105 protein-coding genes, 2 tRNA genes, 1 other RNA gene and 1 pseudogene (1 of these 109 only partly in view) are annotated in these 115,343 nt (G+C 68.8%); 73 read left to right on the top strand and 36 right to left on the bottom strand.

The window, feature by feature from the left end:
• Both J4E04_RS12390 and J4E04_RS12385 read right to left on the bottom strand, forming a co-directional pair.
• A protein-coding gene (locus J4E04_RS12390) for a hypothetical protein (RefSeq protein ID WP_490148698.1) crosses the window boundary here: on the bottom strand, window positions 1-663 show its 5' portion. The gene continues 219 nt to the left of window position 1, outside the view; the window shows 663 of its 882 coding nt (coding positions 1-663); the start codon lies at window positions 661-663; its stop codon lies off the left edge, out of view.
• Between the two features lie 123 nt (window positions 664-786).
• A complete protein-coding gene (locus J4E04_RS12385; protein ID WP_307093254.1) occupies window positions 787-2,166 on the bottom strand; it encodes a zinc-dependent metalloprotease in 1,380 nt (459 codons plus the stop codon).
• A gap of 133 nt (window positions 2,167-2,299) precedes the next feature.
• Between J4E04_RS12385 and J4E04_RS12380 the strand changes: the two genes are divergently transcribed.
• Window positions 2,300-3,325: a YlbL family protein gene (locus J4E04_RS12380; RefSeq protein WP_490148697.1), complete on the top strand. Its 1,026-nt coding sequence runs from the start codon at window positions 2,300-2,302 to the stop codon at window positions 3,323-3,325.
• A gap of 17 nt (window positions 3,326-3,342) precedes the next feature.
• Here the strand turns inward: J4E04_RS12380 and J4E04_RS12375 are convergent, their stop codons facing one another.
• Complete coding sequence (locus J4E04_RS12375; protein WP_231476446.1) at window positions 3,343-3,981, bottom strand: PPA1309 family protein; 639 nt, start codon at window positions 3,979-3,981, stop codon at window positions 3,343-3,345.
• A 178-nt stretch (window positions 3,982-4,159) separates the two neighbouring features.
• Here J4E04_RS12375 and J4E04_RS12370 point away from each other — a divergent pair, with 178 nt between their 5' ends.
• On the top strand, window positions 4,160-7,156 hold the full coding sequence (locus J4E04_RS12370) for a UPF0182 family protein (protein WP_222638652.1): 2,997 nt from the start codon (window positions 4,160-4,162) through the stop codon (window positions 7,154-7,156).
• Window positions 7,157-7,557: 401 nt separating this feature from the next.
• Here the strand turns inward: J4E04_RS12370 and J4E04_RS12365 are convergent, their stop codons facing one another.
• Window positions 7,558-8,088: a transglycosylase family protein gene (locus J4E04_RS12365; RefSeq protein WP_490148696.1), complete on the bottom strand. Its 531-nt coding sequence runs from the start codon at window positions 8,086-8,088 to the stop codon at window positions 7,558-7,560.
• Window positions 8,089-8,550: 462 nt separating this feature from the next.
• On the opposite strand from J4E04_RS12365, the gene J4E04_RS12360 reads away from it, so the two are divergent.
• Window positions 8,551-8,627, top strand: a tRNA-Met gene (locus tag J4E04_RS12360).
• A gap of 99 nt (window positions 8,628-8,726) precedes the next feature.
• On the opposite strand, the gene J4E04_RS12355 is transcribed toward J4E04_RS12360, so the two are convergent.
• The 4 genes from J4E04_RS12355 to J4E04_RS12340 form a co-directional block, all read right to left on the bottom strand.
• Window positions 8,727-8,936: a hypothetical protein gene (locus J4E04_RS12355; protein WP_037186691.1), complete on the bottom strand. Its 210-nt coding sequence runs from the start codon at window positions 8,934-8,936 to the stop codon at window positions 8,727-8,729.
• Window positions 8,937-9,038: 102 nt separating this feature from the next.
• Window positions 9,039-10,259, bottom strand: a complete 1,221-nt coding sequence (locus J4E04_RS12350) for an acyl-CoA dehydrogenase family protein (RefSeq protein WP_056447862.1) — start codon at window positions 10,257-10,259, stop codon at window positions 9,039-9,041.
• Window positions 10,260-10,290: 31 nt separating this feature from the next.
• Complete coding sequence (locus J4E04_RS12345; RefSeq protein ID WP_490148695.1) at window positions 10,291-11,709, bottom strand: acyl-CoA dehydrogenase family protein; 1,419 nt, start codon at window positions 11,707-11,709, stop codon at window positions 10,291-10,293.
• A 39-nt stretch (window positions 11,710-11,748) separates the two neighbouring features.
• Entirely contained in the window at window positions 11,749-12,573 is an 825-nt protein-coding gene (locus J4E04_RS12340) for an inositol monophosphatase family protein (protein WP_490148694.1), read from the bottom strand.
• Between the two features lie 57 nt (window positions 12,574-12,630).
• Between J4E04_RS12340 and prfB the strand changes: the two genes are divergently transcribed.
• From prfB to J4E04_RS12265, 15 genes and pseudogenes are all read left to right on the top strand, one after another.
• Window positions 12,631-13,746 (top strand): peptide chain release factor 2, encoded by a 1,116-nt coding sequence (gene prfB, locus J4E04_RS12335; RefSeq protein WP_027506816.1) that lies wholly within the window; start codon window positions 12,631-12,633, stop codon window positions 13,744-13,746.
• Window positions 13,747-13,812: 66 nt separating this feature from the next.
• Entirely contained in the window at window positions 13,813-14,637 is an 825-nt protein-coding gene (locus tag J4E04_RS12330) for a mechanosensitive ion channel family protein (RefSeq protein ID WP_490150547.1), read from the top strand.
• A complete protein-coding gene (locus J4E04_RS12325) occupies window positions 14,634-15,086 on the top strand; it encodes an Rv3103c transmembrane domain-containing protein (RefSeq protein WP_490148693.1) in 453 nt (150 codons plus the stop codon). Before J4E04_RS12330 ends, J4E04_RS12325 begins: the two co-directional genes overlap by 4 nt.
• Window positions 15,087-15,139: 53 nt before the next feature.
• Window positions 15,140-15,829 carry a cell division ATP-binding protein FtsE gene (ftsE, locus tag J4E04_RS12320; RefSeq protein WP_027506813.1) on the top strand — a complete coding sequence of 230 codons (690 nt, stop codon included), beginning with the start codon at window positions 15,140-15,142 and terminating at the stop codon, window positions 15,827-15,829.
• A 69-nt stretch (window positions 15,830-15,898) separates the two neighbouring features.
• Complete coding sequence (gene ftsX / locus J4E04_RS12315; RefSeq protein ID WP_027506812.1) at window positions 15,899-16,804, top strand: permease-like cell division protein FtsX; 906 nt, start codon at window positions 15,899-15,901, stop codon at window positions 16,802-16,804.
• Window positions 16,805-16,898: 94 nt separating this feature from the next.
• Window positions 16,899-17,372, top strand: coding sequence for an SsrA-binding protein SmpB (smpB, locus tag J4E04_RS12310; protein WP_027506811.1), 474 nt, complete (start codon window positions 16,899-16,901; stop codon window positions 17,370-17,372).
• Window positions 17,369-18,238: a DMT family transporter gene (locus J4E04_RS12305; RefSeq protein ID WP_490150546.1), complete on the top strand. Its 870-nt coding sequence runs from the start codon at window positions 17,369-17,371 to the stop codon at window positions 18,236-18,238. The genes smpB and J4E04_RS12305 overlap by 4 nt, the downstream gene beginning before the upstream one ends.
• 69 nt (window positions 18,239-18,307) lie before the next feature.
• Complete coding sequence (locus J4E04_RS12300) at window positions 18,308-19,825, top strand: SDR family oxidoreductase (protein ID WP_051613594.1); 1,518 nt, start codon at window positions 18,308-18,310, stop codon at window positions 19,823-19,825.
• Between the two features lie 62 nt (window positions 19,826-19,887).
• Window positions 19,888-20,258, top strand: a transfer-messenger RNA (tmRNA) gene (gene ssrA / locus J4E04_RS12295).
• A gap of 122 nt (window positions 20,259-20,380) precedes the next feature.
• Entirely contained in the window at window positions 20,381-21,037 is a 657-nt protein-coding gene (locus J4E04_RS12290; RefSeq protein ID WP_037186676.1) for an alpha/beta hydrolase family protein, read from the top strand.
• A 59-nt stretch (window positions 21,038-21,096) separates the two neighbouring features.
• Entirely contained in the window at window positions 21,097-22,395 is a 1,299-nt protein-coding gene (locus J4E04_RS12285) for an NAD(P)/FAD-dependent oxidoreductase (protein ID WP_222647052.1), read from the top strand.
• A pseudogene (locus J4E04_RS12280) lies at window positions 22,392-23,063 on the top strand (DUF1365 domain-containing protein); the annotation flags it as partial. The gene J4E04_RS12285 and the pseudogene J4E04_RS12280, both read left to right, overlap by 4 nt.
• Window positions 23,064-23,219: 156 nt before the next feature.
• The gene (locus J4E04_RS12275; RefSeq protein ID WP_490150545.1) at window positions 23,220-24,494 is read left to right on the top strand and encodes a class I SAM-dependent methyltransferase; all 1,275 of its coding nucleotides are present in this window, start codon (window positions 23,220-23,222) and stop codon (window positions 24,492-24,494) included.
• Entirely contained in the window at window positions 24,491-25,786 is a 1,296-nt protein-coding gene (locus J4E04_RS12270) for an SAM-dependent methyltransferase (protein WP_222647053.1), read from the top strand. The genes J4E04_RS12275 and J4E04_RS12270 overlap by 4 nt, the downstream gene beginning before the upstream one ends.
• Window positions 25,783-26,577: a DUF1295 domain-containing protein gene (locus tag J4E04_RS12265; protein ID WP_056447886.1), complete on the top strand. Its 795-nt coding sequence runs from the start codon at window positions 25,783-25,785 to the stop codon at window positions 26,575-26,577. Before J4E04_RS12270 ends, J4E04_RS12265 begins: the two co-directional genes overlap by 4 nt.
• Before the next feature lie 79 nt (window positions 26,578-26,656).
• Here J4E04_RS12265 and treY read toward each other — a convergent pair whose 3' ends face one another.
• From treY to J4E04_RS12245, 4 genes are all read right to left on the bottom strand, one after another.
• A complete protein-coding gene (treY, locus tag J4E04_RS12260) occupies window positions 26,657-29,005 on the bottom strand; it encodes a malto-oligosyltrehalose synthase (protein ID WP_490148692.1) in 2,349 nt (782 codons plus the stop codon).
• A gap of 9 nt (window positions 29,006-29,014) precedes the next feature.
• Window positions 29,015-31,333 carry a glycogen debranching protein GlgX gene (gene glgX / locus J4E04_RS12255; protein WP_328809890.1) on the bottom strand — a complete coding sequence of 773 codons (2,319 nt, stop codon included), beginning with the start codon at window positions 31,331-31,333 and terminating at the stop codon, window positions 29,015-29,017.
• Window positions 31,334-31,413: 80 nt separating this feature from the next.
• Entirely contained in the window at window positions 31,414-32,343 is a 930-nt protein-coding gene (locus J4E04_RS12250) for an NAD(P)/FAD-dependent oxidoreductase (protein WP_490148691.1), read from the bottom strand.
• Window positions 32,340-32,936, bottom strand: a complete 597-nt coding sequence (locus J4E04_RS12245) for a TetR/AcrR family transcriptional regulator C-terminal domain-containing protein (RefSeq protein WP_222650451.1) — start codon at window positions 32,934-32,936, stop codon at window positions 32,340-32,342. Before J4E04_RS12245 ends, J4E04_RS12250 begins: the two co-directional genes overlap by 4 nt.
• A gap of 66 nt (window positions 32,937-33,002) precedes the next feature.
• Between J4E04_RS12245 and J4E04_RS12240 the strand changes: the two genes are divergently transcribed.
• Window positions 33,003-33,578, top strand: coding sequence for a DUF2567 domain-containing protein (locus J4E04_RS12240; protein ID WP_490148690.1), 576 nt, complete (start codon window positions 33,003-33,005; stop codon window positions 33,576-33,578).
• A 113-nt stretch (window positions 33,579-33,691) separates the two neighbouring features.
• Window positions 33,692-34,768, top strand: coding sequence for a GGDEF domain-containing protein (locus tag J4E04_RS12235; protein WP_307093221.1), 1,077 nt, complete (start codon window positions 33,692-33,694; stop codon window positions 34,766-34,768).
• Here J4E04_RS12235 and J4E04_RS12230 read toward each other — a convergent pair.
• Window positions 34,761-35,429, bottom strand: coding sequence for an NUDIX hydrolase (locus J4E04_RS12230; RefSeq protein WP_222628480.1), 669 nt, complete (start codon window positions 35,427-35,429; stop codon window positions 34,761-34,763). The genes J4E04_RS12235 and J4E04_RS12230 overlap by 8 nt on opposite strands.
• Window positions 35,430-35,596: 167 nt before the next feature.
• Here J4E04_RS12230 and nadA point away from each other — a divergent pair, with 167 nt between their 5' ends.
• The 13 genes from nadA to hisI all read left to right on the top strand — a co-directional run bounded on the left by nadA (window position 35,597) and on the right by hisI (window position 46,580).
• A complete protein-coding gene (gene nadA, locus J4E04_RS12225) occupies window positions 35,597-36,634 on the top strand; it encodes a quinolinate synthase NadA (RefSeq protein WP_056447901.1) in 1,038 nt (345 codons plus the stop codon).
• Complete coding sequence (locus J4E04_RS12220) at window positions 36,631-38,271, top strand: L-aspartate oxidase (protein WP_490148689.1); 1,641 nt, start codon at window positions 36,631-36,633, stop codon at window positions 38,269-38,271. The genes nadA and J4E04_RS12220 overlap by 4 nt, the downstream gene beginning before the upstream one ends.
• Entirely contained in the window at window positions 38,268-39,137 is an 870-nt protein-coding gene (gene nadC, locus J4E04_RS12215) for a carboxylating nicotinate-nucleotide diphosphorylase (protein WP_490148688.1), read from the top strand. The genes J4E04_RS12220 and nadC overlap by 4 nt, the downstream gene beginning before the upstream one ends.
• Before the next feature lie 37 nt (window positions 39,138-39,174).
• Complete coding sequence (locus J4E04_RS12210; RefSeq protein ID WP_027506797.1) at window positions 39,175-39,642, top strand: SRPBCC family protein; 468 nt, start codon at window positions 39,175-39,177, stop codon at window positions 39,640-39,642.
• Between the two features lie 135 nt (window positions 39,643-39,777).
• Window positions 39,778-41,115: a histidinol dehydrogenase gene (gene hisD / locus J4E04_RS12205; RefSeq protein ID WP_490148687.1), complete on the top strand. Its 1,338-nt coding sequence runs from the start codon at window positions 39,778-39,780 to the stop codon at window positions 41,113-41,115.
• Window positions 41,112-42,248, top strand: a complete 1,137-nt coding sequence (locus J4E04_RS12200; protein ID WP_285188914.1) for a histidinol-phosphate transaminase — start codon at window positions 41,112-41,114, stop codon at window positions 42,246-42,248. Before hisD ends, J4E04_RS12200 begins: the two co-directional genes overlap by 4 nt.
• 34 nt (window positions 42,249-42,282) lie before the next feature.
• Window positions 42,283-42,900 carry an imidazoleglycerol-phosphate dehydratase HisB gene (hisB, locus tag J4E04_RS12195; RefSeq protein ID WP_222647117.1) on the top strand — a complete coding sequence of 206 codons (618 nt, stop codon included), beginning with the start codon at window positions 42,283-42,285 and terminating at the stop codon, window positions 42,898-42,900.
• Window positions 42,897-43,568, top strand: coding sequence for an imidazole glycerol phosphate synthase subunit HisH (hisH, locus tag J4E04_RS12190; RefSeq protein WP_222638634.1), 672 nt, complete (start codon window positions 42,897-42,899; stop codon window positions 43,566-43,568). The genes hisB and hisH overlap by 4 nt, the downstream gene beginning before the upstream one ends.
• Window positions 43,565-43,804 (top strand): hypothetical protein, encoded by a 240-nt coding sequence (locus J4E04_RS12185; protein WP_027506792.1) that lies wholly within the window; start codon window positions 43,565-43,567, stop codon window positions 43,802-43,804. Before hisH ends, J4E04_RS12185 begins: the two co-directional genes overlap by 4 nt.
• A 52-nt stretch (window positions 43,805-43,856) precedes the next feature.
• The gene (gene priA, locus J4E04_RS12180) at window positions 43,857-44,609 is read left to right on the top strand and encodes a bifunctional 1-(5-phosphoribosyl)-5-((5-phosphoribosylamino)methylideneamino)imidazole-4-carboxamide isomerase/phosphoribosylanthranilate isomerase PriA (RefSeq protein WP_204867182.1); all 753 of its coding nucleotides are present in this window, start codon (window positions 43,857-43,859) and stop codon (window positions 44,607-44,609) included.
• Entirely contained in the window at window positions 44,606-45,451 is an 846-nt protein-coding gene (locus tag J4E04_RS12175) for an inositol monophosphatase family protein (RefSeq protein ID WP_490148686.1), read from the top strand. Before priA ends, J4E04_RS12175 begins: the two co-directional genes overlap by 4 nt.
• A complete protein-coding gene (gene hisF / locus J4E04_RS12170) occupies window positions 45,448-46,221 on the top strand; it encodes an imidazole glycerol phosphate synthase subunit HisF (RefSeq protein WP_027506789.1) in 774 nt (257 codons plus the stop codon). Before J4E04_RS12175 ends, hisF begins: the two co-directional genes overlap by 4 nt.
• Entirely contained in the window at window positions 46,218-46,580 is a 363-nt protein-coding gene (gene hisI / locus J4E04_RS12165; RefSeq protein ID WP_056447928.1) for a phosphoribosyl-AMP cyclohydrolase, read from the top strand. The genes hisF and hisI overlap by 4 nt, the downstream gene beginning before the upstream one ends.
• Window positions 46,581-46,590: 10 nt before the next feature.
• Here hisI and J4E04_RS12160 read toward each other — a convergent pair whose 3' ends face one another.
• Entirely contained in the window at window positions 46,591-47,097 is a 507-nt protein-coding gene (locus J4E04_RS12160) for a MarR family winged helix-turn-helix transcriptional regulator (RefSeq protein WP_222627041.1), read from the bottom strand.
• Between the two features lie 140 nt (window positions 47,098-47,237).
• On the opposite strand from J4E04_RS12160, the gene J4E04_RS12155 reads away from it, so the two are divergent.
• From J4E04_RS12155 to J4E04_RS12115, 9 genes are all read left to right on the top strand, one after another.
• The gene (locus J4E04_RS12155) at window positions 47,238-48,779 is read left to right on the top strand and encodes an anthranilate synthase component I (protein ID WP_307108925.1); all 1,542 of its coding nucleotides are present in this window, start codon (window positions 47,238-47,240) and stop codon (window positions 48,777-48,779) included.
• On the top strand, window positions 48,776-49,435 hold the full coding sequence (locus tag J4E04_RS12150) for a TIGR02234 family membrane protein (RefSeq protein ID WP_222627037.1): 660 nt from the start codon (window positions 48,776-48,778) through the stop codon (window positions 49,433-49,435). Before J4E04_RS12155 ends, J4E04_RS12150 begins: the two co-directional genes overlap by 4 nt.
• Window positions 49,436-49,549: 114 nt before the next feature.
• Window positions 49,550-50,359 carry an indole-3-glycerol phosphate synthase TrpC gene (gene trpC, locus J4E04_RS12145; protein ID WP_027506784.1) on the top strand — a complete coding sequence of 270 codons (810 nt, stop codon included), beginning with the start codon at window positions 49,550-49,552 and terminating at the stop codon, window positions 50,357-50,359.
• A gap of 55 nt (window positions 50,360-50,414) precedes the next feature.
• Window positions 50,415-51,674, top strand: coding sequence for a tryptophan synthase subunit beta (gene trpB, locus J4E04_RS12140; RefSeq protein WP_027506783.1), 1,260 nt, complete (start codon window positions 50,415-50,417; stop codon window positions 51,672-51,674).
• A 20-nt stretch (window positions 51,675-51,694) separates the two neighbouring features.
• Entirely contained in the window at window positions 51,695-52,498 is an 804-nt protein-coding gene (gene trpA / locus J4E04_RS12135; RefSeq protein ID WP_490150544.1) for a tryptophan synthase subunit alpha, read from the top strand.
• Window positions 52,498-53,508 (top strand): prolipoprotein diacylglyceryl transferase, encoded by a 1,011-nt coding sequence (gene lgt, locus J4E04_RS12130; protein ID WP_490150543.1) that lies wholly within the window; start codon window positions 52,498-52,500, stop codon window positions 53,506-53,508. Before trpA ends, lgt begins: the two co-directional genes overlap by 1 nt.
• Window positions 53,486-54,211 carry a TM2 domain-containing protein gene (locus tag J4E04_RS12125; RefSeq protein WP_051613589.1) on the top strand — a complete coding sequence of 242 codons (726 nt, stop codon included), beginning with the start codon at window positions 53,486-53,488 and terminating at the stop codon, window positions 54,209-54,211. The genes lgt and J4E04_RS12125 overlap by 23 nt, the downstream gene beginning before the upstream one ends.
• A gap of 99 nt (window positions 54,212-54,310) precedes the next feature.
• Window positions 54,311-55,729 carry a pyruvate kinase gene (gene pyk / locus J4E04_RS12120; RefSeq protein ID WP_027506780.1) on the top strand — a complete coding sequence of 473 codons (1,419 nt, stop codon included), beginning with the start codon at window positions 54,311-54,313 and terminating at the stop codon, window positions 55,727-55,729.
• Between the two features lie 60 nt (window positions 55,730-55,789).
• Window positions 55,790-56,665 (top strand): acyl-CoA thioesterase, encoded by an 876-nt coding sequence (locus J4E04_RS12115; RefSeq protein WP_027506779.1) that lies wholly within the window; start codon window positions 55,790-55,792, stop codon window positions 56,663-56,665.
• Here the strand turns inward: J4E04_RS12115 and J4E04_RS12110 are convergent.
• Window positions 56,640-56,888: a helix-turn-helix transcriptional regulator gene (locus tag J4E04_RS12110; protein ID WP_490148685.1), complete on the bottom strand. Its 249-nt coding sequence runs from the start codon at window positions 56,886-56,888 to the stop codon at window positions 56,640-56,642. The genes J4E04_RS12115 and J4E04_RS12110 overlap by 26 nt on opposite strands.
• Window positions 56,889-57,016: 128 nt before the next feature.
• Here J4E04_RS12110 and J4E04_RS12105 point away from each other — a divergent pair, with 128 nt between their 5' ends.
• The gene (locus J4E04_RS12105) at window positions 57,017-57,382 is read left to right on the top strand and encodes a helix-turn-helix domain-containing protein (protein ID WP_082544652.1); all 366 of its coding nucleotides are present in this window, start codon (window positions 57,017-57,019) and stop codon (window positions 57,380-57,382) included.
• A gap of 9 nt (window positions 57,383-57,391) precedes the next feature.
• On the opposite strand, the gene J4E04_RS12100 is transcribed toward J4E04_RS12105, so the two are convergent.
• From J4E04_RS12100 to J4E04_RS12090, 3 genes are read right to left on the bottom strand one after another with little or no spacing between them, the layout of a single operon-like run.
• Window positions 57,392-58,051: a YoaK family protein gene (locus J4E04_RS12100; protein WP_056447941.1), complete on the bottom strand. Its 660-nt coding sequence runs from the start codon at window positions 58,049-58,051 to the stop codon at window positions 57,392-57,394.
• A complete protein-coding gene (locus J4E04_RS12095; RefSeq protein WP_490148684.1) occupies window positions 58,048-58,545 on the bottom strand; it encodes a DNA-deoxyinosine glycosylase in 498 nt (165 codons plus the stop codon). Before J4E04_RS12095 ends, J4E04_RS12100 begins: the two co-directional genes overlap by 4 nt.
• Window positions 58,542-59,000, bottom strand: a complete 459-nt coding sequence (locus J4E04_RS12090) for an anthrone oxygenase family protein (RefSeq protein WP_490148683.1) — start codon at window positions 58,998-59,000, stop codon at window positions 58,542-58,544. The genes J4E04_RS12095 and J4E04_RS12090 overlap by 4 nt, the downstream gene beginning before the upstream one ends.
• Window positions 59,001-59,072: 72 nt before the next feature.
• Here J4E04_RS12090 and J4E04_RS12085 point away from each other — a divergent pair, with 72 nt between their 5' ends.
• A complete protein-coding gene (locus J4E04_RS12085; protein WP_490148682.1) occupies window positions 59,073-59,450 on the top strand; it encodes a hypothetical protein in 378 nt (125 codons plus the stop codon).
• A gap of 21 nt (window positions 59,451-59,471) precedes the next feature.
• Here J4E04_RS12085 and J4E04_RS12080 read toward each other — a convergent pair.
• Window positions 59,472-59,548: transfer RNA gene (locus tag J4E04_RS12080), tRNA-Leu, on the bottom strand.
• Between the two features lie 149 nt (window positions 59,549-59,697).
• Between J4E04_RS12080 and J4E04_RS12075 the strand changes: the two genes are divergently transcribed.
• Both J4E04_RS12075 and J4E04_RS12070 read left to right on the top strand, forming a co-directional pair.
• A complete protein-coding gene (locus tag J4E04_RS12075) occupies window positions 59,698-60,303 on the top strand; it encodes an ANTAR domain-containing response regulator (RefSeq protein WP_027506773.1) in 606 nt (201 codons plus the stop codon).
• Between the two features lie 189 nt (window positions 60,304-60,492).
• Window positions 60,493-61,830, top strand: a complete 1,338-nt coding sequence (locus tag J4E04_RS12070; protein ID WP_027506772.1) for an ABC transporter substrate-binding protein — start codon at window positions 60,493-60,495, stop codon at window positions 61,828-61,830.
• A gap of 212 nt (window positions 61,831-62,042) precedes the next feature.
• Here J4E04_RS12070 and J4E04_RS12065 read toward each other — a convergent pair whose 3' ends face one another.
• Genes J4E04_RS12065 through J4E04_RS12050 form a run of 4 tightly spaced genes read right to left on the bottom strand, consistent with a single transcriptional unit; the run spans window position 62,043 to window position 66,244 of the window.
• Window positions 62,043-62,867, bottom strand: coding sequence for an ABC transporter ATP-binding protein (locus J4E04_RS12065; RefSeq protein WP_027506771.1), 825 nt, complete (start codon window positions 62,865-62,867; stop codon window positions 62,043-62,045).
• Window positions 62,864-63,877 (bottom strand): ABC transporter ATP-binding protein, encoded by a 1,014-nt coding sequence (locus tag J4E04_RS12060; protein ID WP_027506770.1) that lies wholly within the window; start codon window positions 63,875-63,877, stop codon window positions 62,864-62,866. Before J4E04_RS12060 ends, J4E04_RS12065 begins: the two co-directional genes overlap by 4 nt.
• Window positions 63,867-64,859 carry a branched-chain amino acid ABC transporter permease gene (locus J4E04_RS12055; RefSeq protein WP_027506769.1) on the bottom strand — a complete coding sequence of 331 codons (993 nt, stop codon included), beginning with the start codon at window positions 64,857-64,859 and terminating at the stop codon, window positions 63,867-63,869. The genes J4E04_RS12060 and J4E04_RS12055 overlap by 11 nt, the downstream gene beginning before the upstream one ends.
• A 2-nt stretch (window positions 64,860-64,861) precedes the next feature.
• Window positions 64,862-66,244: a branched-chain amino acid ABC transporter permease gene (locus J4E04_RS12050; RefSeq protein WP_027506768.1), complete on the bottom strand. Its 1,383-nt coding sequence runs from the start codon at window positions 66,242-66,244 to the stop codon at window positions 64,862-64,864.
• A 215-nt stretch (window positions 66,245-66,459) separates the two neighbouring features.
• On the opposite strand from J4E04_RS12050, the gene polA reads away from it, so the two are divergent.
• Window positions 66,460-69,123, top strand: coding sequence for a DNA polymerase I (polA, locus tag J4E04_RS12045; protein WP_490150542.1), 2,664 nt, complete (start codon window positions 66,460-66,462; stop codon window positions 69,121-69,123).
• A gap of 81 nt (window positions 69,124-69,204) precedes the next feature.
• On the opposite strand, the gene trxA is transcribed toward polA, so the two are convergent.
• Both trxA and J4E04_RS12035 read right to left on the bottom strand, forming a co-directional pair.
• A complete protein-coding gene (trxA, locus tag J4E04_RS12040) occupies window positions 69,205-69,576 on the bottom strand; it encodes a thioredoxin (protein ID WP_027506766.1) in 372 nt (123 codons plus the stop codon).
• A gap of 103 nt (window positions 69,577-69,679) precedes the next feature.
• Window positions 69,680-70,678: a GlxA family transcriptional regulator gene (locus J4E04_RS12035; protein ID WP_027506765.1), complete on the bottom strand. Its 999-nt coding sequence runs from the start codon at window positions 70,676-70,678 to the stop codon at window positions 69,680-69,682.
• Between the two features lie 83 nt (window positions 70,679-70,761).
• On the opposite strand from J4E04_RS12035, the gene J4E04_RS12030 reads away from it, so the two are divergent.
• Together J4E04_RS12030 and J4E04_RS12025 are read left to right on the top strand one after the other, a co-directional pair.
• Window positions 70,762-70,887, top strand: a complete 126-nt coding sequence (locus J4E04_RS12030; protein ID WP_261769712.1) for a hypothetical protein — start codon at window positions 70,762-70,764, stop codon at window positions 70,885-70,887.
• Window positions 70,888-70,889: 2 nt separating this feature from the next.
• Entirely contained in the window at window positions 70,890-71,783 is an 894-nt protein-coding gene (locus J4E04_RS12025) for a DMT family transporter (RefSeq protein ID WP_490148681.1), read from the top strand.
• Here J4E04_RS12025 and J4E04_RS12020 read toward each other — a convergent pair.
• Complete coding sequence (locus J4E04_RS12020) at window positions 71,773-72,315, bottom strand: 2'-5' RNA ligase family protein (RefSeq protein ID WP_490148680.1); 543 nt, start codon at window positions 72,313-72,315, stop codon at window positions 71,773-71,775. The two genes, J4E04_RS12025 and J4E04_RS12020, sit on opposite strands and share 11 nt — an antisense overlap.
• A gap of 20 nt (window positions 72,316-72,335) precedes the next feature.
• Here J4E04_RS12020 and J4E04_RS12015 point away from each other — a divergent pair, with 20 nt between their 5' ends.
• Complete coding sequence (locus J4E04_RS12015; RefSeq protein WP_490148679.1) at window positions 72,336-73,472, top strand: isocitrate/isopropylmalate dehydrogenase family protein; 1,137 nt, start codon at window positions 72,336-72,338, stop codon at window positions 73,470-73,472.
• A 4-nt stretch (window positions 73,473-73,476) separates the two neighbouring features.
• On the opposite strand, the gene J4E04_RS12010 is transcribed toward J4E04_RS12015, so the two are convergent.
• Window positions 73,477-74,289 (bottom strand): class I SAM-dependent methyltransferase, encoded by an 813-nt coding sequence (locus J4E04_RS12010; RefSeq protein ID WP_490150541.1) that lies wholly within the window; start codon window positions 74,287-74,289, stop codon window positions 73,477-73,479.
• 356 nt (window positions 74,290-74,645) lie between these two features.
• Here J4E04_RS12010 and rpsA point away from each other — a divergent pair, with 356 nt between their 5' ends.
• Window positions 74,646-76,124: a 30S ribosomal protein S1 gene (gene rpsA / locus J4E04_RS12005; RefSeq protein WP_027506761.1), complete on the top strand. Its 1,479-nt coding sequence runs from the start codon at window positions 74,646-74,648 to the stop codon at window positions 76,122-76,124.
• Between the two features lie 156 nt (window positions 76,125-76,280).
• On the opposite strand, the gene J4E04_RS12000 is transcribed toward rpsA, so the two are convergent.
• On the bottom strand, window positions 76,281-76,511 hold the full coding sequence (locus tag J4E04_RS12000; RefSeq protein ID WP_081821417.1) for a hypothetical protein: 231 nt from the start codon (window positions 76,509-76,511) through the stop codon (window positions 76,281-76,283).
• A gap of 169 nt (window positions 76,512-76,680) precedes the next feature.
• On the opposite strand from J4E04_RS12000, the gene coaE reads away from it, so the two are divergent.
• The gene (gene coaE, locus J4E04_RS11995) at window positions 76,681-77,898 is read left to right on the top strand and encodes a dephospho-CoA kinase (protein WP_490148678.1); all 1,218 of its coding nucleotides are present in this window, start codon (window positions 76,681-76,683) and stop codon (window positions 77,896-77,898) included.
• A 7-nt stretch (window positions 77,899-77,905) separates the two neighbouring features.
• Here the strand turns inward: coaE and J4E04_RS11990 are convergent, their stop codons facing one another.
• A complete protein-coding gene (locus J4E04_RS11990; protein WP_056448098.1) occupies window positions 77,906-78,427 on the bottom strand; it encodes a ribonuclease FAU-1 family protein in 522 nt (173 codons plus the stop codon).
• A 23-nt stretch (window positions 78,428-78,450) separates the two neighbouring features.
• A complete protein-coding gene (locus J4E04_RS11985; protein ID WP_222638622.1) occupies window positions 78,451-79,974 on the bottom strand; it encodes an ATP-dependent DNA ligase in 1,524 nt (507 codons plus the stop codon).
• A gap of 109 nt (window positions 79,975-80,083) precedes the next feature.
• Here J4E04_RS11985 and uvrB point away from each other — a divergent pair, with 109 nt between their 5' ends.
• A complete protein-coding gene (uvrB, locus tag J4E04_RS11980) occupies window positions 80,084-82,246 on the top strand; it encodes an excinuclease ABC subunit UvrB (protein WP_027506756.1) in 2,163 nt (720 codons plus the stop codon).
• 57 nt (window positions 82,247-82,303) lie between these two features.
• On the opposite strand, the gene J4E04_RS11975 is transcribed toward uvrB, so the two are convergent.
• Both J4E04_RS11975 and J4E04_RS11970 read right to left on the bottom strand, forming a co-directional pair.
• Complete coding sequence (locus J4E04_RS11975; RefSeq protein ID WP_027506755.1) at window positions 82,304-83,188, bottom strand: ABC transporter permease; 885 nt, start codon at window positions 83,186-83,188, stop codon at window positions 82,304-82,306.
• Complete coding sequence (locus J4E04_RS11970) at window positions 83,185-86,073, bottom strand: alpha/beta fold hydrolase (RefSeq protein WP_490148677.1); 2,889 nt, start codon at window positions 86,071-86,073, stop codon at window positions 83,185-83,187. Before J4E04_RS11970 ends, J4E04_RS11975 begins: the two co-directional genes overlap by 4 nt.
• Before the next feature lie 127 nt (window positions 86,074-86,200).
• Here J4E04_RS11970 and J4E04_RS11965 point away from each other — a divergent pair, with 127 nt between their 5' ends.
• Window positions 86,201-86,653, top strand: coding sequence for a universal stress protein (locus J4E04_RS11965; protein ID WP_027506754.1), 453 nt, complete (start codon window positions 86,201-86,203; stop codon window positions 86,651-86,653).
• Window positions 86,654-86,709: 56 nt separating this feature from the next.
• On the opposite strand, the gene J4E04_RS11960 is transcribed toward J4E04_RS11965, so the two are convergent.
• The 3 genes from J4E04_RS11960 to J4E04_RS11950 form a co-directional block, all read right to left on the bottom strand.
• A complete protein-coding gene (locus tag J4E04_RS11960) occupies window positions 86,710-88,995 on the bottom strand; it encodes a HelD family protein (protein WP_490148676.1) in 2,286 nt (761 codons plus the stop codon).
• A gap of 155 nt (window positions 88,996-89,150) precedes the next feature.
• Window positions 89,151-90,173, bottom strand: coding sequence for a DoxX family protein (locus tag J4E04_RS11955; protein WP_490148675.1), 1,023 nt, complete (start codon window positions 90,171-90,173; stop codon window positions 89,151-89,153).
• A 163-nt stretch (window positions 90,174-90,336) separates the two neighbouring features.
• The gene (locus J4E04_RS11950; protein WP_222638618.1) at window positions 90,337-91,026 is read right to left on the bottom strand and encodes an MBL fold metallo-hydrolase; all 690 of its coding nucleotides are present in this window, start codon (window positions 91,024-91,026) and stop codon (window positions 90,337-90,339) included.
• 210 nt (window positions 91,027-91,236) lie between these two features.
• On the opposite strand from J4E04_RS11950, the gene uvrA reads away from it, so the two are divergent.
• A complete protein-coding gene (gene uvrA / locus J4E04_RS11945; protein ID WP_222627015.1) occupies window positions 91,237-94,155 on the top strand; it encodes an excinuclease ABC subunit UvrA in 2,919 nt (972 codons plus the stop codon).
• A gap of 19 nt (window positions 94,156-94,174) precedes the next feature.
• Here uvrA and J4E04_RS11940 read toward each other — a convergent pair whose 3' ends face one another.
• Window positions 94,175-94,567, bottom strand: coding sequence for a DUF1844 domain-containing protein (locus tag J4E04_RS11940; protein ID WP_231476444.1), 393 nt, complete (start codon window positions 94,565-94,567; stop codon window positions 94,175-94,177).
• A 501-nt stretch (window positions 94,568-95,068) separates the two neighbouring features.
• Here J4E04_RS11940 and infC point away from each other — a divergent pair.
• The 18 genes from infC (at window position 95,069) to tyrS (ending at window position 114,912) form a co-directional block, all read left to right on the top strand.
• Window positions 95,069-95,746, top strand: a complete 678-nt coding sequence (infC, locus tag J4E04_RS11935; RefSeq protein ID WP_082544654.1) for a translation initiation factor IF-3 — start codon at window positions 95,069-95,071, stop codon at window positions 95,744-95,746.
• Between the two features lie 50 nt (window positions 95,747-95,796).
• Complete coding sequence (rpmI, locus tag J4E04_RS11930; protein WP_027506747.1) at window positions 95,797-95,991, top strand: 50S ribosomal protein L35; 195 nt, start codon at window positions 95,797-95,799, stop codon at window positions 95,989-95,991.
• A 47-nt stretch (window positions 95,992-96,038) separates the two neighbouring features.
• A complete protein-coding gene (rplT, locus tag J4E04_RS11925; protein WP_027506746.1) occupies window positions 96,039-96,428 on the top strand; it encodes a 50S ribosomal protein L20 in 390 nt (129 codons plus the stop codon).
• Window positions 96,428-97,267, top strand: a complete 840-nt coding sequence (locus tag J4E04_RS11920) for a TrmH family RNA methyltransferase (protein WP_037186780.1) — start codon at window positions 96,428-96,430, stop codon at window positions 97,265-97,267. The genes rplT and J4E04_RS11920 overlap by 1 nt, the downstream gene beginning before the upstream one ends.
• Window positions 97,268-97,352: 85 nt before the next feature.
• Window positions 97,353-98,432, top strand: a complete 1,080-nt coding sequence (gene pheS / locus J4E04_RS11915; RefSeq protein WP_027506744.1) for a phenylalanine--tRNA ligase subunit alpha — start codon at window positions 97,353-97,355, stop codon at window positions 98,430-98,432.
• 48 nt (window positions 98,433-98,480) lie between these two features.
• Complete coding sequence (gene pheT / locus J4E04_RS11910; protein ID WP_490148674.1) at window positions 98,481-100,982, top strand: phenylalanine--tRNA ligase subunit beta; 2,502 nt, start codon at window positions 98,481-98,483, stop codon at window positions 100,980-100,982.
• Between the two features lie 48 nt (window positions 100,983-101,030).
• Window positions 101,031-102,089, top strand: a complete 1,059-nt coding sequence (gene argC / locus J4E04_RS11905) for an N-acetyl-gamma-glutamyl-phosphate reductase (RefSeq protein ID WP_328809872.1) — start codon at window positions 101,031-101,033, stop codon at window positions 102,087-102,089.
• A complete protein-coding gene (gene argJ / locus J4E04_RS11900) occupies window positions 102,086-103,327 on the top strand; it encodes a bifunctional glutamate N-acetyltransferase/amino-acid acetyltransferase ArgJ (protein WP_490148673.1) in 1,242 nt (413 codons plus the stop codon). Before argC ends, argJ begins: the two co-directional genes overlap by 4 nt.
• Window positions 103,324-104,226, top strand: a complete 903-nt coding sequence (argB, locus tag J4E04_RS11895; protein WP_027506740.1) for an acetylglutamate kinase — start codon at window positions 103,324-103,326, stop codon at window positions 104,224-104,226. The genes argJ and argB overlap by 4 nt, the downstream gene beginning before the upstream one ends.
• A complete protein-coding gene (locus tag J4E04_RS11890; protein WP_056447982.1) occupies window positions 104,223-105,431 on the top strand; it encodes an acetylornithine transaminase in 1,209 nt (402 codons plus the stop codon). Before argB ends, J4E04_RS11890 begins: the two co-directional genes overlap by 4 nt.
• Window positions 105,428-106,375, top strand: a complete 948-nt coding sequence (gene argF / locus J4E04_RS11885; protein ID WP_490148672.1) for an ornithine carbamoyltransferase — start codon at window positions 105,428-105,430, stop codon at window positions 106,373-106,375. The genes J4E04_RS11890 and argF overlap by 4 nt, the downstream gene beginning before the upstream one ends.
• On the top strand, window positions 106,354-106,875 hold the full coding sequence (locus J4E04_RS11880) for an arginine repressor (protein WP_197027837.1): 522 nt from the start codon (window positions 106,354-106,356) through the stop codon (window positions 106,873-106,875). The genes argF and J4E04_RS11880 overlap by 22 nt, the downstream gene beginning before the upstream one ends.
• Window positions 106,876-106,928: 53 nt before the next feature.
• Window positions 106,929-108,155 carry an argininosuccinate synthase gene (locus J4E04_RS11875; RefSeq protein WP_222638613.1) on the top strand — a complete coding sequence of 409 codons (1,227 nt, stop codon included), beginning with the start codon at window positions 106,929-106,931 and terminating at the stop codon, window positions 108,153-108,155.
• Complete coding sequence (gene argH / locus J4E04_RS11870) at window positions 108,152-109,579, top strand: argininosuccinate lyase (RefSeq protein ID WP_027506735.1); 1,428 nt, start codon at window positions 108,152-108,154, stop codon at window positions 109,577-109,579. The genes J4E04_RS11875 and argH overlap by 4 nt, the downstream gene beginning before the upstream one ends.
• A 109-nt stretch (window positions 109,580-109,688) precedes the next feature.
• Window positions 109,689-112,646: an AMP-binding protein gene (locus J4E04_RS11865; RefSeq protein ID WP_490148671.1), complete on the top strand. Its 2,958-nt coding sequence runs from the start codon at window positions 109,689-109,691 to the stop codon at window positions 112,644-112,646.
• A gap of 49 nt (window positions 112,647-112,695) precedes the next feature.
• Window positions 112,696-112,920, top strand: coding sequence for a Trm112 family protein (locus J4E04_RS11860; RefSeq protein WP_027506733.1), 225 nt, complete (start codon window positions 112,696-112,698; stop codon window positions 112,918-112,920).
• 31 nt (window positions 112,921-112,951) lie between these two features.
• Window positions 112,952-113,599, top strand: coding sequence for a DNA-3-methyladenine glycosylase (locus tag J4E04_RS11855; protein WP_222627006.1), 648 nt, complete (start codon window positions 112,952-112,954; stop codon window positions 113,597-113,599).
• A gap of 44 nt (window positions 113,600-113,643) precedes the next feature.
• A complete protein-coding gene (tyrS, locus tag J4E04_RS11850; RefSeq protein ID WP_037186630.1) occupies window positions 113,644-114,912 on the top strand; it encodes a tyrosine--tRNA ligase in 1,269 nt (422 codons plus the stop codon).
• Window positions 114,913-115,343 lie beyond the last annotated feature (431 nt).

Raw genomic sequence — 115,343 nt, 5'->3', positions numbered from 1 at the left:
GAGGTGCGGCCACTCCCGGTCGTAGTCGCACCGCGTCAGCTCGACGCACTCGAGGCAGGGCGTGTGTCCGGGAAGGACTAGCGGTCCCACCACGCCGACGCCGTCGCGCAGCCGCACGGGAAGGTGCGGGATGCCGCCGTCCATGAGCACCCGGGAGACCTCGGGGGCACAGAGCACGGTGTCCGCCACGACCACGCAGTCGACGTCCGCGTGTCTGTGGGGGAGTGACACGTGCCGGCGCTGGACGCGGCCCGTCGGGGACAACCCGATGGACACTGCATCCGACAGGGGACCGCGTCCCAGCACGAGGACCGTGCGGACGGCGGACGACCGCGGACGACGACGTCCGAGTACGCCCAGTCGTTCGAGTTCGGCCTGCACCGCGGTGAGCACTGCCGCGTCCACGCCGAGTTCGGCTGCACGCCAGTACACGTCGGGTATCGACCGCCGTCCGTCCAGGAGACGTAGCACCGAGGCCATGACGGCCGGTGTCACGCCGTCCGGCGGGGTGAGGACCACCCGGCGCTCGGGATGCCAGCCGACCTGCAGCCGACCGTCTCGGCGCACGAGGAGCGTGACCGATTCGGCCAGGTGCGGGAGGCCGTCCCGGTCGGCGCGCGTGCGGGCGATCTCGGGCGAGCTCGCGTGGCGTGTCTCCGTCATGCGCAGACGATGGCACGCCCCACACTGCGGACGGGGGTGTCTCGCGCCGCTTGTCCACAGGTGTGCGGCGCTCCGACCTGCGATCCAGTCACGCGGGCGTCGGGAAGTCCCAGGTCGACGGAATCAGACGGGGGCGGGGCCCTCGTCGTCTCCCTCGGCCTTCTTCTCGGCCGCGCGCTTGCGCTCGAACTCCTCGAGCTGAGCGATGGGGTCGTCGAAGGAACCGGTGTCCCCGCCCACGATGCGATCGATGAAGGACGACGAGTCGTCGAGGTCCGCGGTGTCGGGCAGCAGATCGGGGTGGGCCCACACACCGTCGCGGCCGTCGATACCCGCAGCGTCGGTCAGTCGACGCCACAGATCGGATGCTTCACGCACCTTGCGCGGCCGCAATTCGAGGCCGATGAGCGTCGCGAAGGTCTGCTCGGCCGGGCCGCCGGACGCGCGACGGCGCCGCATCGTCTCCGACAGCGCGGACGCTCCCGGCAGCCGCTCGCCCAGAGCGGTGGTCACCACCGTGTCCACCCACCCCTCGACGAGGGCCAGCAGTGTCTCGAGGCGCTCCAGGGCCGCCTTCTGCTCCGGGGTCGTCTGCGGCTCGAACGCACCCTGCTGCAGGATCTTCTCCAGCTGGCTCGGGTCGGTGAGCGCGGACGGATCGATACCGCGGGCCGCCTCCTCGATGGCACCGAAGTCCATCCGGATGCCGCGCGCGTACTCCTCGACGGTGGCCAGAACGCGCTGACGCAGCCACGGCACGTGCGAGTAGAGACGGTGGTGGGCGACCTCGCGCGCGGCGAGGAACACGAGGACCTCGCGCTCGGGCAGTTCGGTGCCCTCGCTGAACACCGCGACGGCGTCGGGAAGCAGCGCCGCAGTGTCCGACGGGCCGAGCGGCAGGCCGATGTCGGTCGAGGTGAGGACCTCCTTGGCCAGCTGGCCCAGTGCCTGGCCCAGCTGTGAGCCGAACGCCATGCCGCCCATCTGACCGAGCATGCCGATCATCGGACCGACCATCTGTTGCGCCTCCGGCGGCAACGCGGAGGTCCACATGCCGGAGATCTGCTCGGCGACGGGATCGCACAACCGCTTCCACGTGTCGAGCGTGTTGTCCAACCATTCCTGCGGAGTCCACGCCTCGGTGCGCACCGCGCCGGCCGGGAGGATGGTGGCCTCGTTCAGCCACTGCTCCGCCAGGTGCGCCGCGTCGACGACGGCGGACTTCGATCCCTCCCGCACGGGGGTGGTGGACCCGATCTGCTGGAGGGCCAGCTTCTTCGCCAGGTCGTAGTTCACCGGTCCGGACGTGGCACCGGATCCCATCCCGCTGAACATCTGACCCATCTGCGTGAACATCTGGCCGAGCGCCGCCGGATCGAAACCCTCGGCGCCGAAACCGAATCCGCCGGCACCACCTCCGGGCGTGCCGGAGCCGCCGCTCGACCCCTCGTTCTTGTCCGGGTCGTCGTCGGAATTGGAGAATCCGAAAGGCGTGTTGGTCATGGTTCAACGGTACAAGCCGAACACGGGTTCGGCGGCGATGCCGAGTGCGCCGAGCGCGAACACAGCAACGCCACGGGCGACGTCGACGCGTCTCCCCGACAGCGCTGACGGTGTCGTTCTCTACTGTGGTGACGTGAATCGAAGGATCGCGACGCTCCTGGTCGCTCTGTTGCCGGTGGTCGTCCTCGGAGTTCTGGGATCTGCGGTCACCGTTCCGTTCGCGGCCCTCGGGCCCGGACCGACGTTCGACACCCTCGGTGAGGTGGACGGCAAGCCCGTCGTGGACGTCCAGGGCACCGACGTCGATCGGCCGTCCGGCCACCTGAACATGACGACCGTGGCGGTGCGGGACGAGTTGACGGTGTTCGACGCTCTCGGCCTCTGGCTCAGCGGCAGGCAGGGGCTGGTCCCGCGCGACGAGATCTACCCGCCCGATCGCAGCCGAGAAGAGGTCGAGAACGCCAACCAGGCCGACTTCGCGGAATCCGAGGACAGTGCGGAACTCGCCGCCTTGAATCACCTCGGACTGCCCACGGTGCTCACGGTCGCGCAGATCGGCGACGACAGCCCCGCGGCGGGCGTCCTCGAGGAAGGTGACCGAGTGACCGCGATCGACGGCGCGCCCGTGTCCACTGTGGCCGACGTCCAGAAAGCTGTCGGTGCCGTGAATCCCGGCACGACCATCTCGGTGGACGTCACGCGGGACGGCGCGACGACGACGGAGAACGTCACCGTCGCCGCCCGTCCGGACGACGCCGAGCGCGGCTATCTCGGCATCACCCCGGAGGAGACACCGGACGTGCCGTTCACCGTGGAGTTCAATCTCGCCGACGTCGGCGGCCCGTCCGCCGGACTGATGTTCTCGCTGGCGGTGGTGGACAAGCTCAGTCCCGGCGACCTCAGCGGCGGTGCCTTCGTCGCCGGCACGGGAACGATCGACGCCGACGGCGCGGTGGGTCCCATCGGCGGCATCCCGTACAAGTTGGTCGCCGCACGCGAGGCCGGCGCGACGATCTTCCTCGTTCCCGCGGACAACTGCGCCGAGGCGGCGCCGCGGACGCCGGAGGGGCTACGCCTGGTGAAGGTCACGAGCCTGGACGATGCGATCGGGTCGCTCGACGCGCTGGCCGGTGGGGGAGACGCCCCGTCCTGCTCGTGACGATCCGGGTGCGAACGCTAGTAGTCCTCGTCCTCGGGATCCGCGTCGAGCGTGGCGTGCAGCGCCGCGACGACGTTCGGTGCCAGGTTCTCGTAGGTCAGTAGCTCCGGCGCCTCGTCGAAACTGCTGTCGTCCTCGTTCTCGGGACGCAGCTGCAGCAGGGCGATGGACGGACCGTCCCGAAGTACGGCGACGATGAGCCGCCCGTCGCGCCGGTCGGGGTGCTCCTCGGCCGTGAGGCGCGCGGCCTGGTCCGCCGCGTCGCGATCCGCCAGGAGCGGAGCGAGGGCGCTGTCGAGATCCGATTCGGCCTCGGGCGGCAGAACGACGATCTCCTCGACCAGTGCGCACCCGGCGACCGAGGCCGGCCAGGTGGTCGTGCCGAGGAACTCGTCGAGCGCGTGCGATCCGCCCGCGACGTCGGCGGGCAGCCGCTCCTGGGCGACAGGGGTCAGGTCGGCGCCGTCCTCGAGCTGGTCGAGCAGGCTGGGCTCCGCGGCCGCCAGATCCTCGGTCGGGACCAACGCGAACAACTGAGGCCCCTGGTCCCACCCGCCGGCGTCCACGTAGTCGACGACCTCGCGCACACAGCGGGCGAGGGCGCGTTCGGCGCGGGCGTCCCCGGATTCGGGATCGAACCACTCGCTCCCGGTCACGATGCATCCTCGTTGTCACTCACCGCTCCATCCTCGCATCGAGGGCTAGAGTCGTGGACGTCGCCACGGCGGGACACTCCGCGTTCGAGGGTGTCCGTACAGTGGTCGAAAACGGACATGTGGTGTCGTCACGGTGGTGTCACGAGGCGACGGCGCGCGAGATCTTGGAGTGTGGCACGTGGGCATGAGGCCCCCAACCGGTTTACCGTCGTTGTCGAGACGGAGCCGTACGTTACTGGTCCTGGCGTTGGTTCTGGCCGCGCTGTTGCTCATCGGTCCCCGGTTGGTGGACACGTACACGGACTGGTTGTGGTTCGGGGAGGTCGGCTTCCGCAACGTCTTCACGACGGTGCTCCTCACTCGCGTGATCACCTTCCTCGTCGTCGCTCTGCTGGTGGGCGGCACGGTGTTCGGTGCTCTCACCGTCGCCTACCGGTCGCGTCCGGTCTTCGTGCCCACGGCCGGACCGAACGATCCCATCGCTCGCTACCGCACCACCGTCATGTCGCGTCTGCGCGTGTTCGGTATCGGCATCCCGGTCGTCATCGGCCTGCTCTCCGGCCTTGTCGCACAGGGCAACTGGGTCACGGTGCAGATGTTCCTGCACGGTGGATCCTTCGGCGTGCAGGATCCGCAGTTCAACCTGGACGTCGGCTTCTACGCCTTCGATCTGCCGTTCTACCGGTCGATCCTCAACTGGCTCTTCGTCGCCGTCGTCATCGCCTTCTTCGCGGCACTGGTCACGCACTACATCTTCGGCGGCCTGCGCCTCAGCGGCCGCGAGGGTGCGCTGACCAAGTCGGCGCGCATCCAGTTGGCCGTGCTCGCCGGCACCTTCGTCGTCCTCAAGGCGGTGGCGTACTGGTTCGATCGTTACGCACTCTTGTCGAGCAGCCGTAAGGAGCCCACGTTCACGGGCCCCGGCTTCACCGACATCAACGCCGTCCTGCCCGCGAAGCTCATCCTGCTGGCCATCGCTGTCATCTGTGCGGGTGCCTTCTTCGCGGCGATCTTCCTGCGCGATCTGCGGATCCCGGCACTCGCCACCGCGCTTCTCGTCCTGTCGTCGATTCTCGTCGGCGCCGTCTGGCCGTTGGTCGTCGAGCAGTTCTCGGTGCGCCCCAACGCTGCCGACAAGGAGCGGGCGTACATCGAACGGAACATCGAGGCCACCCGAGCCGCCTACGGCATCACGGACGACACCGTGACCTACGAGGACTACACGGGCGTCGGTTCCGCGTCGCCTCGGGACGTCCCCGCGGACCAGACCACCATCGCCAACACCCGTCTGCTCGATCCGAACGTGCTCTCGCGCACCTTCACCCAGCAGCAGCAGCTCAAGAACTTCTACGGGTTCCCGTCCACGTTGGACGTCGACCGCTACGAGATCGACGGGCAGCTCCAGGACTACATCGTCGCGGCGCGTGAGCTGTCTCCCAACAGCCTCACCGGCAACCAGACCGACTGGATCAACCGCCACACGGTGTACACGCACGGCAACGGTTTCGTGGCGGCCCCGGCCAACCGTGTGAACGCCGCCGTGCAGGACGCGACGAGCACCGAGTCCAACAGCAACTCCGGGTACCCGATCTACACCGTCAGCGACCTCGCGTCGCAGGCCGCGGACGACCAGGTCATCCCGGTGGAGCAGCCCCGCATCTACTACGGCGAGGTCATCGCGTCGTCCAACCCCGACTACGCCATCGTCGGTGGCAGCGAAGGCTCGGACGGCCGCGAGTACGACACCGACACCTCGCGCTACACCTACACCGGTTCGGGTGGCGTCAGCATCGGCAACTGGTTCAACCGGTTGGCGTTCGCGGCGAAGTACACCGAACGCAACATCCTCTTCTCGGGCGCCATCGGCGACGACTCGAAGATCATCTTCAACCGCGATCCTCGTGAGCGCGTGCAGAAGGTCGCACCGTGGCTGACCGCGGACGGCAACTCCTACCCGGCCGTGGTCGGTGGAAAGATCGTCTGGATCGTCGACGCGTACACCACGCTGGACCAGTACCCCTACGCGCAGCGCAGTTCGCTCGAGGGACTGGTGCAGGACAGCATCGACGCCAACACCGGTCGACTGCTTCCGCGTGACGAGGTGTCCTACATCCGCAACTCGGTCAAGGCCACCGTCGACGCCTACGACGGGTCGGTGAACCTGTACCAGGTGGACGACAACGATCCCGTCCTCGCCGCGTGGATGGGCGCGTTCCCGGGTGCGGTCCAGCCCGAGTCGGCGATCTCCGACGAACTGCGTCAGCACTTCCGCTACCCCGAGGACCTGTTCAAGGTCCAGCGCGAGATGCTCGCCAAGTACCACGTCAACGATCCCGGCGAGTTCTTCACCAACAACGCGTTCTGGTCGGTCCCCAGCGACCCGACCGTCGAGGGTGGCACCAACCTCAACCAGCCGCCGTACTACGTCCTGATCGGTGATCCGGACACGGGCCAGCCGTCGTTCAGGTTGACCAGTGCGATGGTGGGCTTCAACCGAGAGCTGTTGTCCGCGTACATCTCCGTGCGCTCCGATCCGGAGGGTTACGGCGAGTTCACGGTGCTGCAGTTGCCCACCGACACGCAGACTCAGGGTCCGCAGCAGGCGCAGAACTCGATGACGTCGGACACCCGTGTGGCGTCGGACCGAACGCTGCTGCAGCAGTCCAACAGGATCCAGTACGGCAACCTGCTGACACTGCCCATCGCCAACGGCGGAATCCTGTACGTCGAGCCGCTGTACACCGAGCGCAACACGACGAACACCTCCACGTTCCCTCAGCTGTCCCGCGTACTCGTGAGCTATCGCGAGCCGGGTGCGGGCGGCGGTGTCCGCGTCGGGTACGCGGCGACGCTGGCCGAGGCACTGGACCAGGTGTTCGGCTCCGGTACGGGCAGCGTGGCGACCGCGCCGGGCGGTGAGGCGACAGAGCCGCAGCCGGACAACGGCTCGTCGACCGGCACCACCCCGGCACCCACCGAGGGGTCTGCCACCACGCCTCCGTCCACGTCGGCCGCACCCGCTGCGCCCGTCGACCGGACGGCGGCGGTGAACAACCTCAACAGTGCGCTGGCAGCAGTGCGGACCGCGCAGCAGTCGGGTGACTTCGCCCAGCTCGGTACCGCGTTCGACAACCTGCAGCGCGCGATCGACCAGTACAACAGCACCGGCGGTTAGTCGGCTCTGCTCCACGCGACGCCCCGCCCTCGATTCACGAGGGCGGGGCGTCGCTGTGTGGCGGCTTGGCTGTGCGCGCACCCTGTTGTGGTGGCCGCGCACCCTTTCCAGTCGGCTGTTGGGGGTGTGCGGTGCGCGGAGGGGGTGTGCGCTCCCCGTGCAGTGCCGGAGCGTGGTGGCTCGGCGGGGGCGCGCCGCCTGGTCCGGCCGAGCGCACACCTGTTGTGGTGGCCGCGCACCCTTTCCAGTCGGCTGTTGGGGGTGTGCGGTGTACGGAACGGGTGTGCACACCCCGTGCAGTGCCGGTGCGTGGTGGCGCGACAGCACGCACCCACCGCACACGACGAAGCGGGCGCACCCGATGATCGGATGCGCCCGCTTCGGACGTTCGAGAGGATGCTCTAGCGAGCGAGGCCCGCGAGGACGCCGGAGTTGGCGGCCACGAAGTCCTGGTACTGCTGGCCGACGCCGTACTGCTGGGCCAGTGCTGCGCCCTGCTCGACGACGGACTGCACGGGTGCCGGTGCGGCGGGTGCAGCAGGCGCGGGAGCGGGTGCCGGCGCGGGCGCCTCGGCGACCGACGTGGTGCCCGACGAGAGGTACTGGCCGCAGGTGGGCCATGCGCCGACACCCTGGGTCGCGAGAACGTTCTCGGCGACGCGGATCTGCTCGGCCTTGGAGGCGCTGGACGCGGTGAAGGAGCCGCCGTTGGCCGCCCAGGTGCTCTGCGAGAACTGCAGGCCACCGTAGTAGCCGTTGCCGGTGTTGATGCCCCAGTTGCCGCCGCTCTCGCACTGTGCGACGCCGTCCCAGTTGTGGGCGGGTGCTGCGGAGGCGGTTCCGGTGCTCAGGACGAGCGGTGCGGCGACGACGGCGCCGGTGACGGCGGCCCATCCGAGCGCGCGGGTGGTGAAGTTACGTGCAGTGGTCATGCGGGGTAGATCCTCTCAGCGCTGGTCGACGTGAGCGCGCAGGCGAGTGACGCCTGCATTCGCTCGAATCCCTGCCCCCATCGAGTCGGGTCTCCGATCCCGCGGGGCAGAAGAATCCAGCGGCGGGTCGGCCTGGCCCTTGTTTCGGGCCGAGCGCGACGGTAACGAAACAATCACGAGCCGTCACCCGGCCCTCTCGCGAGGTCGGAAACGGGCGAGATGGTGGGTTCGTGACATCTCTGCAGGTCATGACGGATGACAACCGTCTCGTGTCCTCTTCGTGACCCCATCGTTATGTGAGGGGGAACACGGGTGAAAAGAGACCGCGGTCACCCTCCGAGGCTCGATCTCGTTGCTCAGCAGGCGATTTGCAATTCACCGACGCCGTCCGGTAACTTCTTGTTCAGCAAGAACGCAGTACAGCTTGCACCGCAGACGGAGCCGAAAGGTTCTCGACGCTGACGCGGGGTGGAGCAGCTCGGTAGCTCGCTGGGCTCATAACCCAGAGGTCGCAGGTTCAAATCCTGTCCCCGCTACCACTACGAAAGGCCCGACAGTCCCAGACTGTCGGGCCTTTTGCGTTGCCGCAGGCACCGGCGTCGACTCGATCGGATCAGAGCGACGTCGGTGCCTGGTGCTCAGTGAGAGATGTCGGGATCCGCCGACGTCATGCCCGTGCTGGGCGCGTCGTTCTCGTCGACGTCCCCGCCGGCGTCCGTACGGTCCCCCGAGTCGTCCGTCTCGTCCAGATCGACGGCGTCCGCACCCTCGAGGTGGGTGAGGCCCACCTCGGCCTCCGCGACGAGGCCCTTGGCTTTGTCCTCGATCTTCTTCGCCCAGTCCGACATGGCAGTCTCCCTCGTGTTCGCCGTGCTTCGTCCGTTCCAGCTTGCCAGAACAGCAGAAAGGCCCGGCACATGTGCCGGGCCTTTCTCAGGGTCGCGTAGCCGTCACTTCAGCTCGGCGGACGTCTTCCCGAGCACGCGGCGAGCCACGATCAGCTGCTGGATCTGCTGGGTGCCCTCGAAGATGTCGAGGATCTTCGAGTCGCGTGACCACTTCTCGAGCAGCAGGTGCTCGGAGAAGCCGAGCGTGCCGGCCAATTCCACCGCCTTGAGTGTGATGTCGGTGGCGCTACGGCCTGCCTTCGCCTTGGACATCGACGCCTGCAGCGAGTTGGGCTCCTTGTTGTCCGCCATCCACGCAGCGCGGAGAGCGAGCAGGTAAGCAGCCTCCCAGTCGGCCTCGAGCCGGATGTACTCCGCAGCAGCGGCCGACTGGCTGTAGGTGGCAGCGTCGTAGTCGATGACCACTCCGGCGTCGGTCAGGATCGACCGGAGCTCCTCGAGCGCTGCACGGGCGACTCCGATGGCCATGCCGGCGACCAGAGGACGGGTGTTGTCGAACGTCTGCATGACGCCGGCGAAGCCCTTGTCCGTGTCGACGTCCGGGGAACCCAGGAGGTTGTCCTTCGGGATGCGGCAGTTGTCGAGGAGCAGGGCTGCGGTGTCGGACGCCTTGATGCCCAGCTTGTGCTCGAGGCGTGCGACGGACAGGCCCGGCGCGTCCCGCGGGACGACGAAGGACTTGATCGCGGCGCGGCCCTTGGTCTTGTCGACGGTGGCCCACACGACGATGTGCGTGGAGCGCTCGCCGGCCGTGACGTAGATCTTCTCGCCGTTGAGGACCCACTCGTCACCGTCGAGTACCGCGGTGGTGCTCACGGCGGCCGAGTCGGAACCGAACGAGGGCTCGGTGATGGCCATCGAGGCCCACACCTTGCCGAAGCGCTCGAGCTGCTCGTCGGTGGCGACGGCGGCGATGGCGGAGTTGCCGAGGCCCTGGTACGGGATGGACAGTGTCAGACCCACGTCGCCCCAGCAGGTCTCGATGACGTTGACCAGAGCGGACATGTTGCCGCCGTTGGCATTCGCGGTCTTGCTCGGCTTCGGAGCGTCGCCCTTGGCCTCACGGCCGCCCTTGGCGCCGCCGATTTCACCGCCGGCGTCGCTCATGCCCTCGATCATGGCGGCCATGGTGTCGAGCTCGACCGGGTAGGCGTGCTCCGCCAGGTCGTACTTGCGCGACACGGGGCGCATGATCTCGGCCGCGACCTGGTGAGCCTGGTTGGCCGACGCCCTGAGCTTGCGAGGAAGTTCGAGATTGATCATGAGAGTTCCAATCGAAAGGTGGGGTGTCGGATCAGATCAGGACGATGCCCTCGGCAACGCCGACGGCGCGGAGATCGCGGTACCAGCGCTCGACCGGGTGCTCCTTGGTGAAACCGTGTCCGCCGAGAAGCTGGACACCGTCGAGGCCGATCTGCATGCCCTTGTCCGTCGCGAGTCGTCGGGCGAGCGAGGCCTCGCGTGCGAAGGACAGCCCCTGCTCCGCACGGGACGCACCACGCTGGATGACCAGGCGCAGACCGTCGAGCTCGATCGCGATGTTGGCCACCATGAAGGCGACGGCCTGACGGTTGCTGATCGGCTCGCCGAACGCGGTGCGGTCGTTGACGTAGGGGACCACGTAGTCCAGGACGGCCTTCGACGTGCCGGCGGCCATGGACGCCCAGCCGAGACGCGCGAGCCGGATGGCGTCGGTGTAGTCGGACACGTGGGCGTCCGCGTCGCCGTCGCCCAACAGGTTGGCCTCGGGTACGGCGACGCCGTCGAGATGCAGTCGGCCGATGCCCGCTGCACGCAGACCCATGCTGGGGTCCGCCTCGACACTCAACCCGGCGCTGTCCGACTCGACGATGAAGAGAGCGGGACGGCCGTCGAGTTCGGCGGCGACGATGAACAGCTCGCAGGCGGCGGCCGACGGCACGAGGCTCTTGACGCCCGTGAGCTTGTAGCCGCTGGGGGAGCGGACCGCCTTGGTCTGCAGCGCGAACGGGTCGAAGAGCGCGCGCGGCTCGTTCACGACGAGAGCCGCACTGGGCACCTTCTCACCCGTGAAGGACGGCAGGTACGTCTTCTGCTGAGTCTCGGTGCCCCACTGCGTGAGCGCCACCGCCACGCCGCTGGGGGCGAGGATCGGCAGGGCCAGGCCCATGTCTCCGTACGCGAGCGCCTCGGCGACGAGGGCGTTGGTGACGGCGCCGCGCTCACTGGCCGCGCCCTCGAGGTTCTCGGGGACGTTGATGAGGGTGATGCCCAGTTCGGCGGCGCGAGCGACGAGGTCGTCCGGCGATGCCGCGGACTCGTCGGCGTCGTGCGCTGCCGGGCGCATGATCTCCTCGGCGAACTCGAGCACCGTCTCGACGATCATCTTCTGCTCGTCGTCGGGAGTCAGGTCGAAGTAGTCGAGTCCCTTGGTGGAGGACTCTGGCAGACGCTCGGGCTTGCCTCCGCCGGACACCTTGGAGAAGGTCCGGGTGGCGGCACCGAGCGTCTTGAAGCCGGTCTTCGTGCTCTCGTACGTGACACGGTCGATCGTCTGGCGCAGGTTGTACTTCTCGGCCAGGTCGGAGCCGGAGAGCTTGGTGAGCACGCGCATCGCGGTTCCGATGGCGTCGCGTCGGATCGGGTTGAGCCCGACCGCTGACGTGTCGCGCACCGGGCGCCGAGACGCATCGGTCTTGGTCGTGGGGGCGCTGTCGTTCTTCGTCATGATCACCCAGCTGTTCTCGGTGTTCGGTCGTGGACAGGACCTATCTTACTCGTCGGTAAGTTCGGTGTCTACCGTCGAGTAAGGTCGGCGCGTCAGGCGCCCGAGGACGGCGTCGTGAAGAAGCGAGTTCGACGCCACCGCACTGCCTCCGTGCGGCCCCGCCGCACCGTCGAGAGCGGTGAAACGGCCGCCCGCCTCCCGTACCAGCACGTCGAGCGGAGCCAGGTCCCACAGTGATACTTCGGGCTCGACGGCCACATCGATCGATCCCTCGGCGACCAGGCAGTACGAGAGGAAGTCGCCGTAGCCGCGGACTCGCCACACCTCGTCGGTCAGATCCAGGAAGTTCTCTCGCAGACCGGCGTCCCTCCACCCGCTGAGGCTGGAGAATCCCAGGCTCGCCGAGGACGGAGACGCCACCGACGACACCGACAACCGTCGCGGCTCGTCGGCACCGAAGCGTGCGAACGCTCCCAGCCCGTCGGCCGCCCACCATCGCCGCGCGAGAGCGGGAGCGCTGACCACTCCCACGACCGGCACGCCGTCGGAGAGCAGCGCGACCAGCGTCGCCCAGATCGGCACACCGCGGACGAAGCTCTTGGTGCCGTCGATGGGATCGAGCACCCACTGACGCCCGGAGAGGACGGCGTCGCCGCCGAACTCCTCGCCCAACACCGCATCGCCCGGTCGGACCTCGCCGAGCAGCCGCCGGATCTCGGTCTCGACGGCCAGATCCGCGTCCGAGACGGGTGTGAGATCCGGCTTGTCCTCGATGCGCAGGTCCACGGCCAGGAATCGCGCCGTGGTGATGGCGTCGGCCGCGTCCGCGAGACGGAGGGCGAGGGTGAGATCGTCGGCGAGGTCGGTCACGGCACAGGACGTTACTGCGGTGCGGGCCCGTCGGTCGTTGCCGGTAACCTCGGGCGCGTGCATCCTGACGTATCCGCTGACATCGCCGAACTCGACACCACCCTCAAGACCGTGGAGTCGGTGCTCGACATCGAGGAACTCCGTCGCCGGATCGACGAGCTCGAACACCAGGCTGCCGACCCCGAGCTGTGGAACGACCAGGACCACGCCCAGCAGGTGACCAGCGCGTTGTCGCACGCGCAGACCGAGTTGCGGCGGGTCGAGGCGCTGCGCCAGCGGCTCGACGATCTTCCGGTGCTGTACGAGCTCGCCGAGGCGGAAGAGGGCGAGGCCGCCGCCGAGGCGCTCGCCGAGGCGGACGCCGAGCGCGTCTCCCTGCACACCGACGTCGAGCTGCTCGAGGTGCGGACCCTGCTGTCGGGTGAGTACGACAAGCGTGACGCGCTGGTCAACATCCGGTCCGGCGCCGGCGGGATCGACGCCGCGGACTGGGCCGAGATGCTGATGCGCATGTACATCCGCTGGGCCGAGAAGCACGGATACGGCGTGGAGGTCTACGACACCTCGTACGCCGAGGAGGCCGGCATCAAGAGCGCCACCTTCGCGGTGAAGGCGCCCTACAGTTACGGAACTCTGTCGATCGAGCAGGGCACGCATCGTCTCGTGCGCATCAGCCCCTTCGACAACCAGGGTCGCCGCCAGACGTCCTTCGCCGAGGTCGAGGTGCTGCCGGTCGTCGAGACCACCGATCACATCGAGATCCCCGAGAACGACATCCGTGTCGACGTGTACCGCTCGTCGGGACCGGGTGGTCAGTCCGTCAACACCACCGACTCCGCCGTGCGGCTCACCCACATTCCGACCGGCATCGTCGTCACCTGCCAGAACGAGAAGTCGCAGCTGCAGAACAAGGTGTCCGCCATGCGCGTGCTGCAGGCCAAGCTGCTCGAGGTCAAGCGCAAGGAGGAGCGCGCCGAGATGGATGCCCTCAAGGGCGACGGCGGCAGCTCCTGGGGTAACCAGATGCGCTCGTACGTCCTGCACCCGTACCAGATGGTGAAGGATCTGCGGACCGAGTACGAGGTCAACAACCCGTCCTCGGTGCTCGACGGTGACATCGACGGCTTCATCGAGTCGGGCATCCGCTGGCGTATGCGTGCAGAGCAGGAGTAACAGGTGAGCGCCTTCTGGCCACTGCCTCCTGATTTCGTCTTCTGGCTCCAGAACAACTTCCTCGAGATGATCCTGTGGATCCTCGGCGGCATGCTCGCAGCGCGGGCGGTGGGGTGGGCCGGCGGCAAGATCACCGGCCGCATCGACCGGACCTACCAGCAGACCGACGCGCTCGTGCGCACCGAGGCGGCGAAACACCGCCACTCGGTGGCGCAGGTCGTCACCTGGGTGGTCGTGGCTCTCATCTACGTGCTGGTCGCCATCCGGGTCCTGCAGCGCCTCGGCTTCCCGATCACCAGCCTCGTGGCTCCGGCGACCGTGCTCGGTGCCGCGCTCGGTTTCGGTGCCCAGCGCATCGTCCAGGACATCCTGTCCGGGTTCTTCATCATCACTGAGCGTCAGTACGGGTACGGCGACGTGGTCCAGCTCGCGATCACCGGCACCGCGGGCGACGCGATCGGCACCGTCGAGGACGTGACGCTGCGCGTCACGCGGGTTCGGTCGGCCGAGGGCGAGGTGATCACCGTGCCCAACGGGCAGATCGTCAAGGCGGTCAACCTGTCGAAGGACTGGGCGCGCGCGGTCATCGACGTACCGGTGCCGCCGTCCGCGGATCTCTCGCGCGTCACCGAGCTGTTGAAGTCGGTGGGCGAGGAGGCCTACCGCGACAGTCGGCTCACCGAGTTGCTGCTCGACGAGCCCACCGTCATGGGTGTCGAGAGCATCGAGGTGGACCAGGTCAACCTGCGCCTCGTCGCCCGCACCCTGCCGGGCAAGCAGTTCGAGGTGGGACGTGAGCTCCGCGCGCGCATCGCTCTGACACTGCGCAACGACGGCATCACCGTCTCGCCCGAACTCTCCGCCGACCGTCCCGTGGGAGGCGAACAGTGACCTCGAACGAACCCGAGAGCCCGGCGACCGATCATCCGGACGCTCCGCGATCGACGTTCCGCCCCGGGTGGATGTCGCGCATACCGGCGCGCATCCTCGGCCGTTTCCGCACCACAACCGTGGTGATGGTGCTCGCCTTCCTGGCAGTACTGGTGCTGTGGAACAACGTGCGCTTCGACCCGACCCTCAACGAGAACTCGCCGGTGTACGTCCCGCCCGCACCGTCGTCGTCCGAGGCGCCGCCCCCGGCGGAGACCTACGCCCCGACGACCACCACGTTCCGGTCGACCACGACGCCCGTGCCGACCACGACCGATCCGGCCTCGCCGCAGGACGGTGTCACGACGACCGCGCCGGCGCCCACGACCACCACCGGCACGACGACACGCGCGCCCGGGTTCCAGCTGCCGACCATCCCCGGTCTGCCGTTGCCGAGCGGAACGAACTGACCCGCGCGTCGCTGTAGCGGCACCGTCGGGACGCGCGGCTACACTGGCGACCCGTGATCAGCGTGGAGAACGTCTCGAAGTCCTACAAGTCCTCGACTCGACCCGCGCTGGACAAAGTGTCGGTGAAGGTGGAGAAGGGCGAGTTCGTCTTCCTCATCGGGCCGTCGGGCTCGGGCAAGTCGACCTTCATGCGCCTGCTCCTGCGCGAGGAGATGCCGACCTCGGGCGACATCACGGTGGCGGACTTCCACGTGAACAAGCTCGCCGGGCGGCGCGTGCCGAAGCTGCGGCAGAGCATGGGATGCGTCTTCCAGGACTTCCGCCTGCTGCAGAACAAGTCGGTGTCGGAGAACGTCGCGTTCGCCCTCGAGGTGATCGGCAAGCCGCGCGGGGTGATCGAGCGGACGGTGCCGGAGGTGCTCGAGCTGGTCGGCCTGTCCGGCAAGGCGGATCGTCTGCCGTCCGAGCTGTCCGGCGGCGAGCAACAGCGAGTCGCCGTGGCCCGCGCCTTCGTGAACCGGCCGCTCGTGCTGCTCGCGGACGAGCCCACCGGCAACCTGGACCCCGACACCAGCCAGGACATCATGTTGCTGCTCGAGCGCATCAACCGCACGGGCACCACCATCCTCATGGCCACTCACGACAACCACATCGTCGACTCGATGCGTCGCCGCGTCGTCGAGCTCGACAACGGCCGGGTGGTCCGCGACGAGGCACGAGGGGTGTACGGCGTGGGTCGTTAGATCCCGCTCTCGGCTCCGTCCCCTGCTCGCGCCTCGGCGCAACGACCTCTCGAAGAAAGTGTGTGAACCGTGCGCGCTAGTTTCCTTCTCGGCGAAGTTCTCACCGGACTGCGCCGCAACATCACGATGACCATCGCGATGGTGCTGACCACCGCCATCTCCCTCGGTCTGTTCGGTGGTGGCCTGCTGGTCGTGCAGATGGCGGGGAAGACGCAGCAGATCTTCCTGGATCGCGTCGAGGTCCAGATCTTCCTGACCGACGACATCTCGACCACCGACCCGGACTGCACCTCGGGCATCTGCGCCGGCCTCCGCACGGACCTCGAATCGACGCCGTCCGTGGTGTCGGTGCAGTACCTCAACCGGGAGGACGCCGTCGCCGACGCCACCGATCGCGTCTTCAAGGATCAGCCGGAGCTGGCGTCCCTGGTGTCACCCGAGAGCTTCCCCGCGTCGTTCAAGGTGAAGCTCAGCGATCCCGAGCGGTTCGGCGTGATCAACGACGAGTTCGGGGCGCGGCCGGGTGTGCAGAGCGTGCTCAACCAACGCGAACTGGTCGACCGGCTGTTCAGTGTCCTCGCGGGCGTCCGCAACGCCGCGTTCGCGGTGGCTGTGGTCCAGGCCGTCGCGGCGGTCCTGCTGATCGCCAACATGGTGCAGATCGCCGCGTTCACCCGTCGGACCGAGGTGGGCATCATGCGCCTGGTCGGCGCCACGCGGTGGTACACGCAGCTGCCCTTCCTGCTCGAGGCCATCGCGGCATCGCTGGTGGGTGCGGTGCTCGCCATCGCCGGACTGTTCACCGCCAAGGCGGCGTTCATCGACTCGGTGCTGGACGACCTGTACCAGGCCAACATCCTGGCTCGGGTGACGACGAGCGACGTCCTGTTGGTCTCGCCGATCCTGCTTCTGGTCGGCGTCGGCATGGCCACGATCACCTCCTACATCACCCTGCGCCTGTACGTCCGGCAGTAGCGCACCCGGCACCCGGCACCCGGAACAAATGGGTGGACGGAGTCCTTATGGTTGTCAGAAGTCACGTCCACCCGCGCCCGAAGGAGTTCCAGCTGTGAAGGAGAAAGGTCGCAAGGCGATTGCGACCAATCGCAAAGCGCGACACAACTACACGATCCTCGACGTCTACGAGGCCGGAGTCGCCCTCGTCGGCACCGAGGTCAAGAGCCTGCGTGACGGGAAGGCGTCGCTGGCCGATGCCTTCGCCACCGTCGACGACGGCGAGGTGTGGCTGCGCGGCCTGCACATTCCCGAGTACATGGCGGGAAGCTGGACCAACCACGCGCCGCGGCGCAACCGCAAGCTCCTGCTGCACAAGCGGGAGATCGAGGTCCTCATCGGCAAGACGCGTGAGGGCAACATGACACTGGTACCGCTCTCCATGTACTTCAACGAGGGCAAGGTGAAGGTCGAGCTGGCCCTGGCGAAGGGCAAGCAGGACTACGACAAGCGTCAGGACCTGGCTCGCCGAACGGCGGAACGCGAGGTCACCCGTGAACTCGGTCGTCGCATAAAGGGAATGCGCTGACCGCGATCGTCCTCGCGCTGATCGCGGCGCTCGGGTACGGCGTCAGCGACTTCGTCGGAGGAGTCGCGTCCCGACGCGTCGCCGCGCTGCGCGTGGTGATCGTCTCGTACCCGGTCTCGGTACTCGTCGTGGCGGCGGTGATGCCGTTCGTCGGAGGCACTCTCACCGCGTCGTCCGTGGTGTGGGGTGCGTTGTCCGGACTGGCCGGCGGTGTCGCCGTGTGGTGGTTCTACCTGGCACTCGCCTCCGGGCCGATGGCCGTCGTGTCGCCGATCACGGCCGTTCTGGTGGCCGGTGTACCGGTCGGCGTCGGGCTCGTCCTGGGCGAGCGACCCGGCGTCCTGGCATACATCGGCATCGCGCTGGCGCTGGTGGCTGTGCTCATGGTCAGCAAGGAATCACCCGACGACGCCGCAGGTGACGTGGCCGGCGGACGGACTCTGCGATTCACGCCCCGGGTGGCATGGCTGACCGTCGGTTCCGGTCTGGCATTCGCGTTGACGTTCATCTTTCTCGACCGGGCCGGGGAGGACGACGCGGGTCTGTGGCCGTTGCTTGCTAACCGGGTCACCGCCACCGCCCTCGTGTGGGCGGTCGCCCTCGGCACCGGCATGTTCTCGTTCCCCCGTGGCGGCGTTCTGAAGCTGGCCGCCTGGATCGCTCTTCTGGACGTCGCCGCCAACGCCGCGTTGCTCTATGCCTTCCAGGGTGGGCTGCTGTCCCTCGTCAGCGTGATCGCCTCGCTGTATCCCGCCGCGACCGTGCTGCTGGCCATGGTGATGCTGGGGGAGCGGGTGGCCAAGGTGCAGATCGTCGGCATGGTCATCGCCCTGGGCGCGGTCGGGCTGATCACCGCGGGTGCCTGACCACCTGGCGGTGGTCTCGCTCCGGGTGGGCGCCACACTCGAGGTGCCCCTCTGCTACGAATGGAGTGCATGAACACCGAAGCAGGCGCCCGTGTCGTGGTCACCGGAGCGACGGGCTACATCGGCGGTCGACTCGCCCCGCGACTGACGGAGGCCGGCTACCGGGTTCGCGTCCTCGCCCGGTCGCCTCAGAAGCTTCGCGACGTGCCGTGGGCTGCGGACGTCGAGGTGGTGCAGGGCGATCTGAGTGATCGCGAGTCGCTGGACGATGCGTTCCGGGACGTCGACGTCGTCTACTACCTCGTCCACTCCATGGGGGGATCCGACCACTTCGCCGAGGCGGAGCGTCGGAGTGCGGAGAACGTGGCCGAAGCGGCGAAGGCCGCCGGAGTGCAGCGCATCGTGTATCTCGGCGGCCTCCACCCGGTGACCGGCGCGTTGTCCCCGCACCTCGAATCGCGTGCCGAGGTGGGCCGGATCCTCATCGAGTCCGGCGTCTTCACCGTGGTGCTGCAGGCGGGTGTCGTCATCGGCTCCGGATCCGCGTCGTTCGAGATGATCCGGCACCTCACCAATCGACTGCCCGTCATGACGACCCCCAAGTGGGTGCACAACCAGATCCAGCCGATCGCCGTCCGCGACGTGCTGCACTACCTGATCGAGTCGGCGACCGCTCCGTTCGAGACTTCCCGTACCTGGGACATCGGTGGGCCGGACGTCCTGCAGTACGGCGAGATGATGAACGAGTACGCGAGTGTGGCGGGTCTGCGCAAGCGTCGCATGCTGGTGTTGCCGGTGCTGACTCCCCGACTCGCCGGTCACTGGATCGGGTTGGTCACGCCGATCCCACGCGGACTGGCCATGCCCCTCATCGAGTCACTGCAGTACGACGCCATCGCCCACGAACAGGACATCGACACGGTCGTCCCTCCGCCGGAGGGTGGATTGACCACCTTCGCCGATTCCGTGCACCTCGCGCTGCGGCGCATCGAGGACGGGGAGGTGGAGACCACGTGGTCCAACGCGACCGATGCCGGCGCCCCCTCCGATCCGCTGCCGTCGGACCCCGACTGGGCCGGTGAGGTGGTGTACGTCGACGAACGCGCACAGGACTGCAACGCACCACCGGAACTGCTCTGGGACGTCGTCGAGGGCATCGGTGGTGAGAACGGGTGGTACTCGTTCCCCGCTGCCTGGGTCATCCGCGGCTGGATGGACAAGATCGTCGGGGGCGTGGGACTCAAGCGCGGTCGTCGGGATCCGCGTCGGTTGGTCAACGGCGAGGCACTCGACTGGTGGCGCGTCGAAGAGATCGAGCGCGGGTCGCTGCTGCGTCTGCGCGCCGAGATGAAGGCGCCCGGAGGTGCCTGGCTGGAATTGCGCGTCCTTCCGCGCGACGGCGGGACCCGCTCCCGCTACGAGCAGCGCGCGATCTTCTTCCCGCGGGGGCTGGGCGGACGGCTGTACTGGTTCGCCATCATGCCGTTCCACGGTGTGATCTTCCGCGGAATGCTCGAGAACATCACGGGCAAGGCCGAACGCGCGGCCGACACCGGTGACAAACGGGATGAAACCCGCGTCGGATGACGTTAGACTGACGTGTCCACCGGGAAGACCGGTGGGACGAGACTTCGCCACAGCGGAGGAAAGGGGCTGAACGGTTTCGACTGTGTGCGTCTAGTCAGGGGAAGCGTGCCGGTGCAGGCGAGAGACCACCGCAAGCGTCATCGCAAAAATATAAGCGCCGATTCCAATCAGCGCGACTACGCACTCGCTGCCTAAGTAGCGACTGCGTGTCTGTCAGTCCGATTTCGCCCTCGGGTCGGGTACTGGCATCAGCTAGAGGGCTCACCTGGTCACTCGGTCACGGAGTGATGTGGGACATCAAACAGTGGCTGGGATCGTCATCCAGGCTTGTCTGCGAGATCTGGAGATCCGAGTAGAGGCTTAGCAGACTGCGCACGGAGAAGCCCTGGCAAACCGACACAGGACCCGGGTTCGATTCCCGGCAGCTCCACCGAACGGCCGGACACCATCAGGTGTCCGGCCGTCGTCGTGTCACCCCCCTGACGTCCGGCAGTGAGGGCGCGACGTTCGCCACTGCCAGGCATCCAGCGGCCGGAGCGCCCCGAATCAAGAACCATGAGTGTTGACGACGTCGCGGCCCCGACTCTGCACGGGCTCCGGTCCGGGCCCGCAGACTCCGCGGTGCTGGTTCTGCACGGCGGCAAGGTGACCAGCCACGACCGTGCTCGTCCGTGGCAGCTGTCGGCCCTGCGCATGGTCCCCTTCACGCGCATGCTCCGGCGCGCGACGGGGCCATCGGTCGCGGTGACCCAGTTGCAGTACCGGTACCGCGGCTGGAACGGCGCCGACCGCAGTCCCGTCGCGGACGCGTGGTGGGCGTGCGAGCAGATCCGCGACACGTACGGACCGGGGACTCCCATCACCGTGCTCGGTCACTCCATGGGCGGTCGCACGGCAGCAGCGATCGCGGGGCACCCCGACGTGGTGGCTCTCGTCGCGCTGGCGCCGTGGTGGCCCGATGGCAGGGAGACCGACACCCTGCGCGCCGATCAGCGCCTGTTGGTCCTGCACGGCACCGTCGACCGGTGGACCGACCCCGTCGCGTCCCGCGCCGCGACCGAACGCGCCGCCGCGCGCGGTGTCGACGCCTTGTTCGTTCCGATGGCGGGAGCGGGTCACTTCATGCTTCGATCACCGCGGACATGGTCGCGGCGGGTACGGGAGTTCGTCGTCGACCAATCGCGCGAGGTGTCGTCTACGAAACCCGAGTGACACTGCGAGCGGTCCGACGCACAGCGGCCGGCCGATCGCATCACGTAGGGAGAAGACACATGGCTCACGATGCTCACACCGACCGGCGCATCGCCGTGGTCGGCGCCGGCGTCGCCGGCCTCACGGCAGCGTACGTGCTGTCGAAGACTGCTCGCGTCACGCTGTACGAGGCCGACGGCCGTCTCGGCGGTCACGCGGACACCCACGTCGTGTCCACCCCGCAGGGTGATCTGCCCGTGGACACGGGCTTCATCGTCCACAACGACCGGACATACCCGACACTGCAGCGACTGTTTCGCGAATTGGACATTCCGACACAGGAATCGGACATGAGCATGTCGATCCGCTGCGACGGATGCGGGCTCGAGTACTCGGGTGGGCAGGGCCTCTCCGGGCTGATCCCCGGCCCCGGCAGCGTGGTCCGCGGTCGCTACCTGCGGATGCTGCTCGAGGTCACCCGCTTTCACCGTGTCGCCCGTGCGCTGCTCGCGTCCGGCGACGACGATGCGACGGTCGCCGATGTGCTTGCCCGGCACGAGTTCTCGCAGTACTTCGAATCGCACTTCATGACGCCCCTCGTGTCCGCCGTGTGGTCGTGCGAGCCGTCTCGGGCCCTCGACTACCCGGCCCGGTACCTCTTCTCGTTCCTCGAGCATCACGGGATGCTCGGCGTCGGCGGTTCGCCGACCTGGCGCACCGTGACCGGTGGATCCGCCCGCTACGTCGAGCGTGTCGCCGAGACGATTGCCGACATCCGTTCGGGCACACCGGTGGCCGCCATCCGGCGGGGCGACCGGTCGGTCGAGATCGAGGACGCCTCCGGGCACACGGAGACGGTCGATGCCGTCGTCGTCGCGACGCATCCCCAGCAGGCGCTGAAGATGCTCGCCGAGCCCACCTCGACGGAGCACCTCGTTCTCGGTGCCATGCCGTACTCGCCCAACGTGGCTCGGCTCCACACCGACGAGAGCGTGCTCCCGCGTCTGCGGCGTGCCCGCGCCTCGTGGAACTACCGCATGCCGGCGTGCGATGCGGCGCCGGGCGGAGTGGTGGTCACCTATGACATGTCACGGCTGCAGCGGCTGCCCGACACCGGCTCCCGGTACCTCGTGACGTTGGGCGACGAGGACGATCCCACGGCCGAGGGTGCCGCACTCGACCCGTCCGCCGTGCTCGAGACGATGCGGTACGAGCATCCCCTCTACACGTCCGAGTCGGTCGCCGCGCAGGCGCGACTCGGGGAGCTCGACACCGACCTGGTCGCCTTCGCGGGCGCCTACCACGGGTGGGGCTTCCACGAGGACGGTGCGGCCTCGGGCCTGCGCGCGGCGGAACGTCTCGGCGGGGTCTGGGCATGACCGCCGTCGACACCCGCGCCGCGGCCGGTACTCGCACCGCCATGATCTACGAGACCTCCATCAGGCACGTTCGGCGCGAGCCGATCGAGAACGAGTTCACGTATCGCAGCTACTCGTGGTTCGTCGACATCGACGCACTCCCGTCGCTGCCCGGCCCGCTCGCGCCGTTCGCGAAGATCGACGCCGCCGACCACGTGGGTGATCCGTCGGCGACGCTGCGGGCCAACCTCGACGACTTCCTCCGGGCACACGGCCGGGTACCCGTCGCGGGGCGGATCACGATGCTGACCAACGCTCGTGTTCTCGGGTACGTCTTCAACCCCCTGACGGTCTACTGGCTGCACGATGGCACCGGCCGCGTCGAGCACGTGGTCGCCGAGGTGCACAACACCTACGGCGAACGTCACCGCTACCTGCTGGACACGGACGCGCGCGGGGCGGCGCGCACGCCCAAGGAGTTCTACGTCTCGCCGTTCAACGACGTCAGCGGGGAGTACGCGATGCGCCTCCCGGAGCCCGACGGCTCCCTCGCGCTGTCGATCACGCTGCTCCGGGACGGGCACCCCCCGTTCGTCGCGATCATGTCCGGCACCGGACGCCCCGCGACGACGGGCCGCGTCCTGGGCGTTCTCGCACGAGCCCCCCTCGCCCCGCACGTGGTCACCGCGCGCATCCGGCGTCAGGGGATCGGGTTGTGGGCGCGTGGGCTCCGCACGGTTCCGCGTCCGCCGGTGCGCGGCGACGTACCCGCCGTGGTGGACCGGCACGGTCCGCTCTCCACTCCGCTCGGTTCGGCAGTACCCCCTCGATCAGAAGGCACCAGGATGACTCAGTACGCCGTGGCATCGACCGTCGACGCCGAACGTTGGCCCTCCATCGCGACGGCGCCGGTCACCGTCAAGGCGCGCCTCGCCGCGCCCGTCGCCGACGCTCTCTTCCGCAGGGCGGCAGAACATCTCGCGATCCGGGTCGAGATGCCGAACGGCGTCGTCATCGGAGGTGGCGCGAACGATCCCACCGCCCCGGTGATGACGATCCACCGCCCACGCGACTTCGCGGCGCGCGTGGGGGAGAGTGGGCTCATCGGATTCGGTGAGGCCTACATGGCCGGCGACTGGGACGCGCCCGACCTCACGGCGGCACTCGGTGTCTTCGCCGAACGCATGGCGACCCTCATCCCGAAGTGGTTGCAACGCCTGCGCGGCCTGTACATCCCCAAGCAGCCGGTCTCCGAGACCAACACCACGAGCAACACGCGCTCGAACATCTCGCGCCACTACGACCTGTCGAACGAGATGTTCGAACTGTTCCTGGACGAGACCATGACCTACTCGAGCGCGCTGTTCCCGTCGCTGACCCCGCAGCCCGGATGGGACGACGTCGCCGCCGCGCAGCGGTCCAAGATCGATCGACTGCTCGATCGCGCCGGGGTGACCGCGGGAACACGCGTCCTGGAGATCGGCACGGGCTGGGGCGAACTCGCCATCCGCGCCGCCGAACGCGGTGCCACGGTGCGGTCGGTGACCCTGTCCACCGAGCAACTGGAACTCGCGTGCAAGCGCATCGACGCCGCCGGCCACGCCGACCGGGTCCAGGTCGATCTCCTGGACTACCGACTGGTCGACGGCGAGTACGACGCGATCGTGTCCGTCGAGATGATCGAGGCCGTGGGACACCAGTACTGGGGCGAGTACTTCCGCACCATCGACTCGTTGCTCGCCCCCGGAGGCAAGGTGGCGATCCAGGCCATCACCATGCCGCACGAGCGCATGCTGGCCACGCGCAACACGTACACGTGGGTGCACAAGTACATCTTCCCCGGCGGGTTCCTCCCGTCGATCCGAGCGATCGAGAGCATCACCGAGAAGGAGACGACGCTGCGCGTGCGTGAGCGTCTGTCCATCGGCGATCACTACGCCCGCACCCTGCGCCTGTGGGACGAGCGCTTCCACGCGCACGCCGAGGAGGCCCGGATGCTGGGCTTCGACGACGTGTTCGCCCGCATGTGGCACTTCTACCTCTGCTATTCCGAGGCCGGTTTCGGCTCCGGCTACATCGATGTCCAGCAGATCCTGCTCGAACGAAGGAGCGACCGATGACCGGCACCCCCACCGTGGCCGCACGGCTCGAAGACCTGATCGCCCCCTTCGTGGGCGGCGCGCTGCCGGTGCACCTGACTGCGTGGGACGGCTCGACCGCCGGCCCCACCGACGCGCCGAAGGTGACGCTGTACAGCCCGAACGTCCTGCGACGGTTGCTGTGGAGCCCGGGGGAACTGGGTGCTGCTCAGGCGTACGTCACCGGTGAACTCGACGTGGAAGGTGACCTCGACGAGGCGCTGACGCACGTGTGGGACGTGGTGCGCACCCGTCGGCTGACGGCCGTGCGGCCCAGCCCGAAGGCGATCGTCGAGCTCATCCGCACCGCGGCGTCGCTCGGTGTCGTCGGGGTGAAGCAGGCCCGCCCTCTTCCCGCCCCCGCCTCGCAGGCGGTCATCAAGGGTCGACTGCACTCGCTGGTGCGCGATCGCGCGGCGATCAGCCACCACTACGACCTCTCGAACGAATTCTACGAGATGGTGCTCGACCCGCAGATGGCGTACTCGAGCGGCTACTGGACGTCGGACTCGCCCGACTACGGCCTCGAGGACGCGCAGCGCGACAAGCTCGACCTCGTGTGCCGCAAGATCGGCCTCGGCCGCCCCGGAATGCGGTTCCTCGACGTCGGGTGCGGATGGGGGTCGCTGAGCCTGCACGCGGCGGAACATTTCGACGCGCAGGTCGTCGGCGTCACCATCTCCCGCGAGCAGAAGGCCTTCATCGACAAGCGCATCGCGGACCGCGGCCTGCAGGACCGGGTGGAGATCCGCATCCAGGACTACCGAGAGGTGCCCGACGGCCCCTTCGACGCCGTCGCGTCCATCGAGATGGGCGAGCACGTCGGCGAGAAGAACTATCCGATCTACGCGAAGGCGCTGCACGACAACGTGGTGCCCGGCGGCCGGGTGCTGGTGCAGCAGATGTCGCGCAAGGCGGGGGACAACCCTGGCGGCGGTGCCTTCATCGAGTCGTTCATCGCCCCCGACATGTACATGCGGCCCGTGGGTGCGACGGTCGCCATGATCGAGGAGTCGGGTCTCGAGGTCCGCGACGTGCACGCCCTGCGCGAGCACTACGTCCGCACGGTCGACGCCTGGTACGCGACCTTCGAGAGCCGCTGGGACGATCTGGTCGCACTCGTCGGAGACGAGGTGGCGCGGGTGTGGCGTCTGTACCTCGTGGGCGGCGGAATGGCGTTCCGCGACGGCCGGATGGGTGTCGACCAGATCCTGTCCGTCCGCCCCGACGACCGCGGCGTGTCGTCGATGCCGCTGGTGCGGACACACGGATGACGGACTTCTCCTGGTCCGATCTGGCCGTCGTGTCGGCGTTCTCCCTGCTGGCGGTGGCGGTTGTCCTCACCGTCACCGCGGTCGTCGGCTTCCGTATCGGTCGGCACAACGTGGTCGACGTGAGCTGGGGGGCAGGCTTCGTCGCGGTGGCGATCGCCGCGGCACTGGCCGGGTCCGGCGACGGGTGGCGGCGAGTGCTGATGCTGGTGCTCGTCGGAGCCTGGGGCACCCGTCTCGCGGTCTCGATGTTCCGCCGCTCACGGGGCAAGGGCGAGGACCCGCGGTACGAGAAGATGCTGTCGAACGCGCCGGGCAGCCCCGCTGTGTACGCGATCCGCAAGATCTATCTCACGCAGGGTGTCGCGCTGTGGTTCGTGTCGCTGCCGGTGCAGGTCGCCGCCGTGTCCGACGGATCGTTCGGCGTCGTCTCTGCGGTGGGCGTCGCTCTGTGGGTCCTGGGCATCGTCTTCGAGACGGTGGGGGATCGTCAGATGGACGCCTTCAAGGCGGACGCGTCCCGCAAGGGCACCATCATGGACCGGGGCTTGTGGCGGTACACGCGCCACCCCAACTACTTCGGTGATGCCTGTGTCTGGTGGGGCATCTTCCTGGTCTCCGCGGCGCACTGGCCCGGTGTGCTGACCGTCCTCTCGCCGGTTGCCATGACGTACTTCCTCGTGTTCGCGACGGGTGCGCGGCTGCTCGAGCAGCACATGGCGGAGCGGCCCGGATATCGCGAGTACCAGCAGCGCACCAGCTACTTCGTTCCGCTCCCGCCCCGCAAGGCCTGAGCGGGCCCGACTTCCGGTCACGCACGCAGCCCCGAGGAGGGGTGGTCTGCGCGCGTGACCGGTTCACCTCGAGATCAGGTCACCGTCGGACGAGGAGCGCGACCGGGAGCGCGGAGAGCAGTGAGGACACGGTGACCGTTCCGCTGAACGACCCACCATTCACGAGGTCGGTCCACTCACCGTCCGGCAACGCCAGCGAGGTGTCACCCCATCCGGCCTCGCCGAGGCGCATCGACCACCGCGTGGCGACGGCGACGACGTCGGCGTCACCGTCGGCGGGTCCACGACCGAACGCCACGACGTGGTCGGCGGCGGCGCCGGTCGCGAACACCGGAACGTAGGACCCGCCCACGAAGCTGTCCGGACGGTCGCGGCGCAGCCGTGCGGAACACCGGGTCACGTGGAACTTGGCGGCGCCGCTCGCGTCGAGCGCCGGCGTCCCGTCGATGTCCAGGAGAGCCTTGCGGGCGTCGTAGTCCACGTCCCGGCGGTTGTCGGGGTCGACGAGAGAGTCCTCCCACAGCTCCGTGCCCTGGTAGATGTCCGGGATGCCGGGACCCGCCAGGTGGAGGAGCTTCTGTCCGAGCGAATCGCTCCATGCGTGCGGAGCGATCTGCTGGACGAACGTCGTGAGCGAGGGAGCCACCGCTCCGTCGACGATGCCGTCGATCCACGTGTGGACGGCAGACTCGAAGTCCTCGTCCACGTCGTTCCAGCCGGTGTACGAGCCCGCCTCGCGGATGGCCTTCTCGGCGTAGGCGTGCAGTCGCTCGCGGTACTCGTCCGTGACCACGCCGTCGGTCGGCCAGGTGCCGACGATGTTCTGCCACAAGAAGAGTCCGGTGGACCCGTTGGGCGACGGAGCCTGCTCCTCCCAGTCGCTCAGGCACGCGCGCCACAGGTCGGGCACCTGAGACAGCACGCCGATGCGCGCCCGGACGTCCTCGCCGCGCTTGGTGTCGTGTGTCGAGAGGGTCGTCATCGCGGCAGGCCACAGCCGGGCCCGCTCGGACAGGCGGAGGTGGAACTCCGGCACCGACCGACCGAAGCGGGACGGGTCACCGCCGACCTCCTGGAGCGAGACCAGCCGCGACGTGCGGTAGAACATGCAGTCCTCGACGCTCTTCGCCATCACGGCGCCCGCGACCTGCTGCAGACGTCCCGACGCCTCGCCGCGTGCGGCCACGGCGGCCGCGACGACCTCGAGGGCGGGAACCAGTTCGGGGCGATCCGCAGCGACGTCGCCGAGCAGGCGGGGCAGCATGCCGGCCAGCGGCGCGTAGTCGGAGCGGTACACCGGCATGCGGGCGACGATCTCGGTCACGGCCTCGCGGGCGAGGTCGGCGTCGAACGACGTTCCGGTGTCGCGGGCGATCGCCGCTACCAGGCGCCGCACCTCGGGAGCGAGCTGTGTGCTCGCCGTGTCGGCCTTGATGGTCCGCTCGGCCTCGTGCACCCAGTGTGCGTCCCCCGCGTGGCCGGTGACGTCCGACGACAGTCGCGTCAGCGGCTCCTCGCCCGACGGGTCGAGGAACACCCCACCGAGATCGGCGAGAGCGTCGTACCCGGTGGTTCCGTCGACGGGAAGGGTGACGTCGAGCGGCTCCTCGGCGGTGAGGATCTTCTCGACGACGAGCCACGAGTCGGGTCCGACGACGCCCCGCAAGCGAGCGAGATACTCGGCCGGTGCGGTGAGCCCGTCCGGATGGTCGACGCGCACACCGTCGACGAGACCGTCGCGGAACCAGCTGCCGACCTCGGCGTGCGTCGCGTCGAAGACCGCGGGGTCCTCCTGACGGAGACCGGCCAGGTCGCTGACGGAGAAGAACCGGCGGTACCCGATGCGCCCGGAGCGCCATCCGACCAGTTCGTAGGACTGCTTGTCGTGCAGTGCTTTCGCGTCGTCCCCGCCGTCGTCGGTCGCAGGGTCCACCGGGAAGCGGTTCTCGTAGTAGGCCAGCGTGGCCTCGTCTCCCGACCGGTCGACCGAGAGTTCGTTCACGTCGGCATCGTCGCCCAGCACGGGGAGCGCGATGCGCTCCGCACCGGCCCAGTCGATGTCGAACCACGAGGCGTACTGCGATGCGCGTCCGTGTCTCAGCACGTCCCACCAGAACGGGTTCTCCCGCGCCGTGGCCACACCGAGGTGGTTGGGCACGATGTCGACCACGACGCCCAGGCCGTGGGACCGGCACTCGGCGACGAGGTCCTCGAGAGCGGCTCGACCACCGAGTGCCTCGGAGACGGTGCGCGGATCGGTGACGTCGTACCCGTGGGTGGAGCCCTCGGCCGCCGTCAGGATCGGCGACAGATAGACGTGGGAGACACCGAGTTCGGCGAGATAGGGAACCAGCGACGCGGCATCGCGGAGAGTGAAGCGATCACCCCGTAGCTGGAATCGATAGGTCGAGGTGATCGCGTGGCTCATGTCGCTTCCTTACCCCGTTTTCCGTAGCACCAACAGTGACCGTGCTTGCACCTCGACAGCGGTGCCGGCGACGATGACTCGATCGTCGGCTCCGGTGGCCGAGGCGGTGTCGAGCGCGACGGTCCACTCGTCGGCGTACTTGCCGTCCAGTGTGGTGAAGTCGATCGGCTCGTGATGGGCGTTGAAGCACAGGTAGAACGTGTCGTCGACGACCCGGTTGCCCCGGTTGTCGGGCTCGGGGATGTTCTCGCCGTTGAGGAACACCGCCAGCGACTTGCCGAAGCCGCTGTCCCAGTCCTCCTCGGTCATCTCCTCGCCGGTCGGGGTGAGCCACGCGATGTCGCGCGTCTGCTCCGCCTTGCGGATCGGCCGGCCCTCGAAGAAGCGTCGTCGACGGAACACCGGGTGGTCGTTGCGGAGTGCGATCACGCGGGACGTGAACTCGACCAGATCGGCGTTCGTCTCCGCCAGCGACCAGTCCATCCAGGCCAGTTCGGAGTCCTGGCAGTAGACGTTGTTGTTGCCCTGCTGGGTCCGGCCCATCTCGTCGCCGTGCGCGAGCATCGGCGTGCCCTGGCTCAGCATGAGCGTCGCCAGCATGTTGCGGATCTGACGGGCGCGCAGCGACAGCACCTCGGGGTCGTCCGTCGGCCCCTCGACACCGCAGTTCCAGGACCGGTTGTGGCTCTCGCCGTCGTTGTTGTCCTCGCCGTTGGCCTCGTTGTGCTTGTCGTTGTAGGACACCAGATCGTGCATCGTGAAGCCGTCGTGCGCGATGACGAAGTTGATGCTCGCACCGGGGCGGCGACCCGTCGCCTCGTAGAGGTCGGAGGATCCGGTGAGCCGCGACGCGAACTCGCCGAGTGTCGCCGGCTCACCGCGCCAGTAGTCGCGGACGGTGTCGCGGTACATGCCGTTCCACTCGGTCCAGAGACCGGGGAAGTTGCCGACCTGGTAGCCGCCCTCACCGACGTCCCACGGCTCGGCGATCAGCTTGACCTGGCTCACCACCGGGTCCTGCTGGACCAGGTCGAAGAACGCGCTCAGCTTGTCCACGTCGTGCAGTTCGCGGGCCAGGGTCGATGCGAGGTCGAAGCGGAAGCCGTCGACGTGCATCTCGGTGACCCAGTAGCGCAGGGAGTCCATGATCAGCTGCAGGGTGTGCGGGTGACGGACGTTCAGGCTGTTACCCGTGCCCGTGTAGTCCATGTAGAAATACGGGTCGTCGTCGACCAACCGGTAGTACGCGGCGTTGTCGATGCCGCGGAACGCGATGGTCGGACCCATGTGGTTGCCCTCGGCGGTGTGGTTGTAGACCACGTCGAGGATCACCTCGATGCCGGCTTCGTGGAACGAGCGCACCATCGTCTTGAACTCCGACACGGCCGAACCGGCCATGGGGGAGGACGCGTACTCGTTGTGCGGGGCCATGAAACCGAACGAGTTGTAGCCCCAGTAGTTGCGAAGTCCCTTGTCCACCAGTGTCTGATCCTGCATGAACTGATGCACCGGCATCAGTTCGATGGCGGTGACGCCGAGCTTCTCCAGGTGGCTGATCACGGCCGGATGGCCGAGACCGGCGTACGTACCGCGCAGATCCTCCGGGATGTCCGGGTGGGTCATCGTCATGCCCTTGACGTGGGCCTCGTAGATGACGGTCTCGTTGTAGGGGCGACGCGGCGAGCGGTCGTTCTGCCAGTCGAAGAACGGGTTGACGACGACCGTCGTCATCGTGTGCCCCAGCGAGTCGTGCTGGGGGAAGTGGTTCTCGGACTCGGGCTCGGGCTCTGGATCAGGCTCGGGTGCAACGGTTCTGGCAGTCGCGACGTTGGCGCGGGTCGCGTCGACGGTGCGCGATGCGGTGGCCGATCCCGCGGGGCCGGCGACGTGCGCCTCGCCGGGATGCACGGCGTCGTCGTTCTCCTGCGCTGCGGGCACGGGACGTTCGGGGATGTCGATGTCGTAACTGAAGAGCGAGCGGTCACCGTCGAACGATCCGACGAACGCCTTGCCGTAGGGGTCGAGCAGCAGCTTGCTCGCGTCGCACCGCTGTCCCGCTCCGGGATTCCACGGGCCGTGCACGCGGTAGCCGTACCGCTGGCCGGGCTGGACCTGGGGGATGTAGGCGTGCCAGACGTACCCGTCGACCTCTTCGAGGCGGACGCGGGTCTCGTGACCGTCGGCGTCGATGAGGCAGAGATCGACGGCCTCGGCGACCTCGGAGAAGAGCGCGAAATTGGTTCCGGCGCCGTCGTAGGTGGCGCCCAGGGGATACGCGCTGCCGGGCCATACCTGGATCGATGGTTCGTGTGCATGGTCGACGGACATGCTCGGAACCCTATCCCGGCAGCGGCGAAGGACACCTGTCGGCGAGGTCCGTCGCAGGCCGGAGCGTCGGCCGCCCGGGCTCAGCCCAGTCGTGCGATCAGCGCGTGCCCGAGGTCGGTGCCCGATCGCCAGGCGCTCTCGACGCGGGGCGAGCCCTCCGGGCACCACTGATCCCCGGCGAAGCCGACCAGACGGTCGCCGTGCGAGACGATGTCGTGGCTCGCGTCGTGCTGGGAGGCGGGCTTGGCGAAGGTCCAGCGGTGGGCGTACGTCCAGATCGGAGTGCCGATGCCCGTGAGCGCGGCGACGGCGTCGACGACGGCGGGGATCGCACCGGCGGGGTCGTCGAGGTGTCGCCGGGCGCGCTGCGCGGACGTGTGGGCGACCAGGACCGCGGCTCCGTCGCCCCGGCGTGCGCCGTCGCGCGCGAGGAACTCGACGTCCGCGTCGTCGGACACGAAGGCGGCGTCGGGGAAGGGGAGTCCGGCGGCGTCGTCGTCGGTGAGCCCGAGGACCACAGCGACGACGGGGTCGTAGTCGACGGCGTCGGGCACGGTCATCAGGCGGGAGGCCTGCGGGTCGGGCATGGCCAGGACCACGTGTCCGTCGGGCAACGCCCGAGCCTCGGTGGCGTCGACAGGGATACCGGACAGCAGGTCCTTGACCAGAGATCGCAGGCCCGCCGGCGTTCCCCACCGCGTGGGTCCCGATTTCTGTTCCGGCTCCGCCCCGGCCCGCACCACCGTGAAGGTGTCTGTCCACTCGTGCACGAGACCGCGAGAGGCCCAGTCGGACACGACGTCCCGGAACCCGTCGTCGCGGACGGTGAAGTAGCCGGCGCCCACATCGACTCGGCGTCCGTGCAACTCGGGGGACGACATCCGACCGCCGACGGCGCGGCCCCGGTCACGCAGCACGAACGGGACACCGGCGTCGCGGAGCACGCGAACGCACGCGGCACCGGCGATACCGGCTCCGAGGACGGTGACGGGAGAGGTCGAGGAGGTCACTCGTTCAGCGTACGGACGCGGCTCCGAACGCCGTCGACGAAGAGTTCGAGGCCGAAATCGAACCGAGCGGTGGCATCTCGATCGAGGTCACCGTCGTCGAGGTGTCGATCCGCGGCCAGCGCACCCGCGGACTCCATCTGCAGCCGGGACTGTTCGTCGCTCGTCGCACCCAGCACGTAGTAGAGCAGGGCGTCCGCGGCGTGTCCGGCGTCCTCCGGGGTCAGCCCGGTGGCGCGGAGATCGTCGACGACCGTGGTCCGCACGGGGTGCGTCACCGTGCGGGCGGCCAGGCTGGAGGCGACCACCTCGGCGCCGTCCCGGTGAGCCAGGAGAGCGTCTCGAAGTCCGTGAGCGCGGCCGCGCACGGCGTCCAGCACATCGGAGGTGACGGCAGCGGGCACGGTGTCCAGGCGGCTCAGGATGCGATCGGACACCGCGCCGAGCAGCGCCTGCTTGTTCGCGACGTGCCAGTACAGCGCGCCCGGCGCGACACCGAGCGAGCCTGCCAATCGGCGCATCGTGAGGTCGGCGAGACCGTAGTCGTCGAGAATGGTCAGTGCGCCGTCGACGACGTCGTCTCTGCGCAACTGCATTCCGCACCTCTCCCGACTCGTGTCGCGGGCCCGTCGGCCACGCAGCGACAGCCTAGGCTGGCCGACGTGAGTGATGTCGACACGACGGGGTTCGCCTCGACCGCACCCGGGATCGGCGATGCGGGTCGGCCGTCGCGCGGCGCGTTCAGCCGGCGTTCGATCCGGATCGTGCTCGCGACCGCGGTGGTCGGTGCCGTCCTCGGGATCCTGTGGGCTCTGCTCGCGCCCGTGGAGCACGTCGCTGCCGTCGGTGACGGCCGCGCGATCGTGTTGACCGGCGAGAGCGATCATCGCTTCGACGCACTCGCTCTGTTCCTCTGCGTGACCGCCGCGGCCGGGGTGCTGACCACGGTCGCCGTCTGGGCTCGCGTGGCCGAGCGAGGGCCGCGTCTGGTCCTCGACATCGTGGTGGCGTCGGCGCTGGCGTCCGCCGCGGCGATCGGTGCCGGCCTCGCCGTGGGCGCGGTGCGGTATCCGAGTGCCGACGGCGCCCTTCGCGGCGATGTCGTCGCACTCGCCCCCGGTGTCTCGACGTGGCTGGCTCTGCTCGCGCAACCTCTGGCTGCGGCGGTCACGCTCGTTCTCGTCACGGCGCTGTCGCCGTCGGACGATCTGGGTCGGGACGAGTCCCCCGAGGAGTGATCCGTTCGGGTCTCGGACGCCGGGTTCGTCTGCTTGAATGAGCGCTCTCAGGGCGGCCCACGACGGGCCGCGGGCGGGGGCCGACCTCTTCGAACGGCGAGGGTCTCCAGGACGTGGCGAACACCATTCGGCGGTGGTTGACCAGACCCGTCGATTACGCGTGGACCGTCCACTACTTCGAGACGAACACCGCGCTCGGCTCGACCCGCGTCCTCATCGGTCTGTCCTGCCTCCTGTTCTCCGTCCTGTACGTCGTCGCCGGACTCGCCCCGCCGACCGCGCCGACGGGAGCAGCACTGACGATCGTGCTCGTGAACGCGGTGGGGACCGCCGGCGTCGGGCTCGCCTGGATCCGCGGACCGTGGCCCTCACGCCGGATGTCGACGGCCTTCGTCGTGTACGCAGACGTCGGACTCTCCGTGGTGCTTCTCTCGCTGTCCGACCCGCTCGCCGTGCTGCCCTGCGCGATCCTGTTCGGCGTCGCGAGCAGTTACGTGGCGACGTTCCACACGCCGCGGGTGTTCGCCGTCCACCATTCCCTCACCGTGGTGGTGTGCGTCGGGTTGTTCGTCCGAGCGATCGGCTCGGAGTCCGTGCTCGGAGCGGCGCGCACCTCGCTCGCCGTCACCTACGGATTGCTCATCGTGATGGTTCTCTTCCTCGCACCGATCTCCATCTACCGCCTGCAGTTCCTGCAACGCGGCGACGTCACCGCCGCGTACGTGGATCCGCTGACCGGCCTGCGCAACCGGCGGGGACTCACCGTCGCGGCGGGCGAACTGCTCGGCACCCGGAACGGTCTCGTCGCGGTGGTCATCGACATCGACCGCTTCAAGTCGATCAACGACCGCTTCGGACACCACCACGGTGACCTCGTCATCCGTCGGACGGCGGACACCATCGACGAGATGTTCCCGTCTCCGTCGATCACGGCCCGCACCGGCGGGGAGGAATTCGCCGTCGTGACCGCGCTGCCGATGGACGAGGTGCTCGACCGGGCGCGACGGCTGCGCAGCGCCTACACGGCGCGGTCGGACCACGAGTCGAGTTTGAGCATCGGGGTCGCTCGCGAGGAGCGGGTCGTCACCTCGCACGACGTGGAGGTGCTTCTCATCTGTGCCGATCGAGCGATGTATTCCGCCAAGGCGGACGGCGGCGATGCCGTCGTCGGCTACGGCACTCTCACGTAGGTGGTCGGAGCGCGGCGAACTCGTCGGTCACACGTAGTGCGCTGTCCCGGAAGCGGTACAGCGCGGCGGGACGTCCTCCGGACGGGCCCGGGGGAGCGGTGTGGCCGGTGGACTCGATGACGCCCCGCCGGGTGAGCACCCGTTGGAGATTGGTGGTGTCGACTTGGTAACCCAGTGCGGCGCAGTAGATGTCGCGCAAGGTCGACAGGCTGAACTCGACGGGCGCGAGCGCGAAGGCGATGTTGGTGTACGACAGTTTGGCCGCCAGTCTCGCGCGGGCGTGCGCCACCATCGTGCCGTGATCGAACGCGGTCTCGGGGAGCGTCGCGACCGGGTGCCACGCAGTGTCGACGGGAAGTCGCGGGTCCCCGACGATGGGGACCAGACCGAGGAACGTCGAGGCGATGCGGCGATCGCCGGGGACCCGCCCGGGATCGGAGAAGACGGACAGCTGCTCGAGGTGGCGTACCTCGCGCACGTCGACCTTCTCCGCCAGCTGACGTCGCGCGGAGTCGGTCAGGTTCTCGTCGTTCCGGAGGAGCCCGCCGGGGAGTGACCAGGTTCCGCGCGCCGGGGCGAGTGCGCGCTGCCACAGCAGCACGCACAGTTCGGCAGGCTCGCGGGGCTGCAGCTCGCGCACCTGGAAGACGACGGACAGCACTTCGTGCACCGGTCGGGTGGCCGGATCGGGGGCACTTCCGGTCGGTCCGTCGGCGGCGGTGCTACGATGAATCACGTTTTCGATCATAAGTCGAAAACCCCGTCGGGTCCATTCCGGCGGATCGGCACCGGCGCACGCGAGCGCTGGACGCACGCGAGGAGCACGACATGGCGATCACCACCACGCGATTCGGCGGGAACTCCGCGGTCTTCGACGGACCGACGGGTTACGCCGGCGTCGATGCCGGCCCGGAGTGGGCCGAGGAGATCCTGCGCCTGGCAGAGGCGAAGAACGCGACGATCCTGGCGCACAACTATCAGCTGCCCGCCATCCAGGACATCGCCCACCACGTCGGCGACTCGCTCGCGCTCTCGCGCATCGCCGCCGAGGCGCAGGAGGAGACCATCGTCTTCTGCGGCGTGCACTTCATGGCCGAGACGGCCAAGATCCTCGCGCCGTCCAAGACGGTCCTCATTCCCGACGAGCGGGCGGGCTGCTCTCTCGCCGACTCCATCGACGCGGCCCAGCTGCGCGAGTGGAAGGCCGAGCACCCGGACGCCGTAGTCGTGTCGTACGTGAACACCACCGCCGAGGTGAAGGGACTGACGGACATCTGCTGCACCTCGTCCAACGCGGTCGAGGTCGTGCAGTCCATCGACCCGGACCGCGAGGTGCTCTTCCTGCCGGACCAGTTCCTCGGGGCCCACGTCCGTCGGCAGACCGGTCGCACCAACATGCACATCTGGGCCGGTGAGTGCCACGTCCACGCCGGCATCAACGGCGACGAGCTCACCGCACGGTCGCAGGCGTACCCCGAGGCCGAGCTCTACGTCCACCCCGAGTGCGGCTGCGCGACGTCCGCGCTCTACCTCGCCGGCGAGGGATTCGTGCCCGAGGACCGCGTCAAGATCCTCTCGACCGGCGGCATGCTCGACGCGGCGCGCACCACGGGTGCGAAGCAGGTTCTCGTCGCCACCGAGATCGGCATGCTGCACCAGCTGCGCAAGGCGGCGCCCGGTGTCGACTTCCAGGCCGTGAACGACCGCGCGTCCTGCCCGTACATGAAGATGATCACCCCCGCGGCGCTGCTCCGGTGCCTCACGGAGGGCAAGGACGAGGTGCACGTCGACGTCGCGACGGCCGAACGCGCACGCGCGTCCGTCGAGCGGATGATCGCCATCGGCTCGCCCGGCGGCGGCGAGTGACCACTGCGGCCACTCCGGGCGCACGTGTCGCTGCCGCTCCGGGCGGGAGTGTCGCTCCGGGCTGGGAGGCCGCGGCCGATCTCGTCGTGGTCGGCGGGGGAGTCGCCGGTCTCGCCGCGGCGATCGAGGCGACCCGGTCCGGGCTGAGCGTGCTGGTGCTGAGCAAGGACGCGGCGGGTACGGCGACGCAGTACGCCCAGGGCGGCATGGCCGTCGCGATCGGCGAGGACGTCGAGGCTCACGTGCGCGACACGATCGTCGCGGGCGCCGGTCTGTGCGACGAGGCCGCGGTGCGCTCGATCGTCGGGGCCGGCGCCGACGCGCTGAGTGTGCTCACCGGCATCGGTGCTCGGTTCGACAGCGGCGCGGACGGCTCCATGGCCCGCACCCGTGAGGGCGGCCACTCGGTCGGCCGCATCGTGCACGCGGGCGGCGACGCCACGGGGCGCGAGATCCAGCGCGCTCTGTCGTCCGCGGCGCCCGCGACGGTGAACGGCGCGACCGTGCTCGACGTCCTGGTCGGCGACCGCGGTGTGGCGGGCGTGCTCGTCTCGCTCTCGCCGGACGATCTCCACGCGAACCTCGGCGTGGTGCACGCACCCGCCGTGCTGATCGCCACCGGTGGCACCGGAATGCTGTACTCGGCCAGCACGAACCCGTCCGGCGCCACGGCCGACGGCCTCGCTCTCGCACTGCGGGCGGGCGCGGACGTGACGGACGTCGAGTTCGTGCAGTTCCACCCGACCGTCCTGTTCCGCCCCGGCGGCCGCGGGCGGCTCCCGTTGGTCAGCGAGGCGGTCCGCGGTGAGGGCGCGCGTCTCGTCGACGCCGACGGCCGCTCGATCATGGCGGGCGTGCACCCGCTGGGTGATCTCGCTCCCCGCGACGTCGTGTCCCGGGCGATCGCCGCTCGGCTGGCCGAGAGCGGCGCCGATCACGTCTTTCTCGACGCGCGGTCCGTGCCCGACATGGCCCTGCGTTTTCCCACCGTCACCGCGGCCTGCCTCGCTCAGGACGTGGACCCGACGGAGCAGCCGATCCCGGTGGCCCCCGCAGCGCACTATGCATGCGGCGGTGTCGTCACCGACGAGTACGGCCGCACCTGCGTCGCCGGGCTCCACGCCGCGGGCGAGGTGGCCCGCACGGGACTGCACGGAGCGAACCGCCTCGCGTCGAACTCGCTGCTCGAGGGCGTGGTGCTGGGGACCCGAGTGGCTCGCATCGCCCGAGACCGGGTGTCCGTCCGCTCCCTGACGTCCGGTGATCCGTGTGCGCGACACCGGGCGCCCCGGCTCGACAGGGACGTCCTCCAGTCCGCGATGACCCGTCACGTCGGCGTCGTCCGCGACGACACAGGTCTGCGCGAGGCATCGGCGATCGTGGGAGCCGCTGTCCCGCGCGAGCTCACGTCGACCCACGACGTCGAGGACGCCGCACTGACACTGCTGGCGTCCGCGACCGCCTCGGCAGCTCTCGCCCGCACCGAGACGCGGGGTGCGCACACCCGCGCCGATCACCCCCGGTCCGACGACGCACAGCGCCGCAGCACCGTCTTCCGGCTGGCCGACGACGGCAGCCTCGCGATCGTGCGGAATGCCCGCAGCGCCGACCAGGTCGGCCCGATAGGAGTCTCATGACCACACCCGCCGCTGCTCTCGACCCCGTCGATCGGGACGAGATCCTCCTCGTCGTGCGCCGCGCGCTGGAGGAGGACCTCCGATACGGGCCCGATGTGACGAGCCTCGCCACGGTGCCCGAGGGCGCGCGCACCCGCGCCGCGGTCGTCTCGCGGGCACACGGCGTCATGGCGGGCCTCGACGCCGCGCTGGCGGTGCTCGACGAGGTGATCGGCGACCACGTCGTGCTCTCCCGGATCGCCGACGGCACCCGGGTCGAGCCGGGTGACGTGGTGCTGTCGGTGGAGGCACCGACCAGGGCCCTGCTCACCGCGGAGCGGACGATGCTCAACATTCTCTGCCACCTGTCCGGCATCGCGACCGCGACCGCGGCGTGGGTCGACGCGGTGTCCGGCACGGGATGCGTCGTACGGGACAGTCGCAAGACCTTGCCCGGGCTACGTGCACTGCAGAAGTACGCCGTGCGTGCCGGCGGCGGGCAGAACCACCGCATGGGCCTCGGCGACGCGGCACTGATCAAGGACAACCACGTGGTCGCCGCGGGCTCGGTGGTGGCGGCTCTGCGCGCCGTCCGAGCCGCGGCGCCGGACATCGCGTGCGAGGTCGAGGTGGACACTCTCGAGCAGCTCGACGACGTGCTGGCCGAGGGCGTCGACCTGGTGCTGCTCGACAACTTCCCGCTGTGGCAGACGCAGATGGCGGTGCAACGTAGGGATCGAGCAGCTCCCGCGACGAAGCTCGAATCGTCCGGCGGGCTGTTCCTGGACTCGGCCGCCGAGTACGCGGGCACCGGTGTGGACTTCCTCGCGGTCGGCGCGCTCACCCACTCCGTGACGGTGCTCGACCTGGGGCTCGACTTCGAGTGACGTTTCGCGTGAGCGGGATCCGGGCACAGGACCGCACATGACATCTGTGAGCACTGTGGACCGCGGCGATCGCGTCATCGCCCGCCGCGTGACCGTGAACGCCCCTGCCGACGACCTCTTCGCTCAGGTGGCGGATCCGCACCGGCACGGCGAGCTGGACGGCTCCGGAACGGTGAAGGACACGGTGAAGGGTCCGACGACGCTCTCGCGCGGAGCGAAGTTCTCGGTGGGTATGAAGCAGTTCGGCGTGCCCTACCGCATCACCAGCACCGTCACGGAGTTCACCGATACCGGGGACACCAAGGTGATCGAGTGGCAGCACCCGCTGGGCCACAAGTGGCGCTGGGAGTTCGTCGCGGTGGGCCCCTCGTCCACCGAGGTGACGGAATCGTTCGTCTACGGAACGGCGAAGATCCCGAAGATGCTCGAGGTGACCAAGCAGACGGCACAGAACGCGAACGGCATCACGAAGACGCTGGAGAAGCTGGCAGCCCGCTACTCCTGAGACCATGGTGCGGGCAGGCCGGAGGCCGGTCGGTGGGACCAGGTGGATCGTCCCCCTCGGGGCGCCGGTCGGGGCTCGAGCGATAATCGACGTGCGCCGACCGGCGCGCCCTTGCTCGACCCGAGAGGATCACCCATGACTGCCCGCACCGAGTTGCGACGCGTGGATCTACGCGGCAGCTCTCCGTCCACCGCCGAGCTGCGCGCGGTTCTCCCACGGGGTGGAGTGGACGTGAACTCGGTGCTGCATCTGGTCACCCCGGTGGTCGAGGCGGTGCGTGAGCGCGGCGCCGACGCGGCGCTCGAGTACAGCGAGACGTTCGACCGCGTGCGTCCCGACTCCGTGCGAGTCCCGGCCGCCGAGCTCGAGAAGGCTCTGGACCAGCTCGATCCCGACGTGCGGGCGGCACTCGAGGTGTCCATCGAGCGTTCTCGCATCGTGCACGAAGATCAGCGTCGGTCCGAGACCGTGACCACCGTCGTCCCCGGTGGAACCGTCACCGAGAAGTGGGTCCCGGTCGAGCGAGTCGGACTGTACGTACCGGGCGGCAACGCCGTGTACCCGTCGTCCGTCGTCATGAACGTCGTCCCCGCGCAGGTCGCCGGCGTCGGCAGCCTCGTCGTCGCCTCGCCGCCGCAGGCGGACTTCGGCGGCCTCCCGCACCCCACCATCCTGGCGGCGGCAGCGTTGCTCGGCGTGGACGAGGTCTGGGCGGTCGGCGGTGCCCAGGGCGTCGCACTGCTCACCTACGGCGGCGTGGACACCGACGGTGCGCCGCTCGAGCCCGTGGACATGATCACCGGCCCGGGCAACATCTACGTCACCGCGGCGAAGCGGCTGTGCCGTGGAGCGGTGGGCATCGACTCCGAGGCCGGGCCCACCGAGATCGCCATCCTGGCCGACGACACCGCCGACCCGGTGCACGTCGCCGCCGATCTGATCTCGCAGGCCGAACACGACGTGCTGGCGGCGAGCGTGCTCGTCACCACCTCGGTCGCCCTGGCGGACGCCGTCACGCGCGAGGTCGCCGAGCGCACGCTCACCACCAAGCACTCCGAACGCGTCGCGACGGCGCTGTCCGGTGAGCAGTCGGGCATCGTGCTGGTGGACACGGTGGCCGACGGCATCCGCACGGTCGACGCCTACGCCGCGGAACACCTCGAGATCCAGACCGAGAACGCCTCCGAGGTGGCGGGCCGCATCCGCAGCGCCGGAGCGGTGTTCGTCGGACCGTGGTCGCCGGTGAGCCTCGGCGACTACTGCGCCGGGTCGAACCACGTCCTGCCGACGGCCGGATGCGCCCGTCACTCGTCCGGGTTGTCGGTGCAGACCTTCCTGCGCGGCATCCACATCGTCGACTACGCGCGCGACGCTCTCGACGGCGTCGCGAAGCACGTCGTCGCCCTCGCGAACGCGGAGGATCTGCCGGCGCACGGTGATGCCGTCCGCGTGCGGTTCGAGAGCCGATCGTGACGGCCGCGCCCGGCGCCGGGACCGCACTGTCGGACCTGCCGCTGCGCGACTCGCTCGTCGGGAAGTCTCCGTACGGTGCGCCGCAGCTCGAGGTGCCGGTGCAGCTCAACACCAACGAGAACCCGCACCCACCGTCGGCAGCGCTCGTGGAGGACGTCGCCCGCTCCGTGCGGGAGGCGGCAGCGTCGCTGCACCGCTATCCCGATCGGGACGCCGTCTCACTGCGCACGGATCTCGCCGCGTACGTGGCGGCCCGTACGGGGGTGCCCGTCACCGTCGACAACCTGTGGGCCGCGAACGGATCGAACGAGATCCTGCAGCAGTTGCTGCAGGCATTCGGGGGGCCGGGACGCACGGCGCTGGGATTCGTGCCGTCGTACTCGATGCACCCCATCATCTCGGCGGGCACCCAGACCGAGTTCCTCGATCTGCATCGGCGTGACGACTTCTCGCTGGACGTCGACGCGGCCGTGGCCGCGATCGAGTCGATGACGCCGGACGTCGTGTTCGTCACCAGCCCCAACAACCCGACGGGACACAGTCTCTCGCTCGACGACCTCCGGCGTCTCGCCTCCGCGACCACCGGGATCCTCGTCGTCGACGAGGCGTACGGCGAGTTCTCGGCGGCGCCAAGCGCGGTCGACCTCATCGACGAGTTCCCCAGCCGAGTCGTCGTCAGCCGGACCATGAGCAAGGCCTTCGCGTTCGCGGGTGGGCGACTCGGGTACCTGGTGGCCGCTCCGGCCGTCGTGGACGCGCTGCTGCTGGTGCGGCTGCCGTACCACCTGTCGGTGCTCACGCAGGCTGCTGCGCGCGCCGCACTGCGCCATGCCGACGACACGCTGGCCTCGGTGGCCGAGCTGGCTGCCGAGCGTGATCGCGTCGTCGCCCGGCTCGCCGTCCTGGGCTACCGAGTGGTGCCCAGCAGCGCCAACTTCGTGCTGTTCGGCCTGTTCGACGATGCGCCCGCGGTGTGGTCGCGGTACCTCGATCAGGGTGTACTCATCCGCGACGTCGGCATCGCGGGGCATCTCCGCGTCACCATCGGCACCGAGGCCGAGAACGATCGGTTCCTCGAGGTCAGCGCCGACCTGTCCGAGGACGTCGTCCACTCGTCCGCCCCCGCCACCTGAACCCCAACAGAGGATCCGACCAGTGAGCAGCATCATGACCCCGAACCGCATCGCGCGCATCGAGCGGACCACCAAGGAGTCGTCCATCACGGTGGAGCTGAATCTCGACGGCACCGGCATCGTCGACGTGTCCACCGGTGTGCCGTTCTTCGACCACATGCTCACCGCGCTCGGGACGCACGCGAGTTTCGACCTCACGGTGCACGCGAAGGGCGACATCGAGATCGAGGCGCATCACACGGTCGAGGACACCGCTATCGTCCTCGGACAGGCGCTGGGCCAGGCACTCGGCGACAAGAAGGGAATTCGCCGTTTCGGTGACGCGTTCATTCCGATGGACGAGACGCTGGCACACGCCTCGGTCGACGTGTCCGGTCGGCCGTACTGCGTGCACACCGGGGAACCGGAGCACATGCTGCACGCGATCATCGGCGGCTACCCGGGAACCCCGTACGCCACGGTGATCAACCGCCACGTCTTCGAGTCGATCGCGTCCAATGCGCGTATCGCCCTGCACGTCCGGGTGCTGTACGGACGCGACCAGCACCACGTCACCGAGGCCGAGTTCAAGGCCGTCGCTCGCGCCCTCCGCGCGGCCGTCGAGCCCGATCCGCGGGTCTCGGGAGTGCCGTCGACGAAGGGAAGCTTGTGAGCAGCGGGAAGGCCGGAGGCCGGCCGGGAAGAGCAGGCAAGTCTGTCGCGTTGCTGGATTACGGTTCGGGGAATCTGCACTCGGCGCAGCGCGCACTCGAACGTGTGGGCGCCGACGTCACGGTGACGTCCGACCACCGCGTCGCGCTGCAGGCCGACGGACTGGTCGTGCCCGGTGTCGGCGCGTTCGGCGCATGCATGGACGGTCTGCTGTCGGTGCGCGGCGACGAGCTCGTCGACAAGCGGCTCGCCGGGGGCCGCCCCGTGCTCGGCATCTGCGTCGGCATGCAGATCATGTTCGACCGCGGCGTCGAGTTCGACGTGCCCGCCACCGGCTGCGGCCAGTGGCCCGGCACCGTGGAGAAGCTGCAGGCCGAGGTGCTCCCGCACATGGGCTGGAACACGGTGCGCCCGGGCGAGGACTCGGTGCTGTTCGCGGGCATGGACCCCGACACGCGCTTCTACTTCGTGCACTCGTACGGCGTGCAGGACTGGGAGATGGCACCGAGCGAGTCGCTTGCCGCTCCGGTTCTCACGTGGGCCGATCACGGCGGCGAGTTCCTCGCGGCGGTGGAGAACGGCCCTCTGTCCGCGACACAGTTCCACCCGGAGAAGTCCGGCGACGCCGGCGCCACGCTGCTCGAGAACTGGCTCCGCACCCTCGGATGAGCGAGCCCCGCGAGTTCTCACTGGGTCGCCACACCGGGCTCGTCCTCGGTGCGGCGACCCTGATGCTCGCCGCGACCACCCTCGTCCTCTGGCTGCTGCAGCCGAGTGGTCCGGTGGGGCTGCTGGTGGTGGCCGTTGGACTCGTCGCCACGGGCGTCTGCGCGTCGCTGGTGGCGAAGGCGTCCGTTCGCCGATCCTTCGGCGAGGAGCCCGACGGGTCCGAGCCGTCCGACTGACGCGCCGCCCTGCCCGGTGTCGCCGCGGATCGTGCCGGTAACCTCGTCGAACGTGAGCCTGGTACTTCTCCCCGCAGTCGATGTCGCCGATGGTCAAGCTGTTCGTCTCGTGCAGGGAGAGGCAGGCAGCGAGACCGCCTACGGCTCTCCGCGCGACGCCGCGCTGGCCTGGCAGAACGACGGCGCCGAGTGGGTGCATCTGGTAGATCTGGACGCCGCCTTCGGCCGCGGTTCGAACCGCGACCTCCTCGCGAGCGTGGTGGGGGAACTCGACGTGAAGGTCGAGCTGTCCGGTGGCATCCGCGACGACGAGAGCCTGCGGGCAGCGCTCGCGACGGGCTGCGCGCGCGTCAACCTCGGCACCGCCGCACTCGAGGATCCGGAGTGGTGCCGCCGCGCCATCGGTGAGTACGGCGATCGTGTCGCCGTGGGACTGGACGTGCGCATCGTCGACGGTGAGCACCGCCTGCGCGGTCGCGGCTGGGTGAGTGACGGCGGCGATCTGTGGGAGGTGCTGGAGCGGCTCGACCGCGACGGGTGCTCGCGGTACGTGGTCACCGACGTCACGCGGGACGGCACTCTGACCGGCCCCAATCTCGAACTGCTCGAACAGGTCTGCGCTGTCACCGACGCGCCGGTCATCGCGTCCGGCGGAGTGTCCACCGTCGCGGATCTGGTCGCCATCGCCACGCTGACCGACAAGGGCGTCGAGGGTTCCATCGTCGGCAAGGCCCTCTACGCCGGCCGCTTCACGCTGCCGGAGGCCCTCGCCGCCGTCGCGGACAGCGCACCGTCGGCGACGTGATCGCCGTGGACCTGGACGCTCTCGCGGCCACCGCGCGCACCCTGCTCGACGGCACCCACGAGCGGTTCGTCGCCGGCGCCGGGGCGCCCAGCGCCGTCGCCAAGGGGCCGGACGACTTCGCCACCGCGGTCGACCTCGAGCTCGAACGTCGGCTGGTCGAGGAACTGCAGGAGCAGACCCAGATCCCCGTGCACGGCGAGGAGTTCGGCGGGCCACCCGTCGAGTCCGGCACCGTGTGGGTACTCGATCCGATCGACGGGACCTTCAACTACTCGTTCGGGCTGCCCACGGCGGGCACCCTGCTGTCGCTGCTCGTCGACGGGCGCCCGGTCATCGGCCTGACGTGGCTTCCCCTGATCGGCCAACGCTTCTGGGCGGTGGAGGGCGGACCCGTGCATCGTGACGGGGAGGCGCTCCCCGCACTGCCCACCTCCGCACTCGCCTCCTCCATCGTCGGATTCGGTGCGTTCAACATCGACAGCCGCGGCCGGTTGCCCGGCGCCTACCGGGTGCAGGTGCTCTCGGACATCAGCCGCGTCTCCTCACGGATCCGCATGCACGGGTCGACCGGGCTGGACCTCGCGTACACCGCGGCGGGAACACTCGGTGCGTCGATCGTGTTCGGTCACCATGCGTGGGACAACGCCGCGGGAGCGATACTGGTCCGCGCCGGCGGCGGGATCGTCACCGATCTGGCGGGCGAGCCGTGGACGGTGACCTCGACGTCGGTGCTCGCCGCAGCCCCCGGCGTGCACGAGGAACTGCTGCAGGTGCTCGCCGGAGTCGGCGAGCCGTCCACGTACACACCGACATCGCGCGCGCGGGAAGGAGTCCGGAGATGAGTGTCGCCGTACGCGTCATCCCGTGCCTGGACGTCGATGCCGGTCGCGTCGTCAAGGGTGTCAACTTCGCCGATCTGCGCGATGCGGGTGACCCGGTCGAGCTCGCCGCGAAGTACGACGCCGAGGGTGCCGACGAGCTGACCTTCCTCGACGTCACCGCGTCGTCCGGTGGGCGCGCCACGATGTTGGACGTCGTCACCCGCACCGCGGAGCAGGTGTTCATTCCCCTCACCGTCGGCGGCGGTGTCCGTACCGTCCAGGACGTGGACACGCTCCTGCGAGCGGGTGCCGACAAGGTGTCCGTCAACACGGCAGCGCTCGCGCGACCGGAGTTGTTGCGCGAGTTGAGCTCTCGATTCGGATCGCAGTGCATCGTGCTGTCGGTCGACGCCCGGACGGTGCCCGAGGGCGAGGCGCCGACGGCGTCCGGTTGGGAGGTGACCACGCACGGCGGCCGCCGCGGTACCGGCGTCGACGCCGTGGAGTGGGCACACCGCGGGGCCGAACTCGGGGTGGGCGAGATCCTGCTCAACTCGATGGACGCGGACGGCACGAAGGCCGGCTTCGACATCGCCATGATCACCGCTGTCCGCGCGGCCGTCCGGGTCCCGGTCATCGCCAGTGGCGGCGCCGGCGCCGTCGAGCACTTCGCGCCCGCCGTGGCCGCGGGTGCCGATGCCGTTCTCGCGGCCAGCGTCTTCCACTTCGGCGAGATGACCATCGGCGACGTCAAGGGCGCTCTGCGCGCGGACGGTGTGGAGGTTCGATGAGCGCCCCCGTTCTCGATCCGGCGATCGCCGACCGTCTCAAGCGCACCGACGACGGACTGGTGTGCGCCGTCGCGCAGGAACGCGGCACCGGTGACGTGCTCATGGTCGCGTGGATGGACGACACGGCCCTGGCCATGACGCTCGCGACGCGCAAGGGCACGTACTGGTCGCGGTCACGGCAGGAGTACTGGGTCAAGGGCGAGTCGTCCGGACACGCACAGTACGTCCACGAGGTCCGCCTCGACTGCGACGGTGACACGATCCTGCTGACGGTCGATCAGACCGGCGGCGCGTGCCACACCGGTGATCACTCGTGCTTCGACGCCGACGTGTTGCTGAGCGAGCCCCCGACCGCGTGAGTACCGGCGGTCAGCCACCGCCGTCGCGGGCGATGCCGGCGTCGAGGTTGGTGACCATGACCTCGGCGAGCGCTCGCATCGTCTCGACCTGCTCGTCGTCCAGCCCGTCGAACACGAGTGACCGCACCGTGGAGACGTGGCCGGGAGCCGTGGCGACCACCTTCGCGTACCCCTCGTCCGTGAGAACGGCGTGGGAGCCGCGGCCGCCGCTGATGCTCTCCCGCCGGGCCCATCCGGCGCGCTCGAGCTTGGTCATCACGTGCGACAGCCGGGACAGCGACGCGTTGGCGAAGTCCGCGAGGTCACGTAGGCGCAGCCGACGATCCGGAGCCTCGGACAGCGTCGCCATCACGAAGTAGTCGAAGTGCGTCAGTCCGGAGTCGCGCTGCAACTGGGTGTCCAGCGCGGCGGGCAACCGGGTCACGAAGGCGACCAGCACGCGCCAGGCGTCCTGCTGTGCCGGTGTGAGCCAGCGCATCTCGTCCGGGTGCGTCTCGGACGGCGGTGTCGCGGTCATCGGGTGCGCGTTCCTCTCCTCGTGCCGGATCACGACCGACCAGTTCGGTTTCCGACTCGTCGAGTGTCCCACCGCCCGTGCGACCACCGCGTTCGGCACCTCCCGAACCCGGCGGGACGGCACCCGGGAAGATGACACCCATGGATTCGCAGAAGGACCCGGCACCCGGAACCACCACCCGGGAGCAGTTCCGCCAACTGGCCGCCGTCCATCGCGTGGTCCCTGTCGTCCGCAAGGTTCTCGCGGACTCCGAGACTCCGCTGTCGGCGTACCGCAAGCTCGCCGGGGACCGGCCCGGCACGTTCCTGCTCGAATCCGCCGAGAACGGGCGGTCGTGGTCCCGGTGGTCGTTCATCGGTGCGGGCAGCCCCAGTGCGCTCACGGTCGTGGACGGCGAGGCCGCGTGGATGGGGGAGACGCCGGCGGGTGCCCCGTCGGGTGGCCATCCGCTGGACGCACTCGGAGCCACCATCGAGCTGCTCCGCTCCGAACGGTTGCCGGACCTGCCCCCGCTCACCGGCGGGATGGTGGGGTATCTCGGCTACGACGCGGTGCGCCACATCGAGCGACTGCCCGAACTCACCGAGGACGATCTGCAGATCCCCGAGATGGTGATGCTCCTCGCGACCGATCTGGCCGCGGTGGACCACCACGAGGGTGCGATCACCCTCATCGCCAACGCGGTGAACTGGAACGGCACCGACGAGCGGGTCGACGAGGCGTACGACGACGCGGTGGCACGGCTCGACCGCATGACCCTCGCACTGTCGTCCGCCGCGGAGTCCACGGTGGCGTCGTTCTCGCGACCCGAGCCGCAGTTCCGGCGCCAGCGGACCTCCGAGGGGTTCGGCGCCGACGTGCACCGCCTGGTCGAGGAGATCGAGGCGGGCGAGGCGTTCCAGGTGGTGCTGTCCCAGCGTTTCGAGATGGAGACCACCGCGACGCCGCTCGACGTCTATCGCATGCTCCGACGCTCCAATCCCAGCCCGTACATGTACCTGATGCACGTCCCCGGCGCGGACGGCGAGACCGCGTTCTCGATCGTCGGGTCGAGCCCCGAGTCCCTCGTGACGGTCGCCGACGGTGTCGCGACGACGCACCCGATCGCCGGGACCCGGTGGCGCGGCGCCACCGAGGAGGACGACCTCTTGCTCGAGAAGGACCTCCTCGTGGACGAGAAGGAGAACTCCGAGCACCTCATGCTGGTGGACCTCGGACGCAACGATCTCGGGCGGGTCTGCGAGCCGGGCACGGTCAAGGTCACCGAGTACCGCCACGTCGAGCGCTACAGCCACGTCATGCACCTGGTGTCGACGGTGACGGGTCGGCTCGACGAGGGCAGGCACGCACTCGACGCCGTCCGCGCCTGCTTCCCGGCGGGCACGCTGTCGGGCGCTCCCAAGGTGCGGGCGATGGAGCTCATCGAGGAACTCGAACCGACCCGCCGCGGCGTCTACGGCGGCATCGTCGGATACCTCGACTTCGACGGGGACGCCGACACGGCGATCTGCATCCGCTCCGCCCTCATCAAGAACGGCACCGCGTACGTCCAGGCGGGTGCCGGCGTGGTGGCCGACTCGGTCGCCGAGTACGAGGACACCGAGGCGCGCAACAAGGCGATGGCGGTGCTCAGCGCGGTGGCCGCAGCGGAGACGGTGACCACCGTCGGAGGCGCCGAGTGAAACGCGGGGGCGTCGGTCTCGCCGCGCTGCTCCTGGCTCTCGCGGCGCTGGCGCTGTGGGCGTCGTCGCGGATGACCTGGGTCCGGGTCGTCAGCTCGGACGGGCTGGGGGAGCAGCAGACGTCCTCGCTCGTCGGGGGTACGTGGGCCGCGGCGACCACGCCGTTGGCCATCGCGGCCATCGCTGCGGTGGCGGCCCTGTTCGCGATCCGCGGACGGTGGACGGTACTGCTCGCGGTGCTCGTCGCGCTCGTCGGTGTGGGAGCCGCCGTTCCCGCGGTGCAGTTGATCGTCTCGGGCGTGGATCCGGAGCGCGCCGGCGCGCTGGCGGAACTCCCCGGTCGTGCCGAGGTCCTCTCCGCGGAGGCGAGCCGCGCGCCCGCCGCACTCGCGCTCCTGGGCGGTCTGCTCGCGCTGGCCGCCGCCGTCGTGGTCGCGCGCACGTCCCGCTCCAAGGCCGGCCTGTCGGCTCGGTACGACAGTCCCGCGGTGCGCCGTGAGCGCGCCGAACAGGACGTTCGGTCTGCCGCCGTGGACGCCGACGAGGAACCGAGCGAGCGGGCCATCTGGGACGCGCTGGACTCCGGCGCCGACCCGACCGTGACCGACGACGCCACCGGTGTCGACGACCGACCCCGCGGCGGTGAGACCCGCTAGTCGGTGGTGTTACTCCGGCCTCTACTCTGAGCGCACCGGATGAGCAGCGCCACACATCCACTGCGATGTCGAGCAGACATTCACCACTCTGGCGGAAGGACGCGGGGGACACCGATGACCGTTCTCGATTCGATCCTCGACGGTGTACGGGCCGACACGCAGGCCCGTGAATCCGTGGTGGACTTCGCCTCCGTCAAGAAGGCCGCCGCCGCCGCGCGGCCGGCTCTCGACGCCGCCGCCGCGCTCATCGAGCCGGGCATCGCCGTCATCGCAGAGGTCAAGCGCGCCAGCCCTTCCAAGGGTGCGCTGGCCGACATTCCGGACCCCGCCGTGCTCGCGGGTGCCTACGAGTCGGGCGGAGCGCGCGTCATCAGCGTGCTCACCGAGGAGCGCCGCTTCCGCGGATCGCTGGACGATCTCGACGCCGTGCGTCGCGCCGTCGAGATCCCCGTGCTGCGCAAGGACTTCATCGTCGGGCCGTACCAGATCCACGAGGCTCGCGCCCACGGCGCCGACATGATTCTGCTGATCGTCGCGGCTCTGGAGCAGGACGCCCTCGCGTCCCTGCTCGACCGCACCGAGTCGCTCGGCATGACCCCGCTGGTCGAGGTGCACACCGAGGAGGAAGCGGACCGCGCGCTCGAGGCCGGCGCCAAGGTCATCGGCGTCAACGCCCGCAACCTCAAGACGCTCGACGTCGACCCGGACACCTTCTCCCGCATCGCGCCCGGCCTGCCGTCGGACATCATCCGGGTCGCCGAGTCCGGCGTCCGCGGCACCGCCGATCTCCTGGCCTACGCCGGAGCGGGTGCCGACGCGGTTCTCGTCGGTGAGGGACTGGTCACCAGCGGCGACCCGCGGTCCGCGGTGCGTGACCTGGTCGCGGCCGGAACGCACCCCTCGTGCCCGAAGCCTGCGCGCTGATTTCAGGCTCCACCCGGCTCGTCGTCCCGGTGTGTCATCGGGCAGACTCGACACCGTGACTACCAGCTATCTTCCGAACTCGAGCGACGGCATCACCGATCGCACCGATCACGACCCCGACCTCGGCGGACACTTCGGTAAGTACGGCGGCCGCTACGTGCCCGAGGCGCTCATGGGCGTCATCGAGGAAGTCACCACCGAGTACGCCAAGGCGCGCGGAGATCGAGACTTCCTCGACGAGCTCGATCGTCTGCAGCGCGACTACACCGGTCGCCCGTCGCCGATCTTCGAGGCGGCGAATCTGTCGAAGCAGGCCGGTGGGGCCCGCATCTTCCTCAAGCGCGAGGACCTCAACCACACCGGTTCGCACAAGATCAACAACGTGCTGGGCCAGGTGCTGCTCGCCAAGCGGATGGGCAAGACCCGCGTCATCGCCGAGACCGGCGCCGGCCAGCACGGCGTCGCCACGGCCACGGCCTGTGCGCTGCTCGGCCTCGAGTGCCTCGTCTACATGGGCGAGGTGGACACCGAGCGTCAGGCCCTCAACGTCGCCCGGATGAAGCTCCTCGGTTCCGACGTCGTCGCGGTGACGTCCGGCTCGCGCACACTCAAGGACGCCATCAACGAGGCGCTGCGCGACTGGGTGACCAACGCGGACGAGACCTACTACTGCTTCGGCACGGTCGCCGGACCGCACCCGTTCCCCATGATGGTCCGCGATTTCCAGCGCATCATCGGCATGGAGGCACGCGCGCAGATGCTGCACGATCACGGCCGGCTTCCCGACGCCATCGCCGCGTGCGTCGGCGGCGGGTCGAACGCCATCGGCATCTTCCACGCCTTCATCGACGACGCGGACGTCCGGCTGATCGGGTACGAGGCAGCCGGCGACGGCATCGAGACGGGTCGCCACGCCGCGACCATCGGTGCGGGTTCGCCCGGCGCCCTTCACGGCGCCTTCTCGTACTTGCTGCAGGACGAGGACGGTCAGACCATCGACTCGCACTCCATCTCCGCCGGGCTCGACTACCCGGGCGTCGGACCGGAGCACTCGTACCTCAACGACATCGGGCGAGCCGAGTACCGACCCATCACCGACACGGAGGCCATGGAGGCCTTCACTCTGCTGTGCAAGACCGAGGGCATCATCCCGGCGATCGAGTCCGCGCACGCCATCGCGGGTGCCGTGAAGCTCGGCCGTGAACTCGGTGACGGCGCCATGATCCTGGTCAACCTCTCCGGTCGCGGAGACAAGGACGTCGACACCGCCGCGAAGTGGTTCGGCATCCTGGACGAGAAGGGCAACGTGACGTGAGCACCCCCACCCCCATCCCGGTGCACTCCGGTCCGTCGCGGTTGGGCCCGGTCTTCGACCACACCCGCGGTGAGCACCGCGCGGCCCTCGTCGGCTACCTGCCCGCCGGGTTCCCGACGGTGCCCGAGTCGATCGACGCCGTGCGCGCGCTCGTCGACAGCGGCTGCGACATCATCGAGGTCGGCGTCCCGTACTCCGATCCCGTCATGGACGGCCCCACCATCGCGGCCGCCGCAGGGCGCGCCCTGGCCAACGGCGCCCGCGTCCGCGACGTCTTCACCGTGGTCGAGACCATCGCCGACGCCGGTGGCAAGGCCGTCGTCATGACGTACTGGAACCCGGTCATGAAGTACGGCGTGACCGAGTTCGCCGCGAATCTCGCGTCGGCGGGCGGCGTCGGCATGATCACGCCGGACCTGATCCCCGACGAGGCCGGCGACTGGCTCGGCGCCTCCGAGGAGCACGGGCTCGATCGCATCTTCCTCGTCGCACCGTCGTCGACGGAGGAGCGTCTCTCGCGCACCGTGCAGTCGAGCAGCGGTTTCGTCTACGCCGCGTCGACCATGGGCGTGACGGGTGCCCGCGATGCGGTGTCCTCTGCCGCGCCCGCACTGGTGTCCCGCATCCGCGTGCACTCCGACATCCCCATCGGCATCGGCCTCGGGGTGCGTTCCGGTGCCCAGGCCGCGGAGATCGCCGCGTACGCCGACGCCGTCATCGTCGGATCCGCGCTCGTCTCCGCCGTCGACCAGGGTGTCGGCGCCGTCTCCGCGCTCACCGCAGAACTCGCCGAGGGCGTGCGGTCGGCGAAGGCCGCGTCGTGATGCTCGCGGCGAACACCGCCGTGCTCGCCTACATCCCCAGTCCGCCGCAGGGCGTCTGGTACGTCGGGCCGCTCGCACTGCGGGCGTACGCCTTCTTCATCATCGTCGGCATCGTCGTCGCGATCGTGTGGGGTGACCGCCGCTGGGTCGCCCGCGGCGGCGACAAGGGGACCGTCCTCGACGTCGCCGTGTGGGCCGTGCCGTTCGGTCTCATCGGCGGTCGGCTCTACCACGTCATCACCGACGCGCCGACGTACTTCGGCGAGGGTGGCAATCCGATCGACGCCCTCAAGATCTGGCAGGGCGGTCTCGGCATCTGGGGCGCCGTCTTCCTGGGTGGTGTCGGCGCGTGGATCGCCTGCAGGCGACGCGGGATACCGCTCCCGGCCTTCGGCGACGCCGTCGCGCCGGGCATCCTCCTCGCGCAGGCCATCGGCCGCATCGGCAACTACTTCAACCAGGAGCTCTACGGACGCGACACCACCCTGCCGTGGGGCCTTGAGATCTACGAACGCGTCGACGCCAACGGTCGGGTCGACTCCCTGGCCGGCGTCTCCACCGGAATCGTCGAGCGGGTCGTGCATCCGACGTTCCTGTACGAACTGTTGTGGAACGTCGTCGTCGTCGTGCTCCTGGTGCTGGTCGACCGTCGCTTCCGCCTCGGACACGGCCGCATCTTCGCCCTGTACGTCGCGGGCTACTGCGCCGGACGCTTCGTCATCGAGCTGATGCGCAGCGACTTCGCGACGCTGATCGGCGGCATCCGCGTCAACTCGTTCACCTCCGGCATCGTCTTCCTGCTCGCGCTGGCGTACGTCGTCCTCGCGCCCAAGGGTCGTGAGGAACCGGCCATGCTGCGCACCCGGACCGACGAGGTCGAGCCTGACGGCGAGGTGACGGACGAGGCGGACGCCGATGCTCCGGCGAAGGACGAGGACCGATCCACCGACGAGGTGACCACCCCGACGACGAGTGAGGACGAGGGACGTGACCGATCCGGACAAGCCTGACCTGACGAAGAAGTCGACCGGCTCGGACCCCGTGGGGTCCGACGACGTCACCGGGAGCACTCCCGGTCCGGGGTGGAACACCAACGCCAGTTTCGGCGAGGGTCCGGGTTCCGGCGCCTACCCGTCCTACCCGTCGCCCGGGACGTACCCCGAACCGTCGGCCGGTGACACGGCTGCCTTCGGCTACCCGGTCGGCGAGTACGGCTCCTGGAATCGTGAGCCCGAGTCGACGGACTGGTCCGCACGGCCGGCCGCGGACACCCCGTACGCCCAGCCCCAGTACGGTCAGCCCCAGTACGCCCAGCCGCAGTACGGGCAGCCCCAGTACGGTCAGCAGCCGCAGTACGGGCAGCCACCGTTCGCGGGCGGCCACGGCGTCGATCCGATGGCGCCGTTCGGTCGAGACATGGGGACGGGTGAACCGTTCGGCGACAAGTCGAAGGTGACGGCAGGTGTTCTCCAGTTGGCCCCGCTGCTCTTCGGTCTGCCGCTCGGCATCGGCCGGTTCTACATCGGCTCGACGGTGCTCGGCGTCGCGCAGCTCGTGTCGTTCATCGTGAGCGTCCTGCTGACCGTGACGATCATCGGCGCGTTGATCGGTATCCCGCTCTACGCGGCCGTCTGGCTGTGGTGCCTCGTCGACGGCATCGTGATGCTCGTGAGCAAGGTCCGCGACGGGAACGGCCGACTTCTCAAACCCTGAACGACCTCCCGGTTAACTACTGGCCAGTAGCCCAATTGTCAGGACATAGAGCGGCGTCGTCGATAGGAATCGGGTCCGGCGGGGACTAGGCTTGCGCCCGTGACCCGACGGACGAAGATCGTATGCACCCTGGGACCGGCGACTGCCACCGACGAGAGAATCAAGGAACTCGTCGAGAGCGGAATGGATGTGGCTCGGCTGAATTTCAGCCACGGCGACTACCCCGACCACGAGGCGAACTACAAGCGGGTGCGTGCGGCGTCGAACGCCACCGGGAAGGCCGTGGGCATCCTCGCCGACCTGCAGGGTCCGAAGATCCGGCTGGGCCGGTTCAAGGAGGGCAAGACCACCTGGGCCAACGGTGAGCTGATCCGCATCACGGTCGAGGAGTGCGAGGGCACCCACGATCGGGTCTCCACCACCTACAAGGAACTCGCGCAGGACGCCAAGGAAGGCGATCGCCTCCTCGTCGACGACGGCAAGGTCGGTCTGGTCGTCACCGGTGTCGAGGGCAACGACGTCCTCTGCCGCGTGACCGAGGGCGGCCCCGTCAGCAACAACAAGGGCGTGTCCCTCCCCGGCATGGACGTGTCGGTTCCCGCCATGTCGGACAAGGACACCGAGGATCTCGAGTTCGCTCTGGCCCTGGGAGTCGACTTCATCGCACTGTCGTTCGTGCGGTCGCCGGCCGACGTCGAGCTGGTGCACGCGATCATGGACCGGGTGGGCCGCCGGGTCCCCGTCATCGCCAAGATCGAGAAGCCGGAAGCGGTCGACAACCTCGAGGCCATCGTCCTCGCGTTCGACGCGGTGATGGTCGCGCGTGGTGACCTCGGTGTCGAGCTCCCGCTCGAGCAGGTGCCGCTGGTGCAGAAGCGCGCCATCCAGATCGCGCGCGCCAACGCCAAGCCTGTCATCGTCGCCACGCAGATGCTCGAGTCGATGATCGAGAACTCGCGTCCCACCCGCGCGGAGGCGTCCGACGTCGCGAACGCGGTGCTCGACGGCACCGACGCCGTCATGCTGTCCGGCGAGACCTCCGTCGGCAAGTTCGTCATGGAGACGGTGCGCACGATGGCACGCATCGTGGAGACCGTCGAGATGGAGGGCGACGCGGTTCCGGCGCTCACCCACACTCCGCGCACCAAGCGCGGTGTTATCTCCTACGCGGCTCGCGACATCGGAGAGCGGCTCGACGCACGCGCTCTCGTTGCCTTCACGCAGTCCGGTGACACCGTGCGGCGCATGGCGCGTCTGCATTCGCGGCTGCCGCTGCTGGCCTTCACGTCCATCCCCGAGGTGCGCAGTCAGCTCGCTCTGACCTGGGGCACCGAGACGTTCCTGGTGCCGTTCGTCGACACCACCGACGGCATGGTGCGTGAGGTCGACAAGTCGTTGCTCGAGCTCGACCGATATCACCGCGGCGACCAGGTCGTGATCGTCGCCGGTGCGCCTCCCGGCACTGTAGGCTCCACCAACTTGATCCACGTGCACCGAATCGGAGAAGAGGACCGGTAAGTGACCGAACTGGGGGGAACGGTCGACAGACCGGAATCGGCGCGTCGGGGGGACGCGCCGATCGCCACGGCGGGGCGCTCACGCGACCTCGACGTGTTGCTGGACATCCTCGACCTCACGGAGGTCGACGAGAACACCTACGTCGGCCGTCACCCGGCAGAGGTCGGGAGCAGAACGTTCGGCGGACAGCTGGTCGCCCAGGCGCTGGTCGCGGCCGGCCGCACCGTCAGCGGGGCGAGGCCGATCCACGCCATCAACGCACACTTCATTCGCGGCGGAGATGTCAAGCGAGACATCACTTTCCGCGTGGAACGTCATCGTGACGGCCGCGCCTTCGCCAACCGTCAGGTGACGGCTTACCAGGGTGACGAGGAGCTGTTCGTCATGCTCGCCGCCTACCAGGACTCGCGCGGCGGCCTCGAGCACAGCGTCGAGTGGCCCGAGGTGGAGTACCCGGAATCGCTGCCGCCGCTGGGCAACCACTTCGACGGGTACGAGGACCGTCTGAAGATGTTCGTGGACGCGCTGAAGCCGATCGACATGCGGTACGCCAATGATCCGGCCTGGATCATGAAGGGCACCGGAGAACGGTCGAACCACAACAGGGTATGGATGAAGTCCGACGGACCGTTGCCCGACGATCCCGCTCTGCACGTCGCCACGATGGGATACGCGTCGGACACGACGGTGCTCGACTCGATCATCACCACACACGGTCTGTCCTGGGGTTTCGACCGCATCGTGGCCGCGACAGTGAACCATTCCATCTGGTTCCACCGTCCGTTCCGCTTCGACGAGTGGATGCTCTACGCCACCGAGTCGCCGGTCGCCGCGGGGTCCCGCGGACTGGCCACCGGCCGATTCTTCTCGCGCGGAGGAGAATTGGTGGCAACCGTGGTGCAGGAAGGGCTCATCCGCCATTTCCCGGCACGATGACGCGGTCGTCGGTCACCACGAAGACGTCGTCGAAGCGGTCGGTCCCGAACTCCGAGAGCAGGCCGGCGATGAATTTCGTTCCGGGCGCGCACTTCCCGCTGAGAATGCGGGAGACCGTGGCCGGGTCGACCCCGATGCGTTCGGCCAGTTGCCCGTCGGTCGTGATGTGAGCGAAGCGCCGTAGTCGTTCCAGCCCGTCGCGGTCCAGCTCGAGATACGCCATCGATTCCCCCCGGTGATCGATCGTGTCGCGCTCGTTGCGCGCACGAGACGAAAGGTACACATGCACTGGCGGGCGGGCAATCGACACACTGCGCGTGAACTTGCGTCCGTGTCAGTAGTGTTCGCGCCATGGATCAGACGTCCGGGGTGGGGGAGACGTGGTGGGAGTATCTGAACCGCGTCACAGACAGAGCATCACAAGTGGAGATCGCGCGGGCTGCAGGGGTGGACCCCGCGTCGGTCTCGAGATGGAAACTGGGGAAGAACACGCCGAGTGCGGATCGCGTGATCGCGGTCGCACGGCACTTCGGTCGGAATCCGGTGGAGGCGCTCGTCGTCGCGCGCTACCTCGAGCCTCGAGAAGTCGACGCGTCGATCGAGTTGGCCGCCAGTGCCGCCGCGCTGACGGACGACGAGTTGATCACGGCCGTCCGACGTCGACTCGAGCTGGCGCGGGGCATGGTCGCATCGGGGTCACCGGTGAGCCACGACTGACCGGGGTGTTCAGGGCGTGCGCTCGTCGATGACGAAGATCGCGAGCGTCGCCGCCAACACTGCGGCCGGTATCCACGCGGCGCGGACGCCGACGGACCCGGTCGCGGCGGCGCCGGCCAGTGCGCCGAGGACGAACACGGCGATCACGGCGCTGTAGACACCGAACGCCCGTCGGCCGGCGGAGTCGCGGTCGACGATCGCAGCGAAGCCGGCCTCGGTCACGCGCATCAGATTTCCGGTCATCGCGATCGCGATGTAGTTGAGATCGCCGATGTTCCGGAACAGGGCGATCTGCAGCGCGGCGATGAAAGAGATCGGCACGGTGACCAGCGCATTCGGCACCGTTGCGGGTACGAAGCCCACCACGGCGAGGATGGCTGCCTGCGCCGCGATGGACCACCGGATCGGCCGGTGCACTCGGCGTTCGGCGCGTCCCGTCTTGATGACGTTGGCGATCGAGACACCGACCACGAACGCGAGGATCGGCCAGAGGTGTTGGGCCGCGTCCCGCCAGTGCGTCCGCGACACCTCGATCGCCAGGAAGATGACGTTGCCCGTCTGCGCGTTGGCGAAGACGCCGCCTCGGCTGACGTAGGTGTAGGCATCGAGGAACCCGCTCGCGGCGGTGACGAGGAGCGCGAAGCGCAGACTCGAGGCCGTCGCGGTCACCGGTCGTCCCTCGCGACGATGCGCCAGGCGTCGACCTTCGCCGCCGTGCTCAGGGCGGCATGGGCAGGGCTGGTGGACGGCAGACGGAACGTCTCGACGGGCCGGGACAGCGCCACGTGGCGAGCGAACAGCCGCGCCGCCGCGGCGCCGTTGAACACGATGCGGTCCAGGATGGGGTGGGCCGTGAGCAGCGCGTCGATGTCGTTCGGCACCACCGTGTCGCTCTCGATGGCCGAGTCGAGACTGCCCTCGCGAGTGCACAGTTCGAGAACGTCCCACACCGCGACGCCCGCGGCCGTGAGTGCGCGCACGCGCTCTGCGTAACCGGCATCCCCGGGTAGGTGGAAGAGGTGAGTCATGATGGGCCAGAACGCATTCCGCGGATGGGCGTAGTACTGCTCGGCCGTCAGCGACGCGACCCCCGGCATGGAACCGAGCACCAGCGTGTGCGGCGAGTCGCCGACGAGCGGGGCGAAGCCGTGCACCACCGTCATGCTGCGACACCGGCGACGACGAACAGCACCGACGCACCCAGTCCTGCGACCACGCGGACGTGGTTCCACCGGGTCCACCGAGTGAGGTACTCGGGCCACACGTCCTCCGCGGCAGCGAGCCGATCGTTGAGCGGCACGTTGACGGCGACGGTCACGCCGAGGCAGCCCGCGACGTAGAGCGCCGCCGCCGCTGCGACGAGAACGGCGGGTGTGCCAGGCTCGAGGAACGCGGTGACGGCGGCGAGGACCGATGCCGCCGCGGTACCGAACAGCAGGACCATGAAGACGGGAGCGACGATGACCACGTTCACGCGCGTCATCACCGCCGAGGCGGCGGACGCGGGCTGTACGCCCAGCGCCGGCATCACGGCGATGGAGAAGGCCAGCAGGACGCCGGCCACCGCAGCGGAACCGACACCCGCCGCGACGACGGCGGCGGAGAGCAGAACGGACACGACGGAGCCTTTCGATGATGCGGCGGTTCTGTCGTCCCATCAGATCACGGTGCCCACCGCCGGGGTCGTCCGATGATCGTCACGAGTGCCTTCTTCGCCGACTACGCGCGCCAGTCGGACCAGAAGCTCGACGTGCTCGGCGGCATCTGGGACTGGTGTGTGCTCCCGTCCCTCGCGCAGCCCGTCGAGGCCTACCTGGTGGTCCTGCTGCAGCGTGGCCCCGACGACGTGTCGGGTGAGCGGGTACGGGTGGAGATCACGGACGGCGAGGACGAGCCTCTGCACGTGTTCGAACTGCCCGTCGCCGGTCACCTCGAGGGGGAGCAGCAGGCTGTGGCGTTCCCGATCTCCTTCGCATGCCGACGGGTGGGGCGCCACGTGCTGCGCCTGACGACGGGGGCGGCCGAAGCGGGATTCGCGCTCTCGCTGGACGTTCGATCGATGGCCTGAGCGGCTGCGGGGGAGATGTACTGGTGCCCTCGGTGAGACTCGAACTCACACTGCACGGGTTTTGAATCCGTTTCCTCTGCCAATTGGGATACGAGGGCGAACCGCTCGCGGGGCGAGCTGGTGCGGTCACCGAGTGTAGAAGATCGGTGCCGGATGCGGTGCACCGGTACCCTGACGACGGCCCGGGCGCAGCGTCGAGAACGGCGCCGCCGCGGGGGAGCAGTGCATCGAGGGAGGGCGAGTCAGCGTGAACACACCGGCACCGTCGCAGCCACGTCGTGTGGTGGTCGCGGAGGACGAGTCACTCATTCGGCTGGACCTCGTGGAGATGTTGCGCGAGGAGGGGTACGACGTCGTCGGCGAGGCCGCGGACGGTCAGGAAGCGGTGGACCTCGTCCGCGCCCTGGTTCCGGATCTGGTGATCATGGACGTGAAGATGCCGCGTCGAGACGGTATCGACGCGGCCTCCGAGATCGCCGCGGCTCGGTTGGCTCCGGTCGTGATCCTGACGGCCTTCAGTCAGCGCGAGCTCGTCGAGAGGGCCCGCGACGCCGGCGCCATGGCGTATCTGGTGAAGCCCTTCACGAAGGCGGACCTCGTGCCCGCCGTGGAATTGGCCGCCAGCCGGTTCACCGAGATCTCCGCGCTGGAGACCGAGATCGCGGATCTCCACGACCGCCTCGACACGCGCAAACTCATCGAGCGCGCCAAGGGTCTGCTGATGACGTCCCAGTCGCTCTCCGAGCCGGAGGCCTTCACGTGGATCCAGCGGGCCGCGATGGACCGCCGCACCACCATGAAAGCGGTCGCCTCCGTCGTCATCGAGACGCTCGGAGACGCCCCCGTCGCGTGACACCGAGTGCCGTGATCCGGCCTCGAAGACTGTGCCAGGCTACGGCCGCGTTAAAACTGGCTGCGTAGACGTCACAGTAAGGTCACAGGGCTTGTTCCACGGGTCGCGAACCGTCGGGGAGCGATAGGTTCTCCTTCACGAGCGTCACGGTATCGGGTGCGTGACGCACATATTTCTAGGAGACGACAGATGGCAAGACGAACCATCGTTCGGACGGCTGCGGTGGTGAGCGTCGCTTCGCTCGCCCTGTTCGGCTGTTCCTCGAGCGACGATTCGAGTTCCGGCAGCGAAACCAGCGCTGCCGGCGGCTCTTCCGCAGCTGCGGAGGCCACCGTGGACACCGACTGCACACCCGAGCAGGCAACTGCCGGCGCGACGCCGGTGACCACTCCGCTCAAGCTCGGCACACTGCTTCCCGAGACCGGTAGCCTCGCCTTCCTCGGCCCGCCCGAGGTCGCCGGCGTGCAGCTCGCAGTCAACGACGTCAACGGCGCCGGTGGCGTTCTCGACCAGCCGATGGAGCTCATCCCCGGCGACTCGGGCGACACCACCACGGACACCGCGAACAGCACCGTCGACCGCGAGCTCGCGGCCGGCGTCAGTGTCATCCTGGGTGCAGCGTCGTCCTCGGTGTCCCTCAAGGTCATCGACAAGATCGCCAGCGCCGGCGTCGTGCAGATCTCGCCGGCCAACACCTCCGACCAGTTCGTCTGCTACGCGGACAAGGGCCAGTACTTCCGCACGGCACCGACCGATGTGCTTCAGGCACAGGCGCTCTCGCAGCTCATCGCCGAGGACGGCGGCCAGCGCGTCTCCATCCTCGCGCTCAACGACCCGTACGGTACGGGCCTGGCGAGCAACACTGTCACCAACCTCGAGGACGCCGGTATCGCGTCCGACCAGATCCAGAAGATCATCTACGACCCCAACGCGCAGTCGTTCAACGCCGAGGTGGACCAGGTGAAGAACTTCAACCCGGACGCCGTCGCCATCATCGGCTTCGAGGAGTCGGCGAAGATCATCACTCGTATGCACGAGATCGGCATCGGACCGTCGGACGGCACCGCCGTCTACGGCGTCGACGGCAACATGGGCAACGCCCTCGGCGAGTCGGTCGGACCCGGCCTGCTCGACACCATGCGTGGCACCACGCCGCTCACCGACGTGGGCGCCGGTTTCCAGGACCGTCTCAAGGCCGTCAACCCGGCTCTGGTCGACTTCAACTACGCCGGTGAGTCCTACGACGCCGTCGTGATCTCCGCCCTGGCCGCAGAGCAGGCGAAGTCCACCGCGGGTGTCGACATCGCGGCGAACATCAACTCCGTCACCAAGGACGGAACGAAGTGCACCACGTTCCAGGAGTGCCTGCCGCTGGTGAAGGCCGGAACCGACATCGACTACGACGGTGTCACCGGTGAGCTCGCGTTCACCGACGGCGGCGAGCCGTCCGTCGGCTCGTACGGCAAGCTGGTCTTCGGACCGGACAACAAGCTCACCACCGAGGACTACATCGTCGTCGGCGGCTGATCTGCAGTAGCCCGGAACGGGCCCGACTCCACTGGAGTCGGGCCCTTTCTGCTGTCGTGCTCGGGGCTCCCCGTCCGCGAGTACGTCGACAGTGCTGTGAATACGGCTCGTTGCACGGCACTTCGGACGTACTCGCCGAGGGTGAGGGGCCGCAGACAGCGAGAAGGGCGCCCCGAGCGAACTCGGAGCGCCCCTGTCGGTGTGCGCGGGTACTACTTCTTCTCTTTGCTCCCCGCCAACGTGCCGAGGTACAGCTCGATGACCTTGGGGTCGTTCATCAGGTTCGTGCCGGTGTCGGTGTACGCATTCTTGCCCTGATCCAGCACGTAGCCGCGGTCACAGATCTGGAGGCACCGGCGAGCATTCTGCTCCACCATGATGATGGAGACGCCTGCCGCGTTGATCTTCTTGCAGCGGATGAAGACCTCGTCCTGGAACATCGGAGACAGTCCGGCCGACGGCTCGTCGAGCAGCAGCACGGACGGTTCCATCATCAGCGCGCGGCCCATGGCGACCATCTGCCGCTCGCCACCGGACAGTGCGCCCGCCTTGATCTTGCGACGCTCCGACAGCAGCGGGAAAAGCTCGCTCACGAAGTCGAACCGTTCCTGGAACTTCTTCGGCCGCAGGTAGATCCCCATCTCGAGGTTCTCCTCGATGGTGAGCGAGGGAAACACGTTCTGGGTCTGCGGAACGTAACCGACGCCCTTCGTCACGAGCACGTGTGCCTCGGCGGAGGTGATGGTGTCGCCGCGCAGCGTGACGGATCCGCTGCGGATCGGGATGAGACCGAAGAGTGCCTTGAGCAACGTCGACTTGCCGGCACCGTTGGGGCCGATGATGCCGACGATCTCGCCGTCGTTCAGATAGAAGTTGCAGTCCTTCAGGATGTTCACGCCGGGGATGTATCCGGCCACCAGGTCGTCGGCACGCACGAGCGCGTCGGTGGCCAGGCGGCGGTGTTCGTCCGGTGTCGCCGCGAATTCTGCTGCGGTGAGCCCGGTTCCCCCGGATGTGGTCGCTCCGGATTCGGTCATGTCGTGGTCCTCTTGTCCGTCCCGATCTCGGGTTCGGCCGCGGAGAGATCTCCGCCCGACTCGAGTGTCTCGACCTCGGCCTGCTCGAGCGCCTCGGCCAGTTCTGCCGTGGCGCCCACAGGATTTCCGTCGGCGTCGAACTCGAGCGCCTGATCGTGGTGGCTTCCCAGGTACGCGTCGACGACGGCCTCGTTGTCCGCCAACTGCGCGGGCGCGGACTCGGCGATGACGCTGCCCTGAGCCATGACCACGACCCAGTCACTGATGTCGCGGATCACGTCCATGTCGTGCTCGACGAAGACGACGGTCATGCCGTCGTCGCGCAGCGACTTGATGTGGCCCAGAAGGCTCTGCGTCAGTGCGGGATTGACGCCGGCCATGGGCTCGTCGAGCATGACGACGGCGGGATCGGTCATGAGCGCTCGCGCCATCTCGAGCAGCTTGCGCTGTCCGCCGGAGAGGGATCCCGCGAGGTCCTCGGACTTCGCGTCGAGTTTGAATCGCGCGAGCAGTTCCCGCGCACGCTCGGTCACCTCCCGCTCCTGCGCCTTCCACGTCCACGGCATGAGCGTGTTGAAGATCCGCTCACCCTTCTGTCCCGTGGCACCGAGCCGGACGTTGTCCAGCACGGTCAGCTTCGACAGTGCCTTCGTCAGCTGGAACGTGCGCACCACACCGTGGCGCGCCACCTGGTGCGGCGTCATCCTGCCCAGCGACTTGCCGTCCATCGACCAGGACCCGGTGTCCGGCTGGTCGAACCCGGTGAGCAGGTTGAACAAGGTCGTCTTGCCGGCGCCGTTCGGGCCGATCAGGCCGGTGATGCAGCCACGCTGGATCTCGAGGTGTGCCACGTCGACGGCCTTGAGGCCACCGAAGGTCCGGGACACGCCGTCGACCACCATGGTCGGGTCGGGCTTGGCGACGCCGGGGGTGTTCGCGACGTCGGCGAACAACGCCGCGCGCACCTCGGCGCTGAGCGGCTTGCGTGCCGCGATGGTGTTACTTGGCATCGAGCTGTACCTCCCGCTTGTTGCCCAGCAGTCCCTGCGGGCGGAAGATCATCAGCACCGCGATGAGGATGCCGAGGAGGACGAATCGTGTGGCGCCGACCTGCTGTTCGGTCATCGGAATGAGCGGGTCGTCGCCGGCGGCGGCCTGACGCAGCAGCACGTCGGGGATCGACAGGAAGAACCAGAAGAGCATGGCTCCGACGACCGGACCGAAGACCGTGGCCGCACCGCCGAGGATCAGTGCGCCGAAGGCGAAGAAGGTCTGCGCCGTCGAGTAGAAGTCGGGGTTGATCGACTTGGTCTGCAGAGCGTTGAACACGCCGCCCATACCGCCGATGACGCCACCGAGGACGAGGGCCTGCATCTTGTAGACGAAGACGTTCTTGCCCAGCGAGCGGGCGGCGTCCTCGTCCTCGCGCACCGCCTTGAGGACGCGTCCCCAGGGGCTGTGCGTGAGCAGGTACACGAGTCCGCACAGGATCAGCACCAGTGACCATCCGACCACCATGGCCCACAGGTCGTCGCCGTAGAACTTCACGCCGACGAACGAGTACTGCTTGCCCGAGTCGAACGGGCTGAGGTTGGTGAACGGATCGGCGAAACCGAAGAGGCCGTTGGTCGATCCGGTGACACCGTTCGACGCGGTGGACCGGAAGACCAGTCGCAGGATCTCCGACGCCGCGATGGTGACGATGGCGAGATAGTCCGCCCGCAGTCGCAGGGTGGGGATACCGAGCACGAGCGCGAGGAGACCGGCTGCCGCGAGTCCGACGAGGATGCCGAGCCACAGCGGCTGTTCGTACGTGATGGTCATGATGCCGACGCCGTATCCGCCCAGCAGGGCGAAGCCGATCTGACCGAAGTTGAGCAGTCCTGCGTAGCCGAAGTGCAGGTTCAGTCCGATGGCGAGAAGTGCGTAGAAGATCGCGGAGGGCCCGACGAGCTGGGCCAGCGATACCTGGATTGCTCCGATGATGTCCATGGTCAGCCGATCCTTTGCCGCGAGCCCAGGATGCCTTGCGGCCGGACGATGAGGATGACGATCAAGACGAGCAATCCTCCGATGTATTTGAGGTCGGGGTTGATCACGAGCGTCGACCACTGCACCAGCAGACCGACGATGACACAGCCGAGCAGGGCGCCGTACGCCGTACCGAGGCCACCGAGGGTGATGCCGGCGAACATGAGCAGGAGGAGCTTGAAGCCCATCTCCCACTGGACGCGTCCGCCGAGCTCGGAGAGCCCGAACAGCACGCCGCCCAGAGCGGCGAGACCGCCACCCATGCACCAGACGAAGGTCACGACGCGCTCGACGTTGATGCCGGACGACGCGGCGAGATCGCGGTTGTCGGCGACGGCGCGCATGGCCTTGCCGATACGGGTCTTCTGCAGCATGAGCGCGACGAGCACGAGCACCACGACGCTGATGACGATGCAGGCGAGGTTGACGTCGGTGATGGCGAACGGCCCCCACTCACGCTGCACCTGCGCCTGATAGTCCTTGTAGGGCTCGGCGCGGTCGGAGAAGAAGATGAGGATCAGGTACCGCAGGGCGATCGCGAGACCGATCGAGACGACGAGTTGGCCGATGAGGCCGGTCTTGCGTCTGCGCAGCGGTCTCCAGAGTCCGGCGTTGTTCGCCCAGCCGACCGCCACACCGACGATCACCGCCAGGACGGTCGCCGGGATCAGCTGGATCCCGAGCTTCTGGTTGAAGACCCATGCCGCGACGGCGCCGAGCGTGACCAACTCGCCGTGGGCGAAGTTGGTGAGCCCGGTGGTGCCGAAGATGAGGCTCAGACCGATCGCGGCGAGCGCGATGACCAGTCCGAAGCGCAGCCCGTCGATGGTGGTGCGCAGGAACTTCTCGTAGAACGGGACGACCGTGGCGCTGCGTTCCTCACCGAAACTGAAGATGACGGTGTTGGCGCGACCTGCCTCCACGGTGCGTTCGACGTCGCCCTGCACGGAGACACCGTCGGGCAGGGTCTCGGGGTCGACGCGGAATGTGTAACTGCCGGGTGAGACCGGAAGTGTCCATCGCCCACCGGTTTCCGACGTGGTGCGAGCCACCTCGGACTCTCCGGAGTCGAGGGCCACGACGTCGACGCCGACGAGGCGTTCACCGGCGTTGTTCAGGCTGCCGCTGACGTTCACCGCGTCGGCGGGTGGAGCGGAGTCGGACTCGGAGCCGCTCGCGGGTGGGGAGCTCGAGCTCGGAGTGGGGGACGGAGTGGGTTCCTGGGCCAGGGCCGTTCCACCGAAGGTGGCTGCGGCGATGAGGCCGAGGAGTACGACGACGAGCGCGCGGACGAGGGCGGCGGTGGCCGTCGTTCGTCCGGGCCGTCGAGGACTCGAGGGGGGCACGGGGGTCCTCTCGGACGGTCGACTAACGCCGAGGAATCTCGGCTCTGCTTGCAATTGTCGGACTCTATCGGGCTCCGGGTATCGAGAACGGCCGCTTCGATTTCTTCGATGTTTCAGTCTTGTTTCGAAGCGGTCGACCGCCGACCACGCCCGTGTCGGTACGCCTCCCTAGACTGACCTGCGTGAGTCCAGTAACCGAGTCCTCGCCCCTCCTGATGCTGATCGACGGTCACTCGGTGGCGTATCGCGCCTTCTACGCCCTGCCCGCCGAGAACTTCAAGACCACCAGCGGGCAGACCACCAACGCGGTGTACGGGTTCACCTCCATGCTCATCAATCTGCTGCGGGACGAGTCGCCCACGCACGTCGGCGCGGCCTTCGACGTCTCTCGTCAGACCTTCCGGGCGGACAAGTTCCCGGAGTACAAGGCCAATCGCATCAAGACGCCCGACGAGTTCGCGGGGCAGATCGACATCACCAAGGACGTCCTCGGAGCACTGGGCATCCCGGTGATGGCGGAGCCGGGCTTCGAGGCGGACGACATCATCGCCACCCTCACCACGCAGGCGGTCGCGGCGGGGTACCGGGTGCTGGTGGTCACCGGCGACCGGGACTCGCTGCAGTTGGTCAACGACCAGGTGACCGTCCTCTACCCGCGCAAGGGCGTCTCGGACCTGACGCGGTTCACGCCGGCGGAGGTCGAGAGCAAGTACGGACTCACCCCGGCCCAGTATCCGGACTTCGCGGCGCTGCGCGGAGACCCCAGCGACAATCTTCCCGGCATCCCGGGGGTGGGGGAGAAGACCGCCACCAAGTGGATCCGGGAGTACGGCAGCCTCGAGGACCTGGTCGACAAGGTCGACACCGTGCGCGGCAAGGTCGGCGACGCGCTGCGCGCCAATCTCTCCAGCGTCGTCCTCAATCGTCAACTCACCGAGATGGTGCGCGACGTCCCTCTGCCGTACACACCGGATCAGCTGCAGCTGGCGCCGTGGGACCGCGAGCGGGTGCACGCGCTGTTCGACGATCTCGAGTTCCGTGTGTTGCGCGATCGGCTCTTCGCCACCCTCTCGTCGACCGAGCCGGAGGCGGAGGAGGGCTTCGAGGTGCGGGGCCGCGCGCTCGAACCGGGCGAGCTCGCCGAGTGGCTCGAGGCGCACACGCAGGACGGTGTCCGCACCGGGCTCTCCGTCGTGGGGACGCGGTCCCCGTTCGACGGTGACGCGTCGGCCGTCGCGTTCGCGTCGGCGGACGGGGAGGGCGCCTACGTCGAGACCATCGGGCTCACCGCCGAGGACGAGCAGGCACTCGCGGCCTGGTTCGCGAACGAGTCGCGGCCCAAGGCTCTCTACGAGGCCAAGTGGGCGTTGCATGCGCTGCGCGGTCGCGGATGGCCCGTCGCGGGGCTGACCAGCGACACCGCACTCGCGGCCTACCTGGTCCGACCGGGGCAGCGGAGCTTCGCGCTCGACGACCTGTCGCTGCGGTACCTCAAGCGCGAGTTGCGCATCGAGGACGCGGGCGACGCCCAGCTGTCCCTGCTCGACAGCGAGGACGAGACGCAGGCAGCGGTGGCCGAGGGGGAGATCCTGCGAGCGCAGGCGGTGCTGGATCTCGCGGACGCGCTGGACCGTGAGCTCGACGAGATCGAGTCCGCGCCGCTGCTCTCGGACATGGAGCTGCCGCTGCTCGGCGTGCTCGCCACCGTCGAGAACACCGGTATCGCGATCGATCTCGATCATCTGCACGACCTGCAGAGCCAGTTCGCCGGGGAGGTGAGCGTCGCCGCCGAGGCGGCCTACGCGGTGATCGGCAAGCAGATCAACCTCGGGTCACCCAAGCAGTTGCAGGTGGTCCTGTTCGACGAGCTCGACATGCCCAAGACCAAGCGCACCAAGACCGGCTACACCACCGATGCCGAAGCGCTGCAGTCGATGTTCGAGAAGACCGAGCATCCCTTCCTCCGGCACCTACTCGATCACCGGGACGCCACGCGGCTCAAGGTGACGGTCGACGGTCTGCTCAAGTCGGTCAGCGACGACGGGCGCATCCACACCACGTTCAACCAGACCATCGCCGCGACGGGTCGGCTGTCCTCCACCGAGCCCAACCTGCAGAACATTCCGGTCAAGACGTCCGCGGGCCGTCGCATCAGGGAGGGCTTCGTCGTCGGCGAGGGTTACGACTCGCTGATGACGGCGGACTACAGCCAGATCGAGATGCGGATCATGGCGCACGTCTCCAAGGACGAGGGGCTCATCGAGGCCTTCAACACCGGCGAGGATCTGCACAGCTTCGTCGGGTCGCGCGCTTTCGGGGTGCCCATCGACGAGGTGACGCCGGAGTTGCGCCGCCGGGTCAAGGCGATGTCGTACGGACTGGCGTACGGGCTCAGTGCCTACGGCCTCTCCCAGCAGCTCAAGATCTCCACCGAGGAGGCCAAGGAGCAGATGGAGGCGTACTTCTCCCGGTTCGGTGGGGTGCGCGACTATCTGCACGAGGTCGTGGAGGCGGCGCGCAAGGTCGGCTACACCTCGACTCTCTACGGACGTCGCCGCTACCTGCCGGATCTGACGAGCGACAATCGTCAGCGCCGCGAGGTCGCCGAGCGCGCGGCCCTCAACGCCCCCATCCAGGGCACCGCGGCCGACATCATCAAGGTCGCGATGATCGACGTCCAGCTCGGACTGGTCGAGGCCGGGCTCACCTCGCGGATGCTCCTCCAGGTGCACGACGAACTGGTGCTCGAGGTCGTCGAGTCCGAACGCGCCGAGGTCGAGGCGTTGGTCCGAGACAAGATGGCGCACGCCATCGAGCTGTCGGTGCCGCTCGACGTCTCCGTGGGAACGGGTCGCACCTGGGACGACGCCGCACACTGAGGCGACCACACGACGACGACGGCGGGCGACGGAATCTCTTCCGTCGCCCGCCGTCGTGGTGCGGGTGTCAGCCCGCGGTGGTCACTCGGCCGCGGCCTGCTGCTCCGCGATCTGCTTGCGGACATCGTCCATGTCCAGGCCCTTGATCTGGCCGACCAGGTCCTCGAGCGCCGCCTGCGGAAGTGCGCCGGGCTGCGCGAAGACGAGGACGCCCTCGCGGAACGCCATGAGCGTGGGAATCGAGCGGATGTTCGCGGCGGCGGCGAGTCCCTGCTCCGCCTCGGTGTCGACCTTGCCGAACACGACGTCGGGGTGCTGCTCCGAGGACTTCTCGAACGTCGGGGCGAACTGCTTGCACGGTCCGCACCAGTCGGCCCAGAAGTCGACCAGAACGACGTCGTTACCGGTGACGGTCTCGTCGAAGTTCTGCTGGGTGAGGGTCTGCGTTGCCACGAGGATCCTTTCGTCGTGAGTGCCGACCCACCTCGTGTGGGCTCCGGCATGGTGTTCTGTCCACCGTCAACAGGCGGACCCGCGCCGTCATTCCCGAGATCGATCAGACCGAGACGGGCGCCGCCCGGAAGGTGCGCCGGTAGGACTGCGGTGTGGTGCGGCGTAACCGCAGGAAGTGCTGGCGTAACACCGCCGCGGAACCGAATCCCACGGTGTCCGCGACGGCGTCCACCGACAGGTCACTGGACTCGAGGAGTCGCTGCGCCTCGAGAACGCGCTGATCGCTGATCCAGCGTGCCGGGGTCGTGCCCGTCTCCGCCTGGAATCGGCGAGCGAAGGTGCGGGGCGACATCGAGACGCGTGCTGCCAGGACGTCCACGGTGAGGTCCTCGCGCAGGTTCTCGGCGATCCAGTCGATGAGCGGGGCGAGGGTGTCCGAGTCGCAGGTGGGGACGGGCACCGCGACGTACTGGGCCTGGCCGCCGTCACGGTGCGGGGGCACCACCATGCGTCGTGCGATGCCGTTGGCCACCGCGGCGCCCTGTGTGGACCGCACGATGTGCAGGCACAGGTCGATCCCGGCAGCGGTTCCCGCGCTGGTGTAGACGTTGCCGTCCTGGACGTAGAGCACGTTCGAGTCGACCGTGGCGCCGGGAAAGCGCTCGGCCAGGCGCGCCGCATGGCGCCAGTGGGTCGTGCACCGACGTCCGTCCAGCAGTCCCGCCTCGCCGAGAACGAAGGCGCCGGTGCACAGGCTCGCGACGCGCGCGCCTCTCGCCACGGCAGCGCGCAACTTCTCGGCCAGCGGCTCGAGGTCGTGGCCGTCACCGGTGCCGCAGGCGAACGTGCCGTCCGGCGCCGTCGCGGTACCACCCGCGGACATGATGATCAGATCCGCGTCGTCGAGTCGATCGAGGTCGTACGGGACGTCGATGGAGTAGCCGAACCGAGTGCGGATCGGGTCGGGGACGGCCGCGATCAGCGAAAAGTCGTAGACCGGCAGTCCGTCGTCCGACCGGTCGAATCCGAAGACCTCGCACGCGACACCCAGTTCGAACGCCTCGGTCAACGGCAGGAGCGGGACGACCACCTTCGTCAGCATGTCGCCCAGTATGGCAGGAAAACGACGGAATATGTCATTACTGCCACTGTTGGTGGAATCCGCTGCGACGGAGTATTTCTCGCATGACCTTCTTCCTCGTTCTCGCGACAGTCCTGCTCCTCCTCACTGTCCTCGCCGCCCTCGCACTCGCGGATCGGACACCCGACACCCATGCCGAGGTGACCCGCCACGGCGACTACCGTTTCTGATCGTGCTCGTACTGCAGTTCCTGGCCACCGCAGCGGTGTGGGGCGCGAGCTTCCTGTTCATGAAGGTGGGCCTCGAGGGGCTGAGCTTCGTCCAGGTGGTGCTGGCGCGACTCGTCCTCGGTGCGGCCACACTGCTGATCCTGTTGCGTCCCATGCATGTTCGACTCCCGCGGCGAGGAGTCGTGTGGCTCCACTCGACGTTCCTCGCGGTGGTGCAGTGCATCCTCCCGTGGCTGCTGTTCGCGTGGGCGGAGCAGGAGATCGACTCGGCCACGGCATCCATCGTCAACGCGACGACGCCGCTCATGACCACGGTGCTGGCCTTCGCCGTTCTTCCCGCCGAACGGCCGACTCCGCTGCGCGCCGCGGGCCTCCTGATCGGCTTCGCCGGCATCGTCGTGGTGTTCGCGCCGTGGGAGAGCGGTCTGAGTGGCAGCCCGCGTGCGCAGCTGGCGTGCCTCGGCGCCACCGCGTCCTACGGTGTCGCGCTGGTGTACCTGCGTCGGTTCGTCATCCCGCTGGGTGTGCCGTCGTTGGCGGTGGCGACGATGCAGATCGGTCTCGCCGCGATGATGATGCTGGTCGCGGCACCCGTGGTGGCGAGCGACGCGGCGCGTCTCGACGTGCCCGTCGTCGCGTCGATGCTCGCGCTCGGCTGTGCCGGCACCGGGCTGGCCTTCCTGTGGAACACCAACGTCGTGACGGGATGGGGACCGTCCGCCGCGTCGACCGTGACGTACCTCAGTCCCGTCGTCGGCATCGCGCTCGGCGCCCTCGTGCTCGACGAGTCGGTCACCGCGAACGCGGTGCTCGGTACCGCGCTCATCATCGTCGGGGTGGTGGTCACGACGAGGCGCCGAGCCGCCTCGGTGGCCGCGCCGCCTGTCACCCGATGAGCCAGTCGGCTCTCGCGTCGCCGTCCCAGCGACGGACGGCCGACACCTCGGCGTCGACGACCTGAAGATCGGTCACGAGATGCGATGCTGCGGAACCGATGTCCTCGGGACGCGCGCGCATCGCCAGGGTCACGTGCGGAGTCCAGTGCCCGGGTTCGAGATGCGGGGGAATGCCGGGCGAGTCGGCGAGCGCCTCGTACACCCGCGCGTGCAGATCCAGGAGAGCCGCGGTCGGCACGACGGAGCGGGCCAGGACCGCCCGCGATCCGCCGAAGACCACCAACCCGCCGAGGCGTACCGACTCGGGGAACCGCCACGACCCGGCGTCTCGTCCGTCGGCGATCAGAGCGGCGAGCCGGCGCTCGGCGACGTCGTCGATCCTCGACGCGACCGCGATGGTGACGTGCGGACGGTTGGACGCCCCCGCGTGCCGAGCCTGACTCGGCAGGCCCAGCTCGGCGAGGTAGTTCCACTCGCGCCGAATCGCATCGTCGCTGCGCTCGTCCAGGAGGAGTTCCACCGACTGCACCATGATGGGTAATGATGGCGGCCATGACGAGTGCAGCGCATCCCGGGGCCTCACAGTCCGACAAGTCCGGTGCCGGTTCGCGCCGCGCACCGCACCGCATCGGTGTCCTGCACGGCGACGGCATCGGCACCGAGATCGTGCCCGGGACCGTACAGATCGTCGATGCGGCCGTGCAGGCCCTGGGTGCCACGCCCGTCGAGTGGGTGGAGCTGCCCTTCGGTCGTGCGGCACTCGACGAGTTCGGCGACGCGGTACCGCCGCGCACCCTGAGCGCGTTGGCAGAGTTGGACGCCTGGATCCTCGGACCGCACGACAGCGCGTCCTACCCCGAGGAGACGCGGGGGCAGCTGACGCCGGGTGGTCGCATCCGCAAGGAGTTCGATCTGTACGCGAACATCCGGCCGGCACGCGCGTTGCCGGGCGTGCGGGCGACGAGTCCGGACATGGACCTGGTCGTCGTCCGGGAGAACACCGAGGGCTTCTACGCCGACCGCAACATGGCCGTCGGATCCGGGGAGTTCATGCCCACTCCCGACGTCGCCCTGGCCGTGGCGGTGTTCACCCGTCGAGCGTGCGAACGCATCGCCGAGCAGGCGTTCGCCCTCGCGGAGACTCGTCGGCGTCACGTGACCGTGGTGCACAAGACGAACGTGTTGCGATTGACGACGGGGCTGTTCAAGGACGTGTGCATGGAGGTGGCCGAGCGGCACCCGGACGTCGAGGTGGACCACGAGCACATCGACGCCCTCACGGCGAAGCTCGTGCGGTCGGGGGAGACCTTCGACGTCCTGGTGGCCGAGAACATGTTCGGAGACATTTTGTCCGACCTCACCGGCGAGTTGGCCGGGTCGCTCGGGACGGCACCGTCGATCAACGCCTCGGACACCAAGGTGATGGCTCAGGCCGCCCACGGCGCGGCCCCCGACATCGCGGGCCGCAACCGCGCCAACCCGACGGCGCTGCTGCTGTCGGTGGCCGCGATGCTCGAGCACCTCGCGGCGGGACCCGGGCCCGCCGATCACGCACGGGTGGGTGAGCGGATCCGCGCGGCGGTCGAGGCGACCATCGCCTCGGGAGTCGGTACCGCGGACATCGGGGGACTCGCGTCCACGAGCGAGTTCCTCGAGACGGTCGACGCCCACGTGGTGCGCGGTCTGTGACAGGTCAGGCGGTGCAGCAGAAGATCGCGGTGCCGGGGAAGAGCTCTCCACGCAACGGCGACCACTGACCCCACTCGCGATCGAGCCACTCCGGCCAGTCGGGTTCGACGATGTCGACCAGAGTCAGCCCGGCGGCGACGATCTCGCGAACGCGGTCACCCACCGTGCGATGGTGCTCGACGTAGGTGGCGGTGCCGTCGGGATCGAACTCGGCGTACGGCGTGCGGTCGAAGTAGGGGATGGTGGCGGTCAGCCCGGCCGGGCCCGGATCGTCCGGGAAGATCCACCGCATCGGGTGGTTGACCGAGAACACCCACCGTCCGCCGGGGCGCAACACGCGCCGGACCTCACGCATGACTCCGGCGGAGTCGGCGACGAACGGGATCGCGCCGAAGGCCGAGCACACCACGTCGAAGGACGCGTCGGCGAACGGCAGGTTCTCCGCGGAGGCCTGGATCAGTGCGGGTGACGCACTGCCGGGGGACGATGCCTCGCGGGCCGCGATCGCTGCAGCGCCGTGCGCCAGCATTCCGGCCGAGATGTCGAGGCCCGTCGCGCGGGCACCGTGACTGGCCAACCAGCGCGAGCAGGGTGCGGATCCGCATCCGATCTCGAGCACGTCGAGCCCCTCGACGTCACCGAGCAGGTGCACGTCGCCCTCGTGCAGACCCTCGGGGCACCACACGAACTCGCCGGCCTCGCTCGTCACGCCGAGGAAGTCGCCGTGGGTGCGGTGGTACTCGTCGGAATCCTGGTCCCACCAGGACCGGGACGCCCGCTCGGAGGATCGGGAGTCGACGCGGCGGCGACCGGGCAGCGGCTCCGCGGGGGCCGCGTCGGCGGCGGGAGCGTGGCCGGGCGTGGACCCGGTCGGACGTGCCGGAACACCGAGATCGCCGGGGGTTTCTGTGGACACGCGCAACACGGTAACCGGGTTTGCTCGGTGCGCGGGGCACCGAGTAGTCTTCGATACGCGAATGTCTGTCTTCGCGTGCACGTGGTCGGACTCCCGCTCGTCGGCGAGGGTCCGTGGCGTGTCCGGGGGGACTGCGTCGTGTCTCGTCTCCCAGCGCTCAAGATACGGCAGCACGCGTGTCCTGTCCGCAGGAAGAACGAGTCTGTCCGACCGAACATCCATCCACCGACCCCAACCCGTCCGGAGCAACTCACCACATGGCCTCATCCACCGTCACCTCGCCGCAGGTAGCCGTCAACGACATCGGCTCCGCCGAGGATTTTCTCGCCGCGATCGACGCGACGATCAAGTACTTCAACGATGGCGACATCGTCGAGGGCACGATCGTCAAGGTCGACCGTGACGAGGTCCTGCTCGACATCGGTTACAAGACCGAAGGCGTCATCCCCTCTCGCGAGCTCTCCATCAAGCACGACGTCGACCCCAACGAGGTCGTCTCCGTGGGCGATGAGGTCGAAGCTCTCGTCCTCACCAAGGAGGACAAAGAGGGTCGTCTGATCCTGTCGAAGAAGCGCGCACAGTACGAGCGCGCCTGGGGCACCATCGAGGAGCTCAAGGAGAAGGACGAGGCCGTCAAGGGCACCGTCATCGAGGTCGTCAAGGGTGGACTCATCCTCGACATCGGTCTCCGTGGCTTCCTTCCCGCGTCGCTCGTCGAGATGCGTCGTGTCCGCGATCTCCAGCCGTACGTCGGCAAGGAGATCGAGGCCAAGATCATCGAGCTCGACAAGAACCGCAACAACGTCGTCCTCTCGCGCCGTGCATGGCTCGAGCAGACGCAGTCCGAGGTGCGCAGCGAGTTCCTGCACCAGCTCCAGAAGGGCCAGGTCCGCAAGGGCGTCGTGTCCTCCATCGTCAACTTCGGCGCGTTCGTCGATCTCGGCGGAGTCGACGGCCTGGTCCACGTGTCCGAGCTGTCCTGGAAGCACATCGACCACCCGTCCGAGGTCGTCGAGGTCGGCACCGAGGTCACGGTCGAGGTTCTCGACGTCGACCTGGACCGCGAACGTGTCTCCCTGTCGCTCAAGGCGACGCAGGAAGACCCGTGGCGTCAGTTCGCCCGTACCCACGCGATCGGTCAGATCGTCCCGGGCAAGGTCACCAAGCTGGTTCCCTTCGGTGCGTTCGTGCGCGTCGAAGAGGGCATCGAGGGCCTGGTCCACATCTCCGAGCTGGCCGAGCGCCACGTGGAGGTCCCGGACCAGGTCGTCACCGTGGGCGACGACGCGCTCGTCAAGGTCATCGACATCGACCTCGAGCGTCGCCGCATCTCGCTGTCGCTGAAGCAGGCCAACGAGGACTACAGCGCCGAGTTCGATCCGTCCAAGTACGGCATGGCCGACTCGTACGACGAGCAGGGCAACTACGTCTTCCCCGAGGGCTTCGATCCCGAGACCAACGAATGGCTCGAGGGCTTCGACAAGCAGCGCGAGGAGTGGGAAGGCCGCTACGCCGAGGCGGAGCGTCGCCACAAGATGCACACCGCGCAGATGGAGAAGACCGCAGCCGACGAGGCGCAGGAAGCTGCCAACGCAGCGGCCGGCTACTCCTCGGAGACCGGTACCCCGTCCGCGCAGGGTGCACCGGCGGCAGCAGCTCCCGAGTCCACCGGCGGATCGCTCGCCAGTGACGCTCAGCTCGCCGCTCTGCGCGAGAAGCTGTCCGGCGGAGCCTGATCCGCTGATCGACCGCTGAACGAGAGAAGCCCCGAACCGCACAGGTTCGGGGCTTCTCCCGTTCGTGGCACCGGCACCCGACCGGCTCCACACACGAGAGAAGGCCCGATCCGCGCAGGATCGGGCCTTCTCTCGTGTGGTCGGTGGTGCGGTGGGTCAGCTCGCTGCGGCTGCACTCCAGCCGGTGCCCATCTGCACGCCGCGCTTGCGCATGGACGCGAAGCTGTGGCGGGCAGGGCTGATGAGCGAGGTGAACCAGTTGCGGCGATGTTCCGCCAGCGCATCGGCGACCTGAGGGATCAGGATGCAGTGGACGCCGTCGGACATGCCCAGGCGGTGCCGTCCGGACTGCATCCGACCGACTCCCTCTCCCGCAATGGTGTTCATGCCCGTCCTTTACCTGTCGAGTACCGTCTCGCGGAGCCTTCCGGAGAAAATACGAAAGCCTGTTGTGCGCCTCGAAGATAACCGACAGGTTGGGAAACATGGTGCATTTGAGACTGGTGATTCGCGGCGTGTTGATGCGCTGCGCGCCGGACTCGGCCACACTGGGTGCGTGTTGAGAATCGGATTGACCGGTGGAATGGGCGCGGGGAAGTCGACGGTGTCACGCACCCTCGCCGACCTCGGCGCCGTGGTGGTGGACGCCGACAAGATCGCGCGCGAGGTCGTGGAGCCGGGCACGCCCGGGCTGGCCGCTCTCGTCGAGCGCTTCGGCGGGGACATCCTGGCTGACGACGGCAGCCTGAATCGACCGGCGTTGGCGGCCAAGGCCTTCGGGGACGAGGAATCCCGCCTCGCCCTGAACGGCATCCTGCACCCCTTGATCGGGCAGCGCACGACCGAGCTCGTGAACAGCGCTCCGCCGGACTGCGTCCTGGTGCACGACATCCCGTTGCTCGTCGAATCTCGCACCGCCGCAGCCTTTCACCTCGTCGTGGTCGTCCACGTCGAGGCGGAGGAGAGGGTGCGACGGCTGGTGGCGTCGCGTGGGCTGAACGAGGACGACGCCCGCGCCCGCATCGCAGCCCAGGCGACGGACGAGCAGCGCCGCGCCGCCGCCGACGTGTGGCTCGACAACTCCGGGACACCGGAAGCGTTGGAGGCCACCGTCCGTGAACTCTGGGCCGATCGTCTCGAGCTCTTCGCGGCCAACCTCCGCTCGGAGACCGTGGCCCGGACCGCCCCCCGCGTGGTGCCGGCCGACCCGATGTGGCCCGCCGAGGCACAGCGCGTGATGGATCGTGTGCGTCTCGCCTGCGGCGACCGAGCGCTACGGATCGACCACATCGGATCCACCGCGGTTCCCGACTTCCCGGCGAAGGACGTCCTCGACATCCAGGTGACGGTGGCGGATCTCGCCACCGCGGACGCACTGCGCGATCCGTTGACGGCGGCCACCTTTCCGCGCATCGAACACATCACGGCCGACGACCCGAAACCGTCGGCGGTGCCGGGGGAAGCCGATCCTGCACTGTGGGAGAAGCGTCTGCACGGCGCAGCCGACCCGGGCAGACCGGTGAACATCCACCTCCGGGTCGACGGGTACCCCGGACAGGTCTTCGCGCTCATGTTCCGAGACCGGCTTCGCGCCGACCCCGCCGCTCGGGAGGCGTACCTCGACGTGAAGACCCGTGCTGCCTCGCGAGCCGCGGAACACGGCGAGTACGTGGACGCCATCGAGGCGTACGTGGGGGAGAAGGCGCCGTACTTCGACACTGTGTATCCCGAGGTCGTGGAGTGGGCGGCTCGGACGGGGTGGAAAGCCGACTGATCGCTCCTCAGCGATCCGCCCAGTGGGTCGTCATGCCGAGAGCGGCGAGCCATCCGTCGACGTCGTGGTTCGCCGCCGCGATTCCGTCCACGGCGTCGGACGCCCGACGGATGGCGGCCTCCGTCGTCCGCGCGTCGAGCAACCCGGTGCTGTGCGCGACGAGCAACTCGTCGACGTCCAGGAGCTCGGCGTCGCGGCCGGTACGGACGACGATGTCGAGGTAGTGGTCGACCGAGTGCCACACGTCCCCGTCGCGGACGAACTCGCCGATGTCGACGTAGTGATTCTGGTCGCGGACATGCGTGGGCAGGTAGTGGAAGATCGACGCGCGGATACCCAGGCTGGGGACGATCCACGACTCCAGGTAGTCGAAGGACGGATGGTCCGACGGACGGGCCATGTAGAGCCCCCAGTCGGTCGTCTCGTACACGTCGACCGGGCGGACGACACCTTTCGGATCGGTGTTGGTGCGTCCCGCGACGTCGAACACCTCGACCTTCGGTGGGTGCACGTGTGCCAGACCCGTCATGGTCCGCACCGTACCGCGCACCGTCACGGAGCGGGCGGCGCGAACATGCTGCGCACGCCGTCGAGCGTGTCGGCGTCCGCAGCCACCTTGTCGTCGCGGTAGCGGACCACGCGCGCGAATCGGAGTGCGATGCCGCCCGGATAGCGCGAGGAACGCTGCAGTCCGTCGACCGCGATCTCGACAACCTGCTCGGGCCGCACGTGCACCACGTGCGAGGTCCGTCCCGTCTCGAGAGCCAGGAACCGCTCCGTCTGCCAGGCGAGCATCTCGTCGGTCATGCCCTTGAAGGTCTTGCCCAGCATCACGAACCCGCCGGCAGGATCCACTGCGCCCAGGTGGATGTTGGACAGCAGACCGGACCGGCGACCGGATCCCCACTCGACTGCGAGCACCACCAGGTCGAGCGTGTGCACCGGCTTCACCTTGACCCAGGCGGCGCCGCGCCGTCCCGCGTCGTACGGCGCATCGAGGTTCTTGACGACCACACCCTCGTGACCGGACGCGACCGCCGACGCCGCGAACGAGTCCGCGGCCTCGAGGTCGGCCGTCACCAGCCGCGGCACACGGTTGCCCTCCGGGATCAGAGCGTCGAGAACGGCCAGCCGCTCGTGCAGCGCACGGTCCAGCAGGTCCTCACCGTCCAGGTGCAGGATGTCGAAGAAGAAGGGCGTCACGGCCACACCCGTCGACTGCGCTGTGCGTGACGCCGTCTCCTGGAAGGCCCGCGGACGTCCCTGTTCGTCCAGGGCCAGTGCCTCGCCGTCGAGCACCACGGAGGTGAGCGGCAGGGCGCGCACGTACTCGACGACCTCGGGCAGGCGTGCGGTGATGTCGTCGAGACTGCGGGTGCTGATCGAGACGTCCTCACCGCGACGGTGGACCTGCACACGGATGCCGTCCAGCTTGGTGTCGAGCGCCACGGCGCCGGCGGCGCCACCGGCCGCCTTCGCCACGCCCTCGGCCACGGTGGGGGCGCTGGAGGCCAACATGGGGAGCACCGCTCGGCCCACGGTCAGTCCCAGCTCCGCGAGTGCCGCAGACCCGCCGGTGAACGCGGCCGTCGCGGCCGTCACCGTGGATCCCGACAGCATCGCGGCCCGGCGCACCTCGGGGAGCGGGACGTCGGCCGCGGCCGCCACGGCTTCCTGGACCAGCGCGTCGAGCGCACCCTGGCGGACCTCACCGGTGACCACGCCGCGCAGCCAGGTCTGTTCCGTGTCGGTGGCGCTGCCGAACAGAGCGGACACCGCCGCCGCGCGTGCTGCCTGCGATCCCGGACCCGCCATCGTCGAGACGGCGTCGAACGCCGCGTCGACGGCGGCGACCGTCAGCGTCGGTGCGTCGGCGGCCGGGGGGAGAGTGGCGACGCTGCGCCACCCCAGGCCGGTACGGCGTTGACGCAGAGTGCCGGACGCGTAGAGCGTCACCAGGGCGACCTCCTCGGGAGCGCACTCGGACAGCAGCGCGGCGAGCGCCAGGACCTTGGCCTTGCGGGACCGGGTGGCGGCCACCGTGGCCGAGGTCTCGACGACGCGTGCGAGCAGCATGGGCTCATTGTGACGCGCAGGTCCGACAGCGACGGTCGGTGTACCCGCGGCCGGGTCGTGTGACCCGCCGAACGGCGACTGTGTCGGTGGTCGGGCCTACTCTGGTGGTATGGCTTTTGCAGCTGAACAACCCGTCCTGGCGCACTCCGAGTTCCGTCCCGTGGGCGACATCGAGCGCAGCGATCGTCCCTTCGAGGTGGTCAGCGAGTACAGCCCTGCGGGCGATCAGCCGACGGCCATCGCGGAGCTGACCAAGCGGGTCCAGGCGGGCGAGAAGGACATCGTGCTCCTGGGCGCCACCGGCACCGGAAAGTCGGCCACCACCGCGTGGTTGATCGAGCAGGTGCAACGGCCCACGTTGCTCATGGCGCCCAACAAGACGTTGGCTGCGCAGTTGGCCAACGAACTGCGAGAGATGTTGCCCAACAACTCCGTCGAGTACTTCGTCTCGTACTACGACTACTACCAGCCCGAGGCCTACATCGCCCAGACCGACACCTACATCGAGAAGGACTCGTCGGTCAACGACGACGTCGAGCGGCTCCGTCACTCGGCGACGGCGAATCTGCTGTCCCGTCGCGACGTCGTGGTGGTCGCCTCGGTGTCGTGCATCTACGGTCTCGGCACACCGCAGTCTTACGTGGACCGGTCGGTGCATCTCGAGGTGGGGCAGGAGGTCCCGCGCGACAAGTTCCTCCGGCTGCTCGTCGACGTGCAGTACACCCGCAACGACATGGCGTTCACCCGCGGATCGTTCCGTGTGCGCGGCGACACCGTCGAGATCATCCCGTCCTACGAGGAACTCGCCGTCCGGATCGAGTTCTTCGGCGACGAGATCGAGGCGCTGTACTTCCTCCATCCGCTCACCGGCGACGTGGTGCGCCAGGTCGACAGCGTGCGCATTTTCCCGGCGACCCACTACGTCGCCGGGCCCGAGCGCATGGAGCGTGCGGTGCGGGACATCGAGGCCGAGCTCGAGGAGCGGCTCGCCGATCTGGAGGGCAAGGGCAAGCTGCTCGAGGCCCAGCGGTTGCGCATGCGTACGCAGTACGACCTCGAGATGATCAAGCAGGTCGGCTTCTGCTCCGGCATCGAGAACTACTCGCGCCACATCGACGGGCGACCTGCCGGGACTGCGCCGGCCACACTCATCGACTACTTCCCGGACGACTTCCTGCTCGTCATCGACGAGTCCCACGTGACGGTGCCCCAGATCGGTGCCATGTACGAGGGGGACATGTCGCGCAAGCGCAACCTCGTGGAGTTCGGCTTCCGGCTGCCGTCGGCCACCGACAATCGCCCCCTGACGTGGGAGGAGTTCACGCAGCGCATCGGGCAGACGGTGTACCTGTCGGCCACCCCCGGCAAGTACGAGCTGGGACAGAGCGGCGGTGAGGTCGTCGAGCAGGTCATCCGCCCGACCGGCCTGGTCGACCCCGAGATCGTCGTCAAGCCCACCAAGGGCCAGATCGACGACCTCGTGCACGAGATCCGCCAGCGCACCGAGAAGGACGAGCGCATCCTGGTCACCACGCTGACCAAGAAGATGGCGGAGGATCTCACCGACTACCTGCTCGAGCTCGGTATCCGGGTGCGCTACCTGCACTCCGACATCGACACTCTCCGACGCGTCGAGCTGCTACGTCAGCTCCGGCTCGGCGAGTACGACGTGCTCATCGGCATCAACCTGCTCCGTGAGGGTCTGGACCTCCCGGAGGTCTCCCTCGTCGCGATCCTGGACGCCGACAAGGAGGGCTTCCTGCGCAGCGGGACCAGCCTGGTGCAGACCATCGGCCGTGCGGCCCGAAACGTGTCCGGCCAGGTGCACATGTACGCCGACAAGATCACCGACTCGATGCAGTACGCCATGGAGGAGACCGAGCGTCGCCGCGCCAAGCAGATCGCCTACAACGAGAAGATGGGTGTGGATCCGCAGCCGCTGCGCAAGAAGATCGCCGACATCCTCGACCAGGTGTACGAGGAGGCGGAGGACACCGAGGCCACCGTGGACATCGGTGGATCGGGCCGCAACGCGAGCCGTGGCCGGCGGGCGCCCGGCGAGGCGGGACGAGCCGGCAGCAGCGGTGTCGTGGAGGGGCGCGACGTCTCGACCATGCCGCGCGCCGAGCTGGCAGACCTGGTCAAGCAGCTCACCGATCAGATGATGAACGCGGCGCGCGAACTTCAGTTCGAGCTGGCAGGCCGTCTGCGCGACGAGATCCAGGACCTCAAGAAGGAGCTGCGCGGGATGGACGCCGCGGGCCTGTCCTGACCCGTCCTCGCACACGAGAAGGCCCGGCACCGACGGACACGGTGCCGGGCCTCGTCGTCAGCTCGTGATGTCCTTCGTCGCGAATCGTCGCCACGCGATGATGCCGAAGATCGTGGCGTACGCGAGCGAGGAGAAGGCGCCGTCGAGCAGGTCGTTCCACGACAGCGTCGGTGACAGCACGCCCGTCCACGACGTCGAGTAGTGGCCGGGCAACAGGTTGCGCAGTGATCCCAGTGCCGTGATCTGATCGAGGATCTGGGCCACGATCGACACCATCACCGTGCCGCCGACCGCGCCCAGGGGCGCGTCGGTGGACACCGACAGGGCGAGTGCCAGCCCGGCCACCCACGTCAGATTGATCGCGATGAAGACGACGCCGATCGCGAGCCTCCCGATCGACAGCCCGAACGACAGGGCATCGCCGAAGGGTGACACCAGCGACCCCAGGCCGTACAGCACGCTGCCCAGGATGAGCGACACCCCCACGAGCGTGAGCAGCGCGGCGAGCGACAGGATCGCCGACACCAGGGCCTTCTGTCGCAGCAGCCGACCTCGCGGAACAGGAACCGCGAGCAGGTAGCGCAGACTCGACCACGATGCCTCGCTGGCGATCGCGTCGCCGAAGAACAGCGCCACCACCACGATCAGCAGGAATCCCACCGACACGAACAGGGCGAAGACGAGAAAGTTCACCCCGCTCTGCGTGCCCAGGTCGATGAGGCTCCCGCTGGCGGTGTCGGAGTCCGACCCGCCCACCGTGAACGCGATGGCCATGATGACGGGCAGCAACGCGAGGAAGCCCAGGGACAACTGGGTTCTCCGCCGCGTGAACTGCCGCGTCAGCTCGGTCCGTAGCGACAGCGTGCCCGCGGGGGTGTACCCCGCGACACGGCCGTCCGGATGCGCCGCGGTGGTGGTCGTCGGTCGACTGTCGGCGCTCATGTGGTCGTTCCGTTCCCCGAGGATGCTTCCGCCGCATGACGGAGTCGGTCGGTGTCGTCGTGCACGAGGTCGAGGAAGACGTCCTCGAGTCGTGTCGATCGCGACGCGGAGGAGACGCCGATACCGGCGCCCACCAACGTCCGCACCACCATCGCGGGATCGAGCACTCCGAGCTGCGCCTTGATCGCGCCCTCCGGTTCCGCCTCGACGACCTCGCCCATGCCGTCGATGCCTCGCAGCACCGAGACGGCATCGGCGGGCCGATCGACACGGAACTCCAGCGGACCCCTCGCGCCGATCAGATCGTCGACCGTCCCGGAGCTGATGACGACGCCCTTGTTCATGACGACGACGTGCGTGCAGGTCTGCTCGACCTCCGCCAGCAGGTGGCTGCTGACCAGGACCGTGCGTCCCGTCTGCGCGTAGCGGATGAGGACGTCGCGCATGGTGCGGATCTGGGGCGGGTCGAGCCCGTTGGTGGGTTCGTCCAGGACCATGAGGTCCGGGAGTCCGAGCATCGCCTGCGCGATGGCGAGCCGTTGCCGCATGCCCTGGCTGTACGACCGGACCTTGCGGTGGATCGCCGTGCCGAGGTCGGCGATCTCGAGTGCCTCCTCGAGATGGGCGTCCTCCGCCGGTCGGCCGGTCGCCTTCCAGTACAGGTCCAGGTTCTCCATCCCCGAGAGATGGGGAAGGAATCCGGACCCCTCGACGAAGGAACCGAGTCGGGACAGGACCGGCGCCCCCGGAGAGACCAGGTGCCCGAAGACCCGGATCTCGCCGCTGGAGGGCGTGATGAGGCCCATCAGCATGCGCAGCGTGGTGGTCTTGCCGGCGCCGTTGGGGCCGAGGAGCCCGAGCACCTGCCCCGCGCCGACGCGGAACGACACGCCGTCCACCGCGCGGAAGCCGTTGGAGTAGCTCTTCGCGAGATCGGTGATCACCAGCGGGACGTCCACCAGCGACTCGTCCACCTCGGCGACGGTGCGACGCCGGGAGATGAACGATGCGAGAGCGACGAGGGCGGCGACCAGCACGGCGAGCCCCGCGATGCCCACGACGGGGACCCACGGGAACGTCGACTCCGCGTTCTCGGCGGGTACACCGGGCAGCGCGAGCGTGGCGTCGGAGAGTGTGACCGACACCGCCGCGGGCTCGAGCGGGACGGCGTAGGCCTGGTCGGTGGTGGAGAACGCCACCTCGACGCGATTCCCGGCGGCGACCTGGTATGCCATGCCCGGCAACGTGACGCTCACCGTGGAGGGCTGGTCGGACGGGGGGACCCGCACCGCGGACACCAGGCCGTTGGGCAGAGTGCGTCGACCGTCGTCGGACACGTCGTACAGCTTGGCGAAGAGCACGGTGCCGCTCGGTGAGGTGGTCGGACCGACGGTGACGGACACCGACGACGTGCCGACGATCGTGTACGACGAGTCGAGCGGCTCCGTGACGAACGACGCGGTCTGTCCCGGGATGTCGCCCGTCAGGAGTGCGCTCGCGGCCCCGCCGAGCCCGGCCGCGGCGCCGCCGAGGACCGAGGCGGAGCCGACCCCGGGCAGAGACGTGAGAGCAGCCGGGGACCCACCGGGCGGCCGGACGACGGTCTGAGTGTCGTTGCCGGTGGCCGAGGTGAGCGGGAAGTCCTGGCGTTCGGTCGGAGTGGCGTCCGAGAGCCCCGGATACGCGGCGGCGGTGAGCTCGCGAGCCCGATCGCCCTGGTCGGTCGGATCGCCCGCCAACGCGTAGGTGAACGCCGAGTCGGCGCGCGCGGAGTCGGTCCCGTCCCCGATCAGATGCTGCACCAGGAAGTCCGCGACCGCACCGTCCGCGGTGGCGTCGGTCCCGCCGGCATCGTGGCCGCCGTCGAACCACCGCACCTGGACCGAGCCACCGGCCGCCGCGATCTGCCGCGCGGTGGCGTCGGCCTGGTCGAGTCCGAAGAGGGTGTCGCGCTGACCCTGCACGAGCAGGGTGGGTGCGGTGATCGAGGAGGCGAACGACCGGGGTGAGCGCGCACGCAGCAGTTCGCTGGTGGCCTCGGACGGTTGTCCGCTCACCGCGGACTCCGCGTACGCGAGACACACCTGGAGGGCGAACCGGCCGCATGCTCCAGCGGGGGCGGTCGATGTCGGAGCGTCGCTGGCTCCACCGGGAGCGGGGGCCGCACCGGCGCCGAAGAAGATGCCGGCCCAGCCGCGCTTCAGGACGCCGGCGTCGCTGCCCTCGGACACGGCGGGTGTCGGTGCCTGCGACGACGGCTCGGCCACCGAGTAGTTGGGAAAGAGGGACTGGTTCAGGTCGTTCCACGTGATCGAGGCGGCGTCCGCGTCGATACGAGGATCGGTTCCGGCCGCCATGAGCGCGAGCGCGCCGCCGTAGGAACCACCGGCGACGCCGACCCGAGGGTCACCCGGGGAATCAAGTTGCACCTCGGGGCGAGTGGCCAGGTAGTCGATCAGCCCGCGAGCGTCGGCCACCTCACGATCGGGATCGTTGAGGCCGATGCTGCCGGTGCTGAGGCCGAAGCCGCGCGCGCTGTACGCGAGGACGACGAGCCCTCGCGACGCGAGATCCCGTGCCTGGGCGGCCACCGAGTTCTTGTCGCCGCCGAAGCCGTGGGCCAACAACACCGCCGGTACGGGCCCGTCCGTGTCCGGCAGGTACAGCGTCGTGTCGATGTCGACGGTGGCACTGCTGCCCGGACTCTCCGGCAGTGTGCGGACGGCGTCCTCCGTCCGCACCGACGACGCGGAACCGTTCGAGTCGCGCAGAAGTGCGAAAGACGCCACGGCGAGGGCGAGGACGACGAGCACCGCGACGACGATGATCACCGGTCGTCCGAGCGTCGAGGCGCGTCCGGGCAACCGGAATCGGGGTCGTGGCATTACTTCAATGTATGCGAGGGGAGAGACACGTGCTTTCGACCGGAAGCCGCGTCGGGCGGTCGCCGCTGCGACTAATGTCTCGAATCGACACTCGATGATCGTCGGGACATGACCACTGGAGGAATGTATGAGCGCTTACCGCAACGTCGTCGTCGGAACCGATGGCTCCGATTCGTCACTGCGGGCCGTGGAGAAGGCGGCAGCGCTGTCGGGCGATTCCGCCGCGACGCTCTACATCGCGTGTGCGTACTACCCGGCGGACTCGAAGGCGTCCTCGCAGGACGCGGACGCACTGAAGGACGACGCGTACCAGATCACGGGATCCGCTCCGACACAGGAGATTCTGCGTGTCGCGCGGGAGCGTGCGGTGGCGGCCGGCGCCTCGTCGATCGAGGAGCGTCCCGTGGTGGGCAACCCCGTCGACTCGCTGCTCGAGCTCGTCGGCGAGGTGAAGGCGGATCTGCTCGTGGTGGGAAACCGTGGACTGAACTCGCTCACCGGCCGCCTGCTCGGCTCGGTTCCGTCCGATGCGGCTCGCAAGGCGCGCTGCGACGTGTTGATCGTGCACACCACGCACTGACGCTCGAACCACCGCTGGATGCCGTCACGGCACGATCCGTTCGTGCCGTGACGGCATCACTGCGTCACGGGGGCGATGGGCCCCATCACGTCCGGTAGCGGCGATGTGTGGACGATTCCCAGCCGCTGTGTCGCGCGCGTGAGCGCGACGTACAGATCGTTCAGGCCGCGGGCCGAGTCGTCCACGATCCGTGCGGGTTCCACGATGAGCACCGAGTCGAACTCGAGTCCCTTCGCGTCGCGCACCGTGCACACCCGGACGTCGTCGGCCCCCAGGTGTGCGAGCCGCGCGGCGATGTCCGCGGGTGCCAGCACCGCCGACATCCCCGGGCGCGGATGCGCGGCGACGTGGCGTTCGACCGCCGACACCAGATCGTCCTCCGTGACTCGATGCGCCCACGGCGTCTCACCGTTGTCCCGCACCGACCGCGGGATCGATGCGGCCGGGTCGAGCGTCGAGAGAACTCGCCGGGCGATCTCCATGATCGCCGCGGGGGTGCGGTAGTTCACGGTGAGTTCGGTCAGCTTCCACCGTTGCGCCACATAGGGGCCCAGGACGTCCTGCCAGGACGAGGCACCCGCCGTGTCGCCCGTCTGGGCCACGTCGCCCACGAGGGTCATCCATCGATTGGGTATGCGGCGCATGACCATCCGCCACGCCATCTGCGAGAGTTCCTGCGCCTCGTCGACGATGACGTGGCCGTAGGTCCACGTGCGGTCGCCGGCCGCGCGTTCGGCCGCCGTCAACCGGCGTCCGTGCCCCTGACGCTGGGCGAGTCTGTCGGCGTCGATGAGGTCGTACGCCATGAGGATCTCCGGATCGAGTTCGTCCTCGAGATCCTGCGGTGCCGATCCGGTCAGGATGTCGAGAGCGCCCTGGGCGTCCTCGATCTGGGCGCGCCAGCGACGCTGTTCCCGTTCGCGTTCCGCGGCGTCGTCGATACCCAGGAGCTCGGCGAGCTCGTCGAGCAGGGGAGCGTCGGCACCGCTGAAGCGTCCGTCGTCCGACCGTTCGAGGGCGGCACGGTCCTCGGCGTCCCACCCCGGTGCGGCCGTCCGCAGCCGTTCGGCCGAGGCCAGCAGCCCGGCGAGAACGTCCTGGGCGGACAGCTCCGGCCACAGTGCGCCGATCGCACCCATCAGTTCGGGGCTCTCCCGCATCTCGTCGCGGATGTCGGCTATGTCGTCACGGCTCAGCAGATTCGACCCGTCGAGCACGTCACCGCCCACGATGGCGGCGAACTGGTCGGCGAGCAGATCGATCATGGTGGACACGAAGATCGGTCGAGCGAGGTTGTGGGGTCGACGCGAGGACCGCGCTCGTCCCCGTGCGCGCGTGACCATCTTGCGGTCGATCCGCAATGTGTAGGTGTCGAAGTCGACCGACACCGGCTCCGACGGAAGTTCCTGACGGTCGCGCACGGCGGCGATCAGGACGTCGACGATGTCGAGGGAGCCCTTGAGTTCCGCCGCGCGCGCGGAGTCCTCGCGGCTCGCGTCGACACCCGGGTACAGATCCCCGATGGTCGACAGCAGCACCCCCGTCTCGCCCAGGGAGGGCAGCACCTGGCCGATGTAGTCCAGGAAGGTGCTGTTCGGTCCGATGATCAGCACGCCGCTCTTGTCCAGCTGCTTGCGGTACGTGTACAGCAGGTAGGCGGCGCGATGCAGGGCCACCGCCGTCTTGCCGGTGCCGGGACCACCCTGCACCACCAGGACGCTGCGATGCGTGGACCGGATGATGTCGTCCTGCTCGCGCTGGATGGTCTCGACGATGTCGTTCATCTGTCCCGTGCGTGCGGCGTTGAGCGCGGACAGCAGAGCACTCTCACCGGCGACACCGTCCGATCCGGTGGCGACGCCGGCGTCCTGCGCCGTCCGGAGGTCCAGGTACTCGTCCGCCACCCCGGTGACGCGACGACTGCGCGTCCGGATGTGGCGACGGCGTACGACGCCCTCGGGGGCGGCGGGCGTGGCGAGATAGAACGGGCGGGCCAGCGGGGCGCGCCAGTCGTAGAGCAACGACTGGTAGTCGTCGTCCTCGTCGAGGATGCCGACACGGCCGATGTAACGCGGCGCGTCGTCCTCGACGTCGATCCGGCCGAAGCACAGACCGTTCTCGGACGCGTCGTACTTCGCGATGTCGTCGTTGTAGAGAGCCGAGTAGGACTCGCGTTCGCTGCGCGCCTGCGGTGTCCCGCCCGTCTGGAGCAGGACGGCGCTCAGCCGGGACCGTGCATAGGTCCGCAGAGCGTCGAGGCGGTCGTAGAGCAGGGTGACGCGCTGTTGTTCCTGATCGAGGTCGGCGTCGTGCAGATCTGTCGGGGTGCCCTGATCCGGCACATGGTCTCCTGTACGCGAGTGGGGCGGGGTGACGAGGGCGGTCGTGCACCTCTCGGCGGCGCACGGAAGCGCCAGAAAAGTCTACGGGCTCCCGACGGCAACGGCCGGTGCCCCCGATCTCTCGGGAACACCGGCCGTGTGCTGCGGGGAAAAGATCAGAGGTACTGGTGCACCGTGCCCTCGACGCGGGCCCGTGCCTCCTTGGCGCGCTTCTCGGCGTCCTCGAGCGAGGCCTGCAGCTGCTTCTGCGCGTCCTTGCTGGCGGACTTGTACTGCTTCTTGTACTCCTTGCGCGCTGCGTCGAACTGCTTGCGCGCGTCCTTGCCGGACTTCTTGGCCTGCTTGCGGGCCTTCTTGCCGTACTTCTCCGCCAGATCGCTGCCGTCGGCCTTGGCCTTCTCGGCCAGCTCGGCACCGCGGGACGCGGCGATCTCGGCGTACTTGCTGCCGCGATCCTGGGCGACGTCGGCGAACTCGGATGCGCGTGCAGCGGCCAGATCGGCCCACTTGGCACTGCGCTCCTTCGCCAGCTCGGCGAGCTTGCCGCCGCGATCCTGGGCGACGTCCGCCAGCTCGGCGCCACGCTGCGAGGCGATCTCGACGAGCGGCTGTGCGCGCTCGGCGGCGACGCCCGCGAGCTCCTTGGCGCGCTCGCCGGCGTGGGCGAGTGTCTCGGAGCTGTCCGAGGAGGACACCAGCGGGAGGGCGCCGGCGACGGCGACCTTGGCCGACTTGGCCGCCTTGCGACCGCGCCAGGCGACGGACGGCTTGCCCTCGGTGTCGACGGCGGCGATGAGCAGGCCGCCGAGGAGGCTGACGTTCTTGATGAACTGGGTGCGCTGCAGCGCCTTCGCCTGCGGGTCCGTCTCGTTCCAGAAGGAGTGACCCGCGAGGGTCGTCGGGACGAGGCTGCCCGCGAGCACGGTGGATGCGAGGCGTGGCGCCCGACCGGTCGCGAGAAGGAATCCGCCGCCGATCTGCACCGCGGCGTTGATCTTGACCAGCGTCTCGGGGTCGGAGGGAACGTTCTGCGTCACCTCGTCGGGAAGGGCGTCCTGGCTCTTCTCGATCAGAGGCTTCGCGGCCTGAGCCCTTCCGGCGGGGTTGCGCAGCGCATCCACGCCTCCTGCGATGAAGATGGATGCGAGCATCGGTCGGGCGATCCGGCGGACAATCACTGAGCCTCCTGCGTTGCGGCTGTGGTGTGGGGGACTGCTCTGGCTGCACGAGTGCGGTTGTTCACGCCCATGACATGCATGTGACGCTCTCGAACTGTATCCATACCCCCCGCCCCGGCGATTGAATCGTGGGGCGGGCGGGGGACCGGATCGTGGTGACGGATCACCAGCCGCGGGTCCGCCATTCGTGAAGGTGAGGACGTTCCGAGCCCAGCGTCGTGTCCTTGCCGTGGCCCGGGTAGACGACCGTTCGATCGTCGTAGCGACCGAAGATCCGCGATTCCACGTCGTCCAGCAGCGACACGAAGTTCGCCTCTCCGTCGGTCTTGCCGACGCCGCCGGGGAAGAGCGAGTCGCCGGTGAACAGGTGCACGACGCCGCTCTCGGGGTCCGTGAGCGCGAGCGCGATCGACCCGGGAGTGTGGCCGCGGAGGTGGATCACGTCGAGGGTGACGTCGCCGACCTGCACGGAGTCGCCGTCGTCGAGCAGGCGGGTGGGGGCGACGGGGAGCGGTTCCGCATCGAGCGGATGTGCCGCCGACGGGGCGCCCGTCGCCGACGCGACGTCCTCGAGCGCCTGCCAGTGGTCGAAGTGCTGGTGCGTCGTGACGATCAGCGAGACCTCGGGTGCCACGTGGTCGACGACGGCGCGCAGCGTCGGAGCGTCGTTCGCGGCGTCGACGAGCAGCGATCGGCCCGTCCGGGAACAGACGACGAGGTAGGCGTTGTTGTCCATCGGGCCCACCGAGGTCTTCACGATCGTGGCGTGCGACAGGATCCGGCGCTGCGAGCCCGTCCCCACGGACACCTCGCCGGTGTAGTCGTCGGAGATCGTCGGTGCATTCTCGGTCATGAGCGTGAGATTACCCACGATGACCGGTCGTGAGCCGGGCGCGGAGCCCGTCGGCCGGTCGAGTCTGTCGGACCTCGGGCATATGGTCGTCGAAGCCTGTCGTGTCCGAACACGACATGTCCGACGAAGAGTGGGCAGTTCACGCGGTCGACGAGAGAGTCGACGCAGCACGTTGCACGGCCGTGGGCCGTGACGAAGGAGAGGACAACCGTGGCGGATCGCCTGGTAGTGCAGGGCGCACGCGAACACAATCTCAAGGGCGTCGACATCGATCTGCCCCGGGACAGTCTCATCGTGTTCACCGGTCTGTCCGGGTCGGGCAAGTCGAGCCTGGCGTTCGACACCATCTTCGCCGAGGGTCAGCGCCGCTACGTCGAGTCGCTCTCGGCCTACGCGCGCCAGTTCCTGGGCCAGATGGACAAGCCGGACGTCGACTTCATCGAGGGCCTCTCGCCCGCGGTCTCGATCGATCAGAAGTCGACCAACCGCAACCCGCGGTCCACGGTCGGCACCATCACCGAGGTCTACGACTACCTGCGCCTGCTCTACGCACGCGCCGGCACGGCGCACTGCCCGCAGTGCGGTGAGCGCATCGCCAAGCAGTCGCCCCAGCAGATCGTCGACCAGGTGCTCGCGATGGAGGAGGGCCTGCGTTTCCAGGTGCTCGCTCCCGTCGTGCGCACCCGCAAGGGCGAGTTCGTCGATCTCTTCGAGCAGCTCAACACGCAGGGTTACTCGCGTATCCGCGTCGACGGCACCGTGCACCAGCTCACCGATCCGCCCAAGCTGAAGAAGCAGGACAAGCACGACATCGAGGTGGTGGTCGACCGCCTGACCGTCAAGGCGTCGTCCAAGCAGCGGCTCACCGACTCGGTGGAGACCGCGCTGCGCCTCGCCGACGGCATCCTGGTGCTCGACTTCGTCGACCGCGAGGAGAACGCCGCCGACCGTGAGCGCCGGTTCTCCGAGCGTCTGGCGTGCCCCAACGGGCACCCGCTGTCCGTCGACGAACTCGAACCCCGCGCGTTCTCGTTCAACTCGCCCTACGGCGCGTGCCCCGAGTGTGCGGGACTCGGCATCCGCAAGGAGGTCGACCCCGAACTGGTGGTTCCGGACCCCGATCTGAGCCTGGCGGACGGCGCCATCGCGCCGTGGTCCATGGGCCAGACGTCCGAGTACTTCGGCCGGCTGCTGTCCGGGCTCGCCGACGCCATGGGCTTCGACATCGACACACCGTGGCGGAAGCTGCCGGCCAAGGTGAAGCGTGCCGTCCTCGAGGGCAGCGAGCATCAGGTGCACGTCCGCTACAAGAACCGGTACGGACGCACCCGGTCCTACTACGCCGAGTTCGAGGGCGTCATGCCCTTCCTGCACCGTCGGATGGATCAGACCGAGTCGGAGCAGATGAAGGAGCGCTACGACGGCTACATGCGGGAGGTCGACTGCCCGGTGTGCGAGGGTGCCCGCCTGCGCCCCGAGATCCTGTCCGTGACCATCGCCGCGGGCGATTTCGGGGACAAGTCCATCGCCGACGTGTGTGCACTGTCCATCTCGGAGTGCTCGAACTTCCTCAACACGCTGACGCTCGGTCCGCGTGAGGAGGCCATCGCCGGCCAGGTGCTCAAGGAGATCCAGGCCCGCCTCGGCTTCCTGCTGGACGTGGGACTCGAGTACCTCACGCTGTCGCGCGCGGCAGGAACGCTGTCGGGCGGCGAGGCGCAGCGCATCCGCCTGGCGACGCAGATCGGCAGTGGTCTCGTCGGAGTCCTGTACGTGCTGGACGAGCCGTCCATCGGCCTCCACCAGCGGGACAACCGCCGGCTCATCGACACGCTCACGCGGCTGCGCAACCTCGGCAACACGCTCATCGTCGTCGAGCACGACGAGGACACCATTCGCACGTCCGACTGGGTCGTCGACATCGGCCCGCTCGCCGGTGAGCGCGGCGGACGTGTCGTGCACAGCGGAACCTACGAGACGCTTCTCACCAACGCGGAGAGCCTCACCGGGGCGTACCTCTCGGGTCGCTCGGCCATCGATGTCCCGGCGGTACGTCGCCCGATCGATCCCAAGCGCAAGATCTCCGTGATCGGTGCCCGGGAGCACAACCTGCAGGACATCGACGTCAGCTTCCCGCTGGGAGTGCTCACCTCCGTGACGGGCGTGTCGGGATCGGGCAAGTCCACGCTGGTCAACGACATCCTGGCGACGGTGATGGCGAACAAGCTCAACGGCGCTCGTCAGGTACCCGGTCGGCACACCCGCGTCAACGGCCTCGACCAGCTGGACAAGCTGGTCCGGGTCGACCAGTCACCCATCGGCCGTACGCCGCGGTCCAACGCGGCTACCTACACCGGGGTGTTCGACAAGATAAGGACACTGTTCGCCGCGACGACCGAGGCCAAGATCCGCGGCTACCAGCCGGGTCGGTTCTCCTTCAACGTGAAGGGCGGCCGGTGCGAGGCGTGCTCGGGTGACGGCACCCTGAAGATCGAGATGAACTTCCTGCCGGACGTCTACGTGCCGTGCGAGGTGTGCCACGGTGCCCGGTACAACCGGGAGACGCTCGAGGTCCACTACAAGGGCAAGACCATCGCCGAGGTGCTGAACATGCCCATCGAGGAGGCGGCCGACTTCTTCGAACCGATCACCTCGATCCACCGGTACCTCAAGACGCTGAACGAGGTGGGCCTTGGCTATGTCCGTCTGGGGCAGCCGGCCACCACGCTGTCCGGCGGCGAAGCGCAGCGTGTGAAGCTGGCCGCAGAGCTGCAGAAGCGCTCCATGGGACGCACGGTGTACATCCTCGACGAGCCGACCACGGGACTGCACTTCGAGGACATCCGCAAGCTGTTGCTGGTGATCAACGGTCTGGTGGACAAGGGCAACACCGTCATCGTCATCGAGCACAACCTGGACGTCATCAAGACGTCCGACTGGGTCATCGACATGGGACCCGAGGGCGGATCCGGCGGCGGAACGATGGTGGCCGAGGGCACTCCCGAGCAGATCGCCGCCGTGCCCGAGAGCTACACCGGCAAGTTCCTGCAGGAGTCTCTCGACGCCGCCTCGACCCCACCGGTCCCGGTCAAGCGGACCCGCAAGCGCAAGCCTGTCGCGGTCTCCTGACCGGGCCGTCGCGTGACGGTCAGTGGACGGGCCCGGTGTACTTCTCGCCGGGCCCGGCGCCGGGCGCGTCCGGGTGCGCCGACTGCTCGCGGAACGCCTTCTGCAGTGCCTGCAGCCCTTCGCGGATGGGGCCGGCGTGCGGCCCCAGGTACTCCACGGAGGCCGTGACCAGTCCGGCGAGTGCGGTGATCACGCGTCTCGCCTCGTCGAGGTCGAGGTGGGGGCTGTCGGACGGATCCGCGTCGGAGAGTCCCAGCTTCTCGGCGGCGGAGCTCATGAGCATCACCGCGGCGCGGCTGATGACCTCGATCGCAGGGACGTCGGCCAGTTCACGCACGTCCGGCTCGAGCTGCGGCGCATCGCCCTCCACCTGGGGAGCACCGGCCTGAACGGCATCATCGGGGGTCGTCATGACATCAGACGATGCCACGATGCGCCGACACCGACGCCCCCGCCCGGTGCGTGACCGGACGGATTCGGTCCGCGAGGGCACCTGGTGTTATTCTTCTTTCCACGACCGCCTTCAGGTGTGTCCGTGTCGGCGCGTGAGTGCCGGGCACGGATGTGGAACCCGGAGGCAGCAAGTGGAGTCCGACTCCCACCACCGCACGGTTCGCCGGGCAGTGGTTCCGGTCCTTCCCAGCCACATCGGGAAGTGGTGCGCTTCGTCGACGAGACGAGGTGGCCCGCGGATGGTGACATCCGTCGACCGGTCGGTACCGGACCCCGCTGCTCGCGATCTCGATCGTGAGCGACGGGGTTTTCGTCGTTCGGAAGGTTCCCGCGGGAACAAATCGGGTGGCCACGGTGTCGAGGTAGACGGAGAGCACGAGCGCCGGTGTGGAGCGCGTAGGACGGCGCACCGCATCGGGTCGAGCACCACCATCCGTCACCGCACTACCGAGGAGGCCCCATCAGCACTGAGACCCGCATCAACGATCGCATCCGAGTTCCCGAAGTCCGACTCGTCGGACCTGGCGGTGAACAGGTGGGGATCGTGCGTGTTGAAGATGCACTCCGCCTGGCTGTCGAAGCCGATCTCGACCTCGTCGAGGTCGCACCCGACGCCCGTCCGCCGGTCTGCAAGATCATGGACTACGGCAAGTTCAAGTACGAAGCCGCGCAGAAGGCTCGTGAGTCGCGCAAGAACCAGACGCTCACGGTCATCAAGGAGCAGAAGCTTCGTCCCAAGATCGACGACCACGACTACGAGACGAAGAAGGGCCATGTCGTCCGCTTCCTCGAGGCCGGGTCCAAGGTCAAGGTGACCATCATGTTCCGTGGACGCGAGCAGTCGCGGCCCGAACTCGGTTACCGCCTCCTGCAGCGCCTGGGCGCCGACGTCGCCGAGCACGGCTTCGTCGAGACCTCGGCCAAGCAGGACGGCCGCAACATGACGATGGTCCTGGCTCCGCACAAGGGCGCCAAGACCAGGGCGAAGGCAGCGGAGGCGTCCAACGCACCGCGCGCCACCGTGCCGCCGCCGGCCTCCGCGCCGACTGCTGCACCCGCCGCCGAGGCGACACCGCCGGCACCCGCTGCTCCGCAGACGCCGGCGACGCCGCAGGCACCAGCCACACCGAGCGCCTGAGCGTTCGGATCCACCAGCACCACCGACCGAAGTAACAGAACTGAGGACTCATGCCCAAGTCGAAGACTCACAGCGGCACCGCGAAGCGATTCAAGGTGTCCGGTAGCGGAAAGATCCTGCGCCAGAAGGCCGGCCGCCGCCACCTGCTCGAGCACAAGTCCTCGCGCGTGACGCGTCGCCTCGACGGCAAGGCCGTCGTCAGCCCCAACGACGTTCCCCGCGTCAAGCGGCTTCTCGGTCTCTGATCTCTTTCCCACCCGGGCCCTAGGCCCCACTACGACAGGATTCACCAGTGGCACGCGTGAAAAGGGCGGTCAACGCCCAGAAGAAGCGTCGTTCGATTCTCGAGGCGTCCAGCGGATACCGCGGGCAGCGTTCGCGTCTCTACACCAAGGCGAAGGAGCAGCAGCTCCACTCGCTCACCTACGCGTACCGCGATCGCCGCGCTCGCAAGGGTGACTTCCGCAAGCTGTGGATCACGCGTATCAACGCGGCAGCTCGGGCGAACGACATCACGTACAACCGTTTCGTGCAGGGTCTGAAGATCGCCGAGGTCGAGGTCGACCGCAAGATCCTCGCCGAGCTCGCGGTCTCCGACGCTGCGGCGTTCACCGCACTCGTCGAGATCGCCAAGGCGGCACTGCCTGCCGACATCAACGCACCGGCCGGAGAAGCAGCCTGATCAGGCGCTTCGACGACACTCCGTCACGACCCGCGGCGCCGCTCACCGAGCGGACTCCGCGGGTCGTTTCGGCTGTCAAGCTGCAGCGCGGCGTCGAACGTCGGCGAACCGGCCTCTTCCTCGCGGAGGGCGAGAACGCGGTGACCGAGGCGGTCGCCGCCGGTGTCGTGCGCGAGGTGTTCGCCACCGAGCGCTGGTTCGACGAGCACCGCGGACTGCTCGAGGCGTCGGCCGCGGCCGGTGCGCAGCCGCAGCTGATGACCGAGCGCGCGGCGAAATCGCTGTCGGACACCGTGACGCCGCCGGGAATCGTGGCCGTGTGCACGTCCGTCGTCGTCTCCCTGGCCGAGGCGTTGGCCGCGAACCCGTCACTCGTGACGGTCGTCGTCGACATCTCCGAGCCGGGCAACGCGGGCACCATCCTGCGCGTTTCGGACGCCGCCGGCGCCGGCGCGGTGATCTTCGCCGGGGACAGTGTCGATCCGCTGAACGGCAAGAGCGTCCGCGCGTCCGCCGGAAGTCTCTTCCATCTCCCCGTCGCACGGGAGCGTTCGGTGACGGCGGTACTCGACGCGGTCCGTGCGACCGGCGCCAGTCTGCTGGCGACGACCGTCGACGGTGAACTGGACCTCGACGACGCCGACGACGCGCTGGCCGGGCCCACCGCCTGGGTGTTCGGCAACGAGGCGCACGGGCTGTCCCGCGAGGTCGCGGCTGCTGCGGATCACCGGGTGCGCATTCCCATCCACGGCCGCGCCGAGAGTCTCAACCTCGCCACCGCGGCCGCCGTGTGTCTGTACGCCGGTGCGCGGGTGCAGCGCCGCGGGGGCACCGCCTAGGCTTTCCCCGCCGGGTTCTGCCCGGCGACCGTGAGGAGCACCGCGACAGAGGTGCTCGCCGATCGAGACGATGGAGTGTGTGGACGTGGAGCGCAACGAGGGTGAAGCGCAGGCCGATCAGGCCGCTGCCGACGCGGAGGCGCTGACCGACGCGGCGCTGGACGCAGCCGTCACCGAGGCCGAGTCCGCCTTCGCCGCCGCGTCCGACATCGACGCTCTGTCCGAGGCCAAGATCCACCACATCGGGAACAAGGCGCCCCTCGCGCTCGCACAGCGCGCGTTGGGCTCGCTGCCGAAGACCGAGCGGGCCGACGCCGGCAAGCGGGTCAAGGTGGCGCGTGACCGCGTGCGGATCGCGTTCGACGATCGTCGTGAGGTGCTGCTCGCCGAACGTGACGCGGCCGTGCTCGTCGCCGAGGCGATCGACGTGACCCTGCCGTCCGTCCGCCGCCCGGTGGGTGCCCGCCATCCCATCACCGTCATCGCCGATCAGGTCGCCGACGTCTTCGTGGCGATGGGGTGGGAGGTGGCCGAGGGCCCGGAGGTGGAGACCGAGCACTTCAACTTCGACGCGCTCAACTTCCTGCCCGACCATCCCGCGCGGACGATGCAGGACACGTTCCACGTCGCGCCCGAGGGGTCTCGTCAGGTGCTGCGCACGCACACCTCGCCGGTGCAGGTGCGGTCGATGCTCGAGCGCGACCTGCCGATCTACGTGGTGTGCCCCGGGCGTACGTTCCGTACGGACGAACTCGACGCGACGCACACGCCCGTCTTTCATCAGGTCGAGGGACTCGCCGTGGACAAGGGGCTCACGCTCGCCAATCTCCGCGGCACGCTCGACGCGTTCGCGCGTGCGTTGTTCGGCCCGGAGACGCGGACCCGGATGCGCCCCAACTACTTCCCGTTCACCGAGCCGTCCGCGGAGGTGGACGTGTGGTTCCCCCGCAAGAAGGGTGGAGCGGGCTGGGTCGAATGGGGTGGCTGCGGCATGGTGAATCCGAACGTGCTGCGCGCCTGTGGCGTCGACCCGGAGATCTACAGCGGGTTCGCCTTCGGTATGGGCCTCGAGCGAACGCTGCAGTTCCGCAACGACATTCCCGACATGCGCGACATCGTCGAGGGCGACGTGCGGTTCAGCCTGCCCTTCGGCGTGGCCGGCTGACGCTCGGCCCCTGCAGACAAGCATTCAGACAGAGAGAGTGGAGAAGTCGTGCGAGTGCCCCAGTCCTGGTTGACCGAGGTCGTCCGGAAGGCCGCTCCCGAGTGGAGCGTCACTGCTGACGAGCTCGACGCGGGGTTCGTGTCCGTCGGCTTCGAGATCGAGGATGTCATCCCTCTTCCGGAGATCACGGGCCCGTTGGTCGTCGGCCGTGTGCAGTCCATCGAGGAGTTGACCGAGTTCAAGAAGCCGATCCGCTTCTGCCTGGTCGAGGTGGGCGAGGCGGAGCCCCGCGGAATCGTGTGCGGTGCACGGAACTTCGCGGAGGGCGACCTCATCGTGGCCGCACTTCCCGGCAGTGTTCTGCCCGGCGGGTTCGCCATCGCCGCGCGGTCCACGTACGGGCGCACGTCCGACGGCATGATCTGCTCGGTGTCCGAGCTCGGTATCGGTTCGGATCACTCCGGCATTCTCGTGCTGCCTGCCGGCACGGCCGAGCCCGGCGACGATGCACTCGCCGTTCTGGGCATGGACGACACCGTGTTCGACGTCAATGTGACGCCCGATCGCGGATACGCCCTGAGCGTGCGCGGTCTCGGCCGCGAACTGGCGTGCGGTTTCGACGTGGACTTCGTCGATCCCGCCGACGCCCCGCAGCCCGTCGTGTCCGCGGCCGCCTCCGAGGGCGAGGCGTGGCCCGTCGACGTCCGTTCCGAGTCGGGTGCCACCCGTTTCGCCGCGCGCCGCGTCGTGGGCATCGATCCGGCGGCGGTGACCCCCTGGACGATCCAGCGGCGGCTGCTGCTGTCCGGGGTGCGACCCATCTCGCCCGCGGTCGACGTCACCAACTACGTCATGCTCGAACTGGGCCAACCGCTCCACGCGTTCGACGCCTCCGCGCTGTCGGGCGGGTTGGTGGTCCGCCGGGCCGAGGCGGGGGAGACGCTCCGCACCCTCGACGACACCGTGCGCACCCTCGACCCGGAGGACGTCGTCATCGCGGACGAGTCCGGCGTGGTGTCGTTGGCCGGTGTCATGGGTGGCGCGTCCACCGAGGTGGGCGACGAGACCACCGACATCCTGCTCGAGGCGGCCATCTGGAGCCCGCTCGCCGTGTTCCGCACCGCGCGCCGTCACCGGCTGCCCAGTGAGGCCAGCCGTCGCTACGAACGAGTGGTGGACTCCGCTCTCCCGGTGCGCGCGCTCGACCGTGCCGCCGCACTGCTGGCCTCGATCGCGGGCGGCCGGGTGGAGCCGCTGCTCACCGACATCGGTGCACCGACGGTGTCCGACACCGTGACCATGGATCTCGACCTGCCGGACCGGGTGGCGGGTGTGACCTATCCGAGCGGTACCGCGGTGCGCCGCCTCACCCAGGTCGGGTGCGAGGTCGGCGTGGACGTGTCCGAGGCCGGGCGCGGGGTGGCCGTCGTGACGCCGCCGACGTGGCGTCCCGACCTCCGTCAGGCCGCCGACCTGGTCGAGGAGGTGCTGCGACTCGAGGGACTGGAGTCCATTCCGTCCGTCCTGCCGCACGCTCCCGCGGGCCGCGGACTCACCGCCGCCCAGCGTCGTCGCCGGGCGGTGGGTCGGGCACTGGCCTACACGGGGCACGTCGAGGTCCTCGCGCCCGTGTTCCTGCCGGCCGGGGTCTTCGACGTCTGGGGACTCGACGCGGACGATCCGCGCCGGGTGACCACGCGGGTGCTCAATCCGTTGGAGGCGGACCGACCCGAACTGGCGACCACTCTCGTCCCCGGTCTCCTGGAGATCGCCCAGCGCAACGTCTCGCGCGGACAGCGGGATCTGGCGCTGTTCGCCGTCGCGCAGGTCGTCGAACCGGGCGAGGGCACGCGGCCGATCGATGCGCTCGCCGTCGACCGTCGTCCCACCGAGGACGAGATCGACGCTCTGAAGCAGTCGTTGCCGGTGCAGCCGCTGCACGCCGCCGTCGTGCTGACCGGTGCGGTGACGGCACCCGGGCCGTGGGGCGCCGGCCGCCCCGCCGACGCCACCGATGCCTTCAGCGCAGCGAGGACGATCGCGAGCGCGTCCGGTGTCGAGGTGGAACTCCGGTCCGCCCAATACCTTCCGTGGCATCCGGGCCGGTGTGCCGAAGTCGTTGTCGACGGTGTCGTGGTCGGGCACGCGGGTGAGCTGCATCCCGGTGTCCTCGAGCGCGCCGGTCTGCCGCCGCGGACCTGCGCGGTGGAGATCGACCTCGATCTCGTTCCCACCCGCGAGCCGCTGCCGTCGCCGTCCATCTCGCCGTTCCCCGCCGTGCTGCAGGACGTCGCGGTCGTCGTCGACGAGTCCGTCCCGGCCGCCGCCGTGCAGTCGGCTCTGATGTCGGGGGCGGGCCCACTCCTCGAGGACATTCGTGTCTTCGACGTGTTCTCCGGCGATCAGGTCGGTTCCGGCCGGAAGTCGCTGGCCTTCGCCCTGCGGTTCCGAGCGGCCGACCGTACGTTGACCGAGGACGAGGCGAGTGCCGCTCGCGATGCCGCCGTCGCGGCAGCGGCGACGGCGGTGGGAGCCGAGCTCCGACACTGACGGTGCGCCGCTTTTGAATGAGCTTGCACCGTCATGCATAATCATCGTATGGACAGTGCATCGACATCGACGGGCACCCGGGTGGCCGTCGCGGGCGCCAGTGGCTACGCGGGTGGCGAGATCCTGCGTCTGCTGCTCGGACACCCGGCAGTGCTCGACGGCCGGATGACCATCGGCGCCCTGACGGCCGGTGGAAACGCCGGAACCACGCTGGGGCAACACCATCCGCATCTCGTTCCGCTCGCGGACCGCGTGCTGGTGGACACGGACGCCGCGGCCCTGGAGGGGCACGACGTCGTGTTCCTCGGGCTCCCGCACGGGAAGTCAGCCGCCCTCGCCGAACAGCTGTCGGACTCCACGCTGATCATCGACTGCGGTGCCGACTTCCGGTTGACCGACGCCGCCGCCTGGGATCGCTGGTACGGCGGGGAGCACGCCGGACACTGGCCCTACGGCATGCCCGAGTTGCCCGGTGGTCGGGACGCCCTGGTCGGAGCGACGCGCATCGCGGTCCCGGGGTGTTATCCCACCGCCTCGTCGCTGGCTCTGGCGCCAGCGTTCGCTGCCGGTATGGTCGAGCCCCGCGTGACCGTGGTGGCCGTGAGCGGCACCTCCGGCGCCGGTCGCGCGGCGAAGCCGGACCTGCTGGGTTCCGAGGTCATGGGGTCGGTCCGTGCCTACGGCATCGCCGGCGCGCATCGCCACACGCCGGAGATCACGCAGAACCTCTCCGCCATCGCCGGCACCGACGTGATCGTGTCGTTCACTCCTGTGCTGGCTCCGATGCCGCGCGGCATCCTGGCGACGTGCACCGCTCCGACGACAGTGTCGGCCTCCGAGGCGCGTGCGGTCTACGAGAAGTACTGCTCCGACGAACCTTTCCTTCACCTTCTCCCGGAGGGGCAGCTGCCGCAGACGGGGTCGGTGCTCGGGTCCAACGCGGTCCACCTGCAGGTGGCGGTCGACGAGGACGCGGGCTTGCTGGTGGTCCTCGCCGCCATCGACAATCTGACGAAGGGCACCGCCGGTGCCGCGGTGCAGTCGATGAACATCGCTCTCGGACTCCCCGAGAGCGCCGGACTCTCCACGGTGGGAACAGCACCATGACCGACCACACCCAGTCCTCTCCCGGCGCCCCCACGCGCGCTCCCGGGGTTCTCGTCCGCACACAGGGTGTGACGTCGGCAGCGGGATTCCGGGCCGCCGGGGTCGAGGCCGGTCTCCGGGCCAAGGGGGGCCTCGACGTCGCCCTCGTGGTCAACGAGGGCCCCGATCTGGCAGCGGCCGGTGTCTTCACCCTGAACAAGATCAAGGCTGCGCCCGTCCTGTGGTCGCAGCAGGTGCTGACCTCCGGTCGGCTCCGCGCCGTCGTCCTGAACTCGGGCGGCGCCAACGCCTGCACCGGTGCGCCCGGATTCCGGGACACGCACCGTACCGCCGAGCACCTCGCATCGACCCTCAGCGACTGGGGAACCGAGACGGGCGCCGGCGAGATCGCCGTGTGTTCGACCGGACTGATCGGCGACCGGTTGCCCATGGACAAGGTGCTCGGCGGTGTCACCGAGGTGGTGCACGAGCTCGCCGGAGGCATCTCGGGCGGCACCGATGCGGCCTACGCGATCATGACGACCGACACCCGGCCGAAGCAGGCCGCGATCCACCACGAGAACGGCTGGAACGTGGGCGGCATGGCCAAGGGCGCCGGCATGCTGGCGCCCTCGCTGGCGACGATGCTGTGTGTCGTCACCACGGACGCCGTGGCGAGCGCCGATCAGCTCGATCGCGCCCTCCGACACGCGACGGCACAGTCCTTCGACCGACTCGACGTGGACGGCGCGACCTCCACGAACGACACGGTGCTGCTCCTCGCGTCCGGTGCCAGCGGCATCGAGGCGACACAGGAGGAACTCGACGCCGCTGTCCTCGCGGTGTGCGACGACCTCGCGGATCAGCTGATGGCCGATGCGGAGGGCGTGACCAAGCGGATCATCGTCAGGGTCGGTGGTGCCGAGTCCGAACAGGACGCACTCGTGGCGGCGCGAACCATCGCACGCGATTCCCTCGTCAAGACGGCGCTGTTCGGCTCCGATCCCAACTGGGGCCGCGTTCTCGCCGCTGTGGGCATTGCGCCGGTCGCGCTCGATCCCGATCGCATCGTCGTGTCGTTCAACGGCGATCCCGTGTGCGTCGACAGCATGGGTGTGCCCGGCGCTCGTGAGGTCGATCTCTCGGCCGTCGACATCACGGTCGAGGTGGACCTCGGTGTCGGCTCCGCGTCGGCGTCGATCAGGACCACGGATCTGTCGCACGCCTACGTCGAAGAGAACTCGGCGTACTCGTCATGACGTCGTCCGAGCCCGTGTCCGCACACGACACCGCACGCATCCTCGCCGGCGCCCTCCCGTGGCTCCAGCAGTGGACGGGCAAGGTCGTCGTGGTCAAGTACGGCGGCAATGCCATGATCGATGATCGACTCAAGGCCGCGTTCGCGGCCGACATGGCGTTCCTGCGCACCGTCGGTATCCACCCGGTGGTCGTGCACGGCGGCGGTCCCCAGATCACCGCCATGCTCACTCGACTCGGACTGGTGGGGGAGTTCCGCGGCGGCTTCCGCGTGACGACGCCCGAGGTGATGGACGTCGTGCGCATGGTCCTGTTCGGGCAGGTAGGTCGCGAGCTGGTCGGACTGATCAACGCGCACGGCCCCTACGCTGTCGGCATCTCCGGCGAGGACGCGCACCTGTTCACGGCGACTCGACGGACCGTGACCGTCGACGGTGTCGCCACCGACATCGGTCTGGTGGGCGACGTGACGACGGTGAATCCCGCTGCCGTGCACGACCTCATCGAGGCCGGGCGCATCCCGGTCGTCTCGACCATCGCTCCCGACGCGGACGGCGTCGTGCACAACATCAACGCGGACACCGCGGCCGCGGCCCTCGCGGAGGCGCTCGGCGCGCAGAAGCTCGTCGTCCTCACCGACGTCGAGGGGCTCTACACGAACTGGCCGGACCGCGGGTCGCTCGTCTCGGAGATCGAGGCGGACGTCCTCGCCGAACTGCTGCCCGGCCTGGACGCCGGCATGGTCCCCAAGATGGAGGCGTGTCTGCGCGCGGTGCGCGGGGGAGTTCCCAGCGCCCATGTCATCGACGGTCGACTCGAGCACTCCGTGCTCCTGGAACTGTTCACCGGCGAGGGCATCGGCACGATGGTGCACGACGGCAGTACGAGAGGACGGGCATGACCAGCACGGAGCAACTGCAGCAACGCTTCTCGAATGCGCTGATGAACAACTACGGCGTGCCGCGCGTGGCGCTGGTCGGCGGTTCGGGAGCCGTGGTGACGGACGCCGACGGCAAGGAGTACCTCGATCTCCTCGCCGGGATCGCGGTCAACATCCTCGGCCACGGACATCCTGCCGTCGTCGAGGCGGTCTCCGCCCAGCTGACGACGCTGGGCCACACGTCCAACCTCTACGCGGCGCCGCCGTCGATCGAACTGGCGGAGCACCTCCTCGAGCACCTCGGTCACGCGGCCGGCGGCGATGCTCGGGTGTTCCTCTGCAACTCCGGCACCGAGGCGAACGAGGCCGCCTTCAAGATCGCGCGTCTCACGGGTCGACCGAACATCATCGCGGCGGAGAACGCGTTCCACGGTCGGACCATGGGAGCCCTCGCGCTCACGGGGCAGGCGGACAAGCGGGCTCCGTTCGAGCCCATGCCCGCCGGTGTGTCGCACGTTCCCTACGGCGACATCGCCGCGCTCGAGGCGGCGGTCGACGAGAACACGGCCGCCGTCTTCCTCGAACCGATCATGGGTGAGGGCGGAGTCGTCGTCCCGCCGGAGGGCTATCTGCCCGCAGCGCGCGAGATCACTGCGCGCCACGGCGCCCTGCTGATCCTCGACGAGGTCCAGACGGGCATCGGCCGTACGGGGTGGTTCTACGCCCATCAGCGGTTCGGCATCGTCCCGGACGTCATCACCCTCGCGAAGGGGCTGGGCGGGGGACTGCCCATCGGCGCCTGCATCGGCATCGGCCCGGCAGCCGCCATGCTCACCCCGGGGAAGCACGGGACCACATTCGGTGGCAACCCGGTGTGTTCGGCGGCGGCCCTGGCGGTGCTGCGCACTCTCGCGTCCGAGGATTTGCTCTCGCACGCCGACCGGCTGGGCAAGATCCTGCGACACGACATCGAGGCGCTCGGACATCCCCTCGTCGATCACGTACGGGGTGCGGGCCTTCTGCTGGGCATCGTCCTCACCGAGCCGGTGGCGGCCGATGTCGAGACCGCGGCCCGTCACGCAGGCTTCCTGGTGAACGCGGCGCAGGCGAACGTCCTGCGTCTGGCGCCGCCCCTGATCATCACGGACGAGCAGGCAGCATCGTTCGTCCGTGCACTTCCCGCGGTCCTCGACGAGGCGCGGCCGACAGCAGAGGCGACCTCGTGACACTGCGGCACTTCCTTCGAGACGACGATCTCTCCCCCGAGGAGCAGGCCGAGATCCTCGCTCTCGCAGCCGAACTCAAGAAGGCACCGTTCTCGCGGCGCCCGCTGGAGGGTCCGCGCGGCGTCGGCGTCATCTTCGAGAAGAACTCGACGCGCACCCGCTTCTCGTTCGAGATGGGCATCGCGCAGCTCGGCGGCCACGCAGTGGTCGTCGACGGCCGCAGCACGCAGCTCGGACGCGAGGAGACGCTGCAGGACACCGGGCGCGTGCTGTCCCGCTACGTCGACGCCGTCGTATGGCGCACGTTCGGGCAGAAGCGCCTCGAGCAGATGGCGACGGGGGCGAGCGTGCCCATCGTCAACGCGCTGTCCGACGATTTCCACCCCTGCCAGGTGCTGGCCGATCTCCAGACGCTCGCCGAGCGCAAGGGATCGTTGAGAGGTCTGCGCCTCTCGTACTTCGGCGACGGTGCCAACAACATGGCGCACTCCCTCATGCTCGGCGCCGTCACCGCCGGCGTCGACGTCACGATCGCCGCCCCGGAGGGCTTCGTGCCGGACCCGTCGGTGCTGGCTGCCACGCAGGAGCGCGGTGAGCGGACGGGAGCGAGCGTGACCGTCACGAACGATCCGATCGCCGCCGCGACCGGAGCCGACGTGCTGGTCACCGACACGTGGACGTCGATGGGACAGGAGAACGACGGCCTGGACCGCGTCGGACCCCTCCGCCCGTTCCAGATCAACGAGTCGCTGCTCGACCGTGCCGACTCGGAGGCACTCGTCCTGCACTGCCTCCCGGCCCACCGCGGCGAGGAGATCAGCGACACGGTGCTCGACGGCCCTCGCAGCGTCGTGTGGGACGAAGCCGAGAACCGGTTGCACGCACAGAAGGCCGTCCTGGTGTGGCTGCTCGAGCAGGCGGCATCGGGACCACGGACGCCGTGACCGCCGAGTCGCAGGGCCCGGTGACGTCGTCGACGCGCGCCGGGCGCCAGGCGCGCGTCGTGGCCCTGCTCTCCACCCACCAGGTCCGATCGCAGCAGGAACTCCAGTCGCTGCTCGCGGCGGAGGGGATCGAGGCCACCCAGGCCACTCTCTCCCGCGATCTCGACGAGTTGGGCGCCGTCAAACTTCGCGCCGCCGACGGCGGTGCGGGCGTCTACGTCGTTCCCGAGGACGGCAGCCCGGTCCGAGGGGTGGCGGGCGGCACCGACCGGCTCTCCCGGCTGCTCGGCGAGTTGCTCGTCTCCACCGACGCCAGCTCCACGATGGCCGTTCTCCGCACGCCGCCCGGAGCCGCGCACTATCTCGCCAGTGCACTGGACCGCGCGGCACTGCCCGAGATTGTGGGAACGGTCGCGGGGGATGACACCATCTTCGTGATCGCCCGCGATCCGCTGTCCGGACGCGAGCTCGCCGACCGCATCGAGAATCTCGCGCGCTGAACCACCAGTCCGAATCCCAGAACGTCCGAATCACACGAAGGAGCACACACCCCATGGCCGAACGCGTCATCCTCGCCTACTCCGGCGGTCTCGACACCTCTGTCGCCATCAGCTGGATCGGCCGCGAGACCGGCAAGGAGGTGGTCGCCGTGGCGATCGACCTCGGCCAGGGTGGCGAGGACATGGAGGTCATCCGGCAGCGCGCACTCGACTGCGGCGCCGTCGAAGCCGTCGTCGTCGACGCTCGGGACGAGTTCGCGGACGAGTACTGCCTGCCGACCATCCAGTCGAACGCCCTCTACATGGACCGCTACCCGCTGGTGTCGGCCATCAGCCGTCCCCTCATCGTCAAGCACCTCGTCGAGAACGCGCGCTCGCACGGCGGCACCGTCGTCGCTCACGGCTGCACCGGCAAGGGCAACGACCAGGTGCGCTTCGAGGTCGGCTTCAACACGCTCGCGCCCGAGCTCGAGGTGCTGGCCCCCGTGCGCGACTACGCCTGGACCCGCGAGAAGGCCATCGCGTTCGCCGAGGAGAACAGCATCCCCATCAACGTCACCAAGAAGTCGCCGTTCTCGATCGACCAGAACGTGTGGGGTCGCGCCGTGGAGACCGGGTTCCTCGAGGATCTGTGGAACGCCCCGACCAAAGACGTCTACGACTACACCGAGGATCCGACGGCCAACTTCAACGCGCCGGACGAGCTGGTCATCACATTCGACAAGGGACGCCCGACCGCCATCGACGGCCGCCCGGTGTCGGTGCTGCAGGCGATCCAGGAACTGAACACCCGTGCGGGCAAGCAGGGTGTCGGCCGCCTCGACGTGGTCGAGGACCGGCTCGTCGGCATCAAGAGCCGCGAGGTCTACGAGGCTCCCGGCGCCATGGTCCTGATCCGTGCCCACGAGGAGCTCGAGCACGTCACCCTCGAACGCGAGCTCGGCCGCTACAAGCGGCACACGGACCAGAAGTGGGCCGAGCAGGTCTACGACGGCCTGTGGTTCTCGCCGCTCAAGGGTGCACTCGACACCTTCGTCCAGCACACCCAGGAGCACGTGTCCGGCGAGATCCGCCTGGTGCTGCACGCCGGCACCGTCGTCGTGAACGGTCGTCGCAGCGGGGAGTCGCTGTACGACTTCAACCTCGCGACCTACGACGCGGGCGACACCTTCGATCAGTCGTCGGCCAAGGGCTTCGTGCAGCTGCACGGCCTGTCGTCCAAGATCGCCGCCAGCCGTGACCGTGGCGCGGTGGCGGCGCAGGGACAGTCGGACCTGTGACGTCACCCGCTCACGGCACCAACGCGGGCGCTCTGTGGGGTGGGCGCTTCGCGTCGGGTCCCGCGGAAGCCATGGCGGCGCTGAGCAAGTCGACCCACTTCGACTGGGTGCTCGCCCCGTACGACGTCCGTGCCTCCAAGGCTCACGCACGCGTGCTCAACTCGGCCGGCCTGCTGACGGCGGGCGATCTCGAGGCGATGCTCACCGGCCTCGATCAGCTCGCCGCCGACGTCGACTCGGGTGCGTTCGGTCCCGCCGAGTCCGACGAGGACGTGCACGGCGCCCTCGAGCGCGGGCTGATCGACCGGGTCGGACCCGAGCTCGGTGGCAGGTTGCGCGCCGGCAGGTCGCGCAACGACCAGGTCGCGACCCTGTTCCGGATGTGGCTGCGGGACGCGGTGCGGCGGGTATCGGCGGGCGTGCTGGACGTGGTCGAGGCCCTCACCGCGCAGGCGCAGGCACATCCCGACGCGGCGATGCCGGGCAAGACGCACTCGCAGGCCGCGCAGCCGGTCCTGCTCGCGCATCATCTGCTCGCACACACCCATCCGCTGCTGCGGGACGTGCAGCGCTTCCGGGACTTCGACGGCCGCGCCGCGGTGTCGCCCTACGGTTCGGGCGCCCTGGCGGGCTCGTCGCTGGGACTCGACCCGGAGAAGATCGCCGCGGAGCTCGGGTTCGACGGTTCCGCGGAGAACTCGATCGACGCGACGAGTTCGCGCGACTTCGCCGCCGAGGCGGCGTTCGTCCTGGCCATGACTGCCGTGGACCTGTCGCGTCTCGCCGAGGAGATCGTGTCGTGGAGTACCCCCGAGTACGGCTACGTGACGCTCGCCGACGCATGGTCGACGGGCAGTTCGATCATGCCGCAGAAGAAGAACCCGGACGTCGCGGAGCTCACGCGCGGCAAGACCGGGCGACTGATCGGCAATCTCACCGGATTGCTCGCGACGCTCAAGGCTCAGCCCCTCGCGTACAACCGTGATCTGCAGGAGGACAAGGAGCCCGTCTTCGACTCGGTGCTCCAGCTCGAGATGCTTCTGCCCGCCCTGACAGGGTTGGTGTCCACTCTCACCTTCCACACCGACCGGCTGCGCGAGCTGGCGCCGGCGGGATTCACGCTGGCGACGGACATCGCCGAGTGGCTCGTCCGCAACGGTGTGCCGTTCCGGCACGCCCACGAGGTGGCAGGCGACTGCGTGCGACGTGCGGAGTCGCGCGGTGTGGGTCTGGACGAACTGACCGACGAGGAGTTCGCGACGATCGACCCGGCGCTCACGCCGGAGGTCCGCTCGGTGCTCACCGTCGACGGATCCATCGGCTCGCGGGACAGCCGCGGCGGTACCGCGCCCGCGCGGGTGGCGGAGCAGATCATCGTGGTCCAGCGCACCGCGGGCGAGCTCAGGACGTGGATCACGGCCTGACGGGACGACCCGATCCGAGCGGTCGGAGTGGTGTGAGACGCTGTGTCCTCATCGGTCGACGAGTCGTGGACCACACCAACCGAATCGATGCCGCCTTCGAGGAGTGCAGTTGCTGGGAATCGACACCGGGTCGGTCGCGACGTCGTTGCGGCGTGTGGTCGCCACGGCGCAGAACGGGCTCGAGGTCATCCGTCTCGGGGGACTCGAGACGGATGCCGTTCCGTCTCCCTTCTCGGTGGTCGCGCGCGATCGTATGTACCGGCTGCGTCGGTACTTCCCGGAGTCCGAGCAGACGGGTCCGCCCGTCGTGCTCGTACCGCCGATGATGATGTCGGCCGACGTCTACGACGTCACCCGCGACCAGGGCGGCGTCGGTATCCTGCACGAGGCGGGGATGGACCCCTGGGTGGTCGACTTCGGTTCGCCGGCCACCGAGGAGGGCGGGTGGAACCGGACGCTGGCGGACCACATCGTCGCGATCAGCGAGATCATCGACATCGTCGCCGAGCGAACGGGTCGCGAGGTCCACCTCGGTGGGTACTCGCAGGGCGGCATGTTCTGTTACCAGGCCGCCGCGTACCGCTCGAGTCGCGACATCGCCAGCATCATCACGTTCGGCAGTCCGGTGGACACCCTCGCGGCGCTCCCTCTCGGGATCCCGGCGAACGTGGCCACCAAGGGTGCCGAGTTCCTCGCCGAGCACGTGTTCACGCGTCTCGCGGTGACCGACTGGATGGCCCGCACCGGGTTCCAGTTGCTCGACCCGGCCAAGACCGTCAAGTCGCGCATCGACTTCCTGCTCCAGCTCCACGACCGGGACGCGCTCCTGCCCCGCGAGTCCCAGCGCCGGTTCCTCGCGATGGACGGGTGGGTCGCCTGGTCGGGCCCGGCGGTCGCGGAACTGTTGACGCAGTTCGTCGTGCACAACCGCATGATGACGGGTGGGTTCTCCATCCGCGGCAAGGTCGTTTCGCTCGCGGAACTGACCATGCCGATCCTCGCGTTCGTGGGGGAGGTCGACGACATCGGCCAACCGCTCGCGGTGCGCGGCATCCGCAAGGCGGCTCCGCGGGCCAAGGTGTACGAAGCAGGGCTCCGCGCCGGGCACTTCGGACTGGTGGTGGGGAGCACCGCGGCCACGCAGACGTGGCCGAGCACGGCGGGGTGGATCCGGTGGCGCGAGGGCCTGGGGCCGCGGCCGGTCGAGGTGCACGCCATGGGGTACGACGAGCACCCGGCCTCGGAGAGCGGCGTGTCGGTGGGAAATCGTCTCGTCCACACCGCGGCCACCATCGCCGAGGTCGGCCTGGGTCTCGGTCGCGGCATCGCCTCGGCGGCGGCCGGGGCCGTGAAGGGGTCTCGTGAGATCTCGTCCGAGGCCGCTCGCACACTGCCCCGTCTCGCCAGACTCGGCCAGCTGCAACCTCATTCGCAGGTCTCCCTCGGTCGTCTGCTCGGTGAGCAGGCTCGGCGCGCGAGTGCCGGTGAGTGCTTCGTGTTCGACGACCGTGTGTACTCCTACGCCGCCGTGGACCAGCGCATCGACAACGTGGTGCGCGGCCTGATCGTCAACGGTGTACGCCCCGCGATGCACGTCGGCGTGCTGATGGAGACACGTCCGAGCGCACTCGCCGCCGTCGCCGCACTGTCCCGCATCGGTGCGGTGGCCGTCATGCTGCAGCCCACCAGCGATCTCTCGGCGTCGCTGCGACTCGGGCGCGTCGAACTGCTGATCGTCGACCCCGACAATCTGGCCGGATCCGTCGACCACGGACTGGACGTGCTGGTCCTGGGCGGCGGCGAGTCCCGCTCGCTCGACATCGAGGACTCCGACCTGGTCGTGGATCTCGAGCAGGTCGACCCGTCGACCGTGGAGTTGCCGGGGTGGTACGTCCCCAACCCCGGGCGCGCACGGGAACTCGCCTTCGTGCTGTTCAGCGGGAACGACGACACTCTGGACGCCAAGTTCATCACCAACTACCGCTGGGCTCTGTCGGCCTTCGGTACGGCCAGCTCCGCAGGTCTGTCCCGCGGCGACACCGTGTACTGCCTGGCGCCGCTGCACCATTCGGCCGGACTGCTCGTGGCGGTGGGCGGCGCGTTGGCGGGCGGGTCCCGCATCGCGCTGTCGCGCGGTGTCGAGCCCGAGCGCTTCGCGGACGAGGTGCAGCGCTACGGCGTCACGGTCGTGTCCTACACGTGGACCATGATGCGGGACATCCTGACGTCGGAGTCCCTTCCGCACCGAGGACAGCACGCCGTACGGCTCCTCATCGGATCGGGCATGCCCACCAACCTGTGGCGGCACACGCTCGAACGACTGGCACCTGCGCGGGTACTCGAGTTCTACGCGTCCACCGAGGGCGACGTCGTCCTCGCGAACGTGGCGGGAACGAAGATCGGGGCAAAGGGTCGCCCGCTGCCGGGCAGTGCACGGGTGGAACTCGCGGCATACGACGCCGTCTCGGGTCGGTACCTCGTGGACGAGCAGGGATTCGTCCGACACTGCGAGACCGGCGAACCCGGCCTGTTGCTCGGCCGCCCCGGACTGGACGACTCCAGCGGCGCGTTCATGCGTGGTGTCTTCAGTGCCGGCGACGTGTGGACTCCGACCAACCTGCTGTTCCGTCGGGACGAGGGCGGTGACTACTGGTTGCTCGGGCACAAGCGCTCGGTGATCACCACCGCGCGCGGACCCGTCTACCCGCAGCCGATAGCCGACGCGATCGGCGAGGCGGAGCCGGTGGACCTGGCCGTGGCGTACGGCATCGGGGAGCACGGTGACCAGTGGTCGGTGTGCGCGGTGACCGTGCGGGCGGGTCAGAACCTCACGGCGTCGATGGTGTCGGATGCGCTGTCGGTGTTGGATCCGGCCGAGCGACCCGACGTCGTGCACGTGGTCGCGGACATCCCGCTGAGCCGCGCGTTCCGACCACTCGACGACACGCTGCGCGCTGCCGGACTGCCCGGTCCGGGGGTCAAGACCTGGTATCTGGCGTCGACGTCCGGCGAGTACAAGCGCATGACGAAGGCAGTGGCGGCGGAGCGCTTCACCGCGCATCAGTAGGGTGAGACCGCGTCGGAAGACCGACGCGACGACGGAACGAGGAGTCCTCTTGAGCGTCGATGCTCGCTTGCACAGCATTCTCGCCTGCCCGCAGGACAAGGGTCCGCTTCTGCTGATCCAGGACGAGCTGCTCTACAACCCCCGGCTGCGCCGTGTCTACCCCATCGAGAACGGCATTCCGGTGCTGCTCATCGACGATGCGCGTGACGCCACCGACGCCGAGCACGAGGACATTCTGGCTCGGGCGACCGCGCCCGCTCCGATCGCGGAGTGACGGGAGCGACTGCGACTCGTCGATCGCCGACATGACCGGCCCCGTACTGCCGTCCGAACGACTTCTCGGGTCCGCGACTCCCGTCGACGCGGCGACGCGTCTGCTCGGCGCCAGTCTGACCTGCGCCGGCGTCACGCTGCGCATCGTCGAGGTGGAGGCGTACGGCGGAGATCCCGGCGGACCCTGGCCCGACCCCGCGGCGCACTCGTTCCGAGGCCCCACACCGCGCAACTCGGTCATGTTCGGGCCGCCCGGTCGCCTGTACGTCTATCTCAGCTACGGGATGCATCTGTGCGCGAACATCGTCTGTGGTCCTGACGGAACGGCCGGCGCCGTCCTGATCCGCGCGGGTGAGGTCGTCGACGGTCTCGCGGTCGCCAGGACGCGGCGGCCCCGCGCACCGGAGTTCGGTATGGCGCGCGGACCTGGCAACGTCGGGAGTGTTCTCGCACTGTCGTTGGCCCACAACGGTGTTCGTGTCTTCGCCGAGAGCGCGGAAGTGTCGGTGACGCTGTCGGACGAGACGGCGTCACCGGTACAGTCAGGTCCTCGTGTCGGCGTGTCCACCGCTCCCGACCGTCCGTGGCGTTTCTGGATTCCCTCGGTGGCCGTGTCTGCCTATAGACGGAGCCCGCGAGCTCCGACAGACCCCGCCGGGGAGCCCGGTACTCAGGCCTGAGGGCGCCGTCGGGTGACGTGCGTGCATGCGAAAGAATCAGCGGTGTGAGCATCATCGAGGACCTGACCTGGCGTGGACTGATAGCCCAGTCGACAGACATCGAGGCACTGACAGCGGCGACCACCGCGGACGGCCCGATCACCCTCTACGCGGGATTCGATCCGACGGGACCGAGCTTGCACGCAGGGCACCTCGTTCCGCTGCTGGTCCTGTCACGTTTCCAGCGTGCGGGTCATCGTCCGATCGTGCTGGCCGGCGGAGCGACCGGACTCATCGGTGATCCGCGTGACGTCGGCGAACGCGTCATGAACTCGAGTGACACGGTGGCCGAGTGGGCCGACCGCATCAAGGGTCAGCTCTCTCGCTTCGTCGACTTCGAGGGTGCCGGCGGTGCGGTCATCGCGAACAACCTCGACTGGACCGCGTCGCTGTCTGCCATCGACTTCCTCCGCGACATCGGCAAGCACTTCTCCGTCAACGTGATGTTGGCGCGGGACACGGTGAAGAAGCGCCTGGAATCGGACGGGATGTCCTACACCGAGTTCAGCTACATGTTGTTGCAAGCGCAGGACTACCTGCACCTGCATCGGCAGCACGGATGCACCTTGCAGGTCGGCGGATCGGATCAGTGGGGCAACATCGTCGCGGGTATCGATCTCACCCGACGTATGGACGGCGACGCCGTGCACGGGCTGACCGTTCCTCTGGTCACTGCGGCGGACGGCACGAAGTTCGGTAAGTCCACCGGTGGCGGAAGCCTGTGGCTCGACCCTGAGATGACGTCGCCGTACGCCTGGTACCAGTACTTCGTGAACACGGCCGACGCCGACGTCGTGAAGTACCTGCGCTGGTTCACGTTCCTCGATCGTGACGAGCTGGCGGAACTCGAGGCGGCGACGGCAGAACGACCCCAGGCCCGCGCGGCGCAGAAGCGACTGGCGGCGGAGATGACGACGCTGGTGCACGGCGCGGACAACACCGCGGCCGTCGAACTTGCCAGCTCCGCCCTGTTCGGCCGGGGAGAGCTTCGCGACCTGGACGCGGGGACACTGTCGGCCGCGCTGTCGGAGACCGACGTCGCCGAGCTGCCGGCAGGGGAGGAGCGCACGATCGTCGACCTTCTTGTCGACACGTCGCTGTGCGAGTCGAAGGGCGCCGCCCGTCGTGTGGTGAAGGAGGGGGGAGTGTCGGTCAACAACCAGAAGATCGCTGCCGAGGACTGGACTCCCTCCGCGGACGACTTCCTGCACGGTGAGTGGCTGGTGCTGCGTCGGGGTAAGAAGAACATGGCCGGCGTACGGCGCTCGGTGTGAGCCACGCGTGCGCGGGGTCACAGTCGGGGTTCGAGCACTCGAAGGCCCGCGAGGCGCCGGAGCGGCGCGCTGACCTGCATGGTCGCGAGCCCGTCGTGTGGCCGACCTGCGGATTTGACGCACTGTTATCCGTCGCGTAACTTTTGTCGAGTCAGAGCGACACGGACACGGACCGAGACCGCAAGGCCTCGATCACCGGCTCCCTAGATCATCTGACATCCTGGTCACCGAAGAGTTCGAGTCTTGACTCGGCTCCGTGCGGCTGGCTAGGCTGGAACGGTTGCCCCGGATCCTCCTGCTTCGTGTGGGTGGTGGTGGTGTGTGCGTGTTCTTTGAGAACTCAACAGTGTGTCGATGAATGTCAGTGCCAATATTTTGTTTTGGTTTGCTGGTTCTTCTCCTTCTTCCCGTCGGGGAGGGACCGGTTCTTT

This window comes from Rhodococcus sp. NFXS4, from assembly GCF_058139645.1.
Note: the sequence above shows the minus strand (reverse complement) of the source record. Positions and strands in the feature narration are given on the sequence as shown.

Coding starts and splice junctions, on each gene's coding strand:
- J4E04_RS12355 (WP_037186691.1), bottom strand. CDS start 8,936: ATGTCGGACTGGGCGAAGAAGATCGAGGACAAAGCCAAGGGCCTCGTC.
- polA (WP_490150542.1), top strand. CDS start 66,460: ATGCTGATCGACGGTCACTCGGTGGCGTATCGCGCCTTCTACGCCCTG.
- J4E04_RS12070 (WP_027506772.1), top strand. CDS start 60,493: ATGGCAAGACGAACCATCGTTCGGACGGCTGCGGTGGTGAGCGTCGCT.
- J4E04_RS11965 (WP_027506754.1), top strand. CDS start 86,201: ATGAGCGCTTACCGCAACGTCGTCGTCGGAACCGATGGCTCCGATTCG.
- J4E04_RS12290 (WP_037186676.1), top strand. CDS start 20,381: ATGAGTGTTGACGACGTCGCGGCCCCGACTCTGCACGGGCTCCGGTCC.
- trpC (WP_027506784.1), top strand. CDS start 49,550: ATGACCGTTCTCGATTCGATCCTCGACGGTGTACGGGCCGACACGCAG.
- glgX (WP_328809890.1), bottom strand. CDS start 31,333: ATGTCCGTCGACCATGCACACGAACCATCGATCCAGGTATGGCCCGGC.
- J4E04_RS12160 (WP_222627041.1), bottom strand. CDS start 47,097: ATGACCGCGACACCGCCGTCCGAGACGCACCCGGACGAGATGCGCTGG.
- J4E04_RS12300 (WP_051613594.1), top strand. CDS start 18,308: ATGAACACCGAAGCAGGCGCCCGTGTCGTGGTCACCGGAGCGACGGGC.
- J4E04_RS12385 (WP_307093254.1), bottom strand. CDS start 2,166: ATGACCAACACGCCTTTCGGATTCTCCAATTCCGACGACGACCCGGAC.
- J4E04_RS11975 (WP_027506755.1), bottom strand. CDS start 83,188: ATGAGCGCCGACAGTCGACCGACGACCACCACCGCGGCGCATCCGGAC.
- J4E04_RS11985 (WP_222638622.1), bottom strand. CDS start 79,974: ATGCTGCTCGCACGCGTCGTCGAGACCTCGGCCACGGTGGCCGCCACC.
- uvrB (WP_027506756.1), top strand. CDS start 80,084: ATGGCTTTTGCAGCTGAACAACCCGTCCTGGCGCACTCCGAGTTCCGT.
- J4E04_RS12210 (WP_027506797.1), top strand. CDS start 39,175: ATGACATCTGTGAGCACTGTGGACCGCGGCGATCGCGTCATCGCCCGC.
- argC (WP_328809872.1), top strand. CDS start 101,031: ATGGACAGTGCATCGACATCGACGGGCACCCGGGTGGCCGTCGCGGGC.
- J4E04_RS12330 (WP_490150547.1), top strand. CDS start 13,813: ATGATCCTGTGGATCCTCGGCGGCATGCTCGCAGCGCGGGCGGTGGGG.
- J4E04_RS12060 (WP_027506770.1), bottom strand. CDS start 63,877: ATGCCAAGTAACACCATCGCGGCACGCAAGCCGCTCAGCGCCGAGGTG.
- nadA (WP_056447901.1), top strand. CDS start 35,597: ATGGCGATCACCACCACGCGATTCGGCGGGAACTCCGCGGTCTTCGAC.
- J4E04_RS11940 (WP_231476444.1), bottom strand. CDS start 94,567: ATGACGACCCCCGATGATGCCGTTCAGGCCGGTGCTCCCCAGGTGGAG.
- J4E04_RS12285 (WP_222647052.1), top strand. CDS start 21,097: ATGGCTCACGATGCTCACACCGACCGGCGCATCGCCGTGGTCGGCGCC.
- rpsA (WP_027506761.1), top strand. CDS start 74,646: ATGGCCTCATCCACCGTCACCTCGCCGCAGGTAGCCGTCAACGACATC.
- J4E04_RS11855 (WP_222627006.1), top strand. CDS start 112,952: ATGACCGGCCCCGTACTGCCGTCCGAACGACTTCTCGGGTCCGCGACT.
- J4E04_RS12000 (WP_081821417.1), bottom strand. CDS start 76,511: ATGAACACCATTGCGGGAGAGGGAGTCGGTCGGATGCAGTCCGGACGG.
- J4E04_RS12065 (WP_027506771.1), bottom strand. CDS start 62,867: ATGACCGAATCCGGAGCGACCACATCCGGGGGAACCGGGCTCACCGCA.
- J4E04_RS11990 (WP_056448098.1), bottom strand. CDS start 78,427: ATGACGGGTCTGGCACACGTGCACCCACCGAAGGTCGAGGTGTTCGAC.
- hisI (WP_056447928.1), top strand. CDS start 46,218: ATGAGCGCCCCCGTTCTCGATCCGGCGATCGCCGACCGTCTCAAGCGC.
- hisF (WP_027506789.1), top strand. CDS start 45,448: ATGAGTGTCGCCGTACGCGTCATCCCGTGCCTGGACGTCGATGCCGGT.
- rpmI (WP_027506747.1), top strand. CDS start 95,797: ATGCCCAAGTCGAAGACTCACAGCGGCACCGCGAAGCGATTCAAGGTG.
- J4E04_RS11890 (WP_056447982.1), top strand. CDS start 104,223: ATGACCAGCACGGAGCAACTGCAGCAACGCTTCTCGAATGCGCTGATG.
- J4E04_RS12020 (WP_490148680.1), bottom strand. CDS start 72,315: ATGGTGCAGTCGGTGGAACTCCTCCTGGACGAGCGCAGCGACGATGCG.
- J4E04_RS12155 (WP_307108925.1), top strand. CDS start 47,238: ATGGATTCGCAGAAGGACCCGGCACCCGGAACCACCACCCGGGAGCAG.
- nadC (WP_490148688.1), top strand. CDS start 38,268: ATGACCACACCCGCCGCTGCTCTCGACCCCGTCGATCGGGACGAGATC.
- treY (WP_490148692.1), bottom strand. CDS start 29,005: ATGAGCCACGCGATCACCTCGACCTATCGATTCCAGCTACGGGGTGAT.
- J4E04_RS12015 (WP_490148679.1), top strand. CDS start 72,336: ATGACGAGTGCAGCGCATCCCGGGGCCTCACAGTCCGACAAGTCCGGT.
- J4E04_RS12095 (WP_490148684.1), bottom strand. CDS start 58,545: ATGACGGTGGTGCACGGCTTCGCCCCGCTCGTCGGCGACTCGCCGCAC.
- hisD (WP_490148687.1), top strand. CDS start 39,778: ATGACTGCCCGCACCGAGTTGCGACGCGTGGATCTACGCGGCAGCTCT.
- J4E04_RS12035 (WP_027506765.1), bottom strand. CDS start 70,678: ATGCTGACGAAGGTGGTCGTCCCGCTCCTGCCGTTGACCGAGGCGTTC.
- lgt (WP_490150543.1), top strand. CDS start 52,498: ATGCTCGCGGCGAACACCGCCGTGCTCGCCTACATCCCCAGTCCGCCG.
- J4E04_RS12350 (WP_056447862.1), bottom strand. CDS start 10,259: ATGATCAATCTCGAACTTCCTCGCAAGCTCAGGGCGTCGGCCAACCAG.
- J4E04_RS12030 (WP_261769712.1), top strand. CDS start 70,762: ATGACCTTCTTCCTCGTTCTCGCGACAGTCCTGCTCCTCCTCACTGTC.
- argJ (WP_490148673.1), top strand. CDS start 102,086: ATGACCGACCACACCCAGTCCTCTCCCGGCGCCCCCACGCGCGCTCCC.
- J4E04_RS12275 (WP_490150545.1), top strand. CDS start 23,220: ATGACTCAGTACGCCGTGGCATCGACCGTCGACGCCGAACGTTGGCCC.
- J4E04_RS11875 (WP_222638613.1), top strand. CDS start 106,929: ATGGCCGAACGCGTCATCCTCGCCTACTCCGGCGGTCTCGACACCTCT.
- J4E04_RS12270 (WP_222647053.1), top strand. CDS start 24,491: ATGACCGGCACCCCCACCGTGGCCGCACGGCTCGAAGACCTGATCGCC.
- J4E04_RS12245 (WP_222650451.1), bottom strand. CDS start 32,936: ATGCAGTTGCGCAGAGACGACGTCGTCGACGGCGCACTGACCATTCTC.
- J4E04_RS12110 (WP_490148685.1), bottom strand. CDS start 56,888: ATGGCGTATCTCGAGCTGGACCGCGACGGGCTGGAACGACTACGGCGC.
- J4E04_RS12055 (WP_027506769.1), bottom strand. CDS start 64,859: ATGGACATCATCGGAGCAATCCAGGTATCGCTGGCCCAGCTCGTCGGG.
- J4E04_RS11970 (WP_490148677.1), bottom strand. CDS start 86,073: ATGCCACGACCCCGATTCCGGTTGCCCGGACGCGCCTCGACGCTCGGA.
- argB (WP_027506740.1), top strand. CDS start 103,324: ATGACGTCGTCCGAGCCCGTGTCCGCACACGACACCGCACGCATCCTC.
- J4E04_RS12085 (WP_490148682.1), top strand. CDS start 59,073: ATGATCGTCACGAGTGCCTTCTTCGCCGACTACGCGCGCCAGTCGGAC.
- J4E04_RS12105 (WP_082544652.1), top strand. CDS start 57,017: ATGGATCAGACGTCCGGGGTGGGGGAGACGTGGTGGGAGTATCTGAAC.
- J4E04_RS11950 (WP_222638618.1), bottom strand. CDS start 91,026: ATGACCGAGAATGCACCGACGATCTCCGACGACTACACCGGCGAGGTG.
- J4E04_RS12265 (WP_056447886.1), top strand. CDS start 25,783: ATGACGGACTTCTCCTGGTCCGATCTGGCCGTCGTGTCGGCGTTCTCC.
- hisB (WP_222647117.1), top strand. CDS start 42,283: ATGACCCCGAACCGCATCGCGCGCATCGAGCGGACCACCAAGGAGTCG.
- J4E04_RS12185 (WP_027506792.1), top strand. CDS start 43,565: ATGAGCGAGCCCCGCGAGTTCTCACTGGGTCGCCACACCGGGCTCGTC.
- J4E04_RS12365 (WP_490148696.1), bottom strand. CDS start 8,088: ATGACCACTGCACGTAACTTCACCACCCGCGCGCTCGGATGGGCCGCC.